This window comes from Mucilaginibacter sp. GW822-FHT03E02 (assembly GCF_058801545.1).
In genome coordinates this window covers 5,823,353-5,937,407 of the sequence record NZ_JBXANJ010000001.1, presented here as the reverse complement: position 1 = coordinate 5,937,407, position 114,055 = coordinate 5,823,353, and the positions used below count along the sequence as shown (strand labels likewise).

The following is a 114,055-nucleotide window of genomic DNA, read 5'->3' as shown; positions in this document are numbered from 1 at the left end:
TTGGTCCAGTAATTCGGCTTTGGTAAAGGCATCCCATACTAAAGATTGACCGGCATTAAATTCCCTGGTTATAAATACCGTTTTCGCTGCTTTGTCAACGTTAAAATCAAATAGCAAATCGTTGTTCATTTTTCTGTTTTTTTAATTGTTGATAATAATTGGTCGAGTTGATTGAATTGTGTTTCCCAGCTTTGCCTGAACTGGGCTAACCAGTTGTCGAATTCCTGCATTTTTTTTGCGTTAAAGTGATAATAAATCTCCCGGCCGCTTTGCTCGGGTTTAATCAAATCGCATTCGTGTAATACTTTAATATGTTTTGATACGGCCTGCCGGGTCATATCAAATTTTTGGGCCATGGCATTTGGTGTTAATGCCTGTATGGCAATTAAAGTTAAAATAGCCCTTCGTGTTGGATCAGCTATCGCCTGGAATATATCTTGTTTCATGTTGTAAAGTTCAAATAAGCAACCTGCTGGTTGCAAATATATATGCAACTTTTGAGTTGCGCAAATTTATTTGATTTTATTTTTTTCGGGGATAAATGCAGGGGTTTAGTGATTGCCATAGGCTGCGGTTCCGATTCATACAATTTAATGCGTTTAACTTCATTGAAGTTTGTTGTAAACAATTATTCAATGAACACCGTTACTTTACATTTATAAGGAGAAAAAACCATGGCTGAAAACAAATTAATAAGAATGGACAATATGGGCATCGTTGTAGAATCCCTCGATAACGCCATATCCTTTTTTACAGAAATAGGCCTGAAGCTTGAAGGGCGGGCTACCGTAGAAGGTGAATGGGCGGGCCGCATTACCGGGCTCGGTTCGCAGCGCGTAGAAATTGCCATGATGGTTACCCCGGATGGCCATAACCGCCTCGAGCTTTCGCGATTTGTTAATCCGCCTGTAATTTCAGACCACCGTACTGCCCCGGTGAACGCGCTGGGCTACCTGCGTGCGATGTTCACTGTTGAAAACCTCGACGAAATGGTGTCCAGGCTCGGCAAGCATGGCGCCCAAGTTGTAGGCGAGGTAGTTCAGTATGAGAACTCATACCGGCTCTGCTACATTCGCGGAACCGAGGGGCTTCTTATCGGCCTGGCGCAGGAACTGGGGAGTCACTGAGTTTCTCCGCTCTTGTTGGAGGTGGCAACATAGGTGTTCGGAAAAAATAAAAAAAGCGCAGGGATGTGCAATTCCTTCCCTGGGGAACTACTGTGTGTACACATCTTTCGGAAACTTATCAATAAATAGAAAAATGTCATTTCGAACGAACCGGGGAGGGCTTTGAGTGTTGGCGTGAGGAGAAACTATCTCTTGAGCGTAGCGAAAAATCCTATACGTCATGCTTGCAAACTTGCGTGGTTGAATGCATGGCGTATAGGATTTCTCCTCGTACCTCGTTCGAAATGACATTTTCTTTTGTTTTAAAGATGTGTACACACGGTAGCCCGTGGGGAGGGAACTAAAAAGTCTTCCGATCACCTATGGAGGTGACAAGACCAACAACGGCGAGTACCAGCAAACTAAACCACCTCCGATTTTCTTTCAAACGAAGTTATCCTAACTATTTCCGCGCCTGGCTGATTACAGCACTTATTGGAGCAATCATGGGAGCAGCTCCGAATTTTTCGGCAAGTTCTTTTTCCACCTTAATTTTCATCTCGTCTATCCAGGCGGGGTTACGCTTTTTGATCTCCTCATAAACAGGCCCCCGCGCTACAAGACCATCTGCTGCTTCTTTTGCCGTTGGACTAACGGCAAAAAGTTGTACTTTTTCTATTGATATTTTTGCAAACCCGGCATGCTGTAATAATGGTGTTATTACAGCTTCATCACTCATCGAGGTAGCAAGATTATAAGATTCGGGCAATGGCTCTTCCAGGTATTGTTGTGCGATAGTTCTGCAGGAATATGACGCAGCGTTATTCTCCAGCTTATCCCATGTTGTAAATAAAAATAAGCCACCCGGTTTTAGCACCCGGTATGCCTCTGCAAACGCCTTTGGCTTATCCGGAACAAACATATACCCGAAGCAACATATAACCATGTCGATGCTATTGTCATGAAAAGGAAGTTGTTGGGCATCTATATTTTGCCAGTCGATATCAAGATGGCTTAATTTTTTTTGGGCTACGGCCAACATATCCTCGCTAATATCCGAAGCAATTAGTTTTGCGTGGGGAGGAATCCGTTCCCGGATATGGCGGGTAACACGGCCTGTTCCGGCGGCAATTTCCAGTACAATAGAAGCCGGTGCGGCGTCAATTCGTTTTGCAACTTCTATAGCATATGGCTCAAAGTATAACGGACCAAAAAATTGATCATACTGAATTGCAGCTTCTCCAGGCAAATCAGTGGAAGGTGCTTTAGTCGATATATCATTCATGAAACATTAATTTTATATTTTAAAAAACAACACAGCGGTTACCTCCGGTTACCATTCCATTTGCATCATTTTCTGTCCCCGCCGGGCCTCTGCAATGTTATTAAGTTAAGAAAAACAGCCCGAGATAATTTCACGCAAAGACGCTAAGGCGCAAATCAAAAATAAGCAAACCAATTGCGTCTCGGCGTCTTTCCGCGAAAAACCTTTCGACTTTCTGATATCGGAGGCCCGGGGAACAGCATTTATCAATTCCCCCCCTCATCATGACACTCCCATTACCATCCAACATCACCTACGTTAAAATGTATCATTCTTCCCCACTTCCGTATAAATCGGGCGGCAAAAGGCGCTATACATTTGTGTCATAATTCAAAACAACAAAACAATGGCAAAAACAATTTTCATTACCGGTGCCTCACGTGGTTTCGGTAAATTATGGGCCGAGGCATTATTGCAACGCGGCGATAAAGTGGTAGCAACTGTACGTAACCTGAACTCGCTGGATGACCTGGTGAGCAAATACGGCGACAATATTTTACCCCTGCAACTGGATGTGACCGACCGCGCCGCCGGTGCAGCGGCCGTTAACAAGGCAAAAGAGCATTTTGGCAGCATTGACGTGCTGATTAACAACGCGGGCTACGGCCTGTTTGGTAGCATTGAGGAAACTACCGAGCAGGAAGCGCGCGAGCAAATGGAAACAAACTTTTTTGGTTTATTATGGTTAACACAGGCTGTATTACCGGTAATGCGTGAGCAGGGCCATGGCCATATTATACAGGTTTCGAGCGTGTTGGGCCTGGTTACCCTGCCTGTGCTGGGTTTATATAATGCATCTAAATTTGCGGTAGAAGGTTTGAGCGAAACGCTGGCAGCCGAAGTAAAGGGCTTTGGTATTGACGTTACGTTGATTGAGCCTAATGGTTTTGCTACTGATTGGTCGGGCGCTTCATCTGCACATACTGCCGAGATGCCGGAGTACGACGGCTTGCGGGCTGCTTTCCAGGCCGGTTTAACTGACGAAATTTTTGGTGTTCCGGAAGCAACTACTCCAGCCGTGCTGCAGTTAATTGACAGCGAAAACCCGCCGCTTCGTTTATTTTTGGGTAACCAGGCTTACCCTTGGGTAAAACAGGTTTTTGATGGCCGTTATGCCGAGTGGGATAGCTGGAGCGAGGTATCGGCAGCAGCACACGGTAAATAATAATATTAATGATATTTTATTGACACAAATTTACGCTGTATTTCGGCGTAGATTTGTGTACTTTGTATAATCATGCAGCATTTTAAAAATTTGGCCGATATGCACCGCTTCAACGGCTTCCCGCCGCCCGAGCATCCGTTGATCAGCATCCACAGGTGCGAGCAAAGTTGCAGTTTTGGCAACCGCCAGTTTACCTCCGATTTTTATATGATTGGGTTCAAAAAGCTGAAGGCCGGGGTTATTATGTATGGGCGCACCCGGTATGATCATGATAACGGCAGCATGATGTTTATAAAACCCCGCCAGATTATGGAGTTTAAGGGGGTTGAGTATGAAGAGGATGCCTTTATCATTATTATTCACGAGGATTTTTTGAACGGCCACGTTTTACATACCGAGATTAATAAATACGCCTTTTTTGATTACGAAGCCAACGAAGCGCTCCACCTTTCGCCACAGGAGGAGCAAACCATTTGGGATCTGTTTTACAAAATAGATGCCGAATACCGCAACAATACCGACGAGTACAGCCGCGATATTATGCTTACCCACATCGATTCGATGCTTAAATATTCGCAGCGGTTTTATAAGCGCCAGTTTATCAACCGGCGCGAGCTATCGGGCAAAACTGTTTCAAAATTCAATGATGCACTGGCCACGTACTTCAAAAAAGGCTTATTGGTTACCCAGGGGCTGCCTTCGGTAAGCACGCTGGCATCGCGCCTCAACCTATCGCCCCGTTACCTGAGCGATCTATTGAAGCAGGAAACCGGTAAAACGGCCATCGAGCTGATCCATATTTACCTGGTGAACGAAGCCAAAAACCGCCTCATGGGCGATGATCAAAGCGTTTCCGAAATAGCCTACCAGCTCGGTTTTGAAAACCTCCCCTATTTTTCAAGGCTTTTTAAAAAGGAAACGGGTATTAGCCCCAACCAGTTTAAAAAGCAGCTGGTTAACTGATAGTCATATTTTCCACCCGGGCGGTAGCAAGAACTGTACGTGTTTCAGCTTTGATCGCTATTTCACAACAACAGCCAATGAGGCCGTAAGCCATCCATATTAAACAATTATTTAATCTTCCTTCTCCTTTTTTGTTGGCGGTGGAAACCTGATGTCCCGAACATCCGGTCCCGGAAAGGGTTTTAATTTCGATTCGAATATAAAGGTGTCCTTGGTTGGTGCTGGTTTGACGACTTTATAACTTTTGATTATGTAGTAGAACGCCTCCCCTACGCCGTTGGGTAAACTCCCGGACTGTGCCCTTATACGTTTTACTTCATGTCCATAATGTATAAATACCTCGAGGCTTTCGTCATCAACCGTATGATTGTACATAGTATCCAAACGCTTATAGTTAATGTTTTCGAGTTTCATGTTCAAGGTGTCCCAATATGCCTGGCTTATCTTCGCGGAATAGTACCCTATTAGCTTTTTATTTTTGCCGCTGTCTGAAGAAGAAATGAAAGGGATCTTTTCTCCCCAAAATCTATAGGTAAGCGAGCTATCGATACTCACGACGGTAGGCTGGCAAAAACCAAAACATCCCGTGGTAGCAATCTCAATTTTGGTGATCTCATTGTTCCGTCGCGATTGTTTATCACAAGCAGCAAGAAAGATTAGCGTAGTAAAAAACATCAGGCAGTACTTCATATGATTTTAGGTTAGAACTAAGGTATAGATTTTTCTACGCTTTGTCCCCTGCAGATTGTTTAAAGAAGGGCCATACCCCAGGGAGAAGCTAACATCAAAATATATTTAACAATAAGCCTTATAATAAATGTGTTAAAACAACGTACCTGTTGGGTTGGCATTCGCCTACAACAATCCGCCTCATCATGACCATAAAACCATTACTATTGCTTTTCCTGGTATGCATAACTGCCTCACATGTTCTCGCCCAGGATAACACAGCCGAAAATATTATACTTAAGGGCATTGTGATTGATAAGGAAAACAGCAAGGCATTGGCTTATGTAAGCGTGGGAATTTTAAACAAGCCTATTCAGCTTCTGGTCGGTGTTTTCACCGCACCAGCCGATGCTTATGTATTGCAATTGATCTGCTTACTACAAAACGAGATCTTTCGACAAAATAGTGTTACTTATTGATAACTTGGCGGTATGCACAAGCACTTGCTAAATATAATATCTCAAAAGGGACCGCTAACAGAAGCTGATAATGATTTATGCAAAGCATGTTTTGAGCTGGTGTTGTTGCCTAAAAACAGAATTGTTGAACAAGCCGGATACGTACCCCAATACTTGTATTTTGTTGTAAAAGGCTTTATGCGTATTTTTCATTACAATGAAAATGGCGACGAAGTAACAACCCATATTAATTGTCCGCCAGGTTTTTTAACTTCTTACTTTCATTTCATCAATCAAACTAAAGCTGATGAAAGTGTAGAATGCATTACCGAATGTGAATTGCTTAGGATCACAAAACCCAATTTAGACAGGCTAACCGGTAAAAGCGCAGCATTTAAAGATTTCAGTATTGAAGTATTTCAGCAGTCCATAGCTTACAACGAGAACCGTTCAAAAGAACTTGCTACATTAACAGCAGAGCAGCGATATAAAAAACTTATCGAAAACTATCCGGCTATCATCCACCATGTACCGGTGCAATATATAGCTTCGTTTTTGGGCATGAAACCCGAAAGTTTGAGCCGTATCCGCAAACGGATGCTTTCCTAACATTTGTCAAGTGGATTAGCTTTTATAGTCGGCAGATTTGAACCATTAATTATTAAAAAATAAGCAAATGGAAAATCAGCAGCTATCATTGGTTAACGGTGCAAATGGGCATCTGGGCAACAATTTAGTACGACTCCTTATCAGCAAAGGCATTGCGGTACGTGCATCGGTAAGGAATATTAATGATAAAAAACCTTTTGAAGGATTGGATTGTGAGGTGGTTCAATCAGACATTACTGATAAGCAATCGTTGGTAAGGGCACTGCAAGGTGTAGATACCTTTTATGCAGTAGGCGCTGCGTTTAAGCTTTGGGCCAGAGATCCCCAAAAAGAAATTTATGATGTAAATATCCGGGGCACCAGGAACATGATAGAAGCAGCCGCAGAGGCTGGGGTTAAAAGAATTGTATACGTGAGTTCAATAGCCGCGCTAAATTATACCACCACCCCGGCAAAGGAAAGTTATGGTTATAACCCAGATCGCAGGGATGTGTACTATAACTCAAAAAACGATGGCGAACAACTGGCTTTTAAACTTGCAAAGGAACTTAATATAGCGTTGGTAGCTGTATTACCATCGGCTATGATAGGAGGTGAAGCTTTTGCGCCATTAAATGTATCGTACAATATTCTCAGGTTAATTCTGCAAAAAGAAATCCCGGTAGAAACTAACATTACACTTAACTGGGTAGATGTAAAAGATGTTGCCGAAGGTTGTTATTTAGCGGCAACAAAAGGGATCAACGGAGAAAGGTATATCCTGGCAAATGAAAAATGTACATCTATTAAAGATACTACCAAAATGGCACAACAGCTTTTCCCCGAATTGAAAATCAAATTACCGGTATCAGTGCCAAAACTTATTTTATTTGTTATTGCCTGGTTAATGGAATTAGGAAGTAAAATGAATGGGAAAGCACCATTATTGAGCACTAAAGACATTGCTATGTTTTCGGGATTGCAACAGGACTTCTGTTTAACAAAATCGAGAAAAGAATTAGGCTTTAATCCCACAAACACCGACGTGGTAGTAAAAGAATCAATGCAATATTTGATCAGACATCAATTGGTGCAATTAAAGATCTCTTAAACCCGCGGCATTCTCTGCCCTTGTTGGAGTTGTTTCCGATAGTGCGTGGAAGATTTTTAATTCCCTCCCAACAGGCTACCGTGTGTGCACATCTTTTAATAAAAGAAAATGTCGAACGAACCGGGCAGTGCCTTTGAGCCGTGGGGTGAGGAGAAATCTTGTACGCCCTGCATTCTAAGCGGTTAATCGTGATGCAGGGTGCACAAGATTTTTCGCTACGCTCAAGAGATAGTTTCTCTTTCGCGCCCCCGCTCTTTGCCTCCTGTTGCTCCATCGATTGACAATTTTCTTTTATTAAAAGATGTGGGTACACGGTAGCTTACGGAGCGGGGCCGGCTTATTTTATAGCCGCTTGCCAACCTGTTAACGCCGGTTCTTAAGTGCTGATAAATCGCATTGCAAGGTTTTGTCCCAGTTGCCGGTTGTTGCAGCGGCATCATAGGTAGATTGCATAAATTCAAGCAAAGTAGCTTCGGGATTTGGAGCTCGTTGCACCGATTCATAGGTGAGCAGGAATTCGCCCATTTCGGTGCTGTAAAATGCCTCGGGTGGCGCTACCTGCTGTATGCCAAAATCACCCGGGGTAGGATAACAATATGAATAAAATGTGGGGTGCGGAAACGCATCCGAGCCAGCCCAAAAGCCACATGAACTTACCTCGTGCGAATAAGCCTCCTGCATTACGGCTTTGGGCATATTGGGCATTGCGCCCTGGTGCAGGGGCGCCTCCCTGCCCGAAAAACGGGTAACAGCCAAATCAAAGCCGCCCCAAAAAAAGTGTACCGGGCTGTTCTTGCCCTGGAAACCGGCCCTAAAATCGGTAAATACGTTGTGGATGCGTACCAGTGCCTGCCAAAAGTTGTGCATTACAGCGGGATCATAGCCACAGGGAGCATGGTTTTGGGCAAAAGGTATGGCAGGGTCAACCTCGTTGGGTACTGCGTATATGGTTACATCCACGCCGGCTTGTTGCAGGGTACTTATCAATCCGGTATAAAATTCGGCTACCGTTTTACCGCCTATGGCAAAATCAAGCTTTGCCCCTTGGCTGGTAGTTACCTGTACCTGGTGACTGATGAAATCAAGGTCGATCTGGAAAATACCATCGGCATATGGCATGCTGCCGGTAGTTAACCCTGTTGGGCTAACATACAACGTAACCTGCCACGAATGGTTGATCCATGGCATTTGCTGCAGCCTTATTTTGCCAACTACCTGGGTGTACATGTGTACAGTAGCTATAGTTTCTTTCAGATCGTGATAATCTAAAACTGGCCAGGCGGGAGTAGGGTGATTGTTCATTTGCTACAGGGTTTTTTAAGGAACAATGAGGGAGGATTTATGTTTTTGACGCTGGTTAATCTGTAGCTGCCGGTATTTATAATACCACCCTCTCAAAGATGTTTTTAATGATCAAAATAAATCATAAAAAACACCAGGCTCATATACAGCCACAAAATAGAAAAAACAATGTGTACAGCGCTTTCCAGGCGTTTCCCCCTCCACAAATCTGCCGAGTAGCCAAAAAATTGAATTGCTAACCTTGCTATCCAGAATATTCCCAAACCGAAAGCAATACGGTTACCCAGTTTGGTTGCAACCAGGTCATGGGCCGAGGTAAGGCAAAGGCAGCTCATTAAGCCAAGGGTAAGGGCGATAAAAAAAGTATGCACATACATCATTTGCCGGTTAACAGGGCTTACATCCCTAAGTTCGGTTACCCAGTTAAAATACCTTGGGAACACGCTATGCAGCAAAGCCAGGAGCATTAAAATTATGCCAACTATTTTAATTTGTGTTTCCATTTTTACTGAGCACAAAGTTGGTAATAAATGGAGTGAATTTTGTTTCGCGGGTGATGTTAAATCCGGTGTTGGCAAATGTGCTCAACCAGGATTGCCTGGCCATAAAGTGGAAGAACCCCACGTTGTAAGCCATAAAGTTAGGCACGTCCCGCAGATGCTCCAGCAATACCACTTTGCCGCCGGGTTTTAAAACCCGGTTAAGTTCCCTGAAAAATTGGTCGCGACCGGCCTTATCCCTTATTTCATGGGCGGCAAATATTAAAAATACAACATCAGCGTGGCTGTCCGGCAAGGGTATTGCCGCCGTGCTTATCTGTACCGTACCATCAAAGGCGGGGTAGGCCTTTCTCGCCCGTTTTATAGAAACCTCGGTATGTTTTTGGGGATCATAAAAATCATAAACTGTTAGCGATGCATCGGGGTATTTAAGCTGTAAGAGCGCACTGGTTTCATCAAAACCCGCATTGATATTTACAAGTATAGGAGGTGCGGTACCCGGCAGTATGTTTAGCCAGTTTAGGTTGTACAGGCCCGAAAGGTCATAGATGTACAAAGAGATAGCAAGCGATACCAACGTTGATATGGCAAGCAGGTAACTAAATGTAATTATTACAATGCTGAACCGGGAGTGGAAATAAGGAGCTGCTAAAAGCAAACCTGTTGCTAATACGGCAGCAACAATATAAAAGTGCCGGTTAAAGCGGATAATGTTCCATACGCCCTGCAATGGTTTTCTTAATGGCTCCATTGCTCAGTCCTTCCTTTTTTCCAGTAATACGGAATGTTATTAATGATAAACGCATTGGCCAAAACCCCGCCGGTTAATGCCATATCATCAAAAAACGAAATATGCTGACTTATAACTTCAATAGGTTTCGGAATCCAATCTTCTCTTACACCTTCAATAATCAATACCTTTTTGGTTTGCTTATCATAAGTAAAAGTAAACGGCAGCGGGCCGGCAAATTTGCGCGCCTCCTTCCAATCTGCAAAGGGAGAGCCGGCAGGCAGAGCGATATCCTCGCCTTTTACATTTATATGCAGGTCGAGACCTGATTTGGCAGATTGGATATAAAGCTGACCGTCATGCTGTCGTTGTACAATATCTGTAGTGGTGTAAGCATAGTGTGTAAACAGGTTGCCCAGGTACTCCATCATCTTTTTATCCGTTTCGGATTTTAATATATACAGGCCCCGTAAGCGCTTACCGGCATTGTTGGTGTAGCGCACAAATACGCGATAGCCTATCAGCGTAAAATCATTCCCCATAAACTTAGGGAAACCCTTTGGCCGCAATCCTGTGGTGTTAACCAGCGCAATGGCTATAAACGCCCACTTATCCTGGTAAGTATCCAACGTTAAACATTCGGGAATCAAATGAGCTAATTGTTCCTTCGGAAATGCGAAGGTTAAAACAACAGAATGCTCAAAAAAAGCCTCGACAGCAAAAGGATGGTCTTTTAAAAATGCAGGCATATGGTTAAATCACCAGGTTTTTACGGAGTTTGAATTCGTTGTAGTAAATCAACGCGATGAACATAAACGCGAACGCCGAATTTGCCTTGCCCCATAATAACAAATCGGGGGCTAAAACAAACTCAATGCAGTTCATAATTGCTATAATAAGCATTTGTGTTACCGCATTCAAACGGGATTTGATGCCGCTGATGATCCACAGGGTCATCAGTATTTCTGAAACGCCTATCAGTTTGGTTAACAGCCCTGCATGTGTTTCGCCCAAAATTCTGCCTACAATTTGCTGGTGCCGCGGAACCAGGTTAAGCACCTTACAAAGCAAGCCATTGGCAAGCCACACCAGGGCGACCGTGATGGTTAATATTTTATGAATGGTGGCTTTGGTCATTTATGTTTTTTGATGGCTTAAATATAAATGATAAAAACGGTGGTTGGGTAAATGTTGTTATCAAACCACGCCCTAAAAAAGCTCTTTTCCGAAACGTATTTCCTATCCTTCCGTTACCGTTGGCAGCAACCTGATATCTTCTACCCCATGATCTATCTTCCAACGCTCCACAATAGGCTGCTCCAGTTTTATCTGCCTGTATTCATCGGGCGACATAATAGGCACGCCATAAACAATTGGATATTTGCGCAGGCAGGCTGTGCAGCTTAATATGCCTTCTATAATATTTTGTTCGGTATCTTTTACAAAAACCTGTAAAGTAAGGTCCTGCTTATCAAAGGGGCAGCATAGTTTGTTGATGGTTTTTAGTTTCATGTTAATCAGCTTTATAATTTAATGCTTCGTGGTATTGTTTAACTTTTTGTTCGGGGTTTGCGGCGCTCAGCAATCCGGAGATTACGGCCACACCATCAAAGGGCGTTTGTTTTTTTAGGGCGATGATGTTTTCGGGGGTCATGCCGCCGGAGACAAAAACCGCCATCCTGGTCATTTTTTTTGCCTCCCTCACGGAAGCCGGCATTACAATGGTACAGCTGCCGGCAGAAGGAGAGGGGAACATGGCGCAGAACGACACATAATCTAACCCATGCTCGTCGGCCCAAGCTATATCATCAAGATTGCCGGAACAGGTGATGCCGGCCATGAATGGTTTGCCAATGCTTGTCTTTATGGTATCAAAATCATGTGGTATGCCATCAAAATGAACACCATCCAAAAAGGGCGAAGCTTGTAGTAATTGCCATTCCTGGTTTATCAATAAAGGCACCCGGTAAAAGCGGCAAAGACCGGCTATATGTTCAATCAGGCTTAATTTATCGGCGCCCGCGGGCCAGTTATTCCAGATTTGTACTACCTGGATACCACCTTTCAACGCATCGGCCAGTTTTTGCAATAATGAATTAAGCTCCATGGCGGGGTTAAGTACCAGGTAAATGCCACCGGTTATGTTAAGGCTTGTTTTCATTTCCATCCGTTTTTATAAGCATTAAAAAATGCGCCCCAGTAAGGATCGGCAGCATAGTAGGGCATGGGGTTTTCAAGGCCGTTTTCTGTTAAAGTATAGCCCCTTGCTTTGTCGGTGAACGTGCCAATCGCGGTAGCCTTGATGTTGTTTTGCTGCAGGCACTGAATAACATACTGAACCTGTTCCGGGTTTACCGACATCACCATCGACCCTGCACCAATGCAAAACCGGGAATCAATCCCAAATAAGCCACAAATAGCCTGCTGGGCAGTGCCTAAGGGCAACAAATCGTTGTTGATGCTTACTCCATTGCCGGATGCAATGGCCATTTCGTAAACTGCGCCCAATACGCCGCCTTCGGTTACATCGTGCATGGCGGTAATACCGCCTGTTGTGGCTGCGGTTAAGGCATCTTTTAATGACGATGTTTGATAAAACAGGCCGCAGCCCTGGTCATAAACTTCCTTACCTGATTTGTTTTTTACCGTTTCGGGGAAACTCATAGCCAGTATAGCGGCTGATGACATGGCGCAATCTTTGGTTACCAGCACTACGTCGCCTACCTGTGCTTTATGGCTTAATAAAATATCGGCCAGTGGTGCGGTGAGCAGCATGGTGCCGCCGCCTGCAATGGTTGAGTTTTGTTGTGGTATACGCCCGGTATGGCCGCCGGTGATGGCAACGCCGATATCGTTGCAATATTGGTGGATAAAATCCCAATACGTAATCAAATCTGGTTCAGGCAAATCTTCGGGCAGGTTCAGCACCATTTGGGCGTATTGCGGGGCAAAGCCGGTTGTAGCCATATCATTGGCCATTAAGTGTACCGATAGCCATGCTGATTCCTGCAAACCCAGCGAAGGGATAAGGGAAAGCGGATCGCTGGTCATGGCCAGGCCCAGGCCATTGGGCAACTCAACCAGCGAGACATCTACACCAAAGGCGGGCCCGGTTAATACTTCGCTGCGCGGATGGCCGCAGCGCGGCAGAATGATTTCATCAAAACCCCCACTGCTGATTTTTCCGGTTAAAGGCATGAGGCTATCAGTCTAAAAATTTTACATATAAACCAAAAAAATCGCCTACGGGTACACTCCATTGCTGTACCGGGAACCATTCGGGCAGGCCGGTGCAGGTCCACTCAAGGCTGTAGGATCTGCCTTTTAATGCTTCGTCAATTTTGGCTGTAAGCATGGCCGGGGTGTAAAAGGTAGCCGTAACATAAAACGGGTTTTTACCAAAAGCCTGCTGCACCCTGCGGCGCAGTACTTTGGGCGAGTTGCGGTTCATCATGCCGAATGCAATGCCGCAGCGCGCCACCCTTGCCGCTTCGCGGATAACCTGTACCGGGTCGCGGTAGTACTCAAAGGTGGTAATAAAGGCCAGTGCATCAAAAGTATGGTCCTTAAACGGCATAAAGTGCGAGTCGGCGTTTACCAGGTCGCCTTTAAACAGGTGTACTGCCTGGCCAAGCATAAAAGGCGAAAGGTCGCCGCCGGTGGCATCAATACCTATCTCATGCCACCAGCGGGTAAAACGGGTAGTGCCGCAGCCAAATTCCAGCAGTTCCTTTACCCGTTGGTCTTTACCCAGTAGCTGTCCCATTACCTTTTTTTGCCATACTTCGGCGCGTTTGTAACGGCCTTCGTACCATTGCTCGTAAGTATCGGTGTGTTCGCGGTTAAAAAACCACTCTTTACGGCCCTGCCAGTTGGTAAGGCTTTGGGTCATCAGGCCAAAATTGTTTTTTTGAAGCTCCATTTATTCCATTATTAAATTAAAAAAGCCTTGTTTCGCTAACCGTAAATACGGGTACAGAAACAAGGCTTATATGGATAAACGGCTACGCCGTGAACAATAATGGCCCATGCATCCCTACGCCGGTATTATCCGTGTCAGGTTCTCCGGGTATTATCTCAGCCTTTAACCTTAATGGTTAAAAGCACCCCGTGCAAGTATGACAGCTAAAGTAAGTAATTTTAGGAATAGGGTGGTGTTTTATTTTTTGTAATGTTTAGGCTGTTATAATGTGAAAAAGGAGACTGTATCATAAATGGTAAACTTTTCTTTATTTGTTTGGGTAGAAAGAAATTGCATTTAAAGTTGATAGGTTTTATTTCGCGCTAAGACGCAGCGCCGCAAATGATTTGCTTATTTTTCTTTGCGCCCTGGCGTCTTAGCGCGAAAAATATGTTAACTTGATACCGGTATTGCGCAATATAGCTGATCATGAAATCTTAAATGCAATTTTGCTGGTTTGGGTAGCCTGTGCGTTACCGCAATTTTTAATTTTATCCGAATAAAATGTGTAAAAAAAATGATGCTATGAAACAGCCTGCCAGCGTTTTGCGTAGTAAGGTACGGCGTTGATAATTAACGCAACCACACCCCTATAAAAAATAGTTAGTATTGATTGGTTTTAACAGGTATAAAATGAGTGTCGATCCGATATTTTCTTTTAATGAAGACCAATTCAATCAATTATTCCCGTTTTATATACTGATCAACGATGATTTCTCCATTCAATCGTGCGGCAATAGTTTAAAAAAACTACTGGAGCGGGACCCTCAGGGGAATTTTGATCTCTGCTTCCGCCTAAAGCGTCCCGCCGGCATCGAACCTAATTTCTTGTCCATTTCGGCAACGTGCAAACAACTGGTAATAATTGAGGTTAACAACCCATTCAATGATATATTGAGAGGACAATTTGAACTTTTACAGAGTTCAAACCAGTTACTTTTTATAGGCTCGCCATGGTTTGATAACATGACAGATGTGAAACAGCGCCACCTTACTCTGCATGATTTTGCTTTTCATGATCCGTTAATTGATCTATTACATGTTCTTAAAACTAAAGAACTTGTAAACGATGATTTGAAACGGTTACTTGTAACCCTGCATCGAAAAAAAAGCGAGTTAAAAAAGGCGACCGATGAAATTAGGGAGATTGCGCTTTTTGCCGTGCAAAATCCCGATCCCCTGTTCAGGGTATCAACCAGTGGTGATATTTTAATGAGTAACCCGGCAGCCGACAATATCGCCTGTTTTAATTTTGAGGGCACGACTTACTGTCGCGAAGAGTTTTGGAAGCATGTTTTAAAGCTCCAAACTTTTTTTGATAAGCCGTTTGAGGCTGGCTATGATAATAAGATATATTCCTTTATTGGCCGTTATGTTGCCGACCATGACTATATTAATGTTTATGGTAGGGATGTGACCGAAAAAGAAGAAGTTAAGCACGACAACCGACATAAAAGCATGGTTTTGGCAAAAGTTGCCTTTGACCAAACCCACCTGATAAGGGCACCCCTGGCCAATATTTTGGGCCTGGTTAACCTGTTGGAGATGAACAAGGCCGAAGGTGAAATTGATCCTTTAATTTTGCCGCACTTGTTGCAAAGCGCCAAAAAACTCGATGTTGTAATTAATGAAATTGTAAATTTGATATAAATATCCCTAAGCCTGGTTACTGTATTCATATATAGTAACTTATCACACATGTTTTACGTTGAAAATATCATTCGGCAACCTTAATTAAAAAAGAAATAATATAAATGAAGATCCTTTAGCCATGCCGGATAATATCCCGCATGGTAGCTTTTGGCCCCAACTTAAACCTTTAAAAAAATGTACGGAATAGTTAACAAAGCAATAGAAGACTTAGTAGTAGCAAACTTTGGTGAAGAGAAATGGGAAGCGGTAAAACTGCGTACTAAGCTTGACATAGATTTTTTTATCAGCAGCGAACCTTATGACGATGACCTTACCTATAGCCTGGCCAATGCCGTGAGCGAGGAGATGGATATGCCTGTTGCCGGCGTATTGGAAGCATTTGGCGAGTGGTGGATACTAAAAACCGGGAAAGAAAAATACGGAGATTTGATGGAAGCCGGCGGCGAGCATTTAAAAGCCTTTTTAATTAACTTACCTATGTTTCATAACCGCATTATGCTGATATACCCTAAGCTTACACCGCCGGAATTCCAGGTTACAGATATTGAAGAAAACAGTATTTCGGTACATTATTTTTCTAAGCGGATTGGTTTAAAAGCATTTGTAAGGGGCTTATTGCTTGGCTTGGGGAAAATGTACGGTACGCCGGCACAAGTTTCGCTTTTAGCCGACAGGGATAACGGCGACGATCATGAAATTTTCAGGGTTAGCTGGTAGGGGGAGGAAGCTGAAGGCTGAAAGCATAAAGCACAAAGCTGATGCACGGATACCAGATTGAGGCAAAAGTACACGAAATTACCGCATGTTGCATAACGAAGAAATATTACACCCAAACAAAAAAACAGGTTCTCTGTGAAAAAGAAAACCTGCTTTTTTGTTACCATAAGATCTTTCTGCTTTCTGCTTTTCGCTTTAAGCTTTACAAAGTGGCCATATCAATTACAAACCTGTAATGTACGTCTCCGGAAAGGGTACGTTCATAGGCTTCGTTAATCTTATCAATGCTGATTACTTCCACATCCGATGTAATGTTGTGCTCGGCACAGTAATCCAGCATTTCCTGGGTTTCTTTTATACCGCCTACCAATGATCCAACTAAACTCCTGCGTCCCATAATGAAAGGGAAAGCGCCTATGGGTGTAGGCTGTGGCGGGGCGCCCAATAAAACCATTACACCATCGGTGGTTAACAGGTTTAGGTACTCGTTATAATCATGAGCCGCCGAAACCGTATCGATAATAAAATTGAAACTGTTGGCCAGTTGGGCCATGGTGTCTTTATCAGTTGTTAGTTTAAAATGGTGCGCGCCTAATTCGGCAGCGTCTTTTTCTTTACTTTTCGACCGGCTTAGCATAGTCACCTCGGCGCCCATTGATGCTGCCAGTTTAACAGCCATGTGGCCCAGGCCTCCTAAACCAACTACGGCAACCTTATCGCCGGCTTTTACTCCCCAATGGCGTAAGGGCGAATAGGTGGTAATCCCGGCACATAACAACGGCGCTACTTTTTCGAGCGGTAATTTGTCAGATACCGATAACACAAAGTGTTGCGTAACCACAATATGGCTTGAGTAGCCACCCATGGTGATGGTTTTTTTATCCTGACTTTGCGAATTGTAGGTTTGGGTATGGCCGTTCTGGCAGTATTGCTCCAAATCGTTTTTGCAATTGGCGCAATGCATGCACGAATCTACAAAGCAGCCTACGCCCACGGTATCACCAACTTTAAACCTGGTTACGTTATTGCCCACACGGGTAACCTTGCCCACAATTTCGTGGCCGGGTACGGCGGGGTAAATGGTACCGCCCCATTCGTTACGGGCGGTATGGATATCTGAGTGGCAAAGGCCACAATATAAAATTTTAATTTCAACGTCGTCGGCTGCGGGTTCGCGCCTGTCAATTGAAAACGGAGCCAGGGGCGTTGCTGCTCCCTGCGCTGCATAGGCTTTTACTGATGTCATGGATTGATGTTTTGTGTGTTACAAAAATGCAACGTACTTACCAATAAATATGTTTTTAGACTGCAATTTTTTTGCTACTTACACAGATTGTCAATACCGAAGATTGCAGCTGCGATTAAAAGTATACCAGGCTAACAGTTAATACATCCCATGTTGAGGGCACCTGCCTAAACGGGTTTTGCGGCAGACTGCGCCAAAGGCCCGGGAGAATTACAGATGATTGTTGCCTGCGGGCTATGATTAAGGCTGATAAAAAAGGTACTGCCCAGCCCTGGTTCGCTCTTAAACCAAATGTTGCCGCCCTGCAGTTCTACAAAGTTTTTGCAAAGCACCAGGCCAAGGCCGGCCCCTTTTTCTTTACCGGTACCATAGGTAACCTGCTCGCTTATCGAAAATAATTTAGCCTGTTTTTCGGCCGGGATTCCCATGCCATTGTCGGCTATTGCGATGGTGCATTTGCCATTGCCCGTGGTAGCGTTTATAGTAACCTTGCCGCCCGGGAAGGTAAATTTAATGGCATTCATCACCACGTTCCTGACTACCAGTTGCAGCATGTCGGGGTCGGCAGCAACCCCAATGGCCTCGTCAATGTCATCCTGTAGTTCAATCTGCTTCTCTACAGAAATACTTTTTAGTAACTGTAATGTGCCGGTGAGTGTATGCCGCAGTTGTAGTGGCATCAGCTGTACTTGTACGCCCCCCATCTGACTTTTTGTCCAGGAGAGTACATTGCCCAGCATTTGCGTAGTATCGCGGGTACGGTTTAACAGTTCAGTTTCAATGTTCCGTCTTTCTGTTTCGTCCAGTTTATAATAAGTGAGCAGTTCCAGGAAGCCCTGCACCGAAGCTAAAGGCTCTTTGAGGTCATGCGCCAGGATGGATAGCAATTTGTTTTTGGTTTCGTTACTGGCAGCCAGTTCTGTGGCTTCATGCTCGGCCCGGCGGCGTTCCTGGTGATAAGCACTCCGGATAAAAGCAATGATAAAAAAAATAAGCCCGGCGATGATAACATAACTGTACCCAAAATCAGCAAAGCGGTTGTTTGAGTTAGGGTAGGTATCTTTGATCCAGCCGGGGTGCGCCGCTTCCCAGTATATGAGCAAAAGCATTACCGATATGTTTAAAGGCAGCCATACAGCATATTGCCTTTGCGGAATTATTGATACTGCTATAATAAATGATAACAGGAAGATGGCAAAAGTAGGGCCGTTGAGGCCTGAGTTATCATAATAATTGGCTATCAGCATCAGGTTATTGATAACCTGGAATGCGATAATTGCCAGGTTGAGCATTTTATAAAAACGGGATACATAATAGGCCACAGCTACAACCAGCAATACCAAAAACATAAGCCCTGCCAGCCTGGGCAGGCCAATAATGTAATCGAAAGGGACATTGAGTGCCAGCCCGAACATTACAATAATACAAACAGAATGGAAGATGCGCCCTTCTAAAGCGAAGTGGGTTTTATCGCCAATTAATTTATTCCACAGTACATTCACCTTATAGTTCATCAAACTTTACAATTAAACGGAATTAACATGCCAAAGGTTGAGCGCAGGGAACGCTGTTACCATATAGACATCCCAATTTACTTGTTTTAGTTGGATGCTGGTTTGAAATAATGAGGAAAATTGATTTAATGCTTTGAAAGATATGCTGGTACTAAGTTTTTTGGATTAGCAGGGAATGTTATCAGTTTGTTCCGGCATCGTGCAATACCTCTTTATTCATCCGGATGTACTCGGCATTGTTTTCGGCAGAAGCCAGCTTGAGCCCCTCATTGGCCGATGTAATGGCCGATTTTTTATCACCCGTTTTTAGTTGTAGCCTGGCCAGCCAGTATTTGATATTGTAGGCTGTTGGGTTGGTTTTGTCGGCTTCCTGCATCCAGGTAAGCGCCTGCGCCAGGTTTCGGTTGTGGTTATAACACCATACTGCCGACATGTAGTAGGGCTTCTTTTCGCCTTTCATGGCCTCCTGTATATTGGCCATAATGCGGTTATCAACATCGGTTTTTAAATGGATGTTGATGCCAGTGTTTTCCCATAATATTTGTAGCAGGCAGTCGTCTTGCTTAACATCAGCAAATTGGATGGTGAGGGTTTCTACTTTATTGGCCAGTTTGGTTGGTTTTACCTTAAAACGGAGCACATCCTGTTTTTGGTCATAGGCATAAGCGCCCCATTGGTTAATGGTTTTATTAAATATAATTGTCCATTCGTCGGCCCCGGGTATACTAAAAAGCGAGTAGGAGCCGGGTGCAAGGGTATTTCCTTCTACCTGGATGCTATCGGTAAGGGTTACAACAGTGGCATTATTTGCCCCCGTTCGCCAAACAATGCCATAGGGCTCCATCCCATTAAAAATTTTGCGGCCTTTGGTATTAGGCCGGTAATATTTTACCGATATGGTGCCAAGTCCAAAATCCTGTTCAATACGTTGTCCCAAACTTGCTGCCGGTATTTTGAATGGTAATTCCTGTGCGTGGGCATCATAAAAATGGAAGGTTATAAAAGTGAGCAGGCAAAATAAGGTTGTTTTCATGGTTTTAATATTGGTGGTTTTGGTAAAGTGGTGGTCGGCGTTCTTTACTATAAAATTATTGTTTATTTTAATAAGGTCAAATAACTGCAATACGGTTGCCTACGTATTTTTTAACATAGCCACCAATCTGCTGCGTGACGATTTGATTTGTACACGGTCAATTTGATACTGCCTTTTGTTTGTGATACGGTGTCCCGCTACCGGTAGTTAAAAAAGCATACAGGCTGCCCATAAAATAATCCCAGCCGGCCTCGCATACGTTATAACATTCAAAACTTTGGTTTAGGCCCTCGTGCAAAAAATTCAGGGCTGTACCTTGGTCGTTGGCGCTTATGGTCCATATCAGTTTAGTGCCCACCCATTCTGCCTTGTTTTTTAGGGAATCCATGTCGATATACGCTTTATCACATTGCCACACTACACGTTTATTGGGAACCGCCTCAATTATACTGAAGGTTTTTTTTGTTTTTCCGAAGGCAATATCATATTGGTCGCCGGTGTGGGCGGAGGTTCCGGTAAGGTCGTCACTCCACCAATCGGCAATATGCCCGGTAATGGCTGCGTAAACTTCATCCGCCGGTTTGCTTACGGTGATGCTTTTTTGATAATTATTCATGGTGTTTTTGAAATGAGATGGTTTACCATCTTATTGTTTTTCGGCCAGGAGTTTTTCTTCATCTGCAGTTCTTGCAGTACCGGCGGCGTTGGGCAGGCCTTTACCCGTACTGATCAGGTTGGCGAGGCTGTTTTGAATGTAATTGGTCCACGCGCCCCGGCAAATCTCGAAACACTCATATTCGGGTACCAGGCCATGGTGGGTAAAAACGATCTGCGTTTTGCCATCTTGGTTCGAAATATCGAAGCTGATTTTTGTGGCCTTCCATTCGGTTTTATCCTGGGTAAACTTAAAATAGTTATCCAGCACAAGCCACACTACTTTTTGATTGGGGATAACTTCTACCAGTTTTATTTTGCAGGTATGGATGTCTTCAAAATGGTAATTAAACTCGTCATTTACCTTGCAGGTATCGCCTTCAATTTCTTCCGACCACCATCCGCGTACGTTGTTGATGGCGTCAAATGCTTCCTGCGGGCTTTGGTTAACCAACAGGGTGGTTGTAAAATCTGGTGTTTTCATTTTTATCAGTTTTTGGTTTGATTGGGAATTGTTTAACAAATTTACCGTCTTAATACTATAAACACAGGGTGTAATATAGACATGTTGACGGGTTGATTTGGACAGGATGGTTTATTATCTTTATAAAAAAATCGTCATGAAGCAAGTGGTTATCATTGTGCCCAAAGGGTACGCCAACCTGGCCAGTGTGGTAGGTACTTTTCAAATCCTGAACCGTGCCAATGGCTATTGGCAGCAAATGGGGCACCGGCCTATGATGGAGGTGCGCATAGCCGGATTTGAAACGGAACTAAAACTGGATGGTGGTTTCTTTTCTATTTTTCCGGTAGATATTAATGAAATACAAAAAGCCGATCTGCTCATCATCCCCTCCGTTTCGCACGAGTACGACCGGGTACTTAAAGAAAATGCCGCGCTTGTACGTTGGATTGGCGAACAATATCAACTCGGCGCCGAAATAGCGAGCATTTGTACCGGCGCGTTTTTGTTAGCGGCTACCGGCCTGCTCGATGGCAAAACATGCTCCACCCATTGGAACGCGGCAACTGCTTTTAAACGCCTTTTCCCGAACATCGAGGTGCATACCGATAAACTGCTTACGGTTGAACAGGGTATTTATACCAATGGCGGTGCCTACTCCTTTTTGAACCTGGTACTTTTCCTGGTCGAGAAATATTTTGACAGGCAAACAGCTATTTACTGCTCCAAAGTTTTCCAGATTGATATGGACCGGACATCGCAATCGCCTTTCAGTATTTTTCAGGCACAAAAAAATCATGGCGATGAACTGATTGGCAAGGCCCAAAGCTTTATTGAAGAAAACTTACACGAAAAAATATCCTTTGAAGGATTGGCTTCAAAACTGGCCATCAGCCGCCGCAATTTCGACAGGCGTTTTATTAAAGCTACCGGTAACACCCCGGTTGAGTATTTGCAGCGTGTAAAAGTAGAAGTAGCCAAAAGCACCCTTGAAAAAGGCCGTAAAAGCATTTTTGAGGTAATGGACCAGGTTGGCTATGCCGATGATAAGGCCTTCAGGGAAGTTTTTAAAAAGATAACAGGCCTATCGCCGTTGGATTACAGGGCCAAGTATAACAGGGAAAGCTATAGGTAAAATCGGTGGATGATATACTTGAATTTTTGACAGCCGTAAACTGAAAATTTTTCACCGGACATGATTTTTTTTCAGTTTTTTAACCCAGGGTAACCTTTGGCATTTTAGTTGTTGGGTTATTATCAGAACGCGAAGTTCTGAAGTTTAATTAATTACAAGTTCAATCATTAAATTTATTTAGGAGGACAACCCATGACATTGGTTAAATTTAATCCCGAAAAAAGGAGCAACTCATTACTGCCAGGTTTTAATGACGTTTTTGACTCTGTTTTTAACGACACATTTTTTAACGATCGCATGATAGCCCGCGTACCGGCTGCCAACATCAGCGAAACCGCCGAAAACTTTCACATTGAACTGGCTGCGCCCGGCTTAAAAAAAGAAGATTTTAAACTAAGCCTTGACCGCAACGTGCTAAGCATCTCTGTTGAACAAGTAGCAGAGAACAACAGCGAAAAAAAGAATTACAGCAAACGCGAGTACAGTTATAATTCGTTTGTGAGATCGTTTACCCTTCCGGATATTGCAGACGACAGCCGCATTGAAGCTACTTACACCGATGGCGTACTGAAGGTAAACATTGCCAAAAAAGAAGAAGCCAAAACTGTGAGCAGGCAAATTGAAATTAAATAATCAGCGAGATAAATAATAGTTTAAGAGCCTCCTGGATAAGGGGGCTTTATTTTTAAATAAAAAAAGCCTTTAGGTTTGGGCCTAAAGGCTTTTCTCTGCTTTATATTTTCGAACTTTATACACGATAATAACTACGGGCACATGGATACTCCAAGTTTAACAATAATTGATATTGCGCAAACGGCCGCAACCAACAGCGCATACACCAATATTCCGGTTGCGCTGGTGAATGACCATGTAGTGAGGATGAGCGTTATGACGGAGCCTTATTTCTGGCACTTTCACCCGGATTCGGATGAAAGTTTCCTGGTGATAGAAGGCTCCGTATTTATTGACCTGGAAGATAGCACCATCGAGTTGCTGCCTAATCAGTTATTTACCATATCAAAAAATGTAAAACACCGCACCCGGCCTAACGGGAGCAGGTCTGTTAACCTTACCTTTGAAAGTGCCGGTATGACAACCGTGCGATTAGCCGACCGGTAACATTACCGGTTACCGGCCGTGGCAGCATCAAACACACGGCAAAAGTTGCCGCCGCCTATTTTGCCTATTTCATCGGCGTTAAAACCGGTATTTAACATCGCCTCTACTACGGTGCAATAAAACCCTGAATTTTGATCTGGCCAGGTTTGGTTTGTACCGTCGTCCATTTTGCCGCGGTTTGGGCCGCCACCTGGGCCATCATGGTTTTTATCGCCCGGAGGAGGGCTGTCGGGGCGGTTGCCGGGCATGCTGCCGGGTGGCGGGCCTTGTTCGCCCGGTTTGGGGCCGAAACCGCCGCCTGCCGGTCTGTAAGCAGGGGTTAGTTTGGTATCGGTGCCTATGCAAACATGATCTATCCCTATAACATCAACCAGGGCCCGGATATTTTGGGCATACTCTGATGCCGAGCCGGCCAGGTGCGTCCATACGCCGATAATGCCTCCTGTATCGGCCACAATTTTTGCCTGCTCTTTGCTGATGAGGCGGGGGCGCATCATGCGGGCCATGTTCTGGTTTTGCCCCAATTGGGTATCAAGGCCGGTGTGCGAAATGATTACCGGGTGTTTGGCCACTTTAAGTGCGGCGGCTACCGTATCGGCGCTGGCGTGCCCCAGGTCGACAAGGATGCCAAGGCGGTTGCACTCGCGGATAACTTCGGCGCCAAAAGGCGTAAGGCCTCCCCAGCGGGCCGGGTTGGTAAAAACGTCGCCCAGGGGTACTGATGCATCGCTGTCATGCAGCAGTGTCAGGTGTCGCAGGCTGCGGGTATAGGCTTCTTCAAGTCGTTCGATGTGTCCTTCCAGAAAATGACCGCCCTCAACCGATTGGATAACCGTGGGCTGGCGTTTTTTATGGGCGGTGTTAAGATCGGCCATGTTCAGGGAGCGCTTCATGCCGTTACGGGCCAGCTGCTGATCCATGGAAGCCAGGCCATTTTTAAACCGCTCGTAGGCGTCCCCTGGGTTTTGCAATTTTTGATAATCTACGGCGAATGTCATGCAGATGGCCGTTAAACCTGATTTTTTTAGTTGGCCCGCTAAATCGATATCCGGACCGGGCACTTCAGCCGTGGTTAGGGGCACGTCGATATGATTGTGCGTATCAATGCCAAGGGTATCGGCTACTATTTTGGCTACGCGCGGGTCTACCTCATCAATTGCCCACGCTGCCAGCGGGTTTAGTATTATGGCTGCACCGGCCCCGGCAAGGGTAACCGCGGCCAGGAATTCCCGCCGCGACCATGTTGGTTGAATCTTCTTCATGATTTTAAATTACAGGATAGCTGTTTTATATCGTTTAAAGGTAACAACTACCCGGAGTATCGTCTCCTGTAATCGTCGTTTGGCCGGGATGAATAGACGAATTGGCGGATAGAGCCGATAAAGATAATCATCGCGCATAAACGCGGCTTTCGGGATATGACTTGCGCGGTGACAGAAAAGCGGAGGGTGTGTGCGATTCCTTCCTTGGGGAGGGGGGAGGTAGGGGTTAAATCAGGCGTTCAAGCCGCTTTGCAACTCGCCGCTCGTATAAACCCCTCCCTGCCTTTGCGCTCATTTCCGACTGCACCCCCTCCCGTTGGGCTACTGTGTGTACATATCTTTTGGAAACTTATGAATAAATAGAAAAATGTCATTTCCTTTTATTTATTGATACGTTTTCAAAAGATGCGGGTACACAATAGCTCATTAAAGAGCGGGGCCGGTTGAAGCATGTTGTCGAACTGTTTTAAGCTACCAGGTCAGCTTCGGCACCAAAGGCCTGGTCGATGATTATTTTCCAGGTACCATCGGTTTGCTGCTGCATCACTTCGATGCCTTTGGCGGCCACTTTTACTTCTTCACCATCGGTAATGCTCCACTCCGAGCGGCCAAGGGCGATACTTCCTGTTTGAAGGCAATACACGGTTTTAATCTCCATTTTTCCTTTGATGGATAAAATGGCTTTTATCGAATCTTCAAACTGCTGCCTGCCCGATACAGGCTTGTTTGGTTCGGGTACAATAATGCCGGTTACATCGTACATACTCATTACTGTGGCTACATCGCCTGTGTTAAAAGCAGCGGCCAGTGTTGCGTGGGCATCTTCAGCCCTTTTTGGTAAGTTCATGGTTTATTAAATTTATGGGTGAATTGAAATTGTTAAAGAATTGACAGGAAGTTTTTATCGCTGATGACCGCGGCTGCAAGCCGGCTAACATTATCATAGGCCTTATTAAAAAGAAACGGCCCCATGCTAACGCGTTTTACACCCAGCGAAGCCAGTGCTTCAAAATCGGGCAGCGCAGGCATGCACATGACGTTAACGGGCAAACCGGTAGCATTTACAACCGCTTTAATATCGTTGCTATCGGTAATGCAGGGCACAAAAACTCCGCTGGCACCCGCGTTTTCATAGTTTTTAACGCGGATAAGTGTTTCGGACAATGCTGATGGCTGCCCCAGCAGAAAAGCATCTGTGCGGATGTTTAAAAACAGTTTTAAGTTGTTCCTGCTGATGTGGTTTGCCACTGCTGATAGCGTTTTTTCAAATTCATCAACGGGTTGCAGGTACCGGCTGGCACCGGCAATAGTATCCTCCAGGTTTATGCCAACCACGCCTGCGTCGTGCAGTTTATCTATGTTGGCAATAATACCCTCGATGGTGCGGCTGTAACCGCCTTCCATATCTACCGAAAAAGGGATGTCAACTACTTCAACAACCCGTTTGGCCAGTTGCAGGAGCACACCAAAGGGCAGGTTTTCACCATCCTGGTAACCCATTGCATTTGATAGCGCCTGGCTGGAAACACCAATGGCCTGGTAACCATTAGCCTCAAAAATTTGTGCACTCTTTACATCCCAAATATTTCCTAAAATAAGCGGAGTTGGGTTTTGGTGCAGTTGCGAAAATGTTTCGAAATTATTCATGTTGTACCTTTGTTTTAATTGTTGAAACAAAGGTATAGCGGCTGCAAATGCCAAAATTGTACAAACCGGAACGGTTTAAATTATTGTTGCAAAAGCTGGTTAACCGGGGTTATATTTTGCAGGTAGGCCGAGGGTGTAAAGCCTGTAAAAGATTTAAAATCGCGAATAAAATGCGACTGATCAAAATAGCCGCTATCATAAGCGATAGCGGTAAAAGGCTGCTCATTTTTGGTGATAAGCTTAAGACTGTACTGAAAACGGATAATTTTATTGAATGACGATGGCGACAAGCCGGTATGCCTGTAAATTAGTTTGTGCAGGTACCGCGGAGTGATACCATATTTTGAAGCGATATTGCCCAGGTTATTTTCGGCGGGTTCTTTTTTTATGCTTGATAAAATGTGGGCCACCTTGTCAATTCCTGGTGCTCTTTTTTCGCTGTCCATCAGTCGTTTTACCAGGAAGTTTTCTATCAGCGTTATTCTTTTTAGTTGGTCTGCAGTTTCCAGCAGCCGGGCGTGCAGTGTTTTTGCGGGATTGCCAATAACATCTGTAAAATCGGTTATCCGGTCGTTAAACGCGCTCATTTCATCATTGAAAAAATAGGCTGCCGAATGCGTAAAAAACTTAATGCCCAGCATAGTATGCCGCCCCTTCGACCGGATGGCCAGGGGTTTTGTAATTTGTCCCCATAGCTCAATGGGTGGGGTTTTCAAAAATTCATGATCAACCGACGATTCCCAGGTACCACTACCCAGGTTAAAGATAACTTCCATATCGCCGCTCGGGAATACGGTATCCTCAAATTCCGAGTCCGAATCTGATTCAAAAATATAATAATGCCTTACATAAGGCTTTAAAATATCCGATGGAAAAAAGTGTTTAAATTCCATAATAAGCCCCCTCTAAATCTCCCCCGGCAGGGGAGACTTTAATTTCGAGATAGATAAATTCAGAATCGACCATTAGCTCAATTCTATTAAAGTGTAAAAGTTATTTTGAAAGTTTTACTGATGTGAATTTACGGTTCTTTCTGTAACATCATTCCTAATTTATTACATTATTTATGGCGGTTGCTGCTAAACGAATCGCGAAACATTTTCCAGCCTGCGGGTGTCTTCTTCCACAACACCAGGAATTTACCTTCGTCAAACAGCTTATTGTTGGCATCGTACGACTTCCAAAGTCCTACTTCGGTTACATAATGCGCACCATCGCCAAATACATCAAGGGTAATAAATTTGCCGTTCCGCAGTCCTATTTTGTCATATGCTATCCTGAAAAATTTGAGCGGCGCACCGGGCCCCTTCATAGCCGGTGCATTTGGCGGCATTATCCAGCAATCCTTTGCATACCTGTCGATAAATATGGCCGGATCATTCTTAACAAAAGCCTGGAAATAAACACGGTTACTTTCGACTATCGCTTTTTTTGCTTCGGCCAGCTCTGGATTTTTACTTTTTTGTTGGGCATTGCCGGTATAAAACACCGATGACAAGGCCACGGTAATAATAAGGGTGATTTTAAGCATAACCATATGATTTGATGGTACAAAGCTATTGTTGCTGATGGTGATAAAATTGTACAAACCGGAACTGTTTGTTTGGATTTATCATCGTATTGGATAGCCTGCTTTATAGTTTTGGTTTTTATAAAAATATTTGGTTAAATTTGGTTTATGAGCGTATTGGTAAACACGAAAAACGAGCAGGAAGAGAAGGTACTATTGGCTTTTTTGGATAGCCTGCGTTATAACTACCAGGCCAATGTTCACAAAAGTGCGGATGAGCTCAACAGCGCATTTATTGATGAATACAATACAGAGATTGAACAGGCCGACGCGGCAATTGAAGCTGGGAGTTTTGTTAGTCATGACGATGTGGAGCAGCTTTTTAAAAACAGGAGAAAAGCGCTTTAATGGATATTAAATGGAATAAATTGGCTGTAAAACAGTTGATAGATGCTATTGAATACCTGGAAAACAACGACCAATTTACCTACGCCGAAAAAATTGAACAGCGGATATTATTAAAAATTAAATCGTTACCGCAAAAATCAGATATCTATCAGCCCGATAGACTCAAGAAAAACAACGACGGTAGTTTTCACGCGTTTGAAGTTGACAGTTACAGGATTTCGTACCGGGTACTACCAAAAGAAATACGAATATTAAGGATCAGGCATTCGAGCCGAAGGCCGTTTACACGGTAATAGCTGCCGGCCTACAATTATCCGCAAGTTCGCGTTAGTGATAGCCGCGGATACCGGCCTGTGCTTAAGGCCGGTTGTGGGCATAGCGCCGGGCGTGCAGTATGAGCAGATAGCACGGCCACCACTTCTACCAGTGGTGGAAACGCCCACAAACGTACTTTATCTTAAAATAGTAACATTCCCGGATAACCTGGACCTGCTGCTATCTTTGGTATCGATGATGTAATAATATACCCCGGCAGGCAGTGTTTTGCCGCCATAGGTGCCATCCCAGGCTTTGGTATAACCGGTGGATTGCATCACCTTAAGCCCGTACCGGTTAAACACACTCACCACGCAATCAGGAAAAAAGGAAAGGTTGGGGATATTCCATGTATCGTTAATGCCATCGCCATTGGGGCTAAATGCGTTGACAACAGTTATAACAACAGGCGGCAAAATATTAACAAACAGCAAATTACTGGTAACAGGTGCTGTGCAGGCATTATTTGTTGTAATGGTACAGGTAATCACATCGCCATTATTAAAAGTGTTGCCGGTAAATGTACTTTGATTTAAGCCTACATTGGCGCCGTTTACCTGCCATTGGTAGGCTGTAACGGCGGCGGAAGGCTGCGCGGTTGCGGTAAAAGTGATTGTGGTGCCGGCGTATACGCCATCGGCAGATGCGGCAATAGTAACCGATGGTGACGGAGTAAGTGGTACTATCACGTCCACGTTGATGGCATTTGACAGGGCAGATAAAGGCCCTGCACAGGTACTGTTATTGGTGAGTGTACAGGTAACAACATCGCCATTGGTCAGTATATTGCTTGCAAATGTAGGGCTATTGGTACCGGCAGCACTGCCATTTACCTGCCAGGCATAGGTTGGATTAGTACCTGCATTGGTGGGGCTTGCCGTAAATAAGATAGCCGTACCGCTGCAATTGGGATTATGCAGATCTGAGCTAATAGATATGGCTGGCGCCGATACGTTATTAACAGTTAAAACCTGGGTAAGCACCTCACCGTTACTGGTGGCTGTGATGGTTGATGTCCCCGCGGCAACCAAATGAACCTGGCCATTTACAATGGTTGCCACGGCCGGGTTACTGCTGGTGTAACTAATCGGCTTTAGGCTGGTGGCACCGGGATCGAAATCATTGTCGCAGGATATTTTTGAAGATATGGTTCCAAATGCCAGCATCGGGCTAACGGTTAACTCCTGCGTAACCGGCGTTGCGGCAAGGTTCAGGACATCGCCTGCCTGCGATGCTGTAATAGTGGTAGTACCAATACCGGTAACATGAATGAACCCATTAATAATGGTTGCTACCTGCGGATTGCTGCTGGTATACGTTATGGGGAAGGCTGTAACATTGCTTGTAGCGCCGGGAGCAAAATCGGCGTCGTTAAGGTGCTTAACCGGCAGGGCCGCAAAGGCAATATAACCCTGCTGGTATACGGTAAGCTGTCGCGATACCGGGGCGGCCGTACTGTAATTGGCATTACCGGCCTGGGTGGCCGTTATTGTTGTATAACCCACGCCGGTTAGCAGAATATTGCCGTCAGCCGTGATGATTGCCACCGCAGGATCGCTGCTTGTTAAAACGATAGGCGTTTCGGGATTGGTGCTGCTGACATTAGGTTTTATAATGTTTTTAACCGCAGACGGCAACGAATTAAAGGTGATAACAGATGGCTTAAGCGGCACATCACTAACCTGGATATTTATAGTTACAGCGCTGCTGCCGCCCGCGTTATATGCCGTAATGGTATAATTGGTGGCCGGGGTTGCGGCCGTTGGCGTACCACTTATAATGCCGGTTTTGGGGTCAAATACCAATCCGGGCGGTAGCGGCTTATCAATAGCATAGCCGGTTAAGTTTATTTCCCTTACCAGGTAATTGCCAAAATCGGTTATAAATAAATTACCGTTGCTGTCAAAAGCAGGGCTAATGGGATAATTAAAAGTTGCGGCACTGCCAATACCATTTACGCTACCGGGCGAGCCGTTGCCGGCAATGGTTGTTACCTGGCCCGCCGGGGTAATTTTCCGGATGGAGTGATTTTTATAATCGGCCACATACAAATTACCCGGTGCATCAATTGCCAGCCCGGTGGGGTAGTTAAATGAGGCTGCTGTTTTTAACCCATCGGCATTGCCAACTGCCCCGCTGCCCGCAAAGGTTGCTACCGAACCATCGGTTGCAATCTTCCTTATCATGTTATTTTTGGTATCGGCCACGTAAATATTGCCCTGCTTATCAATTGCAAGACCGTCGGGGTTTCTAAAGGTTGCTGCCAAACCTGTAGTCGCATTATTAGCGCCCGCGGCACCACTACCGGCAATTGTTTTAACCGCTCCCGCGGGGCTGATCATGCGAATGCTGTTATTTTGCTGATCGGCCACGTAAATATTATCCGAAGCGTCAACAGCTATACCACCGGGCGCATTAAATGAAGCTGCTTTGCCTATGCCATCAATTTTGCCGGCGTTGCCGCTGCCAGCAAAAACCGACGATGCTCCGGCCGGAGTAATTTTAAGGATTTTGTTGGTATAAAAATCGGTAACATAAATATTGCCCTGGCTATCAAGCGCCAATCCCGATGGCGAATTGGTGTTGGCAATGGTATGTACATCGGCTGCAGGCGATATTTTACGGATAGCGCCGCTGCCAAAATCCGAAACGTAAATATTACCTGATGCATCCCCACCGATACCCGAGGGCAGGTTAAAGCCAGCATCTGTTCCCTGCGAATCGTAAGTGACCGGGGCCCGTCCACCGGCAAATGTGCTTACCTGGCCGTATATTGCCGCCGGTACCGCGCCGCCTGTATTGGCAGGCCTTAATGATGGTATAACCGTATTGGTAATATAAACCTGCGGACTTTGATATTTAATATTTGGCGGCGATACTGTTGGTGTCGCATTCACTTTAAGCTGCCGGTTGCCAATTGCCTGCACCTTGCCCGGCGCAAATGGAGGTGCAGCCCGCGTGCTATCTTTATAAATTTGAAATACTGTATTAACTTTTGAAGGCGATTGCGCAAAAGCGCCAACGGAAAAAATAGTAAGAATTAAAAGCCATAAAAAACAGGTATCTCTTTTATTCATACTTTATTGAAGGCCTGCTTATTGTCATAAAATTTGGATGGTACCAAAATATGTTTTTTTGCCCAATAATGGTAACAAGATTACCGAAAGCATACATAGTAACTGAATTTTCTTTGTTCCCTGTCCTTTTTACCAACATGGCTTGAAAAAACAGCGATGTACAAAAAATTTGACCGTTTAAACAACTTATTTACAAAAGCTTTGCTTAACATTACTGCTTAAGCGCGAATTTCCCTGCCCGCTTTTAATCATTAATAAAAATTAAAAGAAATGGAACAAAACAAAACGTGGCACGAGAAGCACACAGCATCATTAGGATTTGGCCAAAGGCTGGCCGACAGCGTAGCAAAGGGCATGGGTTCATGGCGATTTATTATCATTCAATCGTTGATCGTAGTTTTATGGATGGGTCTTAACGTGGTTGCATTTGTAACTCATTGGGATGTTTACCCTTTCATCCTGCTAAACCTGCTGTTCTCTACCCAGGCCGCTTATGCTGCGCCGATAATTATGATGGCCCAAAACCGGCAGGGTGAACGCGACCGTGCCCAGGCCGATGCCGATTTTAAAACAAACGTAGAAGCAAAACAGGAAATAGAACAATTGCTGGCAAAACTAAATTCAATCGAAATTGAGAAGCTGGATAAGATAGTTGAAATGCTGAAACAGATTTGTCCCCCTCAATAAATTCAGATGCAAAGATTGTTTCACCATGTATAAAAAGACCCGGTAAAATCAACAATTGGCAGCTGTTACATAACACTTGTAAATAATTGAAGAAAACTTGCACAAAACTGTCGAAAACGTCCATTCTTTTAACAGTTTTGTGCAGATTTTTGACATACTTAAACCACCTCCGCCATCGGTTCCAAAATAGCGGCGATTGGCTCTCCAATTAATCCGTTGATAGAAAAATGCATTTTCAAACACTCCAAAAAGTTTTGAATAGCCGGTGTTTGCTTGATAGTGGCGGCGTACCAGGTGCGTTGGGCAATGGTATGATGTAGTGGTTTTGTCACAATGTTGCGACCATTGAGGTATGGTTTAACAATCCAGTCGGCCATAACGCTGATGCCAAGGCCTGCGTTTACCATCTCGATAGTGGCATCAGTATAGTGAATGCGGTGCAGTGTTTTGGGCTTTACCTGCTGCGCCTGGATGAGGGCTTCAATTACGGGCGTGTCCTGGTATGATGGATCATACAACGGTAAAATGAGCTCCTCGTCCTGGAAATCCGATACGCTGATGACGTCCTTTTTTGCCAGCGGATGATCGGTACAAATTACGGCCACAAGCTGATCTTCAAAGATAGGCTCGTATACAATTTTGGTATTTATCATCTGCGTACGCACTATGCCAATATCCAGTTCGCCGCGCATTAAATACTCCAGCGGGCGGCGTGTTGCATCCGATAAAATGTGGATATTGATATCAGGCCAGCGGTTTTTGTAATATTTGATGATGCCCGGCAACCAATGATAAGCCGTGTAACATTGCATGCTGATGGTAAGTTTCCCGGTCTTGCCGTTCTTGTAATTCTGGATGTCTTCTTCCAGCGAATTCAGCTCGGCCAGGATCTTTTCGGCGCTCCGCAGGAAGCGATACCCCTGCTCGCTAAGATGGAGTTTTTTACCCTGCCGGTGAAAAACTTCAATGTCCATTTCGCGCTCCAATTCTTTCAATTGATGGCTCAGCGCCGACTGTGTTAAATGCAAAGTTGCGGCTGCTTTTGTAAGCGATCCTTCCTTCGAAATTGTATCAACCAAACGAAAATGATGAAGTGCAATATTCATATATTAGTTTTTCTAATGATTATGACAAAATTAATTCATTTTTCTAATATATATGATAAATCTACATTTGCCGTGTACAAATTACACTACAATGTTACAGATACCTTCAAAACAATTACTTCTGTTTTTAGGTGTTTTTTATGTCATCCAGGCTCAGGCTCAGCAAAAGGTTCTCAATATTAAAAATGCTGAACAAATGGCGCTCGCTAATTACGGTACCATCAAGTCGAAAGCTAACCAGTTAAACGCTGCCAGGGCATATTTAAAAGAAACACGCACAGAATATCTACCAGATGTAAGCATCTCGGCACAACAAGACTACGGAACCGCCAACGGGCAAAACGGCCCGCTATATGGTTATCATGGTCTTTCGGCGGCATCATCGGGCCCTGCACTACCTAAGCAGAACTGGAATTCGGCATTTGGCTCACTTTACCTAAGCAACGTAAGCTGGGATTTTTTCAGCTTTGGCAAAGCGAAGGAAAAAGTTAAAGTGCAAAGCCAGGTGGTTAACCGCGAACAGGCCGACCTTAGCCAGGAAACTTTTCAGCACCAGATACGCGTGGCAAGTACCTATCTTAATTTATTGGCTGCCCAGCAGTTGCAAAAAGCACAGCAGGATAACCTTAACCGCGCCATCGACCTGCAAACCGTGGTGGTTGCCCGCGTAAAAAACGGCCTTAATGCTGGTGTTGATTCATCGTTGGCTAACGCCGAAGTATCAAACGCCCGCATAGCTTTAACCAACACCCGGCAGACAGTACAGGACCAAAGCAACCAGCTATCCGTTTATTTGGGCATCCCGGCGCAGGAGTTTGAACTGGATAGCGCCTTTATTACCAAAGCGCCAACAACCCTGGCCGCGCAAAGCGCGGTTTCGGCTACAGATCATCCTACGTTACGTTATTTCCAAAACCGGATAGGCGTAAGCGACGAGCAGGCTAAATACCTCAAAACGTTTGCCTTGCCCACCTTTAGCCTGTTTGGTGTTTACCAGGGCCGCGGCTCGGGCTTTAACTCCGATTATGGCACCAACCAAAGCAGTTACAGCAGTAGCTATGGTGCCGGTGCCGACCCTACCCGCTATAATTATTTATTTGGTGTGGCTATGGTTTGGAATTTTACAACTATTTTCAGGACACATTACCAGGTAGAATCGCAAAAATTCACATCGGCACAATATAAAAATGATTATGACCTGGTAGCCCAGCAGCTGCAGGCTCAGCAGTCATTGGCCGAAACCCGCATCAGCAACGCCCTTAAAAACTACAACGAAGTACCCGTTGAAGTAAAAGCAGCCAGCGATGCCTACACCCAAAAATACGCACTGTACAAAAACGGGCTATCGAACATCGTCGATTTTACGCAAGCCCTTTACACATTAAACCGTGCCGAAGTTGACAAGTACATAGCATCCAACAACGTTTGGCAGGCGCTGCTTTACAAAGCCGCCGCTACCGGCGATTTTGGCTTATTCATTAATAATTTTTAAAACTGATACACATTATATAATGGGAATGATAAAAGGGGCGCTTCAAAAACCAATTACCATATTGGTTATAGTAGCCGGGTTGTTTTTTTTCGGGATAAATGCGGTACGTACTATCAAGATCGACATTTTTCCGGATTTGAACCTGCCGGTTATCTATGTATCTCACCCATACGGTGGTTTTACCCCAAACCAAATGGAGGCTTACTTTGGTAAGCAATATGTTAACCTGCTGCTCTTCGTTTCGGGCGTGAAAAGTATCGAAACAAAAAACATACAGGGCCTAACACTGATAAAAGTTACCTTTTACGAGGGTACCAACATGGCCCAGGCCGCGGCGGAGGTCACGGCGTACACCAATAGGGCGCAGTCGGCGTTTCCGCAGGGGTCGCAACCGCCGTTTATTCTCAGGTTTGATGCCTCTACCCTGCCGGTTGGCCAGCTGGTATTAAGCAGCGCCACCCGTACCAATAACGAGTTGCTTGATTATGCTTCGGTTTATATCCGCTCGTCGTTTACCTCAATACCAGGTTTAGTTGCACCTGCTCCCTTTGGAGGTAACCAGCGTACCGTATTGATTAAAATAGACCCGACTGCATTAAGGACCCACAATTTAACGCCCGATCAGATTGTTGCTGCCCTGCGCGAAAACAACCAGAATACCCCTGCAGGTAACGTACGCATAGGCGATTATAATTACCTGGCGCCATCAAATACCACCATAAAAAATGTAAAAGATTTTGGGGATATCCCGCTGTATAAAAACGGCATCCAAACTGTATTTATGCGCGATGTAGCAACCATTGAGGATGGGGCTGATATTACCAACGGTTACGCTCTTATCAACGGCAAGCGATCGGTTTACCTGCCTATTACCAAATCGGCCACGGCATCAACCTGGGAGGTAGTGCAGAATTTGAAGAAGGCACTACCAAGGTTCCAGGCTTTGGTACCGCCGGATGTAAAACTATCTTTTGTATTCGATCAATCGATTTACGTGATAAACGCTGTTAAGAGTTTGGCCGAGGAAGGCGCAATTGGCGCGGTGCTTACCGGCTTAATGGTATTGCTGTTCCTGGGCGACAGGCGCGGTGCGTTAATTGTAATATTAACTATCCCAACCTGTATCATCTCGGCAATATTCTTCCTGTCGCTGTTCCACCAAACCATCAATATCATGACGCTGAGCGGGCTTTCGCTGGCTATCGGGATCCTGGTGGATGAATCAACGGTGACTATAGAGAATATTCACCAGCATTTTGATATGGGCAAGCCTAAAGCATTGGCTATCTGGGATGCCTGCAAGGAAATAGCCTTCCCCAAATTATTGATCTTGTTTTGTATCCTGGCGGTTTTCGCCCCTGCCTTTACCATGACGGGGATTCCGGGCGCATTGTTCCTGCCGCTGGCTTTAGCTATCGGTTTCTCCATGATCATCTCTTACTTTTTGGCCCAAACGTTTGTACCCATCATGGCCAACTGGATTATGGTGAACAAGCACGAAGACCATAGCCATCCCGACGGTTTTGCGTTGGAGGATGAAGGCGAGCCATGGGAGCAAAAGGAAAAAGCGATGAAGCTGGCGTTGGAGCATCCAGGCGAAAAGGCGACCAGGTTTGACAAGTTCAGGGAAAGTTTTATGCGCCTGATGGACCGTATGCTGCCGGCCCGCAAACTTATTGTAACTGTATACGTGATAGGCGCATTTGCTTTGGCTTTTTTACTATTTAACATCATTGGGCGCGATGTATTGCCCAAAGTAAACTCCGGAACATTCCAGGTGCGTTTGCGTGCCCCGGATGGTACCAGGCTCGAACGCACCGAGCTTATCGCGGTTAAAGCACAGCATATATTGGGCGAAATTGTGGGCAAAAACCATATTGCCATCACCTCCACATTTGTTGGTTCGCACCCCTCGTCGTTCTCTACCAACCCGATATACCTGTTCATGGCCGGCCCGCAGGAGGCAGTTATGCAGATAAGCTTAACCGAGGATTACAAAGTAAACCTTGATGATTTGAAAGAAAAAATACGCTACCAGGTAGCTAAACAAATACCGGGGGTGAAACTCTCTTTCGAGCCGATAGAACTTACCGATAAAATTTTGAGCCAGGGCTCGCCTACGCCTATCGAAATTGCATTATCCGGTAAAAACAAAAAGCAAAATCAGGAATATGCCTTTAAAATTTTAGATAAGCTAAAGGATATTAAATACCTGCGCGACGCACAAATAGGGCAATCATTTAATTATCCAACTATCGATATCAATATCGACAGGCAACGTGCAGCACAATTGGGTGTTGGATTGAACGACATTTCCCGATCGTTGGTGGCCTCCACATCATCATCAAGGTTTACCGAAAAAAACAACTGGATTGATGAAAAGGCAGGCCTAAGCTACCTGGTACAGGTACAGGTACCAGAGTACCAGATGAGCAGCCTGAATGATGTGCGCGAGATACCAGTACTGGCCAACCAGTCCCGCCCGGTACTGGGCGACGTTGCCGATATTAAAACAGGGGTTACCAATGGCGAAAACGATAATATCGGCGCTATCCCTACTCTATCGGTAACGGCCAACTTATACAATAAAGACCTGGGCACCGCAACAAACGATGTTCAAAAAGCAATTGACGCTTTGGGAAAACCGCCCCGCGGTTTAACTATTGAGATGCGCGGTATGAGCCAAACACTAACAGCTACGCTGGATAGCCTGCAATCGGGCTTGATAGTGGCCATCCTGGTAATATTCCTGATGCTGGCTGCTAACTTTCAGTCGTTTAAAATGTCGCTGGTTGTATTATCTACCGTACCGGCTGTATTGTTTGGATCGTTGTTTTTGGTAAAAATAATGGGATCAACGCTTAACCTGCAATCGTACATGGGTATGATCATGTCGGTAGGTGTGTCCATCTCCAACGCGGTATTACTGATAACCAACGCCGAAGAATTACGCAAGCATAATGGCGATGCATTAAAATCGGCCCGCGAGGCGGTTGCACTTCGTTTACGCCCTATTTTGATGACCAGTTTGGCCATGATTGTAGGAATGGTGCCCATGGCATCGGGTCTGGGCGAAGGGGGCGATCAAACATCGCCATTAGGCCGGGCAGTTATTGGCGGGCTTATAGCTTCAACCTTTGCCGCTTTGCTGGTATTACCACTGGTTTTTGCCTGGGTACAAGCCGATGCCACAACCCAATCCGTTTCGTTAGACCCAGAAGATAAAGAAAGTAAATTTTATGTCCCTTTACATCATCATGAATAAATTTAAAAATAAACCGATACTTATCCTTGCCGCTTTTGCTATTGCTTTAAGCTCATTAAGTGCTTGCCACTCTGATGATAAGGAAAAACAGGACCAGCAGGCTGAAGAGCAAACGCAGGCAGCCGCCGAAACACCAACCGTTGAACTGGTGACTGTAGCCAAAGGTAAATTAAGCAGCAGCATTTCCATCCCCGGTGAGTTGATTCCTTACCAGCAGGTTGACCTTTATGCAAAAGTTAACAGTTATGTTAAAAAACTTTTAGTTGATATAGGGTCTGAAGTACATGCAGGCCAGTTGCTGGTGGTGTTAGAGGCGCCCGAAATAAACTCACAACTTGCAGGTGCGCAATCGCGCATTAAGCAATATGAGGCTGTTTACTATGCCAGCAAAGCAACTTATGACAGGTTGGTAAGCACCAGCAAAACCCCCGGAACTATCTCGCTTAACGACCTGGAACAGGCCGAAGCTAAAAAGAATGCGGATATGGCTAACGTAGAAGCTGCAAAATCTGCCTTAAAAGAAGTATCAGCTAACCTGGCTTACCTGGAGATAAGGGCCCCTTTTGATGGTGTTATCACCAGCCGTAACGTAAACCTGGGCGCCTATGTAGGCCCAGGTGGTAAAGGATCTGATCCGTTGTTTACTTTACAGGACCAAAACAGGCTTCGTTTAGTGGTATCGGTGCCAGAAAGCTACACCGGATCATTAAGCAATAAAAGCGAAGTAAACTTTACCATAAAAGCTTTGCCCAATGAAAAATTTACAGCCCAGGTAAAACGTATGGCAGGTGCACTTGATGAAAAACTGAGAGCCGAACGTTTGGAAATGGATGTTTACAATAAAAGCAAAAAGCTACTGCCGCATATGTTTGCCGAGGTTAACGTTCCGTTGCCCGATGGCGACAGTACTTTTGTGGTAGCCAAAACAGCGGTAGCAACATCAACCGAAAAAGTGTTTGTAATTAAAGTGGTAAACAATAAAGCGCAGTGGGTTGATGTAAAAAAAGGCCTTACATCGGGCGATATGATGGAGATATTCGGAGATCTTAAACCCGGAGATAAACTGGTAAAAGTTGCCAGCGATGAAATAAGGAACGGAAGCAACGTGAAGGAAAAGCAGTGAGTTTGGTGAGGAGCGGCGAAAGGCAAAAGGTGAAAGGTAAAAGGTAAAAGGTGAAAGGCGAAAAGTGAAGGGCGTGCAGGAAAAACATGCAACGTTTTTATTTCCTGCTGCGTCTTATAAACAAAAAAGGATGATCATGAAAAAACTTATCTTCTCTGGAATGGCATTGCTGCTTACCGCTTTCATAGCTGTTAATACATCAGCGCAAGTGGTTACACGAAATGTATCGGGCTATACAGGTATTGCCTGCGGCGGCCCGTTCAATGTGTTTATAAAAATTGACGGCACAGAAAGCATTAAGCTTGACGTAGATGCCGATGTGGTGAACGATATTAAAACCGAAGTTGAGGACGGCGTACTGATGGTTGAATTTAAAGATCATTGGAACAAGCACAACAATATCAAACGCGCCAATATTTATATAACGGCTAAAACGTTAAAATATTTGGCCAACAGCGGGTCGGGCAATTTAACCGTAGATGGCGTATTAACCGGCAATAACGCCAAAGTAGCATTGAGCGGTTCGGGTAATGTTAAAACAGCAGTTAAGTCATCAACACTTGATTTACGTTTAAGCGGATCTGGCTCTATAGATATTAAAGGAAGCACCGGCCTGGCCGATGTAAACATAGCCGGATCTGGCGAGGTAAATGGCAAAGAACTAAAAACCGAAACTGTAGAAGCCAGGATTGCCGGCTCGGGTAGTGTCAATATCATCGCCAATAAAACGGTTTCGGCCCGTATAGCAGGTTCGGGCAGTGTACTTTACTCGGGCAATGCAACAACAGGCGAAACACGCTATGCAGGTTCGGGCAGGGTAAGTAAAGTCGACTAAAAATATATTCATTTGTTTTTAAACAGAAAGGGCTATCGCAAATGTGACAGCCCTTTCTGTTTGAAATTATTTTATAGAAGCAGTTGTGCTCCTGCTTATTCAAACTTAAATACATCGCCTAAATTGGCATTGTCACTGGTACTCACTTTCATATCTTTAATTTTGCCGGTACTTATGCTGTATACCCAGCCGTGTACGGCCAGCGGCTGCCCATTTTTCCAGGCATTTTGCACTATGGAGGTTTTGCAAAGGTTATAAACGTTTTCAACCACATTTAATTCAACCAGGCGATTGGTACGCTCCTGCTCATTTTCAATAGCGTCAAGTTCCTCTGCATGCAGGCGGTAAACATCTTTAATGTGGCGCAGCCAGTTATCTATCAAACCAAATTCGTGATTACTCATAGCGGCAATAACACCTCCGCAACCGTAATGGCCTGTTACAATAACGTGTTTTACTTTCAACACATTTACCGCATAATCCAATACCGATAACATATTCATATCCGAGTGTATCACCATATTGGCAATGTTACGGTGTACAAATATTTCGCCCGGCGATGTATTGGTAATCTGGTTTGCAGGTACCCGGCTATCAGCGCAACCTATCCAAAGTACCGGCGGTGTTTGGCCGTTGGCCAATTTTTTAAAATAGTCAGGATCTTCGGCCAAAGCATCGGCAATAAATTGCTCATTACCTTCTAAAAGGCTTTCGTAAGTAATATGGCTTGTGTCGTGTATTAATTTTTTGGCACACATAGTTTTTCGTAGATTATTGTTAGATAGTTTTTATATCGATCTGCCTTTATCGGCCCAAAACAAACGCGTTATTTTGTGCAGCGCTACGGGCGATAAATCATAATATAATATCGTAAGCAAAATTAATGGAATGAAGTAAAAAATTGCAAAATCGTACAGATTAAATAAAAATCCGCCGGCAATGGCCCCGATAAAATAAAAAGAAAGCACCGTTAGCCGAACGATAATCTTATTTCGGATAACCGTTGTTTTCTCTACATTAGGATGTACCCATTCTGAAACATCGCCCCCCAGGTCGGTAAACAAGCCGGTTAAATGGGTTGATTTTATCAACCCGCCAGATATGGTGGATACCAGGCTATTTTGCAAGCCCATACAAAAGATAATAACACCTATAACTATTTCGCGTTCCAGGTCAGTCTCTTTATAAAAATTATGTCCGTAAATAGCCACGAATAAGAGCAGAACGATCTCGATAATTATTGGTGTAGAATGCGCCTTGTACCTGCTCTTATACTCCAGCGAACGCACAATAAAGTTAGATAAAAAGGCGCCGGCAAAAAACAGCAGCAGCCAAATTACAAATACGATGATCTCCCTGAAGTTTTGCTCCACAATATGCTTGGCCAGGTTGGCCACATGGCCGGTAATGTTGGATGTAAAGGCCAAAAACGCAACCATACCAGCCACGTTGGTAACACCCGAGACAAAAGCCGTTGACGACGCCAGCAATAAATTTTGTTTAAGTGTGCGTTCTTCTTTCGATTGCCTTAGCATAGATAGCCGTTGTTTATAACCAACGGTTAAAAATAGTATAAAAAAATCAAAAGCCTCTCCTAAACAAAGAAGCTTTCATGAGTACAAAAAATATTAAACTGCGATCATCCTCTTCAAAGAACAAGACTTTAAAATAAGGTTAGTGGTTTGAAAAGGTTATCCTCAAATAATCGTATCAACTGGAGATTTAATACCCCCCTTTCTATCTAATATGAAAATCAAAGTCCTCTCCTTTGGAGAGGATTTAGGTGAGGCTAAAAAACCCCGGCCATTTTCATGCGCCGGGGCTAATCAAACATAATAAACCCCAGATGCCAATCAAACAAAGGGAGGCTATTTCAATCAAACAAAAAATTAGTGCGAGGCCACAGCTTCGATGCTATCCAGCTCATACACATAACCTAAATTATGCGGACTGCTGCTGCTCACTTTAATGTCCTTCACCAAACCGGTACCTAAATCTATTACCCAACCGTGTACTTCCAGGTCGTGGCGCTCCATCCAGGCATTTTGGATAATTGATGTTTTGCACAGGTTGTACACCTGCTCACTTACATTCAGTTCCACCAACCGGTTTTGCTTTTGGGTTTCGTCGGTAATACGGTCAAGCTCATGACTGTGCAGGCGGTACACATCTTTAATATGGCGCAGCCAGTTATCAATTAAGCCAAATTGTTTGTTACTCATTGCCGCAGCCACGCCGCCGCAGCCGTAATGACCGGCAACTATCACATGCTTTACTTTGAGTACGTTAACGGCATAATCCAGCACACTCAACATGTTCATATCCGAGTGTACACATACATTCGCGATATTCCGATGTACAAATACCTCGCCCGCTTTGGTGCCCGTAACCTCGTTGGCAGGTACACGGCTGTCTGAGCAGCCTATCCACAATACCTGTGGCGACTGGCCTTTAGCCAGGTTAGTAAAAAAGTTGCTGTCTTCTTTTAACTTTTTATCAACCCACTCGGCATTGCCCCGAATAAGCGCTTTATAACTATCGGCCTGGGCCAGTTTTATATTGGTGGTATCAATTACCGGTTTATCGTTCTTTTTATTTTCTATAAGTGCCATGATGTTTTTCTTTTTTTTTGTTAATTACTGGTATTGCTAAATCTGCTTAACGGCGATGTGCCACAACTCAAAACTGATAACTCAATACCCAAAACTAATTAGGGTTATACATTAATTCTTTTAAAGGAGGTACATCGTACTTGTCCTTTATTTCAAGCAGTTGCACTACTATCCCCTTGGTATAGGCATTGTGCTTATAATTATGGATGATCTCCAGTACATCCGGATCTATGTAACGCGAGTTGGAGCCGTCGATGATCACATCGGTTCCGCTTGGCAGGCTGGTAAGCGTAATTTGTATGGCCGCTTTATTTAAAAAGGATACCTCTTCGGCCAGTTTAATCCTGATCACCTTTTTATCGCCGTTTTTAGTAATCTGGTAAAAATACGGGTTGCGTAAATTGGTGCGGAGTATGTAAAAGATACCTACAAGCATACCAATGCCAACACCTATCAACAGGTCGGTTAAAACAACGGCCACAATGGTTACCACAAACGGAATAAACTGGCTAAGTCCCTGGTGCCACATGTGTTTAAACAGGGCAATACGCGCCAGCTTATACCCTGTCATGAGCAGGATAGCCGCCAAACAGGATAAGGGGATTAAATTGATTAATACCGGGATAAACAACAGCGATATTAATAAAAGTAAGCCGTGAACCACGGCGCTGGTTTTGGTACGCGCGCCCGAATTAACGTTGGCAGACGACCGAACAATAACAGCTGTCATAGGTAAACCGCCTAAAAGGCCGCTGGTAATGTTACCTATCCCCTGGGCTACAAGCTCGCGGTTAGTTGGCGAGATGCGTTTAATTGGATCTATCTTATCAACGGCTTCCAAACTGAGCAAAGTTTCAAGGCTGGCAACCACGGCAATTGTAAAGGCGGTTATCCAAACCTGTTTATTGCCAATGCTGCTAAAATCTGCGGTTTTAAAAAGGGCAAAAAACTCCGTACTGCTGTTTACAATAGGTATGCGTACAAATTGCTTATCAAGTAGTGCCAAACCCGTATTTTTAAAAGCCAGGCTTAAGCCAATGCCCGCCAGTACAACCAATAAAGGCGCAGGCACCATAGCCATTTTTTTAAATTTTGGCCAATATATCATCAAAGCCAATGAAACTATGCTGATAATTACTGCCCCGTAGTTAATTTTACTCAACGCGCCCAGCACACCCGAAAAACTATTGTGTTCATCGGCCTGGTTAAAGCCTTCATCGCCCTCAAAATCGGCATCATAGCCCACCGCGTGCGGAAACTGCTTCATGATCAGGATAATGCCGATAGCGGCCAGCATGCCTTCAATTACCGCCGACGGAAAGTAATTGGCTATCGTTCCGGCCTTTAAAAGACCCAGCAAAATCTGAAAAATGCCGGCAAGTACAAGCGCCAATAAAAATGTCTCATATGCACCCAGGCTGGTTATTGCGTTTAATACAATAACGGTTAAACCAGCGGCCGGGCCGGCCACGCTAAGCTGCGAACCACTCAACGAGCCTACAACTACACCGCCAATGATACCGGTAAGCACACCGGCAAATAATGGTGCGCCCGATGCTAAAGCTATACCAAGACATAAGGGTAACGCTACCAGGAATACAACCAGACTGGCCGGAAGATCGCGTTTTAAGTTTTTGGGCAAAAAGTATTTTTTTAGGTTAAGATTGCCCATGGCAAATCCACCTTGCTTAATTGACATAAGAAATGTGTTTGAATAAAAATTTAAATGAATTGTAAAGCGTTACAGCCCGGATAAGAAATATCCGGTTAAATCATTTAAACGTTGGGCGGGGGAGTTGGCACTACCGGGTGGTAGGTTTGTATATACAGGGCATGCTCCAGGTTGTGGAGCACTTTAGTTTCTGCAACAAAAGTAATGAAATCAATACTGTGTAAATCGTACTCGTCAAAAACCTTTTTCTCTTTAAACACATCCTTATCGGGTGTATCCTTTTCGCCTTTTGATTCCTGCTCCAGCTGCATAATCACGGCACTCATGGCCTTGCTGTCAAGATATAAAAATACAGGGGCAAGTGATAAGGCCATCTTTAACATAAAGACCCCCATAAACATTGCAACTACCAGTATTTTGAATTTCCTGACCTTCATTGTCACAAATATAATCAAAATTCCCCCGTGGGAAAGCATGTCACAGCAGTTTTATGTACATCTTACAATTTAATTACTATTTTTAGCATGTTACAAACAACCTGAATTGTGAATAAAAAGCTCGGAGTATTAAGACAAAAACGCCAGAAGGCATTTGAAGGCGGTGGTGCGGTACGTATTGAAAGTCAGCATAAAAAAGGGAAATTAACAGCACGTGAGCGGCTCCATTTTTTAATGGACGAAGGCTCGTTCCAGGAGATTGGCATGCTGGTTTCTCATCGTTCCACAGATTTTGGGATGGAGAAAGAAAAATACCCCGGCGATGGTGTTGTAACCGGTTATGGCACTATTAACGGGCGATTGGTTTATGTTTTTTCGCAGGATTTTACCGTTTTCGGCGGCTCATTGTCAGAAACACATGCCGAAAAGATTGTGAAGATCATGGACCTGGCGATAAAAAACGGCGCACCGGTTGTAGGCCTTAATGATTCTGGCGGCGCCCGCATCCAGGAAGGGGTTGTATCCTTAGGCGGCTATGCCGATATATTTTATAAAAACACCATGGCATCGGGTGTGGTGCCTCAAATTTCGGCAATTATGGGCCCTTGTGCGGGAGGTGCGGTGTACTCCCCGGCCATTACCGATTTTATTTTAATGGTTGAGCATACCTCATATATGTTTGTAACCGGGCCGAATGTGGTAAAAACGGTTACCCATGAAATTGTAACATCCGAAGAACTGGGCGGTGCAACAACCCATGCCACCAAATCGGGCGTTACCCATTTTGCCTGTGCTAACGAGATTGAGGCTATCCAAAACATCAAAAAACTGCTAAGCTATATGCCCCAGAATTGCGAGGACAGGGCCCCTGCCCTGCCTTATGATATTGGAAACGAGCTTCGCCCCGAATTAAATACACTTTTGCCCGAAATAGCATCAACCCCTTATGATATCCGCGAAATTATTGATCATGTTATTGATACAGGCTCGTTTTTGGAGATCCATAAAGATTTTGCCGAAAATATTGTTGTTGGCTTTGCCCGTCTTGCCGGCCGCAGCATAGGCATTGTTGCCAATCAGCCTGCATTTTTGGCCGGGGTATTGGATATCAACAGCTCAACCAAGGCTGCCCGATTTGTGCGCTTTTGCGATAGCTTCAATATACCTTTGCTGGTATTTGAAGATGTACCCGGCTTTTTACCAGGTACCGACCAGGAATGGAATGCCATTATCACCAACGGCGCCAAACTGCTTTATGCCTTTTGCGAGGCTACCGTTCCGCGTGTTACCGTAATTACCCGCAAAGCCTATGGCGGTGCCTACGATGTGATGAACTCTAAACACATTGGCGCCGATATGAACTATGCCTGGCCATCGGCCGAGATTGCTGTGATGGGCGCCAAAGGCGCTGCCGAAATTATTTTTAAACGGGAAATAAGCACAGCCGAAGACAAGGAGGCTAAATGGAAAGAAAAAGAGCAATTATATTCAGACACCTTTGCCAACCCCTACCGAGCTGCCGAACGCGGATTTATTGATGAAGTAATTGAGCCCGCCGAAACCCGCCTTAAACTCATCCACGCCTTTAAAATGCTGGAGAATAAAGTGGTCTATAACCCCAGGAAAAAACATGGAAATATCCCTTTGTGATTTGGGATTGAGGATGTTCAATTTCGGATTTATTTTTGATCTTGAATTGCAAGTTATACAGGCATAATCACGGAGCAAAAACATATAAACTGGGTTAACATAACTTAACATATTTTAGATAAATTATTTATAAATATCTAATAATCAATATATTATATTTTTTCATGGTTAACACTAAAATGATGCTTTGTGCAATTTAGCACATTCAAATGTCTGTCCACCATGTTAGATAAATTTATATTGCCAATCAAAAATGAATAATTCCGAAATCGAACATCCGAAATCCGAAATATCAATCGAACAAATCCGTCCTGAACTTACCTGGCGGTTGCGGCAGCGGGTTTTATACCCTAACCAAAAACTTTATGAAATGGAAATGGACGAGGACAATAGCGGCCTTCACTTTGCCGCTTTTAAGGATAATGCAGTTGTTGGCGTGGTATCGCTATTCCAAAAAGGTGATGATTTCCAGTTCCGCAAGTTTGCCATTGACGAATCAATGCAAGGTATGGGTGTTGGCGGGCGGTTGTTTAATTACATTACCGATTTTTCGATAAAAAACGGTGGCAAACGCCTGTGGTGCAATGCACGGGTATCCGCAATCGGCTTTTACCTCAAATTTGATTTTAAACACACCGGGCAGCTGTTTTCTAAAAATGGCTTTGACTACGAGATACTGGAGAAGGAGTTGTAGGCTGTAGATGTGCAGATTTCAGATGTGCAGATGTTTCTGAACCGGGATTAAACAGATTTGTCAGATTTTTTGGATTTTGCGCCCTGGGATTGATAAAGACATTTACTAATCCAAGATGACCGCATGCAAATCAAATCCAAAAAATCTGCTTAATCCGAGTTCAGACAAAAACAAATTGCAAATCATCTGCTCATTCACAAATCCGAAATCTCAAATCCGAATTCCGAAATCCCCTACTCCTTCATCAAATCCACAATTATTGCTTTGGCGTAATCATTCGGGTGTTTTTGGTTGGATAGTTTGGCGGTTTTAAGTGCCTCGTCAATATCGCCCTGGGCTTCGTAAACTACAGCAAGGTTATAGGCTGCTTTGCTGGCCAGTTTGGCATCGGCGCCATCTATCAGCGGGTTCAAAATTTTAAAAGCTACATCAAATTTACCGGCTTTAATTTGCATCACCGACGATTCGAGCTGCCCGCCATCGGCATACAATGGTCGTTCATTTGATATCGAGAAAGGCAAATAATCTTTTAAGGCATCAAGGGTAGCATCGCGGGTGGCCGTTGTTATAGCCGGCACACTGCTCCTGTACGATGGACGGTAAAATAAAGAGGCAAAACCACCCGAATAAACTTCATCCTGCGGCACTTCGGCCATACCCGAAAGCTTCTTCGAATAAACTCCATTACTCTCAAATAACGACAGGCTGGTTTTTATTTTAGTAGCGTAATAATTAGATGGAACACCATTGTAATATACCGTTTCGGGGTAAATGCCCGCAGTAATATCGTTAAGTACTAAAACGTAATTTGCTTTATTCGCGGCAGCCAAAAACTTAACCGAGTCGGTATTTACAGCGTAATTCACCGAATCGACAAGATTGATGATGTGTACCCCTTTTAAATATTTCAGCTGGTCGGCGGCCGTTTGGAGCGATACAACTGCCATTTTTTTCAAAACATTTATTCGCCTGTAATCCCTGATCTTAAGAGAATCGGGCTGATAACGGTTTACCACAACTATTGTAGTGCTATCGCGGCTAAAACTCATTTTAGGGCCATAATTAACAGGTACGGTAACGTATTGAGGTATGCTGCAGGACGTAAAAAAAACAACAATCAGGATAAAAAAAGGCGCAAATCGTTTCACGATGGGGTTTATTAAGGTATCAAAATTCAAAAATATTGTAAATATCCCATACTTACAGATTACTGTAAGGCATACAGTTAATGACAAAAAAATAATGAAAAGGTTTAATTGCCCTATGAATTAAAAAAAACATGAATTCCCGATGTAGAGATATTAAATTAACAATAAAAACATCAATTTATTTCCATTATGGCAAGTTATTTTGAGGCAATATCAATGGCTTTATTATATTTGCTTTATTGCTTATTATAGGTTACTCAAACAACATGGCTAAAAAGAAATCAGATCCCACTCCGCATATTTCAGTTGTAAACGAAACTTCACTGTCTTTTTTCGAAAAATATATTAACAACCCCTCGCCTACCGGTTTTGAATGGAAAGGCCAGGAATTATGGTTGGAATACCTAAAACCATACATCGATACGCATTATGTAGATAACTATGGCACCGCGGTTGGTATCATTAACCCAAAGGCCGATTATAAGGTTGTTATTGAAGCACATGCCGATGAAATTTCATGGTTTGTAAACTACATTACCAACGATGGTTTGATATATGTAATCCGTAATGGCGGGTCAGATCACCAGATAGCGCCTTCAAAACGGGTAAACATCCACACCGATAATGGTATTGTAAAAGCGGTATTTGGCTGGCCGGCAATTCACACCCGCACAGGCGGCGATAAAGAAGAGGCCCCGACGCTTAAAAACATCTTTTTAGATTGTGGGTGCACATCAAAGGAAGAGGTTGAAAAATTGGGCATTCACGTAGGTTGCGTTATCACTTATGAGGATGAGTTTATGATCCTTAACGATCGCTATTATGTTGGCCGCGCTTTGGATAACCGCGCCGGTGGTTTCATGATTGCGGAAGTTGCCCGCTTGTTAAAGGAAAACAACATTAAACTACCTTTTGGCCTATACATTGTAAATGCGGTACAGGAAGAGATTGGTTTGCGTGGCGCCGAAATGATAGCTCATAAAATAAAACCGAACGTGGCAATTGTTACCGATGTAACCCACGATACCCAAACACCGATGATTAACAAGATTACACAGGGCGACCTGGCTTGCGGCCGCGGTCCGGTAGTATCATACGCCCCGGCTGTACAAAATAATCTGAATAAATTACTGATAGAAACCGCTCAAAAAGCCGAAATTCCTTTCCAGCGCCAGGCCTCCTCGCGGTCAACAGGTACCGATACAGATGCTTTTGCTTACTCAAATGACGGTGTACCCTCAGCATTAATCTCTTTGCCACTACGTTATATGCATACCACGGTAGAGATGATTCACAAACAGGATGTAGATAATGTTATCCGTTTAATTTACGAAACACTGTTAAACATTACAGCCGGCCAGGATTTCAGGTACATCAAATAACTAAACAGGTTAAAACAAATTCGATTTTAAACCATTTCCTTATTCTATTAATAAAATATAATATTAGCAACTAAGTACCCCACATATACATCCTTATGAAACCCACGCTACTTATTTTGGCCGCTGGTATGGCCAGCCGTTACGGCAGTATGAAACAGGTTGACGGCTTTGGCCCCAACGGAGAAACCATAATCGATTATTCAATTTATGATGCTATAAAAGCAGGTTTTGGTAAGGTAAGCTTTATCATCCGCGAAGAATTTGCCGATAATTTTAAAGCTATTTTTGAACCCAAACTACAGGGCCGCATTGAAACCGATTACGTGTTTCAAAGTTTCGACCTGAAACCATTTGGCATTGATAAAGAAATTGAACGCGCAAAACCCTGGGGTACCGCTCATGCGGTGCTTGCAGCACGTAACCAAATCAATGAGCCTTTTTGCGTTATTAACGCCGACGATTTTTATGGTTACGACTCATTTGAAAAAATGGCCAAATTTTTAACTACCGAGGTTACTGATGATACTTACTCATTAATAGGTTACCAAATTGACAGAACATTGTCTGACTACGGATCGGTATCGCGCGGTGTTTGTAAAGTTGATGACGCCGGCAACATGGTTGAAATTAATGAGCGTACCGAAGTTTACTTTAAAGAAGATGGCAGCGTGGCATACAAAGATGCTACGGGTGAGCACGCATTAAGCAATGATACCCGTGTATCTATGAATTTCTGGGGCTTTACGCCGGCAGTTTTCGGCCAAAGCGAAGATATGTTCAGAGAATTTGTTGCCGCCAATGAAAACAATCCAAAATCAGAATTTTTTATCCCTTTGGTAGCTGATAAACTGATAAAAGGGAATGTAGCATCATTTAAAGTTATCCCAACCGGTGCAAAATGGTTTGGCGTTACTTATAAAGAAGATAAACCTATTGTACAAAAATGCATTTCGGACCTGGTTGCCAATGGCACCTACCCGGCTACGCTTTGGGATTAAGTCGAATTTTCTGAAATCAACATGCAAACGGTAACTTTTACTTACAAATCAAGCCTGAAGTCATCTTTAAACATGTTATTGAGAAGATTTTATACTTCTTATTGGACCATAGCTTTGTTAGGCTATGTACTTTTAAGCCAGGTTGCACTATTCTTAAAGGGAAAACTGGCTTTCCAGGATGTTGTTAAGGGATGGGGGGCGCTAATTTTAATATTTGCTGTTATCGTGTTAGTATTTTATATCCGCCTTAAACGGGCATATAAAACTACAGCTTCGGTTGAAGAAGAGTCACATTGGAAAATTGACGATAGTGGCATAGAGATAAAAAAACGTTCTTCTTCACTTACTCTTGGTTGGGAAAATATTTTCAAGATAGAAGACAATAAAAAATGGGTAGTTGTTTACCTTAACAAGCTTCATTATTTATATTTCCCAAAAGAGAAAATTCATGAAAACGATCTTCTGGAAATAAAGCGATTAGTATTTACCCAAAAACATATGTCAGATATTAAAGCTTAACACACGTTTTTAAACAAAAAAATCCCGCTCATCGCGGGATTTTTTTGTTTAAAATTTTATTCGGATTAGTCAATAAAGAAGAATCTTTTTTTGTTGTTTTCATCGTAAACATGCACGGTTTTTATAACCACCTGGTCGTTTGATTTAATCTCGAATTTATAATCGCCGTTATCAAGGCTGGTTAGCACATAGCCTTTTTCTACCTCAACTTTGCTGGGCAAAAAGTCTTCCATCAAGATGTTATTTGCCTGGTCGAAAATGGTTACATATGATTTGCTGGCTTCAGATTTTGAAATGATTACCGCAACACCACGATCATGTTTTAATGATGATACAGTGATTACATCTTTACTTTTTTCGGTATGGCCTTTGGCATTGGCAGCAGCTGAAGTAAAAATGCCTGCGCTTAATAACAAGAATAATGCTGATAATTTGATTGAATTTTTCATGATCTTTTTATTTTTTAAATGTTGTTTTTAAATGTGTTTGTTATTTTCAATATCCAAAACAACAACATCTTTTGCAGTTGTTAAAACCAAATAGACCATCTATAAGTAGTTATAGACCAACGGCTTATAATGATCTGCAAACTGCTAAAAATCCACATTCCGGTTGCTCAGCGTGGCTTTATAGTTCAATATCAGCTGTTCATCGATGCGTTTTTGGTGTTCATCGGTTATGAGGGCATAATTGGCTACTTTACTTTTATAAAAACTATTGAAACTTAATGGCGTTGCTTTTTTGTGCCTTGTTATAAATTGCACCGGCATGTTAACATATGGAAGTAGAAATATTAGGGAACGTACAAAGCTTTAAACAGCAGGGCAGCTTGCTAACCATTAAAACGATAGAAGCAGAAGCAAGGGTGTATGTTTACAGCCCGACAATCATCCGGGTTAATATCAGTAAAAAGCATAGTGAGCCAGATAGTTCTTATGCTGTGATTCGCAACGCTGATGAACACCTGGAGTTTACTGAATCGGCCGATGCTATCGAAATAAATACTACCGCTATAAAACTCTGTATCCAAAAATCGCCGTTAAGATTTAACTTTTTTACGGCCGACGGTAAGCCGTTAAGCCAGGACGATAATCGATTTGGCACCAACTGGCAGGGCGAGCGTGTAATTACCTATCGTAAATTATATGCCGATGAAAAATTCATCGGGCTGGGCGAGAAAGCCGGTAGCCTTGACAGGCGCGGAACATCGTACGTTAACTGGAATACCGATGCCGTTGACTACAACAACAAAAGCGACCCTTTATATAAAACCTTCCCATTTTTTATCGGTCTGCATAGCGGGCTAACCTATGGTTTGTTTCTGGATAATACCCACAAAAGTTATTTCGATTTTGGCGCAACTACCGATGATGAAATGAGCTGGTTTGGTGCCGATGGCGGCGACATGAACTATTATTTTTTGGGCGCGCAGGGCGTAGCGAAAATTATTGAGGATTATACCTGGCTCACCGGCCGTATGGAAATGCCCCCGTTATGGAGCCTGGGTTACCAGCAGTGCCGCTGGAGTTATATGAGCGCCAAAGAGGTATTAAAAATTGCCAAAACCTTTCGCAAAAAAAAGATCCCGGCCGATGTGATGTATTGCGACATTGACTATATGGAAGGCTTCAAAATTTTTACCTGGAACAAGAAAACCTTCGCCAATCCGCAAGCCATGATGGAAGAGCTAAAGGCGATGGGCTTTCATTTGGTTACCATAGTTGATCCGGGAATAAAGATTGAAGAAGGCTACAAGCAATATGATGAAGGGGTAGCTAACGATTATTTTGCCAAATATCCCGATGGCGAAAATTACACTGGCTACGTTTGGCCCGGCCGTTGCCACTTCCCCGATTTTTTCAGGGATGATGTACGTGAGTGGTGGGGAGCAGCTTTTACCGCGTTGACCGATGTTGGTGTAGACGGCTTCTGGAACGATATGAACGAACCGGCAGCCTGGGGACAAAACATCCCATGGATGGTAAAATTTGGCGATAAGTATATGCCCGAAGTGCGCAATGCCTATGGTATGCAAATGGCCCGGGCTACTTATGAGGGCACAAGAAAACTCCTGAATAACAAACGACCATTTGTACTCACCCGGGCCGCATACGCCGGCACACAGCGCTATTCGGCCGTGTGGACTGGAGATAACACCGGCACTGATGAACACATGCTTTTAGGACAGCGTTTAGTAAACAGCCTTGGTATTACCGGCATGTCTTTTACCGGCGTAGATATTGGTGGCTTTAGCGCCAACCCAACGCCTGAGCTGATGGTACGCTGGAATTCGTTAGGCGTTTATACCCCCATGTTCCGTAATCATGCCATCAAAGGCAGCCAGATGCGCGAGCCCTGGGAATGGGGACAGGCCAATGAGCAGATCATCAAAGAAGATATTGAACAACGTTATAAGCTGCTCCCCTATATTTATTCGGCCTTTTATCAAGCCACACAAACAGGCCTGCCCATTAGCCGCACACTGGCTATTGAATATCCTTTTGACGAAAAAGTATATTTCGAACATTTCCAAAACCAGTTTATGTTTGGCGATGCGCTTTTGGTTGCGCCGGTTGAAAGCGATAAACTAACAGCCGATGTTTACCTGCCCAAAGGCGACTGGTACCGTTTAAGTACCAACGAAAAACTGAAGGGTGGTAAGATTGTAAAAGTAGCATCGCCTTTAACAGATTTGCCTGTATTTGTAAAAGCGGGCTCTATTATCCCGATGCAAAGCGTTACGCAAAGTACAGCCGCTAAAGGCGATGGCATACTGCAACTCCACATTTGGAATGGCAAAAAACCCACCGAGTTTTTGTATTATGAAGATGACGGATCGTCTTACGATTATGAACAGGGGGCTTATTATAAACGAACTATTAGGTTTGATCCGAAGAAAAAGCAGGTTAATCTTTCTGAAGTTGAAGGAACATTTCAGTCAAAGTACCAGCAAATCAGTTTGGAGTTGCATGGGTTTGAGGGTAGTTCGAATAAAAGATTTTTGGCTTTTGAAACTGGGATAATGGAGATAAAAATTTAGTCATACAAACGCTTTTTTCGAATCCCATACTTGCGGAATTTTAAAAACTTCGCAAGTCTTTTAACTGTTTGTATTTCAAACATTACGGCATAATTTCTTCCCGTATCACATAATCATATTTTATAAAGCTGTATCTGTGTCATAGTTCTGGATACAAATGAGCGATCGTAATTGACTATATTTTTCAGTTCTGCGTTTAGTGAAATCACGTTAACGATTTCCATCTAATTCATCACGCATCAGCTTATATATTTCTTCAATTTCCTCCCAATTTGTTTTTTCCTCCGGCTCATGCCACAACTTTGAGAATTCACTATAAAAATCAAATTTCTTTTCCTCTTGCTCCTCAACCAGTCTTTTCTTGTCAAGAATGATATCTCCCCAATCTCTTGCTATGGCTAATTTTATTTGATTATCCATTGCCAGAAAGTAGTTCCGGGCAAATTCAATTATTCTTTTTCGAAAGTCATCGTATTCCATTTCACAACTCCCATTTTTAGCTGTCCATAGTTTTGCACCATTTTCTAAAACGAAATCAGTTTCCCAAACTATTTTAACTTTATCGTCATGTCTAAAAAAATATAATGTCGGCCCGCCTAGTAAATGAATTCCCAAAAGTGCTCTTTCCCTGACCCATGAATATAATATATCGACATTGTCCATAAAGGCATCGTAATGAGCTTCGTCCCCATCCTCGTTAAGACTTTTCCAATGTTTAAGGTCTTTGTAAAATTGGGTTACGTTCTCAGCTAACTCATAAAAATTTTCAGGAACGGTTTCTCTTATATTTTTAAATATGTCCGAAAAATCTTCTACAAATCTGCTTACCTGATAATCAGAGTAAGGTCTTGATTTGTCTTCGAAGTATTCCATCGCCTCGCTGGTGTACTCGTAAATAGTTTGATCTCCAAAGGTGAGCCACAAGTCGCCATCTGTGAGAAAAAACCAGCTTGTAAAACGATCATTTTCGCCTATGGCACCCGATGTTTCCTCCGGTGGTTTTATTTTAAAGTTTATCATTTTTCTTAATCCATCCCAATCGGCGATCCATCCGGCATATTCAACACCGGTGCGGGTTGAAACTTATCGGGATTTTTTTCAAACTCATTGATTTGTGATAAACCGAACAACAAATTAGCTTTACTGCTGCCCGTTGCCGTAACCATCGCTGTTTTCATCCATTTTTTAAGGTCATCTATCTGTAGCAAAGCAATACCACGAACGCTTTCGGGGGCACTGGTTGTGGCAGCCAGGGTTAGTATCTGCCTAAGGGCAAGGTTATTTACCAGGCGTTGCAGCTCGCCTTTATAGCCTGCTGGTTGCGCGGCTTTCCAGGTTTGGGCTACCAGCCTGTTCAAAACAGGCAACAAGCCCGGCTGAGTATTATCGCGCGATTGGTATTCAACCAGCCTGGCAGCCCGCTCGGGTTGCAACATGAACGATAAGGTTGCGGCGGCGGCCGATTCTGCAGCGGCCATCGGATCGAAAGTGAGGCCGGTATGCGATTTGAAGGTTTCCCTTGTACGGGGATAACCAATAGGGCGTGGTGGTATTTTCTCTATTAACTTTTCGGGCAGCGCCAAGGCATCGGGGTTGATGGTACCCATCAGCGCATCAAAAGCTTTCCATTGTTCGGCAGGGGACACAAATTTGGTAATAGTTTGCCCATCGTTTTTCAAAGCAAAGGTATAATACAGTCCGCCAAGCATCTTCGAAGCAGCCTCAGCCTGGAAACGGTGAATCAGGTACATCGGCACCAATACCTCCTCAAGCGTGGCCATCGGCGCATCCTGGCGAATGGCTTTTTCCGAAAAATTATCCAGCACATGTTTGCGTAAAACCATCAGGCGGTTCAGTTCATCGGCAGCATTGGTACCGCTATCCCATAAATGGGCCTGCGGATGGGCGCTGCCGGCCGGGCGGGCATCATCATCAGATATAAATAAAAAGCCTTGTTTAATGGTTTCGGTAATGATGCCTTTTAATGCCTCATCTTCATTGGTACCTTTAGCAAAATCCTGGTAACCATACAGGATGGCGCGTTTATCGTATTCACCTATTCCGGTGCGATAGGCTTTGCTTAAGTCAATTGTACCATCTGCATTCAGGCTGATAACCGGTGGCGGGTAGTCCATTACCGATGCCCGGCCGTTTACACTTGCGGTAAAATTATGCTGCAAGCCCAGGGTATGGCCAACCTCATGGGCCGCCAATTGCCGTAAACGGGCAAGGGCCATTTTCATCATTCTATCGCTTGTTGGTTTGCCATCCTCATAAGGCTGAACCAATCCTTCGGCAATTAAAAAATCCTGCCTGTCGCGCAGGGAGCCGAGGGAAACCTGCCCTTTAATAATCTCTCCAGTGCGTGGGTCATCAATCGATGCGCCGTATGACCATCCCCTGGTTGAGCGGTGGATCCATTGAATAATATTGTACCGGATGTCCATCGGGTCGGCATCCTCGGGCAGTAATTTAACCTGGAAAGCATTTTTATAACCGGCAGCCTCAAAAGCCTGGTTCCACCAGCCGGCTCCTTCTATCAGGGCGTTGCGCACAAGTTCGGGTGCGCCACGGTCAACGTAATATATAATGGGTTTTACGGGTTCACTAATTGCCGCTGTCGGGTCTTTTTTCTCCAACCGGTGGCGGTTAAGCAGCCGTTTCATAATAGGCTCATCAATAGGCGTAGCATAATCCATATAGTCCACATCGTAATAGCCAGATCGTGGGTCGAAGTTTCGTTTTTTATACCCATCATCGGGTAGTTTTATAAAGGATTGGTGCATCCTCACTGTAACGGCATTAGGATCAGGCGTTACCGAGCTAATCTCGTGGCCTTTACCTTTTCCGGCCAGAGTAATGGTAGCCTCAAATTCGGAATTATCAGGAAAGCTTTTTGTATTTGGTAAGTACACCGCCGACCGGCTATCGTCAAAACTAAAACTACCCTGGTTATTATCATTTAATCTGTCGGTAATTCTATGACTATCGCGCAACAAAAATGGTGTAAAATCAACCAATACCCTATCACCATCCCGGGCCACAACCGTAGTACCCCATATAGCCGATTGCGCAAAGGCTTCCTCTACAGATTTTCGCTCTTCTGCATTATTGCTGATAGCCCGGTAGCTGTAATTGGGCTGCATCAATAATACCTTAGGACCGCTTTTTATGAATTTCACAATGCGGCTGCCGCCAATTTGCCCCCTATCCAAACCCAGGTCGTTTGAACCAACACCCGCAGGCATCGAGTTTACGTAAAGAAATTCCTGATCAAATTTATCTATCTCTAAAAAGATCTTTCCGGTTTTCTCGTCCCAATAAAAATTGAAGTACCCGGCATATTTGGTAAAGCCTTTTGTTTTGACGGCAATCTCATCAGTTTGTTGGGCTTTAACGTTTAAAACAAAAACCAATAAGGCAAAAAAGAGCAGGTAAACTTTTTTCATAGGGAGGCTGATCTGTTGTTCAGCCCTAAAATAGGCATAAAAACAGAAAAGGAGGTAAAATTACCTCCCTTCCATTGTCATAAAATCAGCTTTAATTATTTCATGCCTTTTTTAATAGCCTCTATTTCGGCAAGGTGGCCTTTTATTGTTGGCAAAGTTTTTTCTGCAAAGGCTTTCAAATCTGCATCCTTGCAGTTTTTAGCAGCATCTTCAAATAAAGATTCCACCTTTTTATGCCCGGCAACCATAGCGTCAACATAATCTTTGTCAAAATCCGCGCCTGTTTTTGCAGCCAGATCGGTTTTCTTTTTCTGGTGTTCGGCATCAGGTTCTGCCGGTAAGGTGATGTTTTTCTTTTTGGCAATTTCTGCCAGCTCGTTATTCGCTTTAGTATGGTCGGTAACCATCATGGCGCCAAAGGCCTTTACTTTGGCATCGGTTGCTTTTTCGCTCGCCAGCTGGCCCAACGCTACTTCGGCAAGGCCGGCGTTAGCGGCAGATGTGGCAAACTTGGCATCATCTTTATCAACCGCTATGCCTGTGGCGCCAGATGTAGTAGTATCTTTAACTTTGTTGGCGCTATCGGCCGTATCTTTTACCGTGCCGGTGCTATCAGCAGCACTGCCTGTTTTGGCTCCGTTATTACAGGCCTGGAACGATAAGGCGGCAATTGCCATCATCGCTATTAAACTTAACTTTTTCATGGTAGTGATTTATTTATGTTTTTATAGGCAACAACTTTTACTCAGATAAGTTTTATTTTCTTATTTGTAAATATATTGCGTTTTAATTTATTCACACTACATTCTAAAAGTAATCGATTTGAATACAATAGAGGCAACCAGCGGCAATTAGATGCAACCAAAGCGCCCTGATAGGCTTCTCCCGCGTAAACTTTTGACTTTTTAATTTTGAATTTTGACTTATCAGGCGCTTTATCATATAAATGGCTCAAAATTTCTATATTGGTAGCCTATATATTTATACTAAATGCTAAACAAGCTTTTCTTTACGCTGATATGCCTTTTAGGCTGTACCACATTATTTGCCCAGCAACATGGCCAGGAGTTTGGCATCCAAACCGATAACGACTCGTACCTGGGCCAGGGGTCTGACAAGTATTACACCAATGGTATTTTCTTTTACTACCGCAAGGCTTTAAAAGTGGCAGATACGGGGAAACTTCAAAACAAAATTTTAGGCATCGAATTAGGTCAAAAAATGTTTAACCCACAATCGGGTTACGTGAGGGACGCGGGTGATGTTGACCGGCCTTTTGCGGCATACACCTATATTGGAGGTACCTTAAACCTGCTATATAAAAACGAAAGCACCCTTAAACTTGGCGCCCAAATAGGCCTGGTTGGCCCAGCAGCCGGCGGCGAGCCCGTTCAAAAACTTATCCACAACACCTTTGGCTTTTACACGCTGAACGGCTGGCAATACCAAATCAGGAATGATGTTGAGCTTAATCTATCTGCCGAGTATAACAAACTGCTTGCCCGTGCGTCATGGGCCGATGTAAGCCTGGCCAGCTATGCCAACTTGGGTACCGGCTTTACCGGCGCCGGATTAGGGCCCCTGTTCCGCCTGGGGAATTTTAACCAGCTATTCAGTTCAATAAGTACACAAAGCACAGCGTCGTTAACCCCTCAAAGCAATTTACTGCACAAGCAAGAGTTGTTTTTTTACTACAAGCCGCAATTAAACGCTGTAGTTTACGATGCCACCATACAAGGCGGCCTTTTTAGCAGCCACGACCCTAACAGCCTTGAAATTACCGGCACCAAAAAGCCATTTGTTTTTAGCCAGCAGTTTGGAGTAGGCTTTAGCTTTAACCGTTTCACATTTGATGTTGCCGCTATTTTCCACACCCGCGAAGTAGAGACAATGGTACATTCGCACCAATGGGCGGCAATAACAGGGGTTTATCGATTCAAATAAAATTAACTTTTATTTGAAAATTTGAGGATTTGAAAATTTGAAAATGATAACAATTGAAGTTTATCCTGCATTGAGTTTAACAATTTTCAAATCTTCAAATTGACTAATCGTCATGATTAGTTCGCCTATTTTCCTTTTTTGCCGATTGTTTCTTTTTGTTATCTAACCGGGCGGCTTTGGCGGCCTTGCTTACTTTGGTTGGTTTACGTACTTTTTGTACCTGCAATGCGCGGCCTAACAGGGCAATCAGCCTTTCAACCGCTTTTTCTTTGTTAAGGTATTGGCTGCGCTCTTCATCGCAAATTACTTGTACCAGGCCATCTTTATTTAGTCGGTTTTGCAATTTATCTGCAAGCAATATTTTCTCATCGTCAGTAAATAGTGCCGAAGCGGCAACGTCAAACAAAAGCTCAACCTTGCTTGATACTTTGTTTACGTTTTGGCCACCCTTGCCCCCACTGCGTGATGTTTTATAGGTTATTTCTTTTTGTAAATCGGCTTTATTCAGGTTCATTTTTCAAATGTAGCTTTTTTAGGTTGATTAGGTAAATTGATGTGCAGGTGTGCAGATTATAGATGTGCAGATACTTTTAACTTAACCCACTAACCAACCTAATCAACCACTCACTCAATCAACTTAATCAACTACTCACTTAATCAACCATCCAATAATCAACAAAAATCATTATTTTAGCCACTCTTATGAACAACAATATCGTAGTAGCAATTGATGGTTATTCATCATGTGGTAAAAGCACTTTAGCAAAGGCTTTAGCAAAAAAACTTCATTTTATTTACGTAGATAGTGGCGCAATGTACCGGGCCGTGGCTTTGTATTTTCTGCGTAATAACATCGATCTGGCTAATCATGAACAGATTACCGATGCGCTGAACAACATCCACCTTAACTTTCACTCCAGGGATTACAAAACACACATCACCCTTAATGATGAAGAGGTGTCTGACGAGATACGCCAGATGCACGTGGCCGACAAGGTAAGTACCATTGCGGCAATACATGAAGTGCGTGTGGCCATGGTAAAACAGCAGCAACGCATGGGCAAATCAAAAAACATTATTATGGATGGTCGTGATATTGGCACCGTGGTGTTCCCGAATGCGCAGGTAAAGCTGTTTATGACTGCCGACCCAAAGATTCGTGCCGAGCGCCGGTATAAAGAGCTGTTGCCTACCAACCCCGAAATAACGTTAGAAGAAATTTTTGATAACCTGGCCCACCGCGATTACCAGGACACCACCCGCAAGGAAAGCCCATTGACGCGCGCTGAAGATGCTATTATTTTGGATAATACAGACCTGAGCCCAGAGGAACAATTACTATTCGCGCTTAGCCATATTGAACCTTTCCTGGCCGATTAAAGCCCGGGTTGCCGTTTACGGCAAATATTGTCATTAACCCCGGCCCAGAAACAGGCCGGGTGTTCTAATCTTCCGTAAATCGTACGGTAGGCACGCCAAAGCGGTTTAAAAAATCAACGCCCTCGTCGCTGCCGATTCCTTTGTATTCGGCATATGATTTATCAAAGTAAACCTTTTTGATACCTGCGGAAAAAATAAGCCTTGCACAGGCAATACACGGCGAAAGCGTGGTGTATAAGGTTGCTCCTTCGAGCTTTGCACCACTTTTTACCGCATATAAAATCGCGTTTTCTTCGGCGTGCAACGCCAGCGAGCAACTCCCTTTTGAATCGCGTGCGCAGCCCTGGCCCGGCCATTCCTCGTCACAGTTATGCGTGCCCGCAGGTGGGCCGTTATAGCCTATGGATATAATACGTGTATCGCGGGTTAAAACAGCGCCAACATGGGCTTTAACGCAGTGTGAACGTTTAGCCAGGTCGGTTGCCAGGTTCATGAATATCGAATCGAAACTTGGTTTCATAAATTAAATCATTTGGTCATTAATGCCATTGGGTCATTAAATCAGTGAAAATGACTTAATGACCCAATGACTTATGGTGTTATTAAATTTTAGTGTCCGCCACTCTTTTCAACGGTCATATGATCGATATTAATACCTTGTTTTATTAACTCCGATCTAACTTTCCATGCAAAAAATACGATATAGGCGAAACCTAAAACAGGTACTAAGTATGATTGGTGTATGCCAATGGTATCGGCCATTAAACCTTGTACAGGTGGAATAATTGATCCACCCAGAATCATCATAATTAAAAATGCTGAACCTTGGCCAGTATATTTTCCTAAGCCAGTGATGGCAAGTGAAAATATGGATGGCCACATGATCGAACAGCATAGTCCACCGCTAATGAAAGCGAATACGGCGAGCATTCCTGTCGAAAACAAACCGATCAGCATAAATATCACACCTAAAACCCCCAACGTAACCAACGTACGCACTGGTTTTTGTTGCCCGATAAAAAATGCTGCTACCAACACAGCGATGCTAATTCCGTATACAAATAATGTAGTTACATCCGCAACAGTTGAACGGTTTACAAGCAACACAATACCAAAAGCTATAAAAGGAACTATAACCGTTAAAATATTCTTGGTCATTTTTGATAAATTAAAAGCACCAATAGCACCGGTGAACCTGCCTATCATTAAGCTTCCCCAATAAAGCGAGATATAAGGGGCCATCTCAGAATCTTTAAAGCTTCCAAATAACGGCAATTTAAGTAGAGCCCCCATATTACTTTGTATAGTTACCTCGGTACCTACATATGTAAAAATGGCTATCATACCTAAGATCAGCTGCGGATACGCCATCGCACCCCAGCCTGCTTTGTTTTTTTGTGCCGCAAATAATGAAAATATTAACGTTAAAATAATTAGTGCTAAAGCTGCATAAACGAAAATAGGTTTTGAAACGCCCGTATACTTAACTAACGGATCAACCCCTAATATGATTAAAAAAGCAATGAACATTACAAATAAGGGTGTACCGGGCTTACTGGTCGATTCTACCTTTTCATCGCTGCTCACAACCGGTAGTTTTGATACGTAGAAAAACAAAGCAACTGCTAATAAAAGGCCTGCGAAAATGTAATACAGGTTATCAATTGATGATATTTTTACATCTTCCGGAGCAATGTGTTTGCTTGCTGAGCCGAATAATACAATACTGATAACAGCGGGGCCTAATAAACCACCGATATTATTAACACTGCCTGCAAAATTTAAACGGTTTGACCCTGTTTCTGACGGACCCAATGCAACCACAAATGGATTTGCTGCTGTTTGTTGTAATGAAAAGCCTATAGTAATAACAAATATTGCAGATAAAACGAGCGCGTATGAACCTGCTGCTACGGCAGGTATCATTAACAAAGCGCCTGCAGCTGATATAACCAAGCCAATGATTATGCCGTTTTTATAGCCCATTTTATTTAAAATGTCAGTTTTGGTTAACTGGGAAGCAAAGTATAGTATCAATGAACCGATGAAATAACCTCCATAAAAAGTAAAGTCGATAAGTTGTGACTCAAACTGTGATAAGTGAAAGTGTGATTTACAAAAAGGTATAAAGATACCGTTTGATGCGGCTAAAAAGCCCCAAAAGAAAAACACAGTAACCAGCGTATATAGCGCGGACCCATAATTTTTTTTGTCGTTTTGTTCCATTTTAAAATTAGGTTATACAGAATAGATTTTGAATCGTTAAACATAATTGATTTTTTGTAAAACTGGTCATACTATTTTAAATTAAAATAAATCACAATTTTAAGTTTCGTTGTTTATGAGATAAAATTGCATATTCGCATTGTTCAAAAATGAACAAAGCCTAACTTAATGATAAAAGCCATTATTTCGGGAATTGGGTTTGGATTAGTGCTGACGGTTATTACTGGCCCGGTCTTTTTTGCTCTCATTAAAACCAGCATCGAAAAAGGTTTCCATGCCGGTGTAGCCCTTGCCCTTGGTGTTGTAACCAGCGATGTAGTATTTGTTGGCGCCTTACTTTTCGGTTCGCAATATATAGATGTATCTGATCATGCCAAACTGGTTGCAGGCGTTGTCGGCGCTGTGATACTTTTTACCCTTGGCCTGTACTATATGTTTAAAAAGGCCGAAGTAAACTACGATAACAAAGCAACAAATATTAACAAGGCAGGCTACTTTTTAAAAGGCTTTTTGATGTGCATCTTTAACCCTACCCTGCTGTTCCACTGGACGGTTGTTATAGGCGCTGCCAGTACTACTTTCCTGGTGGGCACGCCCCATCGGTCGTTCCACATAGCTGTTATGTTTTTAACTATCCTTATTGTGCAGTTTGGTATGGATACCATTAAAGCTTTTTACGCCGATAAGCTGCGCGATAAAATCTCGGTTAAACTCATCCACCGCCTTAACGAAGTGGCAGGTATTGCGCTAATTATAGCGTCGCTGGTATTGATTGATAAACTGGTTACTCACTTTATCTTCGCGGCACCGGCAGGATCATGAAGCCCCCCTGAAGGGGGAGTTTTGATTGGTTAGGAGTTCTATCAGAACGCCATTACCGGGGCAATTCAAACACTGAAAATATCCTTAAACTCTTGTCGGTTACTAAATGGCTCGAAACCAATATTTTTAATGTTCGTGGAAACGATATGCCGTTTTAACTCCTTGTAGTTACTGTGATAAAACTCGGAAAGCTTCGCAATCTTTTTATCTCCTATCATTAAATACAAATACTCATAACTGCCACCCTGTGACGATAAAATAGAAGTTTTGAAACCTGTAATTTCTTCCGGATAAAATATTTTAGCAGTACCCATGCCTAAGTAACGTTTAATAGTAAAGGAACTATATTCTATATCAATTTGAATCACCTTAGTCCGCAATTCACCAAAAACTATCCAAATCCATACAAAAACAAAAAAAGAACAAAACAACATAAATGGAATTAAAGTCATTGTTGGATTGAATACATTTCCAGATAACGCCATAATCACCAAAACTGTAAACACTGGTGCCAGCAGCCCTAATAGATAGCCGGGAAATCTAAATCTTGATTTCATTTAAAAAAATTAAACAATTAAATAACGGTAATATAAACAATTAGGCTCTAACGCAATCAACAAAAAAGGCGATAAGTATAACCTTATCGCCTCTATATATTTTCACTCCCCCTTCAGGGGGCCGGGGGGCTTGGCTTACATATAAGCCCTTTGGTTTTTACCTTCCATCCAGTTAACAAAGGCGCGGTTAACAACTTTGTTACCGCCTGGGGTTGGGTAATCGCCGCTAAAGTACCAGTCGCCGGTATGGTCTGGGCAGGCCAAGTGCAGGTTATCTAAAGTTTGATAAATTACCTGTACCTCGCATTTTATTTCTTTCGGGGTGATGATCTGCGCTATACGGTCAGATACCTGCTGATCGGTAAATAACTCGTATATAGCTTTTACATGGTTTTGTACCTTCTCTTTAGGCAGCTTAATGCTGTCCTTACATTTCTGGTAAACATCCAAAATCACATCTTCCCTGTCCATTTCCTTTAACAGGCTGATGGCTGCTTCAAAAGCAACAAACTCGCCCATGCGCGACATGTCTATACCGTAACAATCCGGGTAACGGATTTGCGGTGCTGATGATACCACTACAACCTTGGTTGGGCCAAGCCTGTCCAGTATCTTCAGGATACTTTGTTTAAGTGTTGTCCCACGAACAATAGAGTCGTCTAAAACAACCAGGGTATCGGTTCCCCTTTTTATCAAACCATAAGTGGTATCATAAACGTGGGCAACCATCTCACTGCGGTCGGCATCCTGGGTGATGAAGGTACGCAGCTTAACGTCTTTAATAGCAATCTTCTCAACCCTTGGGGCTAATTGCAATACCTCGGTCAGCTCTTCTTCACTTATCTTATCTTCCCTGTTTAGCAACCTATCGCGCTGGTATTTTTTTACATATTTGTGTACGCCTTCAACCATACCATAAAAAGCAACCTCGGCTGTATTTGGAATGTAGGAGAACACCGTATTTTTAATATCGTGATTAACGGCATCCAATATTTGCGGGCAAAGCAGCCTGCCTAATTGTTTACGCTCCCGATAGATAGATGCATCGCTGCCACGTGAAAAGTAAATACGCTCGAACGAGCAGGATTTCTTTTCTTTAGGCTCGCTAAACATAGTCTCGGTTATCTTACCGTTCTTTTTAACAATAAGCGCGTGGCCAGGCCTTATCTCCCTGATCTCCTCCATAGGCACGTTAAATGCTGTTTGGATAGCAGGGCGTTCTGATGCTGCAACAACAATCTCGTCGTTATAGTAATAAAACGCCGGACGGATACCAACCGGATCGCGCATCACAAAGGCATCGCCATGGCCCAATATGCCGGCAATGGTATAACCACCATCCCAGTTTTTGGCCGATTTTGTTAAAATTTTGGCTACATCCATATCATTGGCTATCAGCTTACTAATTTCAACGTTATCGTCTAACCCTTCGCGTTTGTATTGGTCAAACAAGCCCTGGTTTTCGGTATCAATAAAGTGGCCCATTTTTTCGAGCACCGTTATCGTATCGGCTTGTTCCTTCGGATGCTGACCCAGGTCGTAAAGCTGCTGCAAAAGCTCATCAACATTGGTCATGTTAAAGTTACCTGCAATAACCAAATTCCTGGTTTGCCAGTTATTTTGCCTCAGAAACGGGTGGCAGCTTTCGATAGAGTTTTTACCATGGGTACCATAACGCAGGTGCCCTAATAAAACCTCGCCGGTAAAGCTTACATGTTCTTTGAGCCAATCGGCATCCAACATTTTTTCGGGGGTTTCTTTCTGAATATCCGCGAATTTCTTCTGGATGTATTCAAAAATATCAGCAACGGCATTTGAGGCCATTGACCGGTGACGGCTGATGTACCGCTTGCCCGGAGCAATATCTAATTTAATGGTAGCAACACCTGCGCCATCCTGGCCGCGGTTATGTTGTTTCTCCATTAAAAGGTAAAGCTTGTTCAGGCCGTACAGCGCAGTTCCGTACTTTTTCTGATAAAAAGATAGTGGCTTTAATAAGCGGATAAATGCCACACCGCATTCATGTTTAATCTGATCGCTCATGATTCGGAATGAGGCTGCAAAGGTATCATTTATAATGGACTCTTTATAAAATCATTTGTCATTAAATAGTAGTTTAAACATCCTTTTTGATGTGCAGATTTTAGATTACAGATGTGCAGGTGTTTTTGGCTGATTATTCGTCAGAATCACTCTTTTTCAGCAGGGTAAAATGATTGCGTAACCTCAATCAACCCTACAATGTGATCGTTAAATTCTTCCAGCTCTTCGGCAGGCACCCAAAGTTCGTTATGGATAGGGCCGCCAACATTTTCAACATTATATTTTGCCAGGAATGCGGCAGGCAAACTAAACTTAGTTACAAAGCCCGAACCTGACGCAGGCACATTCCAATCCCTTGCTATCTGAATAGCGTAAGCTTCATTCAGCACCGGGTAAAAGATGGGTTGTTGCGCCAATCGTTTAGGGAAGCGTTTAAAACCCGACTCTTCTATCAGCTTTAATTCCCTCGGCCCAACCGGCCGCCATAATGTTGTAAGTTCTTCTTTTTGCACAAGGTAAAAATAGGAAAAATGTCTGTTTTTTTGATGTGCAGATTATAGATGTGCAGATTTCAGATGTGCAGATGCTTTTTCCTATCAAATATTTTCAAACCGGAATTAACAGAGTGAGCTTCAAATTCTGGTCATTCCACAAATTCCGGTTCAGACAACATCTGAAATCTGCATATCTGAAATCTGCACATCTGAACCCCTACCTCGAAAAACCAGCCATCCTATGCAAAGCCACCGGATCATAAACCCTGCCTGCTTTAATTACGGTAGATACTTTACGGATATCGCTGATGTTTTTTAGGGGGTCGCCGTCTACCAGGATAATATCGGCCTGCTTACCCACTTCAATTGTGCCTGTTTGTTTATCAACACCCATGACCCGGGCCGGTGCAATGGTAGCTGTTTTTATGGCCTGGGCCGGTGTTAATCCCGCCGATACATAAAGTTCCAATTCCCTATCAAGGCTATAACCCGGGAACCCCATATCGGTACCGGCCACAATCATTACGCCGGCATCATATAGCTTCTTTACAGAAGTTGTCATGCTTTGCATCAGGGGCTTAAATTTCATGGCATCGGCCGGCTCCATTCCCATATTTTTAAACAGTGTTTGCAATGGGGGCGGCAACGTATTGTATGTCGGCTCCAGGTTTGTGATACTATCTTTTACATTGCGAAAGGCCAGTTCAAAAACACCCAAAGTGGGATCTATCACCACGTGATGGTCTTTAATAAATTTTATGGCCGCCACACTTACCGAATCATCAAAATCGACTGACCTGTCTTTATTTCTCTTCAAAATGGCATAAACATATTGCTCGTGGTTTACCATGTTCATGCCCGAGTCTACCCCTTGCTGCAGTGTCATCCCGTTAGGGATGTGGCCGGTTACCGTTAAGCCTAATTTATGGGCTTCGTCGCAAATAGCTTTTACTATCGTCGGTTTTACCGAACTGTAAATTTTTATCTGGGCAAATCCATTTTCTTTATAACGGTCAACCGCTTTTATGGCTTCGTCTTTAGTATCTGCCTGTATAACACCAAGCGACATTGGCCCTTTGCCGTCAATAATACCTGCTTTCAGAATATTGGGACCAACACCCCTACCGCCATCTATGGCGCTTTTTATAGCATTGATATATTCAAATTCGTTGCCGCAGTCCCTAACTGTTGTTACGCCGGCCGCAAGGTAGGCCGGCCCCCATTCTGCCTGTTCAAAATGCGCATGCATATCCCACAAACCGGGTAAAATAGTTTTACCATTTGCGTTGATCACTTTCGCGCCGGCAGGTATTTTAACACTGCCCACTTTGCCAGTCATTTTAATAAGGCCGTCCTGAATCAATACTACAGCATTGGGCGTGCTTGTCCCGGTATTTACATCAATTAGGTTGCCCCCGGTAATAGCAATCACTTTATTAACCACACCCGTAGGTGCGGCTGCCCTGGCAAAAACACGCATGCCATACACAGCCGCTTTGCTGATTAGTTCGGTCAAAAGACCTTCATATTCCTCGCGCATGGATTCCAGTTTGTCGCCTTCGGCATCATTGGTAATGAGGCAAATGAGCTTACCACCGGCATCCGTCCATATCAACTCATTGCCCCAAACCAGGCCGCTTACAGTATACCTGTCAAGCAGCAGTGGCTTGCCGTTAAAAGTTAATTGATCTGTACCGTCTTTTTTTATTTGTACCGAGCCAAAAGGCAGCGTTTTCATAGTGGCCGGCTGCTTGTTCATTTTCCAGTATTGCAGCATTGCCTGCTGTACCAATGTTGGCGAGTAACCGGCCACCGGGAAGCTGATAAGGCTATGCATTTTATAAGCAGTAACTTTATCATCTACCCGAAATACCACCCCATTGCGATCTACCATCCTTACCGAATCATCAATTGTAGAAAACCTGGATGTTTTTCCTTTTATAACAAGCTCCATCGGGTAGCCGTCCCGGTCAACCTTTAAACTGGCCTTTAACGGCACGGGCGAACCCCTGTCAACAAATTTAAAATCGACATTATATTTAATAGAGTCCTTGTATTTAGTTACCCAGTAGGTTTCTTTACCAATATGCTGCGCGAATTTGTGCAGGAAAAACGTGCCGCTATCAGTTGGTAAAGCGGTTTGTGCTTTTACATTAAAGGCCAGCGCTAAAAGCGGGGCAAACACAATAATTTTTTTCATATGGCAGGTGGATTCAGATAAACTAAGTTATCGTTTAATCGCGGATGTTGCAATATTTCAGATGTGCAGATTTTTTTGTCTGAATCAGAATTTACAGAATTTTAGAATTTTCAAAATAACGCAGCATTCTGTTAATTTAATAATTCTGTAAACGGCGTAGCCTTCTTGAAAACCGTTAAAAAACAAATTAAACGTGAAAAATTCTGATTCAGACATACTTTATGTCCCTGAAAGTAATATTAATCCTTGGCCCCGGCTGTTTAGCGGTTTTGGGCACCTGGTGCAGCCAGTGATGTTGTGTAGCGCCCTGCATGATAAGCAGGCTGCCATTACTCAAAGCGATAGAAACTTTGGCGTTCTTTTGTTGCTTGTGTTTAAATTGAAAAGTCCGCGTTGCACCAAAAGATGCCGAGGCTATAATAGGGTTTCCGGCCAGTTCCGTTTCATCATCGCTGTGCCAGCCCATACTGTCGCCGCCATGGCGGTAGTAATTAAGCAGGGCCGAGTTAAATTGCTTGCCGCATTGCTGCTCGGCAGCCTCCTTTATCTGCCTTAACAATGGCGTAAAGGGGATAGGGGTATTCACTACGCCCGAGTAGATGTATTCCTGGTCGCCATCGGCATACCAGGAAGTAAGCCGCGGGAAGTTGACCATTTTACCGTAGATCTTCATCTTGTCCTGCTTCCAAAGGATAGAATGCTTTAGTTGTTCAAAAATACCGAGCGTGCCCTCCTCTTCATAAAAATTGGGATACAGATAAACCTCACCATCAAATGGTAATATATTTTGATGAGTGGAGTTGAAGATATTTAGCTGATTATCTGCGGACATTTTTTACTTATTTGAAAGTTAGACAAAATAACATAAGAATGGTTTATGGAACGCAAAACGGAAGTAGTAATATTTTTATACAATAGCAATGAACAATATTGTATATTTATATTGAACAGTTTTATATATTACTAATGAACAATTTTGTATCTTTATATAAAATAACGCGCTATGCTACTCCAATCATCTATTATTCAAACCATTCAAACACAAAAAAATAACCTTATTCAAAAAGAACAAGGTTTGAAAAGGATAGCACTTGATGCTTTGCCTGATCTTTCTGCATTTGCATTAATTGTATCGGGAATAAGGAGATGTGGAAAAAGTACCTTGCTTTTTCAATTGCTGAAAGAAAGATATCCTGAGGCAATATATATGAATTTTGAAGATCCAAGGCTTTACGAATTTGGTCCTGCTGATTTTTCAAGGCTGGACCAGGTAATTAATACCATAGGCGGAAAAGTACTTTTTTTTGATGAGATCCAAATTATTCCGGAGTGGGAACGGTATGTCAGGCAAAAGCTGGATGAAGATTACAAAGTAGTTATCACGGGATCCAATGCCTCATTGTTAAGCAGGGAATTGGGAAGCCGGTTAACAGGCCGTCATATTACCAGGGAACTTTTCCCATTTTCATACCGCGAATTCTGCTCGTTTAAAAACCTCCTCTATGATAAGGCATCGGTGTTAAAGTACTTAGAACTTGGTGGTTTTCCTGAATATGTAAAACAGGGGGTACCGGAAATTTTAAACCAGCTATTTGAAGATATACTGATTAGGGATATTGCCGTGCGGTATGGTGTGAGGGATGTTAAAACTTTACAGCGGATGGCATTTTACCTGATATCAAATGTTGCTAAGCTAATTACCGGCAATAGGCTTAAGATACTTTTTGAAATGGGGTCTACCAACACGGTGATGGAGTACCTGTCGCACCTGGAATATGCTTACCTATTGCATTTTGTACCTAAATTTAGTTATTCATTAAGAAAACAAATTGCTAATCCCCGCAAGGTATATGCTATAGATACCGGTTTGATTAATGTTAATTCGGGTTCTTTTTCAGAAGATAATGGCCGAAAATTCGAGAACCTGGTTTATTTACACCTCAGACAAAGGTATCGGAATATCTATTATTTCGCAGAAAAAAGCGAATGCGATTTTATTGTTTTAGAAAATAGCATTGTGCTGGAAGCTACCCAGGTTTGTTTAGAATTAAACCAGGACAATGTTGATAGGGAAATAAATGGCTTAATGGAAGCACTGGCTTTCTTTAACATCAAAGAAGGCACAATAGTAACACTCGGCCAAACCGACAAGCTAATTAAAAACGACAAGATCATTCATATTGTGCCAGCGCATGATTATTTATCACAGTAATATCCGGCCTGGCACAACGTAGATCACATGGCGGCGGCGACTCACCCCGACGAGGCTACGCCCGTCACCCCTCTCTCCGCTTCGCGCCATAGAGGGGCAATAAAACAAAAAAGAGCGCCAACCCTCTTTGCGACCTCAGCCCGAGAGAGAGTCGGCCAGCGGAGCGTAGCCGGGGTGAGTACTGGCCGGCGTTCATGCGAACTTTTCTACCGCCCTTATTTCTAAATAAAAAATCCGGCTTTTCAGCCGGACTCGCAGGTTTATAGATTTGGTTTGAAAGTCGAAATTAAAGTTTTTCGCCGTGCTGGCTAATGTCCAGCCCCACAACTTCATCCTCGGCCGATACCCGGAGGGGAGAGATCATGTCTGTTATTTTAAGCAATAACAACGATCCGAAAAACGCGAAGACAGATACACCCACCAGCGCTAAAAGCTGCACTAAAAACAGGTGGGTTTCGCCAAAGAAAAGGCCGTTACCTGTTGTATTTGCCGCATTTACATGCTGATTGGCAAAAACACCGGTTAGCAGCATACCCACCATACCACCTACCCCATGGCAAGGGAATACATCAAGCGTATCATCAATGGTAGTGCGTGTACGCCACTCCACAACCAGGTTACTGACTACTGCCGATATAATACCGATAGCCAGCGAATGCGGAACAGTTACATAACCCGCAGCCGGCGTAATGGCTACAAGGCCTACTACCGCGCCGATACAGGTACCCATAGCCGATGGTTTGCGGCCACGCAGCATATCAAAAAATATCCAGGTAATACCACCCGCAGCCGAAGCTGTTGTACTGGTAGCCAAAGCGGTTACCGCCAAAGCATTGGCGCCAAAAGCCGAACCTGCATTAAAGCCAAACCAGCCAAACCATAAAAGCCCGGTGCCTATCATTACATAAGTAATACGGGCAGGCGAATGATTAGCCTCGTTACGGCGTTTTAAATATAATGCAGAAGCCAGGGCGGCCCATCCGGCCGACATGTGAACTACCGTACCGCCGGCAAAGTCAAGTACACCCAATTTGGCCAATATGCCATCGGGGTGCCAGGTGCAATGCGCCAGTGGTGAAAATATGAAGATGGAAAACAGTACTAAAAAAATAATGTAGGAGTTAAAACGGATCCGCTCGGCAAAGGCACCGGTAATCAGCGCCGGGGTAATAATGGCGAATTTTAACTGGTACATAGCAAACAATAACAAAGGGATGGTCGGCGCGGCTTTCCAGGTGGCGTTGCCCAGCATTCCTTTCATCATAAAATATGTTGCAGGGTTGCCTATAATACCATGAAAACTTTCGCCAAAGGCCAGGCTAAAACCAAATATACCCCAAAGTACCGTGATGATAACCATACAAACAATGCTTTGCAGCATGGTAGATATCACGTTTTTTTTGTTGACCATCCCCCCGTAAAAGAAAGCCAGGCCGGGCGTCATGATCAAAACAAGGGCCGTCGACATCAGCATCCAGGCAATATCCCCGGTATTAAAATTGGGATTGCCGGAGTTTTTGAACTCGACTGATGGAAACAAAAAAGTAAGCGTAAGAATTATAAGTATAATTAGAAAAGGAATATACCGCTTCATTTAATTTTTAGACTTGTTAAAAAACAGCCTAAATTAATACTTTTCTATCGATAAAAAGAAGATTGTGTTAACTTTATATTAAATATGCAATAAAAAATTGCTTTTACAGGTATTTTAAAACAAAATCCGGGAAAACTCCCAGCAAAACCAACACAAAACTTATAATTACAACTAAAATGAGCAGATTATAGGATTTTTTATATTCAATATCCTGATTTTCTGACCTTTTAAGGAATAAATTAAGTGGAATTTTAATGTAGTAAAACAAGCTTACTACTGTTGTTAAAGCTCCGGTAGCCATCATCAGCATCAGCCAGATACTATGATTTTGCTGATATAGCCCATATACCGCCGAAAACACAAACACCTTACCCGTAAAGCCGGCACTCACCGGCAAGCCTGTCAGCGATATCAGGATGATGGTAAAACACACCCCGGCAACCGGGTATTTTAAACCAAGGCCTTTGTAAGCGTCAAGGTCCTGAGCATCCGCTACATTGGTAAAATAAGTTGCCAGCACCAAGGCGCCAATATTGGCCAATGCATAAACTAACAGGTAATAAGTTAACGCTGATATGCCTTGCTGGTTAAGTACCACTACTGCCATCAGCGCGAAACCGGTATGGCCAATGCTGGAGTAAGCCAGCATCCGTTTAATATTGCTTTGCAATACCGCGGCAAAGTTCCCCGCTATCATGCTGATAATACCCGCCGCTGATAGCACAATAACCAGATCGAATCCGGTATTGGCACCCAGCAGTATAAAAGGCGGTAAAAAGTTAACCAATAAAGCAAAGGCAGCAATTTTAGGTAAGGTGGATAGGTATGCTGTAACCGGCGTTGGCGCGCCCTGGTACACATCGGGCACCCAAAAATGAACGGGCACAAACGACAGCTTAAACCCTATGCCCACCAACACCAGCACAATAGCAAAGGCCGAACTGAGGTGATTAACCTTTAAAAGCTCCATAACGGTATTGTGCTGCAAAATATCCAGCGAACCGCTGAACGCATATAACAACGAAATACCATAAAGCATAATAGCCGACGATGCTGCCCCAAACAATACATATTTTAAGCCCGCCTCGGTACTGAAAGCATTTTCGCTCCGGTAGGCTACCATGAGGTACGATGCGATGGAAACCATCTCGATAGCCAGGTAAATAGACAGCAGGTTTACAGCCATCACCATTAAATGCAAGCCGAATATAGAGGCTATAGTAATGGTATATAAATCTGATAAGCCTTTCTGATGGCTTTTCAGCTTCTCGTCCCAGGTAAAATATAACAGCAGGATAAAAGCCAACACATCAATGATTAATTTAAACCACAGGCCGCTGCGGCTTAGCAGCAGCATTTGGCTAAACAGCAGGTGCGGGCCATCCAATATCAGCCCGAATTGATTTAAATCGGTAAACGCCACCAATAACATGCCCGTAATGGCTACCATGCGGCAGTAACCGGCCGATGTTTTACCAAAAAGCAGGTCGGTTATCATCACAAACACAAACAGCAAACCCAGGTATGCTTCGGGCAAAAAATAGTGCAGGCTGGCAATTACCTGGGTTAGCTGTTCGGATATGTTGGTGAGCAGTTGGTGCATTTATATTATTGAACTATTACTGATTGAATTTTGGGGTACTTAACCTGGTACTTTAACTGCACCTTTTTATCATCCTGCGAATTTAGCACGAAATTCCATGAAAGTTTACCCGTATGCGCATCCAATTTTGCACCCGATGTTTCCTGCACATCTACCTGTATGTCGGAATTTTGCGAAACGGGCACCTGGTCTTCTACTAATAAACTAACCGGCTGGCTTTTGCGGTTTTTAGCTTCAATGAGCCAGTTGCGGGTTTCCTTTTTGTTGGAGCCGAAGATCTGCCGTTCGGCCAGTTCCTTTTGCAGGGTGCGGGTTACTACAATATTTTTATCGTTACCTAAGGATAAATTCAACGTATCGGTAGTGGCCTGTGTATTAATCAGCGACTTGCCGATAAACGTTCCCTCAAAAAACAAACTGGCTTCGCCGGACAGGAAATTGTATTTGTTCCAGTTGGTAAGCTGGGCGGTTAAAAACACATCGGTACTTATTTTAGGCGCAACGTAATACTGATAGCTGGCTTCTAAATCAAACTGGCCAATCTCTACCATATACTGCTTGCCATCTGTTGGCACAGTGTAGGGATTGGCAATGGCAAACTCTACGTTGGTTTGGTTTTCAATTTGCTTTACTTCGATTGGGGTGGTTGAATAGCCCAAGCTGGATATTCCTCTGATCTTTATTTTATCGACGGCTCCGGGTGTAATACTCACTCCGGAAACCCGGCCCCCAAGCGATTCTGATGTGCTTCCATATCCCACAACAACAACTTCGTTTAAGGCATTACTTGACGGTTTTAGCGCCACACTTATTACAGCCGTATTAGCCTGCCGCTCCATCGTTTCATAACCAATGTAGCTATAAGTTATGGTTGGGTTACCTCCGGGTACCTGGATATCGTAATTACCGTCCTTATCGCTTACAGTGCCTATGGAAGAACCTTTTATCCTGATAGATACGCCCGGCAAGGGCTGCCCGTCCTCCTGTGCAACAACTTTGCCCGTAACTTTGGTGATGCTGCCGGCGGCTCCTGAATAATACATCCCGAAATTTAAATAATCCGGGGTAAGCTCGGGCTTACTGCCGCTTACGGTTGGGTTACCTGTTGACAGGGTGATTTTTATGTTCTTCCATTCCTCGCCGCTTTGCTGCGATACATTGGCTTTATAGGTAATGCTGATGGGGCTGTTTACATTTTTGGCCCTGATATCGTAAACCGGGTACCAGCTGGCCGTATGCACCACGTAATTGATGTTGAATGTAGATTGCAAATCGGTTTTAGACGATACCGTAACCAACACATTACTGGTAGTGCTGCGGCGGCCTTTAACAATATCGACAATTTGCTTATCATATTTTTGAAGCTCGAGGTTTAGCAGTGCAACCTGGTCGGCCACGGCTTGTTGTTTTTGTTTGATCTCGGTTAGGCGGGCTGTTTGAAAATCAAGCGCCTGTTTGAGTTTTATAATGTCGAGCCCATTTTTTTCTCCGCTGCCAACCTGGTTTTTTGATAGCATATCGGCCTCTTCCTGGTAAATAGGGAGCAGGCTGTTTTGTAGGGATATTTTATCCCTGATGAGTTTTTGCTGGGCTTGCAGGTCGGTAATTTGTTTTTGCTTCAGTTCTTCGTTTAAAAAATCAAGTTCGTGCTTAACCGAAAGGATGGTAAAGTTGCCACCGGCGCTCACCTGCAGGCTTTGCACATCCATATCTGCCGATAGGTTGTTGAATACCAGGGTTGACGTGCCTGCGCTAATATTTACCTGCGCGGTACGGCTTACCTGCGCACCGCTTAAAAACACGGTAACTTTTTGAACTTTCGAGGCAATTTTTTGCCCTTCGTCGGCTTTGGAGGCAATAGCTATAAATAAAAAAATAGCGGTTGATAGTTTTTTGAACATAACGTCTTCGGTTAAATGGATACTTGCTGTTAGTTTTCCCCCATCAGCCTCAAAGGGCGTTGGGTAAACTAAAGATGCAGCGGTATGCATTTTTCCATAAAAGAATTTATGCTGGTACACTATCAATTATTTGGTGTGTAAAAATTGTATAAAAGCCAGTACCGAATCGTTGATCTTATCAAAAACCAATGATGGCATTATACCCAATGCCAGGGCGATGATGGCCAGTGGCGCAAGGGTAAGTTTCTCGCGCAGGTTTAAATCTGCCAGGGCAGTCTTCCAAACGGCCCCGCCTTTTAATGATTCTTTACCGAAGAACATGCGTTGCAGTGTCCATAAAAAATAGGCCGCGCCAAACAATATGCCCAGGGTGCCGCAAACAGCCATCCAGTAGGGCAGCAAACCGTTTTCTGAATGCGATTTAAATACACCGGCTAATGTAAACGCCTCGGCCACAAATGCCGAAAAGCCCGGCAAGCCCAACGAGGCAAAAAAGGCGATCATGACAAAGGCCGTATATTTTGGCATCAGGGTAGCCAGGCCACGGAAATGGTAAATATCCCTGTCGTGCACCCGGTTGTAGATAACCCCTACCAGGAAGAATAACATAGTTGATAAAAAGCCGTGGCTCACCATTTGCATTACGGCCCCGCTTACGCCCTCGGCAGTCTGCGATGCAATGCCCAGCAGTACAAAACCCATGTGCGATACCGATGAGTAAGCAATCATCCGTTTCAGATCGCGTTGCTCAAGAGCGTTAAACGCGCCGTATAATATGGAGATAACCCCAAGCAGGCCCAGCCAAAAGGCATGCGCTGTGGCTACTTCGGGGAAGATGCCTATGCAGATGCGGATTATACCGTAGCCCCCTATTTTTAACAGGATACCGGCAAGGATAATAGATACCGGCGTAGGTGCCTCTACGTGCGCGTCAGGCAGCCATGTATGCAAGGGCACTACAGGCACTTTAATAGCGAAGGCGATAAACAATACCACAAACCCCACGGTACGCGCAGGCATGCCCAAAATGCTTTGGTGGCCTGCCAGTGAAAATACCGAACCTACATTGAAGTTGGCCGGGTTCATCATCTGCACCATATTAAAAGTATGATTGCCGGTGGCCGGGTCGGTAACCGAGAGGTATAAACCCACCATCACCAACAACATAAACACCGAACCGAACAGCGTATACAAAAAGAATTTGATGGAAGCGTATTCGCGCCTCGCGCCGCCCCACATGCCTATCAGGAAGTACAATGGCAACAGCATCAGCTCATAAAACATGTAAAACAGGAAGAAATCCAGTGCGCAAAACACGCCGATAACTGCCATATCCAGCAACAAAAACAACAGGAAAAAACCTTTAAGGTTGCTCTTGATTTCCCAACAGGCCAAAGTGGCTATTACCAATACCAGCGATGTCATCACAAGCAAGGTGATGGAAATGCCATCTATCCCCACAAAATAATCAATTTGCATTTTGCCCAGGCTGCCCAGGTTAAGGCTTATCCAGGGCAGTTTTTGTACAAACTGAAATTGCTCTTCGTGGTTAATACCGCCAAAGCCGGCGCCTGTTTTAAAGTTCAGGTACATCCAGATGCTGATGCCCAGCTGGATAAGCGTAGCGCCAAGTGTGATATATTTAAAGCTGTTGCGCATGCTTGATGGCAGCAGCATAATGATAATGCCGAACAGTACAGGTATAAATATAAGTAGCGTTAATATATTCATCAGGTTTATATCAGTATTTTTAAAATAAACAGCAGCAGCACAATGGCCAGCATGCTAAACAAATAATATTGCACTTTACCCCCCTGGAATTTACGTGCAAAATTGCCAATACTTTGTACAACGGCAGCCGCCAGGTGCAAAAATCCATCGACAATGTACTTATCGGCCCAGGCAGCAAAACCGGCAACAAATCTGCTCACAGCAGCAAGTAAATGGATAAATCCATCAATAATATTTTTATCAAACCAGTAAAGGAATTTACCCAAACCCAACACAGGTTTTACAAATACACGCTTATATATTTTATCGAAGTACCATTGGTTGTAGGATAGGCGATAAAAGAACCCGGTTTGCGGGAATGCAAAACTGTTTTGTTTTACATAGATGGTATAGGCAGCGTAAATGACCGGTAAGCTGAAAATATTTACCAGTGCCGGGATGGTAAGGTGATAAATACTTTCGAACTTAGCCAGGCCATGCAGCCTTAAACCGCTGGATAACCAGGCCTGCTCGTACCCAAAGGGGTTAAATGAAAACAGCGGAAAGAAGCAGCAAAGAGCCAGTAGGGCCAAAGGCAGGTTGTATTGCCAGCCGCCATCGCCCATGTGCATTTTTAAACCGGGATATATTTGGGGCAGCCTGAATTCGCCAAAGAAAACTTTGAAGATGAGCCTTGCTATGTAAAAAGCGGTAAGCCAGCTGGTCAACAGCGCCATGACAGGGATAATTTTAAACCAGGCAGCTTTGCCGTCGCTCCATTCAAAAGCCTGGATCAGGATACCATCTTTAGATAGGTAGCCCGATGTAAGCGGCAAGCCGACTAATGCCAGCCCACCAATAAGGGCAACAATGAAGGTAAGCGGCAATTTTTTACGCAGGCCACCCATTAACGAAATATCCTGCGGATCGATATCGAGGTTGTTTTCTTCTTTAATGTGCTGCATTTCGTGGATCACGATACCGGCCACCAGGAAAAGTAAACATTTAAAAAAAGCATGCGTAGCCAAATGGAACAGCGACGACGCGTAAGCCCCTACCCCCATGCCCAAAACCATAAAACCTAACTGCGATATGGTAGAATATGCCAGCACCCGTTTTAAATCATTTTGCGTCAGCGCGATGGTAGCCGCCATAAAAGCTGTAAAGCAACCAATGCAGGCGAGTATGGTAAGCTCTGTTTGGGTAAACATTGGATATACCCTGCCCAACAAGAACACCCCGGCAGCAACCATGGTAGCAGCGTGTATTAAGGCTGAAACAGAAGTTGGCCCTTCCATAGCATCGGGCAACCAGGTATGCAGCGGGAACTGTGCCGATTTAGCAGCGACTGCTAAAACGATACCTGCGACGGCGATGTATTGCCAGATGGCGGGTAAAAAAGCACAGACAGTGCCATCGTATATCAGAAAAGGAGCCGACCACGAGCCATCTTTAATAACTGAATATTTAACAAGACTAAATCCACGACCAAATAGTTCCTCGATATCAAATGTCCGATACATTACAAACAAGATAATGATCGCGCTCAATAAACCAATATCCCCTATCCTGTTCATGACAAAAGCTTTTTTGTTGGCTTGTACAGCTTTATCTTTTGTAAACCAGAAACCAATTAACAGGTACGATGAAAAGCCTACCAATTCCCAGAAGGCATAAAACAGCACCAGGTTATCTACAACCACTAAGGCCAGCATGCTGAAACAAAAGAAACTTAGGTAAGTGAAGTAACGGCTGTACCTGTTATCATGCTTCATGTAAGCGGTTGAATAAATATGCACCGGCAAAGCAATAACCGAAACCAACAACAACATCAGCACCGATAAATTATTGAGCAATATGCCTGCATAAACTTCGGTATGGCCAATTATAAACCAAACCTGTTTTACGTGGATCTGCGGATTATTCCATACCCAGGCAAATACTTTGGCGGCCAAAACACAACTTAATAAAATAGCCACGGTAGATATCCAACCCGCAACCTTACTTTTTAACGGCAGGCAAAAGTTTATCAAAGCGGCAAGCAGCGGCGATGCTACAGCTGCGATGGTGCAGACGATGAGGGTAGTATCGGTATGGGATAATTGGTTATTCAATTTATTTTGTTGTGATAACTAAAACCGGGGTTCCATCCAAATATTCTGCCTTAGTTGATTTTTCAATAAAAGTGACCTTCTTTATTTTGTCTGCCGGAATAGCATATAATTTTTTCACAATGTCCAGCGCATTATTTTCAAGTAATACATTGCCGTCTACAACATATTTAAAACGGGATTCATCCCCGTTTTTTAACTTTAGATATTTTATATACTCCGCCGAAAAAGCGCCAAATTTTTTCTGATAATGATTTATAGCAAAATGCTTTGTAATTACAGCCACAATATCACCTTTAACCTGACTTAAAGACGGGTCGGACATTTTACCCTTTTTCAAAACATCAATACTGATGATATCTTCCGGTTTTAACCCCTTTATTTTATTTTTAGATGATAACTCCCCGTCTAAAACATAGATTGTGCTATCTATTTTCGTCATCGCATTTAGTAGGGTGTCTGCTTTCTGTGCATTCGCAAATCCGGCCATCTTGATCAACAATAAAAAAAATAAAAGAAACTTTCTCATCATCAATCCCTCAAATTATTAATCTTACCCGGATCAATGGTTTTATATTTCCTGTACACGTTCAGGATGATAGCCAGCGCTACCGCCGTGGTTGCCGCCGCCAATACAATGGCAAAAAGCGCGAATATTTGCCCGCTGTTGTTAATGCTGTCGTGTTTACCAAATGCAACCAGGTTTAATATGGCGGCATTCAGGATCAATTCAATGCCGATCAATATCTGGATGGCGTTGCGTTTGGATACGATCATGTACAGGCCGATGCAAAACAGTATTACACTCACAATCAAAAAGTCGGTTAAGGTGATCATGCCTCGGCCTCCTTACGTGACAGGTGTGCTGCGCCAACCAGTGCCATCAATAGTAAAATGGAAATAGCCTCAAAAGGCAACAGGTAACGCGTCATTAAGTTAACGCCTATATTATCAACCATCACCGCGTTTGGGGTAATGGTATTGTTGTTGGCGATAGAAGCTTTTACCCAGCTTAGGTTATTTACATCGGCCTTTAATACAACATTGATCATCACGATAAAAAACGAGGCCGCAAGTAATATTGCCGGCAATTTGCCGATGCTGAAGAATTTACCTTTTTGCTGCTGCAAAACATCAAGCGTTTCTTTGCCCGATAGCATAAAGGCAAACAGGATGAGCACCAATATTCCCCCAACGTAAATCACCACCTGCGTAACAGCCACAAAATCGGCCAGGGCCAAAACGTACAGGCCGGCCAGGGCAAACAGGGTGACAAAAAATACAAATATGCTGCGCACCAAATTAGCGGTTGATGCCGCGTACAGCGCCGAAGCCACCGCTATAAAACTCATAAAATAAAACAGCACGCGGACTAAGCTCATGCCCCGCCCTCCTTTTTTTGCATGGCGGCCAGTTTGGCGGCTTGCTTTTCGGCCTGTTGCTTGTCAAACAAGGCACGCTTTTCGGCAGCAACTTCGGGTGGCATGTCCGAGAATTCGTAAACAAGGTCGCTTAGTTCAAAAACGGTTTTATCGTATTGGTTGGTCATCACAATGCACTCGGTTGGGCACACAATGGTGCACAGGCCGCAGTACATGCATTTGGCCATATCTATATCAAACTTAGCTGCGTAAAGACGTTTGGTGGTACCATCGGATGTTTGGCCGATGGCCTCCGTAGCTTTTATGGCTTCAATATCAATACAATCTACCGGGCATACTTTGGCGCATAAATCGCACACTATGCAATCGTCCATCTCCACATCCAGCTGGTATCGACCAATTTCGGGCACCGGTAATTGCTGCTTGGGATACTGAATGGTGTTGGTACCTTTTTCCAGTTGTTTAAAGTAGTTACTATCACTTACGGTTGTAATCTTCCGCGCAGAATTATTGGCAAACAAGTGCTTCACGGTAAGACTTAAACCTTTCCATGCCGTTGTAAAACCGCTGATTAACTTCGTTAACAAATTCTAATATTGTTGAAATTCTAAACTCTAAATTCTCTAATTGTTAAAATTCTAAATTCAATTTCTTAAATCCGAAATCGAACATCCGAATTCCGAAATCACATAAGCCACAACCTCCACACACCCGAAATCAGCACACATAAAAATGCCAGCGGGGTGAGTACTTTCCAGCAAAGGTTCATCAGTTGGTCTACCCGGAAACGGGGAAGCGTCCACCTGATCCACATTTGTACAGCTACCAGCCCTAATGTTTTTAGGGTTACCCATAATATACCCCACCACATATTAGTTGTCCAGTCGGCTAAATGTACAGGGCCCATATTGGGTAATGGTGTATTCCAGGCGCCTAAAAAAAGGATCACCCCAATCATACTCACCAAAAACATCATCGAATACTCGGCCAAAAAAACCAGCGCGAAACGGATGCCCGTAAACTCGGTATGAAAACCTGCCACCAACTCCGATTCCGCTTCGGGAATATCAAAGGGGGCGCGGTTGCTTTCGGCCAATGAAGCTATAAAGTAAATTACAAACGCAATGATCAAATGCGGGGCGCGGAATATATTCCAGCTCAAAAATCCGCCGGTAGCGGTTACGTCCCAAAAGCCAGCAAACGTTATTTTTTCTGGCGCTAATACCCCTTGCTGCATGGCTATCGCCTGCAGGTCCAGTGTTTGGGCAATCATCACTACGGATATAATGGCAAAGCCCGTTGGAATTTCGTAGGAGATAATTTGCGCGGCAGAGCGCATAGCCCCTAATATTGAATATTTGTTATTTGATCCCCAGCCGGCCATCAGGATACCCAATGTCTCGATAGAGATAATGGCGAAGATATAATAGATGCCTAAATTTATTTTCGAGGGAATAAGCCCGGGCCCCCAGGGCAGGGCGGCAAAACCCATGTATACCGCTATAAATATTACAGCAGGTGCCAGCATAAACAGCCATTTATCGGCAGCTGCCGGGATAATGAGCTCCTTTTGGATCATCTTCATAATATCGGCCAGGGTTTGCAGCGAGCCGAATTTGCCCGTTTCGGTAGGGCCAAGCCTGTCCTGGATAAATGCAGAGATCTTCCGCTCAGCATAAACACCAAACAACGCAAAAAAGGCCGAAAAACTGAACAACCCTATAGCAACAATAAAATATGTGATATAATAATTCAAGTGCTTTTTTGATGAAGCTGCAAACTTACTAAATGTTGAGTTATTTTAGACGACAAGTTTAGTATATTAAATTGGTGGGTGGTTGATTGGGTGAGTGGTTTGCATAAACATGGCCTTGAATGCCGGCGAAGCTTTTCTAAACTTCTTAAAAAACACAAAAAATCCAAATAGGATACCCCTACCGGATTTTTTTATTGACTTACAACTTAAGAGCTTACTGTGGCTTATACAGTGTTTTTGACAATTCTTTTAGCCCTTCCTCATAAGTTGTAGGTTTAAAATTAAAAGCCTTTTCAAACTTACTGCTGTCAAAAATATAGTCGTGATCGTACTGGTAGTACATCTCCACAGTGCCCATAACCACTTTTTGGAACAGGCCTATCAGCCATAGCATGTATTTGCGTAAAACAAAGAATTTAGGTTTTACGCTGTATACCCCGGCGGCAATAGTCATAAACTGTTTGCCGGTTATGGCCGGCGGCGTGGGCAGGTGCCATACCTGGTTATCACTATCTGGGTTTTGACCAAGCAGGAACATCGCTTTACCGGCATCGGGGATGTAAATAAAGTTGTGTTTTTTGTTTGGGTCGCCAATCCACTGGGCGGTTTGTTTAGCGGCGTATTTGGTTATCACCATCATATCTACAAAGCTGTTTAACGAGTCGGTGCCGTAAAAATCGGGTGCACGTGCAATGGAAGCACGAATAGTTCCAGCCTTAACTTCGTCCATCAGCATATTGGCAATGCCTGCGCGTACCTGTCCTTTTTTGCTGCCGGGGTTGTAGGGAGTATCCTCTGTCATGGGGCCATCAACCAGGCCATACATATATACGTTATCAAAAAATATCAATCGTGCCCCGGTGGCTTTGGTAACATTGATCACATTTTGCATAATAACAGGCCATTGTGCCTGCCAGATGGCTGCATCATAAACAATACCGGCCGCCATGTAAATAACTGTTGCCCCCTGGGCAGCCGCCAAAACTTCATCATAATTTAACAAATCGGCCTTTTGCCAGGTTACATTTTTACCAGTAATGTTTACCGGTTTGCGGCTCACCAAACGAACGGTTTGGTTGGCGTTAATCAATTCGCGGCTAAGGGCATTTGCCACTGTACCGCCTGCTCCTAATATGGTGTGCATCATCTTTTCGTTTTTGTTTATCCAAAGGTATTGTGGCTATGGTTATCAAAACGTTAACAAAAGATAAGAAAAACACGATTTCAGGATTATACAGGATTGACAGGATTTAATGTGCAAATTTCAAATTAACTGCGTTGAGGACTGGGCCGTTTCAGATGTGCAGATAATGTCAACATCAATAGGAAATTATCACATTGATCCCGAATTACTTTTGATTATTGGATTTGTGCTTTTGGCTTTAAGCTTTCCGCTTCTCTACGCGCTTATCTTCATAATCCTTCTCCTGATCCGCGAAAGCGAAACGGGCGTTATGCCCAGGTAATTGGCTATATAATGTTGCGGGATGCGCTGCATTACTTCGCCGCCAGTTTCAAGTAGTTTATGGTAGCGTTCTTCGGGTGTTTGGGTGATGAAGGAGGCTACACGGTCTTCATAGCAAATAAGATAGTGTTCTGCCATTAGCCGGCCAAAGCGTTCCATTTTGAAGCTCATTATTTGATTTGCGCAAACTTCCTGCAGGGCATTATGGCTCAAGGTAACAATTTGCGAATCTTCCAAAGCCTGGATATAGAACAAACCTGGCTGGCGGGTAAGGAAGCTTTTGTAGGAGCTGAGCATCTCATCCTCGAAACTAAAATAACCGGTTATTTCTTCGCCATCTTTAACATGAAAGTACCTTACTGCACCCTTTGCAACCAAACCGATGTGATTGCATACTTTTCCCGGCTCGGCAAAGTTTTTTTTCTTTTTTAGGGTGATTACTTCCAGGTACGCCGAAAGTATATTCCATTCGTCATCAGTAAGCACCACATATAAATGGACATGCTCCCTGAATTTGTTGAGAGCTGTTAGCGTGTCCATATTCTATCTAACAGGAATAAAACCGCAAATACAACACTGGCAATGCCGTTGGTGGTCATAAAAGCAAAGTTTACCCGGCTCAAATCGGTTGGTTTTACCAGCAGGTGCTGGTAAATGAGCATAGCGCAGAAAAACGCTATGCCAACATAGTATAAAATACCTACATGTGTAAAAAACACCGGCATCATAATAAATAAAGCCGATAACACGTGCAAAAACGTTGACAGCCGTAATGCGTTTACCTTACCCAAATAGGCAGGGATAGAATGCAGGTTTTGGCTGCGGTCGAAGTCTTCATCCTGCAGGGCGTAAATAATATCAAACCCGCTCACCCAGCATAGCACCGATAGCGAGAAGAATATGGGGGTTAACGCAAATTCGCCGGTAACTACAAGGTAAGCACCGATAGGGGCAAGGGATAAGCCCAAACCTAAAACTAAATGACAAAGTGCAGTAAAGCGCTTGGTAGCGCTATAGCCCATCACCACAAATAAAGCAATTGGGGATAGATAAAAGCATAAAGGATTAATAAAAAATGTAGCCGCGATAAACAGTACGCAATTGATTAACGTAAAGGTTAATGCCGCAGGCGCACTAATACGCCCTGCCGGAATATCCCGTTGTTTGGTTCGCGGGTTTTGGGCATCAATGTCCCTATCCAAATAGCGGTTAAAAGCCATAGCCGAGTTACGGGCGAAAATCATGCACAGCACCATAAGCACCAGCTTACGCCAATCGAAGGTGTGTTGCGTGGTGGTTACAGCCAAAAAGAAGCCGATAAACGCAAATGGCATGGCGAAGATGGTGTGGGTAAAAGTTACTAATGAAAGGTATTTTTTCATATTGTGTTTATCCCTTTTTATAGGGTTGTTTTCAATGTTTATTTTAGATGTACACGGCGTTTACAAATGAAAGCAGATCAAAAAAGCGCTGGCCCCGTGCGATTCCCCTCTTGAGAGGGGGGAGGGGTGTGTTCTGCAACATAGCTCTCAATTGTTCTTAAAACATTAGCGATATCTTTTCTTACTTCCTGTTCGGTAAAACGAATTATTGTTAAATCATATTTTACAAGTTCCTGGTCCCGTAAATTATCTGCCTCAGCTTTTTCTTCGTGATTATGATAATGTCCGTCAACCTCAATTACCAAATTTAACTCACTGCAATAAAAGTCTACAATATAATTTAACAACGGTTTTTGCCTATGAAAATCAAAACCAAAGCCTTTTCCCTTTATTTCATTCCAAAGCAATACTTCGCCCAGGGTACTATCGTTTCTTAGCTTGCGGGCTAAGTCTTTTAGGTTTGGGTTGTATGGTATTATTTTGCGTGGCATAAATACGTATCGCTTTGCTTTAATGGCGTACAACACATCCCTGCAGCCGCACTTTCTTTCGCGCCCCCTCTCGAGAGGGGATTTAAAAAAGCGACATTTTAATCCCTCGGCTCAAAATGTGGTACCACAAAACTCTTATTAATATTATCTATAAAACCCAAAATCTCATCCCTGCCCGTTTGTAGCTCGGCCGAGGTGATGAAGTATTGCGGGGATTCTTCAAAAGTTTCCAGCATGGCTTTTTTGAATTTGGCTATGTTCTGGTCGGTTTTAACGCTCGATTGTTTGTCGGCCTTGGTGAAAACCAGTACAAACGACAAGCCTTTTTCGCCCAGCCAGTTACAAAATTCGATATCTATTTTTTGCGGCTCCAGGCGGCTATCAATCAATACCATCACGCATTGCAGGCTTTCGCGCTTATCAAGATAGTTATGGATAAATTTATTCCAGTTGGCTTTGTTTGTTTTGGATGCCCGGGCATATCCGTAGCCGGGTAAATCAACAATATACCAGCTGTCGTTAATAAAAAAGTGATTTATCAGCTGGGTTTTACCCGGTGTTTGCGATGTTTTGGCTAATCCTTTTTTTTGCGTGAGCATGTTGATCAGCGAAGATTTGCCTACGTTTGAGCGCCCTATAAAAGCGTACTCGGCCTTAATGGGCGGCGGCAACTTCGAAATTTGGGTATTGCTGCAAATAAATTCGGCCGTTTTAACAATCATGCTGCAAAGGTAATTATTTTTAACTGCCAGCATATGCCCGCTAACCTGTGCCGGTACATGCTTGCTTTGTGTTGTTTTACAATGAGTAAACAAATGTAAGCGCAATAATACTTAAATTTGATGTTTAAACATGCAATATAATGAACGATTATAAAATTCCTGCCCAAACCCGCATTGGTCACGTACATTTAAAGGTAAGCGACCTGCAAAAATCCCTTGATTTTTATTGTGGCCTGCTGGGCTTTGATAAAATGGCGATGTACGGCGATCAGGCAGCTTTTATATCTGCGGGTGGCTATCATCACCATATTGGCTTAAATACCTGGCACAGTAAAGGCGCTTCGCCGGCGCCGGAATATGCGCCGGGCTTGTACCATACTGCTATACTTTACCCCGAGCGTAAAGACCTTGCTGCAATACTACAGCGGCTGATTGATGCCAAATACCCCATCACCGGCGCATCAGATCATGGCGTATCCGAAGCCATCTACCTGAATGACCCCGACCAGAATGGCGTTGAGCTTTACTGGGACCGCCCTAAAGAACAATGGCCGCTGGATGAAAATGGAGCATTGACTATGTTTACCAGGAGGCTGGATATAGAGGGTTTGCTGGCTTTGGCTAAGTAAGCTGAAGAAAAATCAGTAGTTCTGTAGGTGGTTGAGAAATGCCGGTTGTGGAGGCACAACCCGCTGTAATTAAATTTTTGCGCCTTTTATGGGACATCACAAACTGCCAAACAGGTTTTTAATGGCTATATCATCGGGAGTTTCGGTTAAAACTATAAAAACGCTGGTGCCAATTTGTACAGGTTTAAATTTGATATAGACCTCTGATAAAGAATAACGCTCATTTGATTTAAGATACTTAAACACCCTGTTGGCCAGTGCTTTGTTTTTATAAATAAATTCGCTTACACCAAGGTGTTGATTTTTGGAGTTGATGGTAAAATTACAGCATCTAAATGCATCATACTTATAAAGTAGTTTACTTTTTAAAGTTTGTTTGAAAAAGCCGACCTCGTAGCTTGTCGAGAAGCTTCCATTTTTGATATCCTTTGGGTTATACGGTAGCCTAACGCTGCAAGTCTCCAATATCCGGATCATCTGGCTTTTAGAATGGTTGACTACCCGCACACTGTCTTTTATAACCTGTGCGCGGGCATTACCAAAGTACAAACTAAGGCAACATATCAAGATAAGTTTCCTCAACATATTAAATTCCAAAGCAAAAAATCCTGTTAATCCTGCAAAATCCCTAAATCGTGTTATAGCTCCTTTATTCTGATGTTCCGAAAGTATGCTTTGTGCCCGTGGTCCTGCAGAGCAATTAAACCGGTTTTAGCGGCGCCGTAGTCGGGATAGTCTTTCCATTTTCCTTCGGCTTTTTTCTTGTTCCATTCGTCGGTCCAGGCCTCAAAGGCTATTATTTTCGATCCGTTTAGCCAGTGCTCTACATGGCCATTGTTGAACACTATTTTGCTGATGTTCCACTTACCAACCGGCTCCAGTTTTTTAAGGGTGTTGGGCAGGTACATGGCATAATCGCAGCCCGTTTTTTGCCATTCTTCCAGTTTGTCGGGCCAACCTTCATCGTCGATGATCTGGTATTCGGGACCGGTATTATAGGTGGCATGGTATTTCGGGTCTTCAATTACGTGGTATAGTACGCCGCTGTTGCTGCCTTTGTCAATTTTCCATTCCCACTCCAGTTCAAAGTTGGTATAAGCTTTATCGGTTACAATATCGCCGCCCGTATCGCCTTCGGCTGCGCCAAGGCAAACCAGCGCGCCATTAACAATGGTCCAGTTTTTAACTTCGCCTTTTTTGTTGAAGCTGTGCCAGCCATTTAAAGTTTTGCCATCAAAAAGGTTTACCCACGGGCCTTTTTTAACTGGTGCTTTTTTTACGTGCGGCGGCACTTTTACGCTAACCGCCGATGTTTGCACACAAACCAAAGCCGCCGCGGCCATTACCAACCCCAGTTTTTTCAATTGTTGTTTCATAACTTATTGAATAGATGTTTTTGTCTTGACTCTTGATTCTTAACTCTTCTTCGAAACCTGCATTTTCTCCGGGTCCCAAAACATGGGGCTATTATTGTAGTAGCTGTCATTACACAATAAGGCAGGGGCCGCAGCACGATAGCCAAATACGGCATCTTCGGTTACCTTGCCATTATTGCGGATGGCGTTGAAAAAATTGTTCATATGATCGTACGGCCCTCCCATGTAGCCTTTGTCGGCATCGTAGGTGATCTCTTCGGGTGGCAGCATCTTTTTGCGTTCGGCATAGCCAACTCCGGCTTTCTTTAGCTTATCTAAATAAAAGGGATCGTCGCTGGCAAAAGTTTTGTTGCGTTTAAGGGTTACCTTGTCCCAGGTAATATCCATCGAGCCTTCGCTGCCTACCAGTTTTAAATAGGTGGTGCCGCTGGTGCCATCCACAAAATTGCAACGCAGCGAAAGGTTGAATGCCGGGTGCGCCTGGGTTTTGCCGTAATCAAAAGTACCCAACAATACATCGGGTACTTCTCGGCCATCGTTCCAGAAACGCAGGCCGCCCGATGCATAAATTTTGTTCGGCCCCATCGAGTCGGTTATAAAGTGCAGGCTCGAAAACAGGTGCACAAATAAATCGCCGGCCATGCCGGTGCCATAGTCGGTATAGTTTCTCCAGCGGAAAAACCTTTTTTCATCAAAGGGGCGTTTTTTTGTATTGCTAATGTAGGTTTCCCAATCCAGCGTTTGGGGCGATGCATCTGCCGGGATGGGGTATTGCCAAACCTCCAGCGGTTCGCGGCGCGCCCAAAATCCTTCGGCATAATTCAGCTGACCGATAGCGCCGCTTTTTAACAGTTCATGCGCTTTCTCGTTACCTAATGATGATACGCCCTGGCTGCCCACCTGGAAAATTTTACCCGTTTCCTGCTGGGCCTTTATTACGGCCGGGCCTTCGGTAATGGCGTGTACCATGGGTTTTTCGCAGTATACATGTTTGCCGGCGTGCATGGCATCAACAGATATTTGCTGGTGCCAATGATCGGGTGTGGCAATAATAACAGCATCAATATCCTTACGGTTCAGTATCTCTTTATAAACCCGGGTGGTGAAAATATCGGCACCATACTTGGTTTTAGCATCTTTAAGGCGGCCATCGTACAAATCGCAAACGGCTACCAGCTTTACACCAGGAATTTTTAGCGCTGTATCGGTATCGCTGTTGCCCATGCCACCGGCGCCTATCAGGGCGATGTTGATTTGGTCGTTAAATTCATAACCCAATTGCCTTTTTAATATGGCGAAGGGTTTAACGGCACTTTGCGATGCAAACAGGCTGTTGCCAACCGCAACGGCTGCAGTGGTTGTGGTTAATTTTTTAATAAAACTTCGGCGCGAGGATTCTTGTTTTTCTTTCATAGATAAGGGACATTCAATTGATGTATATTTTAATTTAAAGAAAGCTTGAAAAATTGTTATCCTTTTAAAGGATAGCCTTGCTGCATTTGCTTAGCCTTAAATTGGTTTTTAAAATTAGTGAATTGACTTAACATTTACACAAGCCTGTCAACTTAATCCAACCAGATAAAATCAATCAACATACAATCGCTATCTTTGCGCACATTATAAAAATGAGCAAAACCATAACTCCGTACAATAATGAGCAGACCACCAAGAAAGAACAGGTGGCCGATATGTTCAACAATATATCAAAAACCTACGATTTTTTGAATCATTTCATGTCTTTAGGCATCGATATCATCTGGCGTAAAAAGGCTATCAACGAATTAAAGAAAGATCAGCCCAAACTGATCCTTGACGTAGCTACCGGCACCGGCGATTTTGCCTTTGAGGCTTTGAAGATACTGAAGCCCGAAAAAATTATTGGTGTGGATATTTCACGCGGAATGCTTGACATCGCGGAGCAAAAAATTGCTAAACGCGGCCTGGGTGATAAATTTGGCGTAAAGCTGGGCGATTCGGAGAAACTGCCATTCACCGATAATGAATTTGACGCGGTTACCGTAGCTTACGGCGTACGTAATTTCGAGAACCTGGAAGTTGGCCTGGCCGATATTCAACGGGTTTTAAAACCGGGTGGTAAAGCAGTAGTACTGGAGTTTTCAAAACCAAAGGCATTCCCTGTAAAACAGTTGTACAATTTTTACTTTAATTATATAACACCGGGTATTGGCAAGTTGTTCAGCAAAGATTCCCGCGCATATAGTTACCTGCCCGAGTCGGTTGCCGCTTTCCCCGATGGCAAAAATTTTGTGGCTTTAATGGATAAAGTAGGTTTTAAAAATACCAAACACAGGCCGTTGGCGTTTGGAATTTGTTCGATATACACAGGCGTTAAATGATCAAAAACCGGTACCTCTTACTTTTATGCCTTTTATTTTGCAGCAAAATTTCGCTGGCACAATATGTACCGGCATGGGGCGGAGGTGCCGATCAGCAAGACCTGAGCTTTGGTTTCAGTTTTAGCTATGTAAGCAGCGACCTGCGGATAGTTAAAAAGCCCGACTGGCGCAAACCCTTTTTTGATGCCGCCACCAACAAAAACATCACCGACTCGGTAAACAGCATCGGCTCAAAAAGCCAACCTGGCTTTGCCATTGGCTTTTTAGCCCGCTACACCTTAACCGAACATTTTGAAGTTCGCGTAACCCCATCCTTGGTTTTTGCCGACCGGAACCTGAGTTATACTTACGCCAATCCCGACCAAAACCAGGTAAAGCAAATTCAGACCACCTCGGTAGAAATACCCCTTTCTTTCAAGCTAAAATCAGACAGACTGGGCGATTTTCGCGCTTATATTTTGGGTGGAGTAAAATATACCAAGGCCATCGGCACCAAAAAGGATGAAACCAATCTTGATCCCTTAGATAAGATGGTAAAAAACGTTGGCGGTTTTAGCTCATACGAAGCCGGCCTGGGCTGCGATATTTATTTCGAGTTTTTTAAGCTGTCGCCTCAAATCAAAGTATCCAACTCCTTTGGCAATATCCTGGTGCCCGAGAATCACCCATTTTCGGCACCTATCAGTAAGTTGTCGTTACATACGGTGATGTTTAGTTTGTTTTTTGAGTAGCGCCGGCGGGTGAGTCTTCGCCGATGTTCAACGCGCTCCCAAAACTATCCTTACCCACACACGACAATAATCCAAACTAAAAAACATAATTTCGCAGCCATAGTTATACTTCTATTATGAGTAAAATTGCATTAATCACAGGCGCAACATCGGGCATAGGCGAGGCATGCGCACACGTATTTGCCCGCGAAGGATATAACCTGGTACTTACCGGCCGCAGGCTGGAGAGATTGGAGAAACTGGCCGGCCATTTAAATAAAAAATATGATACGGAGATAGCCATATCGTCATTTGATGTGAGCGACCGTGCCCAGGTGCGGGAAAACCTTGACGGTATACCCGCCCAATGGAAAAATGTTGATGTACTGATTAATAATGCCGGGCTGAGCCAGGGGCTCGACCCGATACAAAACGGTAATATTGATGACTGGGAAACCATGATTGATACCAATGTTAAAGGTTTATTATATGTAAGCCGCATCGTATCAAACTGGATGATTGAAAACGGTAAAGGCCATATTATTAACTTAGGCTCGATAGCAGGCAAAGAAGTTTACCTGAATGGTAATGTATATTGCGCTACCAAACATGCCGTTGATGCCCTAAACAAAGGTATGCGTATTGATTTGCTGCCGCACGGAATCAGGGTTACGGCAGTGCATCCCGGCGCCGTAGAAACCGAGTTTTCGGAAGTGCGCTTTAAAGGAGATAAGGAAAGGGCAAAAAAAGTATATGATGGCTTTGAACCGCTAACAGCACAGGATATCGCCGAAACCATTTGGTTTGTAGCATCGCGCCCGCCCCATGTAAACATCAACGACCTGGTAATTATGCCAACAGCACAAGCCACGGCCGGGAATATATTTAGGAAGTGAGACGGGAAGTTTAGGAAGTGAGACGGGAAGTCGGGAAGTCCGAAGGTAAATCAAAAGATAACTTTATAATACGTAAATAAATCTTCCGGACTTTCGGTCTTTCCAACTTCCGGACTAAAACACGCAAATAAATCTTCCGGACTTTCGGTCTTTTCCGACTTCCGGACTAAAATCAAAATAAATGTCACTAATCACACAAATAGACCAGGATATAAAACTGGCCATGCTGGCCAAACAGCCAGATCGTTTAAGGGGGCTGCGGGCTATAAAATCGGCCTTATTATTAGCCAAAACCGAAAAAGGAGCCGCCGAGGAACTTACCGAAGAGGCTGAAATTAAAGTGCTGCAAAAACTGATTAAGCAGCGTAAAGAATCGGCAGATATTTACCGCACACAAAACCGCGAAGATTTGTACGAAATTGAGATGGAAGAAATGCGCGTAATTGAGCCTTATTTGCCGCAACAAATGACCCGTTTTGAAATTGAAGGATATTTAGAAGAATTAATAGGCCGTATAGGCGCCACATCAACAAAAGATTTAGGCCGCGTTATGGGCATGGCCAATAAGGAGCTTGCAGGCCGGGCCGATGGTAAAACTATATCAGAAGTTGTAAGGCAATTATTAGGATAGTAACGGTTAATCAATATAACGTTAACATCTACATTAATAAATTATTGCTATAATTGTTGAAACTCGTTCGCAGTAAACTAATTTTACGGCGGATTAACACATTTTATATACTAAAACGGGTTTTGGTATAGTTAATTGAAAATTAATACTAATTATTTATATGGATTTCGTGCTTAAAGAGGAACACGGTTTTAGTTACATCGATGAGGGCGAAGGCGAGGTGCTGTTACTACTGCACGGTTTAATGGGTTCATTGAGCAATTGGGATGGCGTGGTTAATCAATTTAAATCAAAATACCGCGTACTAATACCTATATTGCCTATTTATGATATGCCGCTTATTACTACAGGTGTTAAAAGCCTGTCGAAATTTGTGCATAAATTTATCAAGTTTAAAAAGCTGGAGAATATCACGGTGCTTGGTAATTCGCTTGGCGGGCACGTGGCTTTGGTGTATGTTTTGGCTCATCCCGAAAATATAAAGGCGATGGTGTTAACCGGCAGCTCGGGTTTATATGAAAATGCTTTTGGGGGTTCGTTCCCGCGGCGCGAGAGTATTGATTTTGTAAGAGAAAAAGTACAATATACATTTTATGACCCTGCAATTGCAACAGATGAGCTGGTTAATGACGTATACAGGTTAGTAAACGACAGGCATAGCGTTATTAGGCTGCTGGCCATGGCAAAATCGGCCATCAGGCACAATATGAAAAAAGACCTGCATAAAATGGAAATGCCGGTTTGTTTAATATGGGGCAAGGATGATAAAATAACCCCGCCCGAGGTAGCAGTGGAGTTTAACGAATTATTGCCCAATGCCGAGTTGCACTGGCTTGATAAATGTGGCCACGCCCCTATGATGGAGCGGCCCGATGAGTTTAACGTGTTGTTGGGCGCATTTTTAGAAAAAACAAAAGGATAAACATGGTTGCAATTGAGTTGATAGCTAACGCGATACCGCCGGTACACACCTCTGACCCGATACAGAAGGTTTATGACCGCATGGTGGAGTTTCGCGTGCGCCATTTGCCAATTGTAAACGAGGAGCAGTTTCTGGGCCTTATAGCCGAGGATGATATGGTAAACGAAAGCGATAACCAGGTGCCTGTTGGCGCATTGGCCTTATCGCTGGTAAACCCTTACATGTTGGAGGATCAGCATATTTACGATGTTATCCGCCTGTTTTATGAACGCCAGCTTACCATAGTGCCGGTGCTTGATGCCAAGCATAATTACCTCGGGATGATATCTATAAATGCCATTACCGAATATTTTGCCAAAATTACCTCGGTATCGCAGCCAGGCGGTATTATCGTGCTCGAGATCAACAATAAAAACAATTCCCTGGCACACATGTCGCAAATTGTCGAATCGGATAATGCCCAGGTGCTAAGTTCATACGTACAAACCTTCCCCGATTCAACCCGGATGGAGGTAACGTTAAAAATAAACAAGCAGGATATTTCAACTATTGTAGCCACATTCCTGCGTTATGAGTATGATATCAAAGCAACCTTTAACCATACCGACAACAACGATAACGCCCGCGACCGGTACGATTCGCTCATGAATTACCTCAATTTGTAGTTGGTTCATAGATCATGGTTCATAGTTCATAGCAGAAAGTTATTGGTATAACATGATATCATTTGAAAACCGACCATGAACCATGATCTATGAACCATGAACAAATTCACCACCCAAAATGTAAAGCATGAAGATAGCAGTTTACGGCAGGCCATTTAATGAACCTTCGGTTATACCTTATATACAACAGGTGTTTGATAACCTGGCGCTGCACAATGTGGATATTTATGTGCACTTTCAGCTTCATGAGTACCTGCAGGATAAAATAAACGGGGTAAAATACCATGTGTTGCAAGCTACCGACTCGTTAAAGGGTTTTATAGATATTTTTATAACCCTTGGCGGCGATGGCACCTTACTGGATATGGTAACCGTTATCCGCGACTCTGGCATCCCCGTTATCGGTATCAATTTTGGCAGGCTTGGCTTTTTGGCCAGCGTAAATAAAAGCGACATTAACGCGGCTATACACGCCGTGGTAAACAGGGAGTTTACGCTGGATTGCCGCGAACTGCTCAGCATCGAATCAAAAACAAACGTGTTTGGTAATGATAACTTCGCGCTTAATGATGTAACCATTCATAAACGCGATGACGCGGCCATGATTATCACCCACGTGTTTTTAAACGATGAGTTTTTAAACTCCTACTGGGGCGATGGATTGATTATATCAACATCTACCGGCTCAACCGCTTATTCGCTAAGCTGCGGGGGGCCAATCATATTCCCGCAATCAAACAGTATTGTGGTTACCCCGGTATCGCCGCATAACCTTAACGTGCGGCCAATTATATTGCCGGATAACAGTAAGCTATGTTTCGAGGTGGAAACCCGCAGCTCCAAATACCTGGTATCATGCGATTCGCGGATGGCTGTTATGGACGAAACCATGAAATTCCTGGTACAAAAAGCAAACTTCCAGCTAAATTTAATCAGGTTAAATAATGAAAGTTACTTAACCACGTTAAGAAACAAACTATTATGGGGATTGGATGCCCGTAATTATTAATTTTGCTTGATGCCCAAATTTGTACTTTTTGCACTCCTCTTCATATTTTCGTATCATGTACAGGCCCAAACCTGGGAGGTAGGCGGCTCTATTGGCGGTGCAGGCTACATTGGCGATTTAAACCCCGATAACCCGGTTAAAATAAGCGGAGGATCTGCCGGCTTATATGTTAAACGTAATTTTGACGGTTACTTTTCGGCAAAGCTAAACTTTAGCTACGCAAAATTTGGCGCGGCCGACAGTACATCCTCCAGCCAGCAATTTCGCGACCGTAACCTGAGCTTTACCGATGGTGTAATCGAGCTTGCCGTTATTGGCGAATTTAATTTCCTGAAATATATACCCGATGCCGGCCCCAATAAATTTACGCCTTTTATATACGCAGGTATAGGCATTTCTACATATGACCCGCGTACTACTTATAACGGCAGTACAGGATCGCTCAGGCAATTGAAAACCGAGGGCCAGAAAACCCAGTATGGCGATAACGCCATGGTAATTCCGTACGGGATAGGTGTAAAGTACAATATCGGCGGCAAGTTTAGCCTGGCGGCAGATATGGGCTACCGCTACACCTTTACAGATTATCTTGATGATGTAAGCGGTACTTATGCCGATAAAAGCAAATTAACCGGTGTTTCCCGCGCGTTATCGGATCGGTCGGGCGAAAAAACCGGCATCTATATCGGTTCGGCCGGCACCCAGCGCGGCGACCTTAAGCCACGCGACAGTTATTTTATAGTTGGGCTTACCATCTCCTACACCTTTGTTACCCAGCGCTGCTATTTTCAAAATTAAATTTTAATTTAACAATATTTAACAAATTAAATTTTGCTAAAGGTGCAATAAATGATTTTATAGTTCGTTTTGATAATAAAATCGGTATTTAATACTGGTTTTGAATTTTAACCTTAATCTATAATGTCATGGCCGAATTAACTGCTTCTCCCCAAAAATCAGGCGCAGCCCACGGGCGCAAAAAACAAAACCTCAGGGTTGATCTCACCGCAATGGTCGACCTGGCTTTCCTGCTCATTACCTTTTTTATTATGACCACAACCTTGGCCAAGCCGAAAGCGATGGATTTAGTTATGCCTGTGGATGGACCACGCGAAGGAACTCCAGCCAGCCGAAGCCTTACCATTTGCCTCGGTAAAAACAATCAGGTTATGTGGTACCTGGGCGAGTTGAAAAACCCGATAATTCCGCCTACCGTTACCAATTTTAATAACGACGGGCTTAGGCACGCGATAATGGAAACCAGTAAGAAAGTACACGATAAATCTGGTAAAAGTATGATTGTGCTTGTTAAGCCAAGCGACCATTCGGTTTACAGCAATATGGTAAACACGCTGGATGAGCTTAATATTACCCAAATTCCGTCATACGCAATTGTTGATATTGCCACACCCGATATAGATGCCTTAAAGCAAAAAGGTATTTATTAAAATGATATTCAAGTAATTCCACCTAACCTTACACATATCCTTTTGACGGGCATCGCAACCATTTAACCGGTTGTTGATGCCCTTTTTTGCATTTTGGCGATTTATAGATCAAAATAAACAGCTTTATAAAATGCCATTTATGTGTTTTTTATGACATTTGCAGGCATTATTTACAATAACATTATCTTTTATTGCCGCATACTAAAAAAGTACAAAGTAAGTTTTACCTTTGTACCCTGAAAAAACCGGCAACGTGGCATTTAACTATGGCTGTTGACGGCTGATTTATAAAGCGGATTAGTCTAAAAAAACAAATATTTATTAGACATAGCATTGACGACATTTAAAACAAGCATGTCTTTTTTATAGCCATAACACCGGCTTTTGATAATGAGCAATATGGAATATTTGGATCAGATTGATTTGTTGAAACTACCTAAGCACGTAGCTATCATTATGGATGGCAACGGGCGCTGGGCCAAAGAAAAAGGCAAATTACGCGTATTTGGTCACCATAACGGGGTGATATCTGTGAGGGATGTGGTTGAAGGATGCGATAAACTGGGTGTAAAATATATCACACTATATACCTTCTCGTCAGAAAACTGGAACCGCCCTAAGTTTGAGGTAATGGCTATTATGGAGTTAATGGTAAGCACCATCCATAAGGAGATTGCCGGCTTTATGAAAAACAACATTAAGCTTAATGCCATTGGCGATCTGGATTTACTGCCCGCCAAATGTTTAAAAGAACTTAACAACGCCATGGAAACCACTAAGGATAACACCGGAGTGATTCTTACCCTGGCTTTAAGCTACGGCTCGAGGCGCGAGATTTTACATGCTGCCAAAAATATAGCGGCGCAGGTAAAAAGCGGCGAGCTGGAGATTGAAGATATTAACGAAGCTGTTTTTGAACGCAACTTATTTACCAACGATATGCCCGACCCCGAACTATTGATACGTACCGGTGGCGAGTATAGAATAAGCAACTATTTATTATGGCAAATTGCCTATGCCGAATTGTATTTTACAACCAAGCTATGGCCCGATTTCAGGAAGGAAGATTTGTACGAAGCTATACTCGATTATCAAAAACGCGAACGCCGTTTTGGTAAGACCAGTGAGCAGGTTAACTAAATTTTTTCTTTTAACAAATTTTAACAACTGTATAAATTAATTTTAGCCCACTAAAATATTCGAATGTATAAATTTCTTTTTGCTATTCTTTTCACTGTTTTTGGTACTGCGGTACTGGCCCAGGTTTCAAATGCGCCAAGGCCTCAGCTCACCAAACAGATACCGGCCGATAGTTTAAGTTACCTCAATCCGCGCGATTATATTATTGGTGGTATTAGTGTAAGTGGCGTAAAATATCTTGATAAAGACAACCTGATATTACTGTCTAAACTAACCAAAGGCGACCGTATTAACCTGCCAGGCGAGCGTAATGCCGAAGTAATTAAGAAACTATACGAGCAGGGTTTATTTGACGATGTACAGTTAAATATTACCAAAATCAATATGGATACCGTGTACCTGGAGATTGTTGTTGTAGAGCGCCCACGTTTGTCGCGCCTGCATATTACAGGTATCCGCAAAGGCGAAATAGAAGATATCCAGAAAAAGCTAACCGATAAAACGGGTAAAATAGTAAATGAAAATTTACTGAGCACCACATCGGCCATTATCAAAAAGCATTTTAACGAAAAAGGGTTCTTAAACTGTACCGTTACCATGACCCAGCGTAAAGATCCGGGAGATGCTAACAGCGTGATATTAGATGTTAAAATTGATAAGAAAACAAAAGTTAAAATAAACGACGTCATTTTTGAAGGGAATAAAGCTTTTTCACAAGGCGATTTGCGCGGCTATTTAAGCAAAACCCGCAGAAAGCACTGGTATAACGTTTTCGGATCGAAGAAATTTAAACAGGATAAGTACGAAGAAGATAAGTTAAACCTTATCGAAAAAATGCAGGCTAAAGGCTATCGCGATGCCGAGCTGGTAAGCGATTCTGTTTGGAAACACGACGATCAAACGGTTAACGTAAAAATAAAAGTTTACGAAGGCCCTAAATACTACTTTGGCAAAGTAACCTGGAGCGGTAACGCCAAATACTCTGCCGATATATTGGAGCGCATACTGCACGTTAAAAAAGGCGATGTATTTAGCGAAGATGAATTAAACAAACGCTTAAGCGGCCCAACACCAAGCAATGATGACGTTTCATCGCTCTATTTAAATGATGGTTATTTAACCTTCAACGCCGATCCGGTACAAACCAGGGTTTATAATGATACCGTCGACCTGGATATCCGTATCTATGAAGGTCCGCAGTACACCATTAACCGTGTAAGCCTTAAAGGTAATGATGTAACCAACGATAAAGTGGTATTACGCGAAATCCAGACCAAACCAGGCCAAAAATTCAACAAAGAGTTATTGATCCGCAGTGCACGTGAAATTGGCCAGCTGGGTAACTTTGACGAGCAGAAGACCGAGCCTAAGCCAACCAACATCAATCCGCAGGATGGCACGGTAGATATTGTTTATAACGTAGTTGAAAAACCTTCAGACCAGATCGAGCTTTCGGGTGGTTTTGGCGGCGGACAGCTGGTGGGTACACTGGGGCTTACATTCAACAACTTCTCGTTACGTAATATTTTCAACCTTAAAGCCTACAAACCACTGCCAAAAGGCGATGGGCAAAAACTAAGCTTACGTGGTCAGTCAAGCGGCCGTACATACCAAAACTTCTCGTTCACATTCAGTGAGCCATGGTTGGGTGGTAAAAAACCAATTTACTTTGCTTTATCGGCCTATACACAAGGTAGTTCAACAGGGCAGTACTATGCAAAAACAAGCCCTTACTACAATAACCTGCGTATTAATGGTGTTGGTATTACTTTGGGTAAACGTTTAAAATGGCCTGATAACTATTTTCAGCTTAACTACTCATTAAACTTTGACCACTATAACCTGGATAACTATACCGGTTACCTGTTTAGCAATGGTACATCGTTCAACATCAAGTTAACACAGGAATTAACACGTAACTCTATTGATGCGCCTATATTCCCAACACAGGGTTCAAACATTAAGTTTACGGTACAGGCTACTCCTCCATATTCCATGTTTAATAACGTGAACTATAAAGTAGCTACCCCGCAGGAGCGTTACCACTTTGTAGAGTACTATAAATTCAAATACGACGCGCAATGGTTCAACAAAATTGTGGGTAAATTTGTGCTGATGAGCCAGGTAAGGTTTGGCTTCCTGGGTATGTATAATAAAGAAGTAGGCCCGTCGCCGTTTGAGCGCTTTAAATTGGGTGGCGATGGTATGCAGAGCTACCAGTTTTTACAGGGTAGCGAGATCATCGGCTTAAGGGGTTACCAAAACTTTTCGATTGTGCCAGAAGGTTCAAACGAAAATCAAAATAGCAATACAGGTAGCACCATCTATAATAAATACACCATGGAGCTGCGCCATCCGGTTATCGCCAGCCAGTCGGCAACCATATTTTTGTTGGCATTTGCCGAGGGTGGAAACGTTTGGAACAATTTTAGCCAGTTCAATCCGTTTAACGTACGTCGCTCTGTAGGTGTGGGCGCAAGAATATTTTTACCTATATTTGGCTTGCTTGGATTAGATTATGGCTATGGATTTGATAAAATACCGGGCGCGCCTGATGCAAACAGGGGGCAGTTCCATTTTACAATTTCTCAGAGTTTATCCGGCGGATTTAATTAATTTGCACCGCGATATATGAAAAAGATAATTTTAGTAGCCTTTTTAACGTTAACTGCATTTGCCGGGGCTTATGCACAACGTGTTGCATATGTAGATTCGGATTATATATTGAAACATATGCCCGAATACGCGTCATCGCAAAAACAATTGGCCGCTTTGTCTGATCAATGGCAAAAAGAGGTTGATGGCCGTTTCCAGGAAATTGACCGTTTATATAAAGCCTACCAGGCCGACCAGGTGCTGATGACGGCCGATATGAAAAAACGCCGCGAGACCGAAATTGTAGATAAGGAAAAAGCAGCCAAAGATTTTCAGCGTCAAAAATTTGGACCTGATGGCGAGCTTTCACAAAAAAGTACCTCATTGGTTAAACCAATTCAGGATAGAGTATCTAAAGCTGTACAGGCAGTAGCCGAAAGCAATGATTTAGATATCATTTTTGATAAAAATAGCGAGGTAATTATGCTGTACTCAAACCCAAGGTTTGATAAAAGTGCAGAGGTGATAACCAAATTAGGGCTTAAGCCCGGCGTATTAGCCAAATAAATTTAAAAGTAAAATAAACAGAACAAAACTATTATTAAAACAGGACAAGAAAAAAATGAAAAAACTATTTAAAGTTGCTTTAGTTGCAGTAGGAATGATATTTGCCGGCAACTTTGCCAATGCGCAGACCAAAATTGGCCATATTAATTTTAATGCGGTTATTGATGCTATGCCCGAAACCAAAACCGTTTCGGCCCAGATTCAGGCTTACCAAAAAACCTTTATTGATGTACTTACCAACATGAACAATGAGTACACTACAAAAGGTACCGATTTTCAAAAAAATCAGGCTACTATGACCGATGCCGTACGCAGCCAAAAAGGTGCCGAGTTACAGGATATGCAAAAACGCATGTCTGATTATCAAACAGACGCTCAGCAAAAAGTTGAAGCTAAAAAGAACGAATTAGGCAAACCACTTTTTGATAAAGCTACTGCCGCAGTACAAGCTGTTGCCAAAGAAAAAGGTTACGCTTATGTATTGGATTCATCACAGGTTAGCCTGTTGGTATCGCCAGATGCCGACGATTTAATGGCAGCTGTAAAATTGAAATTAGGTTTAAAATAATATCAACCTTTAGTCATTTATAAAAAAGCGCTCCGTACTACGGGGCGCTTTTTTTATGTTTGTATATGCACAATCAACCTATAGGTATTTTTGATTCGGGCTTTGGAGGCCTTACGGTTTTTAAATCAATCATCAGCCAGCTGCCTGGTTACGATTATCTTTACCTGGGCGACAATGCCCGTGCACCTTATGGTAACCGCTCATTTAAAACCATTCATGAATATACCTGGGAGTGTGTGCAATGGATGTTTGCACAGGGTTGCCCACTGGTAGTGCTGGCCTGCAATACCGCATCGGCAAAGGCATTGCGCACCATTCAGCAGCAGGATTTAAAAAAAGCCGACCCCACAAAGCGCGTATTAGGCGTTATAAGGCCTACTGCCGAAATCATTGGCAATTACACCAAAAGCAAACAAATAGGCGTGCTGGGCACCAAAGGAACGGTACAGTCGGGCTCATACCTTATCGAAATACAAAACTTTTTTCCGGATGTGAAAGTTTACCAGCAGGCCTGCCCGCTTTGGGTGCCGCTGATAGAGAATGGCGAGTATGATCAGCCGGGCGCCGATTATTTTGTGAAGTTATACCTTGACGAAGTAATGGCGCAATCGCCGGCTATTGACACTATCTTGTTAGCCTGTACCCACTATCCTATTATCCAGGGTAAAATTGAAGCGTTGTTGCCCGCCCATGTTAAAGTGATTGCCCAGGGCGATATTGTAGCCAAAAGCCTGGTTGACTACCTCCATCGCCATCCCGAAATAGAGACCAGGCTCAGCAAAAACGGCACCAACCAGTTTTATACCACCACAGATGATACCGCCGATTTTGATCATCACGCATCGTTGTTTTTCTCGCAACCTGTGAAATCGACTTTCATTTCGGCTAATGATTTGGTTACGTGTAAGTGAGCAGGTATGGGCTGAAGGTAAGTGACATCTTCAAACTTTCAACTTCCCAACTTCCTAAATAATCTGCACATTTGCATAACTGCAAATTTGCACATCTAAAAATTATGATCCACAAAAAAACAAGAAAATATATCCCGGCTACGCTTGACATTAAATGGGAAACGCTTGAACCGTTTTACAAAGAATTATTGGACCGCCCCATAAACTCGGCCCAGGAACTGGAAAAATGGCTGCATGACAGGAGCGAACTGGAAGCCGCTTTAGAAGAAGATTCGGCCTGGCGCTATATTCGCATGACCTGCGACACCACCAGCGAAGAGCTGTTGCAAAGCTTCCAGTACTTCGCTACCGAAATTTCGCCCAAAATAGCGCCTTACGATAACGGATTGAATAAAAAACTGGTTGCAAGTCCTTATATCGACCAATTAGACGGCGAAAAGTATTTTGTATTTTTGCGGGCAATAAAAAAAAGCTTAGAGCTTTTCCGCGAAGAGAATATCCCGGTACAAACCGAGATCCAGGTGGAGCAGCAAAAATACCAGTCGATAACCGGTGCTATGTCGGTTCATATTGATGATAAGGAATATACCCTGGAGCAGGCATCGGTATTTTTAAAAGGCACAGATCGCGCTAAGCGCCAGGAAGTTTGGGAAAAGATAACCGGCCGCCGTTTACAGGAAAAAGACACACTGGATACCCTTTTTGACCACCTGCGTAAACTTCGTCATAAAGTGGCGCTGAATGCAGGCTTCGAAAATTTCAGGGATTATATGTTCCAGGCATTGGGCCGTTTTGATTACACGCCGCAGGATTGCTATGCATTCCATGAAGCAATCGAAAAGGAGATTGTTCCTATCCTGCACGAACAGGCCGAAAAACGCCAGAAAGCGCTTAATTTACCTGCTTTAAAACCATGGGATATGGATGTAGATGTATCGGGTAAGCCGGCACTGAAACCGTTTCAAAATGGAGCCGACCTCATCGAAAAATCAATCCAGTGTTTTAGTAACATTAACCGATACCTGGGCGAGCGTTTAGAGATCATGAAGGATAATAACCTGTTTGATGTAGAAAGCCGCAAAGGCAAAGCACCGGGCGGTTACAACTACCCGCTATCTGAAACCGGCGCACCTTTTATTTTCATGAATTCGGCCAACACCTTCCGCGATTTAACCACCATGGTACACGAGGGCGGGCACGCGGTACATACCTTCCTTACTGCCGACCTGGAGCTGAATGATTTTAAACATTGCCCATCCGAAGTTGCCGAACTGGCTTCTATGTCGATGGAGCTGATCTCGATGGATAACTGGAATGTTTTTTTTGATAACGAAGAAGACCTGAAACGCGCCAAACGCGATCAACTGTTCGACGTGTTAAAAACCCTGCCGTGGGTGGCCGTGGTAGATCAGTTTCAGCACTGGATTTATACCAACCCCGACCATACCGATACCGACCGACGCACCGCCTGGATGGAAATTTATGAGCCATTTGGCGCCGGTTTTGTAGATTGGAGCGAACATCCCGATGCCGAAGCAAACCTATGGCAAAAGCAATTGCACATTTTTGAAGTGCCGTTTTACTATATTGAGTATGGCATGGCCCAGTTAGGTGCTATCGCGGTATGGAAAAACTATAAAGAAAACCCCGAAAAAGGCTTACAGCAATACCTGGATGCCCTGAAACTTGGCTATACCAAAACCATCAAAGAAATTTACGAAACCGCGGGAATTAAGTTTGATTTCAGCGCTGAATATGTGAAAGAACTGGCCGAGTTTGTAAAGGGCGAGATGGATAAGATTGGGTAAAAGAGTTCTTATTAAAACCGTCATTGCGAGTATCCATTAGGCAAAACCTAAAAAGAATCGTTATGACGTGTAACGGATATAGTTAAACGAATGTTCTAAACATCCGTCATTGCGAGGCACGAAGCAATCTCCTACATGCTAAGTCCTCATAGCTCGGGATTGCTTCGTACCTCGCAATGACGGTAGTTTTATACTGACAGTCAATAACTTACAAACGCATCATTGTAAGACATTGATTATCAAATTTATCTCTCCCAAGGTAGAAATCGCATAATTGCGTCTCCTTCATACAAATCATACAACGTTTGTCCTATATTATTGCAGCAATACAACAGGGCAAGGTTAACGCGCATGACGCGCAACAACATCTAAATACCTGTTTATATACCTGTAGCTTGCTTAATGCATTAAACATATCTTATTTTTATGCCAACCAATTGCTAAACACTTGAAATCAGCTAAATCACTTTTAGTCCGCTTAACCGCCATATGCCTGTTTATCGGTGCTTGCCAAAATATAGCCCCGCTGTATGCCCAATCGCTGCCCGTTTGGAATGGCGCTGCCGAGGCGGATGAATCCGGAGATTGGCTGGTTAAACCCTCACTTGAAAAAGCTGCCATATACCAAACTGCCGACGGCAAAAACATTATTTTATACAATGGCTTACTAAAGCGAAGCTTCCGCATTACGCCCAATGTTGCCTGTTACGATTTTACTAACCTGCAAAACCATCAGCAGTTATTACGTTCGGTAAAACCCGAAGCACGCATCCAGGTAAATGGCAAAAGCTATAACGTTGGCGGCCTGTATGGTCAAAAGGAAAATGCCTACCTGGTTCCCGGTCAGCTGGACGAGCTTAAAGCCGATGATAAGGATTTCACATTCAGCCATTACCAGATAAGCCACATCAAAACTATCATCAACTGGAAAAGTGATGACTGGTGGGCCACCAATAAAAAACAGGCTACCGGCAAAACAATCACGTTTGTTTACCAATCGGCACTTCATGATTTAAAAGACATTGTTGTAAACGTACATTACAGCATTTATGATGGCCTGCCGCTTATCAGTAAATGGGTTAGCATTCAAAACCAGTCGACAGGCAGCATTACAGTTGGCCAGGTAGCTAACGAAATACTGGGCATGGTAGAAGAAGAAACCGCCGTAGTTGGCAGCACAACCCAAATGCAGCCGCCGCGCGGCATTTACTTTGAAAGCAATTACGCGTTTAACAATGCCATGCGCTACATTCTTAGCGACCAAACCACGCACTGGAAGGCCGACCCAGCCTACACATCGCAGGTTAACTATGATTATCAAACACCTTGCCTGCTTGAAGTGTATCCCGAAAGGGTATTTGGTGTACAGCTAAAGCCTGGCGAAGATTTTACATCAATACAAACCTATGAATTGCTGATGGATAGTTATGACCGCGAGCGCCGCGGCCTGGCCATACGCAAAATGTACCGCACCATCGCACCCTGGGTTACCGCCAACCCTATTTTCATGCACCTGGTAAGCAAAAACGACGATGAGGTACGCACCGCCGTTGATCAATGCGCAGCAACTGGTTATGAGGCCTTGATTATGAGCTTTGGCAGCCAGATAAACCAGGAAGATACCACTATACAAAATTTAAACCGGTGGAAAACACTGGCCGATTACGCGCATAGTAAAAATATTAAAATTGGCGGCTATTCGTTGTTCAGTTCCCGGCGCATAAGTGATTCGGATGATGTTATCGATCCAAAAACCGGCAAACCGGGCGGCGCACTTTTTGGTAACGCACCTTGTTATGGCAGTAAATGGGGACTGGGCTATCGCGATAAAATTAAAAAGTTTTATGCTGCAACCGGTTTTGATATCTGGGAAAACGATGGCCCCTACCCTGGCGATGTCTGCGCATCAACCACTCATCCGGGCCATAAAGGTTTAGAAGATAGCCAGTGGCAACAAATGGCTATTCAAAAAGAACTGTACCACTGGCTAAACAACCGGGGTGTTTATATTAATGCCCCTGACTGGTATTTTTTAGATGGCACCAACAAAATTGCCATTGGATACCGCGAAGTGAATTTTTCGCTTTCACGCGAGCAGCAGGTGATACTGAACAGGCAAAACATTTTCGATGGGCTTTGGAACGAAATTCCATCAATGGTGTGGGGGTTTGTGCCACTTACCAAATACCAGGGAGGCGGCCCCGAGGCCGTGCTTGAACCACTAAAAGATCATCTAAAGGATTATAAAGCCTTAATGGTGCAATATTATGGCGCAGGGGTGCAGGCCTGCTATCGCGGCCCGCGTTTGTACGATAGCCCTGCAACAAAGCAAACCGTAACCGGAGTAATTAATTGGTATAAAAAGTATCGCGACATTCTTAACTCAGATATCATTCATTTAAGACGTGCCGATGGGCGCGATTGGGATGGCATTATGCATGTAAACCCTCAGCTACCGGTTAAAGGGCTTGTGATGTTGTATAATCCGCTGAAACAAAAAATAACGAGGACCATCAAAGTACCGCTTTATTACACGGGGCTTACGCAATCGGCAACATTTTTGGAGCAGGGAAAATCGAAAATCAACGTAAAACTTAACCGCGATTATACCGCCAAATTAACTTTTACAATAGATGCCGAAAGCTATACCTGGTATTTGATAGACTGATAATACCATCGGCACAACTAATTAGAAAAATCAGTTCATAAGTTAAACGGGGTTAAGCACGTATTGGATTAACAGGCAATTATTGTTATAGCGCTTTTGAATTACTCATTAATCACCATTATCCAACCAATTAAAAAACAAGCAATTACCATTTCGTCATTATCGTCAAAAAACGTCATTACTGATTATTTTTAAAACTGTTTGCTCTTTTTATAGTTAAACAATCTATGAAAAAGACAATTTTAAGTTTAAGCTTCGTCCTGTTTGCGACTTTAGGTTTTAGTCAGGTACTTAAACCCGTAAAGATTGATAGTTTGGTTACGGTCTCTTTACCAGCAAGCTTTACCAAGAAAGATACATTAGGTCAACAAATTTTTCAGGGTACCGCCGCCCTCGGATTTATAAGTGTAATACGCGCTCAAAACGCAACCAACAACAAGCCGCTGAATAAAGAACGGGACCTGAAAAAGGTATTTAATACTTTTGCCGATGGCGTCAGGAAACAATCGCGTAATGGTAGTATCATGAACCCGCGCGACACTACCATTGGCAACCTGGAAGCACGGGTGTTTACCCTAAGAATTGATAACAGCGGATCGACCGGCGAAGCGGCCCAGTTAAGAAAGTTTATTTTGTTATACACCCAGGATGTAACATATACTTTTGAATACTATTATCCCGAAGCCAGGACCGAGCTTGCCAAAGCCGAGCTAAACGAATTTTCGAACTCGATTAAAGTAGCGCCCGATTTGAAACGTAACGACCAGTATATTTCAAACGCAAAAGGTTTATCAACCCCAGTGAAAGTTGGGCTATATGGCGGGCTGCCACTCATTATTATTATTGTACTGGTAACCATCCGACGCAAAAAAAGGCTTGCTGCCGAAGGGTAATTATTTAAAAACTGTTTTAATTAACCCGGTACGCCATTTTTCGGAATGAATAAACTGCTTGTTTTCCAGCCAGGTAAGCCACAAAACAGTAACTATCACCCCGATAGCCGAACCACCTATAACATCTTCAAAAAAGTGCTCGGTAAGGTACATTCTTGAATAGCCAATTAATATGGCCATGAGTAAGGCTGGGATACCCCAGCCTTTTTTTGTTGCCAGGTAGGCCAGCACCACCGCTGCCGAAAATGCACTGGTAGTGTGCCCCGAAGGAAAACTATTATACGTTAATATTTCTACTCCTTTAACTGTATGTACAGGTGCCCATTGGTCTTTAAAATATAAACTGGGCCTTGGTGCATCGGCAAAATATTTAATTACCTGGGCCACAAACCCGGTTAAAAGATAGCTTGATGCCAGCAGCAGGAATTTACGATAGCTAAATAGTAGAAAAATCAATGAAAGTGTAACCGCAGTAAGGCCGTCGCCAAGGTCGGTCATGTAGGGTTCAATATAGTCGGCCCAGGGGCTGTTCCAGCCGTTTACCGCAAAAAAAATCTGCTCGCGGGTATATAGCAGTTTGATAACCAAACAGGCACACAAAACAATCAGGTAAAGTAAAAAAAATGGCCTTATCCTGTATAAAACATCTCGTACCCCTATCTTCATGATGCAAAGTAAGCATATACTTATCTAATGCAAAAAAATGATTATGTTTGGGAATAGGTTGCACTTATTATTTAAATTAAATGTCGAAAAGCATATTTCGTAAAAAATCGGTCTCGAAAATATTACATGATGTTGAATGCGGTTTCAGCGATAGCGAACATCCCGGCACAGTAAACTCCCAGCTAAAAAAAGAATTAAACGTAAAAGATTTAACCCTGATGGGGATAGCCGCCGTAGTTGGGGCAGGCATTTTCAGCACCATTGGCGAAGCCTCTTTTCACGGAGGGCCGGCTGTTTCACTTTTATTTATTGTTACTGCCGTTACCTGCGGATTTTCGGCACTATGCTATGCGGAATTTGCATCGCGCATACCGGTAGCGGGCAGCGCCTATACTTACGCCTATGCTTCTTTTGGCGAGCTGATAGCCTGGATAATTGGTTGGGATTTATTGATGGAATATGCCATTGGCAACATTGCTGTAGCTATATCATGGAGTGAATATTTTGTAAACCTGCTTGAAGGTTTTAATATTCATTTACCTAAATACCTTACTATGGATTATGTTTCGGCCTTAAGAGGGCACGAAGCTGTAACCAAACATGGGGCAGTACTTGCAGATATTGCCGACAGGCTGAAAGCGGGGGCTATTGCCTGGGATAATGCACCCGGTTTAGGTAATTTTAAGCTGATAGCCAATTTGCCGGCCCTGGGAATTGTCTTTATTATTACCTACCTGGTTTATATTGGTATCCGCGAAACAAAAAAGGCAACCAATGCCATGGTAATCCTAAAGATACTGATTGTTATTGCCGTTATTGTAGTGGGCTTTTTTTACGTTACCCCGGCCAACTGGCACCCATTTATGCCTAATGGCTTTGGCGGTGTTATGAAAGGCGTTTCGGGTGTATTTTTTGCTTATATCGGGTTTGATGCTATTTCGACCACGGCCGAGGAATGCGAAAAACCGCAGCGCGACTTACCACGCGGTATGATATATTCCCTTATTATTTGTACCGTTTTGTATATCCTGATAGCGCTGGTACTTACCGGCATGGTAAGTTATAAAGACTTGCAAGTGGGCGATCCGCTGGCTTTTGTATTTGCTAAAGTTGGCTTGCATAAAGTAAGCTACGTGATATCCATAAGCGCGGTAATAGCAACGGCAAGCGTACTATTAATATTCCAGTTAGGGCAACCCCGTATCTGGATGAGCATGAGCCGCGATGGTTTACTACCAAAAGCGTTTTCCCGCATTCACCCTAAATATCATACACCCGCCTTTGCCACTGTAATTACAGGTTTTGTGGTGGCAATACCTGCCTTATTCATGAACCTTACCGAGGTTACCGATTTAACAAGTATAGGCACCTTATTTGCCTTTGTACTGGTTTGTGGCGGTGTTTTATTACTTCCGCGCGAAGAGGCGGTTAAAGGCAAATTTCATTTACCATACGCCAATGGCAAATACATAGTGCCATTGATAACTATCATTATCCTGGGCTCGATAGTTTACTTTAAACCCGCCCCCCAGGTTGAAATGATGCAGTTTAAGAAACTGAGAGAAAAACCCGCCATTATTGACGCCCTTAATGCAGCCGAAATAAAGGCCGTATACGCTTCTGTTGTTAAACTAAACACCGGCACCCCTACCCTTGCCGACACTGCTTCACAAAAAAAATATTTTAAAGACCTGGAAGAAGATAGATTTAACAGCGCGTTACGGGCAACACCTATCAGCGAGCTAAAAAAATACCATGTTGGCTTTGATGGCTTCCTGTACAATTTCCCTAATTATCTGTTCTTTATTCTCATTATTATAATTGCTGTATATAGCTTCCTCAAAAACTTCTCGCTGATACCCGTTTTAGGGCTCATGAGCTGCTTTTACCTCATGACCGAGCTTGGCTACACCAACTGGCTACGGTTCCTGATATGGCTGGTAATAGGTTTGGTTATTTACTTTACCTACAGCTACAAAAACAGTGTATTAGGTAGGGAGGCTAAAACCGCCTAACCAATAACCTTATGTGGATATGTCCCATTTGTAGCCGCGAATTTGGAAATACCAACCAGGTACACTCCTGTCGCGAACGTAACCTGGACGATTTTTTGAATGGCAAATCTGCCCATACGGTTGAGTTGTTTGATCTCCTGGTGGAAGAGTTTTTAGCCATGGCCCCTATAAAAGTTTATCCTACTAAAAGTATGATAGCACTTGGCCTGCGCACAAATTTTGCCTACGTGACCCAATTAGGTAAAAACTTTATTGATGTGGTTTTTCCGTTTAATGAAATATATGCCGATAACCTCTGCTTCAGCAAAATAAAAACGGTACCGGGCACTAACCAGCACAATCATTATTTCCGGATGTATTTTAAAGAGGATATTAATGAGGAAGTGAGGGAGTATATGAAACTAAGCCTCACCCAAACCCTCTCCAAAGGAGAGGGCTTTTGATTTGCAGGGTTGGTTTCGGCGCATCCCGTTCAAATAATAGATTCTGATTTCATGACTAACATATAATCGGTTCAATTAGTTCCATGAGTAAAAACGATGTAAATATTACCGGTAATAAACGCAAATGGCAAGGGTTCGAAACTGCCGACCTCCTTTTATGGGAGATCCTTAAAGAGAATTCAAAGGCAAACAGGCTACGCCCTACCCAAGCAGAAAACATGATGTAGCAGCTTTTAAGGAATAATAAAACCGGCTATAAAATAAGAAGGCAGCATGCCATTAATGGTTATATTGCTGATTTTGTTTGCTTAGGGAAAGGATTGGTCATTGAAGTAGACGGCGGATATCATCTGTTTACCAAGGAACAAGACGATTTAAGAACGGCAGTTTTAAATGAATTAGGTTTTGACGTCATAAGATTTGCTAATGACCAAGTATTAAGGTATCCTCAAAATGTGTTTCTGAATATCAAAGAAGTATTAGATAAACAACCCAACAGAAAAATTTAGTCAGACCTCTTCCCTTGGTATTGGTTTGGGTTTAAAAGCTTGAATTTTAGAAAAATACGTGGTGTTCTTAGAGGTATATTACGCGTTTAGTAAGAACCCTCTCCTTTGGAGAGGGCAGGGTGAGGCTTCTTCCCCACAATCCATTTCTGCAACTTCCAGGTAAGATATGCTGAGCCAGCGCCAACTATTGCCCCGCCCAAAACATCACTTGGGTAGTGCACGCCCAGGTACATTCTTGAATAGCCTACCGCGCTGGCAAATGCAAACGATGGCGCTATAACGTACCATTTAGGAATGGCCAAACTTAAGGATGTAGCTGTCGAAAATGCAAAAGCAGTATGCCCCGACGGGAATGACGGGTCTGTTGGATATTCTTTGGCATATATCACATCCGGGTGGGTAACAAAAGGCCGCTCGCGGTTAAATATTTTTTTTGCTGCAAAAGTTGCGCTACCGGCAACAATAAACGAAGCGGCTGTTTGCAAACCGCTTATTTTAAGGTTATCATCGTGGTTAATATAGCCGGCAACAACTAAACTTATCGGGGCGGCTACGTTTACTATAACAGCTTTATCGCTTATAAATTTCCATTTACTATCGGCACCACTTGGCGGCCCGTTAATAGCTTTAAGCAGGTTAAGATCGGCGCCCTGGGCAAATAAACCAGTTGCAAAAAACAGGGCTAATAAGGTTAATTGTATCTTTTTGTTCACAGGATATTACTTCAGCTTTGTAAATATGTGAAAACAATCTGTAGTAATACTGAATTTATTTACCTCACCCTACCCTAACCAAAAAGAGAAAGTTCAAAAAACCAGGCGTTAACCTTCGTCACGACAATGATACTTAGAAAAAATCAGCACAAAATAGCTATAAACAATAAAGCCTCCCCAAC

The 114,055-nt window shown here is 43.5% G+C and carries 114 protein-coding genes, 1 pseudogene and 1 riboswitch (1 of these 116 only partly in view); of the genes and pseudogenes, 51 read left to right on the top strand and 64 right to left on the bottom strand.

Translation table 11 applies throughout. The features are described from left to right. Positions 1 to 129 carry the 5' portion of an SRPBCC family protein gene (locus AC1RM2_RS24760; RefSeq protein ID WP_492987795.1) on the bottom strand. 363 nt of this gene lie to the left of the window's left edge, so the window shows 129 of its 492 coding nt (coding positions 1-129); the start codon lies at positions 127 to 129; its stop codon lies off the left edge, out of view. Further along, on the bottom strand, positions 126 to 446 hold the full coding sequence (locus AC1RM2_RS24755; RefSeq protein WP_090644261.1) for an ArsR/SmtB family transcription factor: 321 nt from the start codon (positions 444 to 446) through the stop codon (positions 126 to 128). The genes AC1RM2_RS24760 and AC1RM2_RS24755 overlap by 4 nt, the downstream gene beginning before the upstream one ends. 228 nt (positions 447 to 674) lie before the next feature. Here AC1RM2_RS24755 and AC1RM2_RS24750 point away from each other — a divergent pair, with 228 nt between their 5' ends. Beyond that, entirely contained in the window at positions 675 to 1,127 is a 453-nt protein-coding gene (locus AC1RM2_RS24750) for a VOC family protein (protein WP_492987794.1), read from the top strand. Between the two features lie 442 nt (positions 1,128 to 1,569). On the opposite strand, the gene AC1RM2_RS24745 is transcribed toward AC1RM2_RS24750, so the two are convergent. After that, a complete protein-coding gene (locus AC1RM2_RS24745) occupies positions 1,570 to 2,391 on the bottom strand; it encodes a class I SAM-dependent methyltransferase (RefSeq protein ID WP_492987793.1) in 822 nt (273 codons plus the stop codon). Between the two features lie 385 nt (positions 2,392 to 2,776). Between AC1RM2_RS24745 and AC1RM2_RS24740 the strand changes: the two genes are divergently transcribed. Both AC1RM2_RS24740 and AC1RM2_RS24735 read left to right on the top strand, forming a co-directional pair. Then, complete coding sequence (locus AC1RM2_RS24740; protein WP_492987792.1) at positions 2,777 to 3,595, top strand: SDR family NAD(P)-dependent oxidoreductase; 819 nt, start codon at positions 2,777 to 2,779, stop codon at positions 3,593 to 3,595. 72 nt (positions 3,596 to 3,667) lie between these two features. Next, positions 3,668 to 4,558, top strand: a complete 891-nt coding sequence (locus AC1RM2_RS24735; RefSeq protein WP_492987791.1) for a helix-turn-helix domain-containing protein — start codon at positions 3,668 to 3,670, stop codon at positions 4,556 to 4,558. A 111-nt stretch (positions 4,559 to 4,669) separates the two neighbouring features. On the opposite strand, the gene AC1RM2_RS24730 is transcribed toward AC1RM2_RS24735, so the two are convergent. Next, positions 4,670 to 5,248 (bottom strand): DUF6438 domain-containing protein, encoded by a 579-nt coding sequence (locus AC1RM2_RS24730; protein WP_492987790.1) that lies wholly within the window; start codon positions 5,246 to 5,248, stop codon positions 4,670 to 4,672. 185 nt (positions 5,249 to 5,433) lie between these two features. On the opposite strand from AC1RM2_RS24730, the gene AC1RM2_RS24725 reads away from it, so the two are divergent. The 3 genes from AC1RM2_RS24725 to AC1RM2_RS24715 all read left to right on the top strand — a co-directional run bounded on the left by AC1RM2_RS24725 (position 5,434) and on the right by AC1RM2_RS24715 (position 7,384). After that, on the top strand, positions 5,434 to 5,706 hold the full coding sequence (locus tag AC1RM2_RS24725) for a hypothetical protein (protein WP_492987789.1): 273 nt from the start codon (positions 5,434 to 5,436) through the stop codon (positions 5,704 to 5,706). A gap of 12 nt (positions 5,707 to 5,718) precedes the next feature. Continuing rightward, positions 5,719 to 6,294 (top strand): Crp/Fnr family transcriptional regulator, encoded by a 576-nt coding sequence (locus tag AC1RM2_RS24720; protein WP_492987788.1) that lies wholly within the window; start codon positions 5,719 to 5,721, stop codon positions 6,292 to 6,294. Positions 6,295 to 6,361: 67 nt separating this feature from the next. Beyond that, entirely contained in the window at positions 6,362 to 7,384 is a 1,023-nt protein-coding gene (locus AC1RM2_RS24715) for an NAD-dependent epimerase/dehydratase family protein (RefSeq protein ID WP_492987787.1), read from the top strand. Between the two features lie 363 nt (positions 7,385 to 7,747). Here AC1RM2_RS24715 and AC1RM2_RS24710 read toward each other — a convergent pair whose 3' ends face one another. The 9 genes from AC1RM2_RS24710 to AC1RM2_RS24670 form a co-directional block, all read right to left on the bottom strand. Continuing rightward, positions 7,748 to 8,686, bottom strand: a complete 939-nt coding sequence (locus tag AC1RM2_RS24710; protein ID WP_492987786.1) for a DUF5996 family protein — start codon at positions 8,684 to 8,686, stop codon at positions 7,748 to 7,750. Positions 8,687 to 8,790: 104 nt separating this feature from the next. Next, the gene (locus AC1RM2_RS24705) at positions 8,791 to 9,189 is read right to left on the bottom strand and encodes a hypothetical protein (RefSeq protein WP_492987785.1); all 399 of its coding nucleotides are present in this window, start codon (positions 9,187 to 9,189) and stop codon (positions 8,791 to 8,793) included. After that, positions 9,173 to 9,937, bottom strand: a complete 765-nt coding sequence (locus tag AC1RM2_RS24700; protein WP_492987784.1) for a class I SAM-dependent methyltransferase — start codon at positions 9,935 to 9,937, stop codon at positions 9,173 to 9,175. The genes AC1RM2_RS24705 and AC1RM2_RS24700 overlap by 17 nt, the downstream gene beginning before the upstream one ends. Continuing rightward, positions 9,925 to 10,665: a DUF2071 domain-containing protein gene (locus AC1RM2_RS24695; RefSeq protein WP_492987783.1), complete on the bottom strand. Its 741-nt coding sequence runs from the start codon at positions 10,663 to 10,665 to the stop codon at positions 9,925 to 9,927. The genes AC1RM2_RS24700 and AC1RM2_RS24695 overlap by 13 nt, the downstream gene beginning before the upstream one ends. 4 nt (positions 10,666 to 10,669) lie before the next feature. Continuing rightward, a complete protein-coding gene (locus AC1RM2_RS24690; protein ID WP_492987782.1) occupies positions 10,670 to 11,053 on the bottom strand; it encodes a DoxX-like family protein in 384 nt (127 codons plus the stop codon). A 102-nt stretch (positions 11,054 to 11,155) separates the two neighbouring features. After that, complete coding sequence (locus tag AC1RM2_RS24685) at positions 11,156 to 11,428, bottom strand: Trm112 family protein (RefSeq protein ID WP_492987781.1); 273 nt, start codon at positions 11,426 to 11,428, stop codon at positions 11,156 to 11,158. A 1-nt stretch (position 11,429) separates the two neighbouring features. Beyond that, positions 11,430 to 12,077 carry a thiamine phosphate synthase gene (locus tag AC1RM2_RS24680; protein WP_492987780.1) on the bottom strand — a complete coding sequence of 216 codons (648 nt, stop codon included), beginning with the start codon at positions 12,075 to 12,077 and terminating at the stop codon, positions 11,430 to 11,432. Then, a complete protein-coding gene (locus tag AC1RM2_RS24675; RefSeq protein WP_492987779.1) occupies positions 12,074 to 13,114 on the bottom strand; it encodes an AIR synthase family protein in 1,041 nt (346 codons plus the stop codon). Before AC1RM2_RS24675 ends, AC1RM2_RS24680 begins: the two co-directional genes overlap by 4 nt. 7 nt (positions 13,115 to 13,121) lie before the next feature. Continuing rightward, positions 13,122 to 13,838 (bottom strand): class I SAM-dependent methyltransferase, encoded by a 717-nt coding sequence (locus AC1RM2_RS24670; protein WP_492987778.1) that lies wholly within the window; start codon positions 13,836 to 13,838, stop codon positions 13,122 to 13,124. A gap of 94 nt (positions 13,839 to 13,932) precedes the next feature. Then, positions 13,933 to 14,037, bottom strand: a riboswitch (TPP riboswitch). Between the two features lie 473 nt (positions 14,038 to 14,510). Here AC1RM2_RS24670 and AC1RM2_RS24665 point away from each other — a divergent pair. Both AC1RM2_RS24665 and AC1RM2_RS24660 read left to right on the top strand, forming a co-directional pair. Next, positions 14,511 to 15,527, top strand: a complete 1,017-nt coding sequence (locus tag AC1RM2_RS24665; RefSeq protein WP_492987777.1) for a hypothetical protein — start codon at positions 14,511 to 14,513, stop codon at positions 15,525 to 15,527. 177 nt (positions 15,528 to 15,704) lie between these two features. Further along, positions 15,705 to 16,247: a heme NO-binding domain-containing protein gene (locus AC1RM2_RS24660; RefSeq protein WP_492987776.1), complete on the top strand. Its 543-nt coding sequence runs from the start codon at positions 15,705 to 15,707 to the stop codon at positions 16,245 to 16,247. A 202-nt stretch (positions 16,248 to 16,449) separates the two neighbouring features. On the opposite strand, the gene AC1RM2_RS24655 is transcribed toward AC1RM2_RS24660, so the two are convergent. The 5 genes from AC1RM2_RS24655 to AC1RM2_RS24635 form a co-directional block, all read right to left on the bottom strand. After that, complete coding sequence (locus AC1RM2_RS24655; protein WP_492987775.1) at positions 16,450 to 17,493, bottom strand: NAD(P)-dependent alcohol dehydrogenase; 1,044 nt, start codon at positions 17,491 to 17,493, stop codon at positions 16,450 to 16,452. A 167-nt stretch (positions 17,494 to 17,660) separates the two neighbouring features. Continuing rightward, a complete protein-coding gene (locus AC1RM2_RS24650) occupies positions 17,661 to 19,007 on the bottom strand; it encodes a sensor histidine kinase (protein WP_492987774.1) in 1,347 nt (448 codons plus the stop codon). 181 nt (positions 19,008 to 19,188) lie between these two features. Then, entirely contained in the window at positions 19,189 to 20,040 is an 852-nt protein-coding gene (locus AC1RM2_RS24645; RefSeq protein WP_492987773.1) for a DUF2911 domain-containing protein, read from the bottom strand. A gap of 157 nt (positions 20,041 to 20,197) precedes the next feature. Then, positions 20,198 to 20,656: an SRPBCC family protein gene (locus tag AC1RM2_RS24640; RefSeq protein ID WP_492987772.1), complete on the bottom strand. Its 459-nt coding sequence runs from the start codon at positions 20,654 to 20,656 to the stop codon at positions 20,198 to 20,200. A 30-nt stretch (positions 20,657 to 20,686) separates the two neighbouring features. Then, positions 20,687 to 21,178, bottom strand: a complete 492-nt coding sequence (locus AC1RM2_RS24635; protein WP_492987771.1) for an SRPBCC family protein — start codon at positions 21,176 to 21,178, stop codon at positions 20,687 to 20,689. Between the two features lie 136 nt (positions 21,179 to 21,314). Between AC1RM2_RS24635 and AC1RM2_RS24630 the strand changes: the two genes are divergently transcribed. The 3 genes from AC1RM2_RS24630 (at position 21,315) to AC1RM2_RS24620 (ending at position 23,411) form a co-directional block, all read left to right on the top strand. Next, a complete protein-coding gene (locus AC1RM2_RS24630) occupies positions 21,315 to 22,292 on the top strand; it encodes a GlxA family transcriptional regulator (protein WP_492987770.1) in 978 nt (325 codons plus the stop codon). 192 nt (positions 22,293 to 22,484) lie between these two features. After that, complete coding sequence (locus AC1RM2_RS24625; protein WP_492987769.1) at positions 22,485 to 22,925, top strand: Hsp20/alpha crystallin family protein; 441 nt, start codon at positions 22,485 to 22,487, stop codon at positions 22,923 to 22,925. Positions 22,926 to 23,066: 141 nt separating this feature from the next. Continuing rightward, the gene (locus tag AC1RM2_RS24620) at positions 23,067 to 23,411 is read left to right on the top strand and encodes a cupin domain-containing protein (protein ID WP_492987768.1); all 345 of its coding nucleotides are present in this window, start codon (positions 23,067 to 23,069) and stop codon (positions 23,409 to 23,411) included. A 2-nt stretch (positions 23,412 to 23,413) separates the two neighbouring features. Here the strand turns inward: AC1RM2_RS24620 and AC1RM2_RS24615 are convergent, their stop codons facing one another. From AC1RM2_RS24615 to AC1RM2_RS24595, 5 genes are all read right to left on the bottom strand, one after another. Continuing rightward, positions 23,414 to 24,673, bottom strand: a complete 1,260-nt coding sequence (locus AC1RM2_RS24615) for a dipeptidase (RefSeq protein ID WP_492987767.1) — start codon at positions 24,671 to 24,673, stop codon at positions 23,414 to 23,416. Positions 24,674 to 25,139: 466 nt separating this feature from the next. Beyond that, complete coding sequence (locus tag AC1RM2_RS24610) at positions 25,140 to 25,520, bottom strand: YybH family protein (RefSeq protein ID WP_492987766.1); 381 nt, start codon at positions 25,518 to 25,520, stop codon at positions 25,140 to 25,142. Positions 25,521 to 25,552: 32 nt separating this feature from the next. Further along, positions 25,553 to 26,320, bottom strand: coding sequence for an isocitrate lyase/PEP mutase family protein (locus tag AC1RM2_RS24605; RefSeq protein WP_492987765.1), 768 nt, complete (start codon positions 26,318 to 26,320; stop codon positions 25,553 to 25,555). Between the two features lie 80 nt (positions 26,321 to 26,400). Next, positions 26,401 to 27,213 (bottom strand): DUF6597 domain-containing transcriptional factor, encoded by an 813-nt coding sequence (locus tag AC1RM2_RS24600; RefSeq protein WP_492987764.1) that lies wholly within the window; start codon positions 27,211 to 27,213, stop codon positions 26,401 to 26,403. 167 nt (positions 27,214 to 27,380) lie between these two features. Further along, positions 27,381 to 27,851 carry a YybH family protein gene (locus AC1RM2_RS24595; RefSeq protein ID WP_492987763.1) on the bottom strand — a complete coding sequence of 157 codons (471 nt, stop codon included), beginning with the start codon at positions 27,849 to 27,851 and terminating at the stop codon, positions 27,381 to 27,383. A 147-nt stretch (positions 27,852 to 27,998) separates the two neighbouring features. Between AC1RM2_RS24595 and AC1RM2_RS24590 the strand changes: the two genes are divergently transcribed. Further along, the gene (locus AC1RM2_RS24590) at positions 27,999 to 28,238 is read left to right on the top strand and encodes a hypothetical protein (protein ID WP_492987762.1); all 240 of its coding nucleotides are present in this window, start codon (positions 27,999 to 28,001) and stop codon (positions 28,236 to 28,238) included. Further along, the gene (locus tag AC1RM2_RS24585) at positions 28,238 to 28,531 is read left to right on the top strand and encodes a type II toxin-antitoxin system RelE/ParE family toxin (protein ID WP_492987761.1); all 294 of its coding nucleotides are present in this window, start codon (positions 28,238 to 28,240) and stop codon (positions 28,529 to 28,531) included. The genes AC1RM2_RS24590 and AC1RM2_RS24585 overlap by 1 nt, the downstream gene beginning before the upstream one ends. Positions 28,532 to 28,690: 159 nt before the next feature. On the opposite strand, the gene AC1RM2_RS24580 is transcribed toward AC1RM2_RS24585, so the two are convergent. After that, positions 28,691 to 31,630, bottom strand: a complete 2,940-nt coding sequence (locus AC1RM2_RS24580) for a T9SS type B sorting domain-containing protein (protein WP_492987760.1) — start codon at positions 31,628 to 31,630, stop codon at positions 28,691 to 28,693. A 270-nt stretch (positions 31,631 to 31,900) separates the two neighbouring features. Between AC1RM2_RS24580 and AC1RM2_RS24575 the strand changes: the two genes are divergently transcribed. Beyond that, a complete protein-coding gene (locus tag AC1RM2_RS24575; protein ID WP_492987759.1) occupies positions 31,901 to 32,317 on the top strand; it encodes a DUF1003 domain-containing protein in 417 nt (138 codons plus the stop codon). A 158-nt stretch (positions 32,318 to 32,475) separates the two neighbouring features. Here AC1RM2_RS24575 and AC1RM2_RS24570 read toward each other — a convergent pair whose 3' ends face one another. Then, positions 32,476 to 33,423, bottom strand: a complete 948-nt coding sequence (locus AC1RM2_RS24570; protein WP_492987758.1) for a LysR family transcriptional regulator — start codon at positions 33,421 to 33,423, stop codon at positions 32,476 to 32,478. Positions 33,424 to 33,514: 91 nt separating this feature from the next. Here AC1RM2_RS24570 and AC1RM2_RS24565 point away from each other — a divergent pair, with 91 nt between their 5' ends. The 4 genes from AC1RM2_RS24565 (at position 33,515) to AC1RM2_RS24550 (ending at position 40,138) form a co-directional block, all read left to right on the top strand. Continuing rightward, the gene (locus AC1RM2_RS24565) at positions 33,515 to 34,915 is read left to right on the top strand and encodes a TolC family protein (RefSeq protein WP_492987757.1); all 1,401 of its coding nucleotides are present in this window, start codon (positions 33,515 to 33,517) and stop codon (positions 34,913 to 34,915) included. A gap of 19 nt (positions 34,916 to 34,934) precedes the next feature. Beyond that, entirely contained in the window at positions 34,935 to 38,180 is a 3,246-nt protein-coding gene (locus tag AC1RM2_RS24560) for an efflux RND transporter permease subunit (protein WP_492987756.1), read from the top strand. Then, positions 38,173 to 39,303, top strand: coding sequence for an efflux RND transporter periplasmic adaptor subunit (locus AC1RM2_RS24555; protein ID WP_492987755.1), 1,131 nt, complete (start codon positions 38,173 to 38,175; stop codon positions 39,301 to 39,303). The genes AC1RM2_RS24560 and AC1RM2_RS24555 overlap by 8 nt, the downstream gene beginning before the upstream one ends. 136 nt (positions 39,304 to 39,439) lie before the next feature. Next, on the top strand, positions 39,440 to 40,138 hold the full coding sequence (locus AC1RM2_RS24550; RefSeq protein WP_492987754.1) for a head GIN domain-containing protein: 699 nt from the start codon (positions 39,440 to 39,442) through the stop codon (positions 40,136 to 40,138). A 95-nt stretch (positions 40,139 to 40,233) separates the two neighbouring features. Here AC1RM2_RS24550 and can read toward each other — a convergent pair whose 3' ends face one another. From can to AC1RM2_RS24525, 5 genes are all read right to left on the bottom strand, one after another. Beyond that, on the bottom strand, positions 40,234 to 40,896 hold the full coding sequence (gene can, locus AC1RM2_RS24545) for a carbonate dehydratase (RefSeq protein ID WP_492987753.1): 663 nt from the start codon (positions 40,894 to 40,896) through the stop codon (positions 40,234 to 40,236). A gap of 30 nt (positions 40,897 to 40,926) precedes the next feature. Beyond that, positions 40,927 to 41,673, bottom strand: coding sequence for a YoaK family protein (locus AC1RM2_RS24540; protein WP_090653151.1), 747 nt, complete (start codon positions 41,671 to 41,673; stop codon positions 40,927 to 40,929). A gap of 354 nt (positions 41,674 to 42,027) precedes the next feature. Further along, entirely contained in the window at positions 42,028 to 42,750 is a 723-nt protein-coding gene (locus AC1RM2_RS24535) for a carbonic anhydrase (protein WP_492987752.1), read from the bottom strand. Between the two features lie 94 nt (positions 42,751 to 42,844). Next, positions 42,845 to 44,449, bottom strand: coding sequence for a SulP family inorganic anion transporter (locus tag AC1RM2_RS24530; protein WP_492987751.1), 1,605 nt, complete (start codon positions 44,447 to 44,449; stop codon positions 42,845 to 42,847). A 77-nt stretch (positions 44,450 to 44,526) separates the two neighbouring features. Beyond that, entirely contained in the window at positions 44,527 to 44,796 is a 270-nt protein-coding gene (locus AC1RM2_RS24525; protein WP_492987750.1) for a hypothetical protein, read from the bottom strand. Between the two features lie 171 nt (positions 44,797 to 44,967). On the opposite strand from AC1RM2_RS24525, the gene AC1RM2_RS24520 reads away from it, so the two are divergent. Further along, positions 44,968 to 46,509: an acyl-CoA carboxylase subunit beta gene (locus AC1RM2_RS24520; RefSeq protein WP_492987749.1), complete on the top strand. Its 1,542-nt coding sequence runs from the start codon at positions 44,968 to 44,970 to the stop codon at positions 46,507 to 46,509. Between the two features lie 253 nt (positions 46,510 to 46,762). Next, on the top strand, positions 46,763 to 47,203 hold the full coding sequence (locus tag AC1RM2_RS24515; protein ID WP_492987748.1) for a GNAT family N-acetyltransferase: 441 nt from the start codon (positions 46,763 to 46,765) through the stop codon (positions 47,201 to 47,203). A 233-nt stretch (positions 47,204 to 47,436) separates the two neighbouring features. Here the strand turns inward: AC1RM2_RS24515 and AC1RM2_RS24510 are convergent, their stop codons facing one another. Beyond that, on the bottom strand, positions 47,437 to 48,351 hold the full coding sequence (locus tag AC1RM2_RS24510; RefSeq protein WP_492987747.1) for a DUF6340 family protein: 915 nt from the start codon (positions 48,349 to 48,351) through the stop codon (positions 47,437 to 47,439). A gap of 266 nt (positions 48,352 to 48,617) precedes the next feature. On the opposite strand from AC1RM2_RS24510, the gene AC1RM2_RS24505 reads away from it, so the two are divergent. From AC1RM2_RS24505 to AC1RM2_RS24495, 3 genes are all read left to right on the top strand, one after another. After that, positions 48,618 to 49,733 carry a M42 family metallopeptidase gene (locus AC1RM2_RS24505; RefSeq protein ID WP_147056590.1) on the top strand — a complete coding sequence of 372 codons (1,116 nt, stop codon included), beginning with the start codon at positions 48,618 to 48,620 and terminating at the stop codon, positions 49,731 to 49,733. 95 nt (positions 49,734 to 49,828) lie between these two features. Continuing rightward, complete coding sequence (locus AC1RM2_RS24500; RefSeq protein WP_492987746.1) at positions 49,829 to 50,731, top strand: nucleotidyltransferase family protein; 903 nt, start codon at positions 49,829 to 49,831, stop codon at positions 50,729 to 50,731. Positions 50,732 to 50,752: 21 nt separating this feature from the next. Continuing rightward, the gene (locus AC1RM2_RS24495) at positions 50,753 to 51,250 is read left to right on the top strand and encodes a YcxB family protein (protein WP_492987745.1); all 498 of its coding nucleotides are present in this window, start codon (positions 50,753 to 50,755) and stop codon (positions 51,248 to 51,250) included. 65 nt (positions 51,251 to 51,315) lie between these two features. Here the strand turns inward: AC1RM2_RS24495 and AC1RM2_RS24490 are convergent, their stop codons facing one another. Beyond that, positions 51,316 to 51,699, bottom strand: a complete 384-nt coding sequence (locus AC1RM2_RS24490) for a hypothetical protein (protein WP_492987744.1) — start codon at positions 51,697 to 51,699, stop codon at positions 51,316 to 51,318. A 144-nt stretch (positions 51,700 to 51,843) separates the two neighbouring features. Next, complete coding sequence (locus tag AC1RM2_RS24485; protein ID WP_492987743.1) at positions 51,844 to 52,020, bottom strand: hypothetical protein; 177 nt, start codon at positions 52,018 to 52,020, stop codon at positions 51,844 to 51,846. 8 nt (positions 52,021 to 52,028) lie between these two features. On the opposite strand from AC1RM2_RS24485, the gene AC1RM2_RS24480 reads away from it, so the two are divergent. Continuing rightward, positions 52,029 to 54,290, top strand: coding sequence for a glycoside hydrolase family 31 protein (locus tag AC1RM2_RS24480; protein WP_492987742.1), 2,262 nt, complete (start codon positions 52,029 to 52,031; stop codon positions 54,288 to 54,290). A 210-nt stretch (positions 54,291 to 54,500) separates the two neighbouring features. On the opposite strand, the gene AC1RM2_RS24475 is transcribed toward AC1RM2_RS24480, so the two are convergent. The 3 genes from AC1RM2_RS24475 to AC1RM2_RS24465 all read right to left on the bottom strand — a co-directional run bounded on the left by AC1RM2_RS24475 (position 54,501) and on the right by AC1RM2_RS24465 (position 58,443). After that, positions 54,501 to 55,310 (bottom strand): DUF5984 family protein, encoded by an 810-nt coding sequence (locus AC1RM2_RS24475; RefSeq protein WP_492987741.1) that lies wholly within the window; start codon positions 55,308 to 55,310, stop codon positions 54,501 to 54,503. A 5-nt stretch (positions 55,311 to 55,315) separates the two neighbouring features. After that, positions 55,316 to 57,739: a zinc-dependent metalloprotease gene (locus AC1RM2_RS24470; protein ID WP_492987740.1), complete on the bottom strand. Its 2,424-nt coding sequence runs from the start codon at positions 57,737 to 57,739 to the stop codon at positions 55,316 to 55,318. Positions 57,740 to 57,834: 95 nt separating this feature from the next. Beyond that, a complete protein-coding gene (locus tag AC1RM2_RS24465) occupies positions 57,835 to 58,443 on the bottom strand; it encodes a DUF4142 domain-containing protein (RefSeq protein WP_492987739.1) in 609 nt (202 codons plus the stop codon). A gap of 286 nt (positions 58,444 to 58,729) precedes the next feature. Here AC1RM2_RS24465 and AC1RM2_RS24460 point away from each other — a divergent pair, with 286 nt between their 5' ends. After that, a complete protein-coding gene (locus AC1RM2_RS24460) occupies positions 58,730 to 59,683 on the top strand; it encodes a lipid A deacylase LpxR family protein (RefSeq protein WP_492987738.1) in 954 nt (317 codons plus the stop codon). Positions 59,684 to 59,786: 103 nt separating this feature from the next. On the opposite strand, the gene arfB is transcribed toward AC1RM2_RS24460, so the two are convergent. Further along, a complete protein-coding gene (gene arfB, locus AC1RM2_RS24455) occupies positions 59,787 to 60,197 on the bottom strand; it encodes an alternative ribosome rescue aminoacyl-tRNA hydrolase ArfB (protein ID WP_492987737.1) in 411 nt (136 codons plus the stop codon). 188 nt (positions 60,198 to 60,385) lie between these two features. Between arfB and cmk the strand changes: the two genes are divergently transcribed. After that, positions 60,386 to 61,063: a (d)CMP kinase gene (cmk, locus tag AC1RM2_RS24450; protein ID WP_492987736.1), complete on the top strand. Its 678-nt coding sequence runs from the start codon at positions 60,386 to 60,388 to the stop codon at positions 61,061 to 61,063. A gap of 64 nt (positions 61,064 to 61,127) precedes the next feature. Here the strand turns inward: cmk and AC1RM2_RS24445 are convergent, their stop codons facing one another. Beyond that, complete coding sequence (locus tag AC1RM2_RS24445) at positions 61,128 to 61,583, bottom strand: deoxycytidylate deaminase (protein ID WP_492987735.1); 456 nt, start codon at positions 61,581 to 61,583, stop codon at positions 61,128 to 61,130. An 89-nt stretch (positions 61,584 to 61,672) separates the two neighbouring features. Beyond that, on the bottom strand, positions 61,673 to 63,289 hold the full coding sequence (locus AC1RM2_RS24440; protein ID WP_492987734.1) for an MFS transporter: 1,617 nt from the start codon (positions 63,287 to 63,289) through the stop codon (positions 61,673 to 61,675). A gap of 168 nt (positions 63,290 to 63,457) precedes the next feature. Between AC1RM2_RS24440 and AC1RM2_RS24435 the strand changes: the two genes are divergently transcribed. Continuing rightward, positions 63,458 to 64,111 (top strand): LysE family translocator, encoded by a 654-nt coding sequence (locus AC1RM2_RS24435; protein ID WP_492987733.1) that lies wholly within the window; start codon positions 63,458 to 63,460, stop codon positions 64,109 to 64,111. Between the two features lie 65 nt (positions 64,112 to 64,176). Here the strand turns inward: AC1RM2_RS24435 and AC1RM2_RS24430 are convergent, their stop codons facing one another. The 5 genes from AC1RM2_RS24430 to AC1RM2_RS24410 all read right to left on the bottom strand — a co-directional run bounded on the left by AC1RM2_RS24430 (position 64,177) and on the right by AC1RM2_RS24410 (position 70,237). After that, the gene (locus AC1RM2_RS24430; protein ID WP_492987732.1) at positions 64,177 to 64,668 is read right to left on the bottom strand and encodes a hypothetical protein; all 492 of its coding nucleotides are present in this window, start codon (positions 64,666 to 64,668) and stop codon (positions 64,177 to 64,179) included. Positions 64,669 to 64,803: 135 nt separating this feature from the next. Then, the gene (locus AC1RM2_RS24425) at positions 64,804 to 66,711 is read right to left on the bottom strand and encodes an amidophosphoribosyltransferase (protein ID WP_492987731.1); all 1,908 of its coding nucleotides are present in this window, start codon (positions 66,709 to 66,711) and stop codon (positions 64,804 to 64,806) included. Positions 66,712 to 66,857: 146 nt separating this feature from the next. Further along, the gene (locus AC1RM2_RS24420; RefSeq protein ID WP_090651256.1) at positions 66,858 to 67,223 is read right to left on the bottom strand and encodes a hypothetical protein; all 366 of its coding nucleotides are present in this window, start codon (positions 67,221 to 67,223) and stop codon (positions 66,858 to 66,860) included. Between the two features lie 199 nt (positions 67,224 to 67,422). Beyond that, positions 67,423 to 69,405 (bottom strand): amidohydrolase family protein, encoded by a 1,983-nt coding sequence (locus tag AC1RM2_RS24415; protein ID WP_492987730.1) that lies wholly within the window; start codon positions 69,403 to 69,405, stop codon positions 67,423 to 67,425. 208 nt (positions 69,406 to 69,613) lie between these two features. Next, positions 69,614 to 70,237: an alpha-ketoglutarate-dependent dioxygenase AlkB family protein gene (locus tag AC1RM2_RS24410; protein ID WP_492987729.1), complete on the bottom strand. Its 624-nt coding sequence runs from the start codon at positions 70,235 to 70,237 to the stop codon at positions 69,614 to 69,616. A gap of 171 nt (positions 70,238 to 70,408) precedes the next feature. Here AC1RM2_RS24410 and AC1RM2_RS24405 point away from each other — a divergent pair, with 171 nt between their 5' ends. Continuing rightward, positions 70,409 to 71,617 (top strand): ATP-binding protein, encoded by a 1,209-nt coding sequence (locus tag AC1RM2_RS24405; protein WP_492987728.1) that lies wholly within the window; start codon positions 70,409 to 70,411, stop codon positions 71,615 to 71,617. Between the two features lie 286 nt (positions 71,618 to 71,903). Here the strand turns inward: AC1RM2_RS24405 and AC1RM2_RS24400 are convergent, their stop codons facing one another. The 15 genes from AC1RM2_RS24400 to yihA all read right to left on the bottom strand — a co-directional run bounded on the left by AC1RM2_RS24400 (position 71,904) and on the right by yihA (position 87,734). Then, positions 71,904 to 73,211 carry an ammonium transporter gene (locus AC1RM2_RS24400; RefSeq protein ID WP_492987727.1) on the bottom strand — a complete coding sequence of 436 codons (1,308 nt, stop codon included), beginning with the start codon at positions 73,209 to 73,211 and terminating at the stop codon, positions 71,904 to 71,906. 103 nt (positions 73,212 to 73,314) lie between these two features. Continuing rightward, positions 73,315 to 74,814: an NADH-quinone oxidoreductase subunit N gene (locus AC1RM2_RS24395; protein WP_492987726.1), complete on the bottom strand. Its 1,500-nt coding sequence runs from the start codon at positions 74,812 to 74,814 to the stop codon at positions 73,315 to 73,317. 5 nt (positions 74,815 to 74,819) lie between these two features. Next, positions 74,820 to 76,835: a mucoidy inhibitor MuiA family protein gene (locus AC1RM2_RS24390; RefSeq protein ID WP_492987725.1), complete on the bottom strand. Its 2,016-nt coding sequence runs from the start codon at positions 76,833 to 76,835 to the stop codon at positions 74,820 to 74,822. 6 nt (positions 76,836 to 76,841) lie between these two features. Beyond that, positions 76,842 to 78,446, bottom strand: coding sequence for a complex I subunit 4 family protein (locus AC1RM2_RS24385; RefSeq protein WP_492987724.1), 1,605 nt, complete (start codon positions 78,444 to 78,446; stop codon positions 76,842 to 76,844). A 5-nt stretch (positions 78,447 to 78,451) separates the two neighbouring features. Beyond that, positions 78,452 to 80,539 (bottom strand): NADH-quinone oxidoreductase subunit 5 family protein, encoded by a 2,088-nt coding sequence (locus AC1RM2_RS24380; RefSeq protein WP_492987723.1) that lies wholly within the window; start codon positions 80,537 to 80,539, stop codon positions 78,452 to 78,454. 1 nt (position 80,540) lies between these two features. After that, entirely contained in the window at positions 80,541 to 81,026 is a 486-nt protein-coding gene (locus AC1RM2_RS24375; protein WP_492987722.1) for a hypothetical protein, read from the bottom strand. A 41-nt stretch (positions 81,027 to 81,067) separates the two neighbouring features. After that, positions 81,068 to 81,373, bottom strand: coding sequence for an NADH-quinone oxidoreductase subunit NuoK (nuoK, locus tag AC1RM2_RS24370; protein ID WP_492987721.1), 306 nt, complete (start codon positions 81,371 to 81,373; stop codon positions 81,068 to 81,070). Then, a complete protein-coding gene (locus AC1RM2_RS24365) occupies positions 81,370 to 81,918 on the bottom strand; it encodes an NADH-quinone oxidoreductase subunit J family protein (RefSeq protein WP_492987720.1) in 549 nt (182 codons plus the stop codon). The genes nuoK and AC1RM2_RS24365 overlap by 4 nt, the downstream gene beginning before the upstream one ends. Continuing rightward, entirely contained in the window at positions 81,915 to 82,505 is a 591-nt protein-coding gene (locus AC1RM2_RS24360; protein ID WP_492987718.1) for a 4Fe-4S binding protein, read from the bottom strand. The genes AC1RM2_RS24365 and AC1RM2_RS24360 overlap by 4 nt, the downstream gene beginning before the upstream one ends. A 98-nt stretch (positions 82,506 to 82,603) precedes the next feature. After that, positions 82,604 to 83,674: an NADH-quinone oxidoreductase subunit NuoH gene (gene nuoH, locus AC1RM2_RS24355; protein WP_492987717.1), complete on the bottom strand. Its 1,071-nt coding sequence runs from the start codon at positions 83,672 to 83,674 to the stop codon at positions 82,604 to 82,606. A gap of 214 nt (positions 83,675 to 83,888) precedes the next feature. Further along, entirely contained in the window at positions 83,889 to 84,821 is a 933-nt protein-coding gene (locus tag AC1RM2_RS24350; protein ID WP_492987716.1) for an NAD-dependent epimerase/dehydratase family protein, read from the bottom strand. Positions 84,822 to 85,073: 252 nt separating this feature from the next. Next, positions 85,074 to 85,679 (bottom strand): Crp/Fnr family transcriptional regulator, encoded by a 606-nt coding sequence (locus AC1RM2_RS24345; protein ID WP_492987715.1) that lies wholly within the window; start codon positions 85,677 to 85,679, stop codon positions 85,074 to 85,076. After that, on the bottom strand, positions 85,667 to 86,521 hold the full coding sequence (locus AC1RM2_RS24340; protein ID WP_492987714.1) for a UbiA-like polyprenyltransferase: 855 nt from the start codon (positions 86,519 to 86,521) through the stop codon (positions 85,667 to 85,669). Before AC1RM2_RS24340 ends, AC1RM2_RS24345 begins: the two co-directional genes overlap by 13 nt. A 77-nt stretch (positions 86,522 to 86,598) precedes the next feature. Continuing rightward, the gene (locus AC1RM2_RS24335; RefSeq protein WP_492987713.1) at positions 86,599 to 87,012 is read right to left on the bottom strand and encodes an endonuclease domain-containing protein; all 414 of its coding nucleotides are present in this window, start codon (positions 87,010 to 87,012) and stop codon (positions 86,599 to 86,601) included. Positions 87,013 to 87,110: 98 nt separating this feature from the next. Continuing rightward, entirely contained in the window at positions 87,111 to 87,734 is a 624-nt protein-coding gene (gene yihA, locus AC1RM2_RS24330) for a ribosome biogenesis GTP-binding protein YihA/YsxC (protein WP_492987712.1), read from the bottom strand. Between the two features lie 140 nt (positions 87,735 to 87,874). Between yihA and AC1RM2_RS24325 the strand changes: the two genes are divergently transcribed. Next, positions 87,875 to 88,363 (top strand): VOC family protein, encoded by a 489-nt coding sequence (locus AC1RM2_RS24325; protein WP_492987711.1) that lies wholly within the window; start codon positions 87,875 to 87,877, stop codon positions 88,361 to 88,363. Between the two features lie 96 nt (positions 88,364 to 88,459). Here the strand turns inward: AC1RM2_RS24325 and AC1RM2_RS24320 are convergent, their stop codons facing one another. From AC1RM2_RS24320 to AC1RM2_RS24310, 3 genes are read right to left on the bottom strand one after another with little or no spacing between them, the layout of a single operon-like run. Then, complete coding sequence (locus AC1RM2_RS24320; RefSeq protein WP_492987710.1) at positions 88,460 to 88,948, bottom strand: hypothetical protein; 489 nt, start codon at positions 88,946 to 88,948, stop codon at positions 88,460 to 88,462. Positions 88,949 to 89,001: 53 nt separating this feature from the next. Then, entirely contained in the window at positions 89,002 to 89,739 is a 738-nt protein-coding gene (locus AC1RM2_RS24315; RefSeq protein WP_492987709.1) for a 3-keto-disaccharide hydrolase, read from the bottom strand. Between the two features lie 39 nt (positions 89,740 to 89,778). After that, complete coding sequence (locus AC1RM2_RS24310; protein WP_492987708.1) at positions 89,779 to 91,152, bottom strand: Gfo/Idh/MocA family protein; 1,374 nt, start codon at positions 91,150 to 91,152, stop codon at positions 89,779 to 89,781. A gap of 212 nt (positions 91,153 to 91,364) precedes the next feature. Between AC1RM2_RS24310 and ubiE the strand changes: the two genes are divergently transcribed. The 18 genes from ubiE to AC1RM2_RS24220 all read left to right on the top strand — a co-directional run bounded on the left by ubiE (position 91,365) and on the right by AC1RM2_RS24220 (position 109,527). Beyond that, positions 91,365 to 92,096 carry a bifunctional demethylmenaquinone methyltransferase/2-methoxy-6-polyprenyl-1,4-benzoquinol methylase UbiE gene (gene ubiE, locus AC1RM2_RS24305; RefSeq protein WP_492987707.1) on the top strand — a complete coding sequence of 244 codons (732 nt, stop codon included), beginning with the start codon at positions 91,365 to 91,367 and terminating at the stop codon, positions 92,094 to 92,096. Next, entirely contained in the window at positions 92,093 to 92,827 is a 735-nt protein-coding gene (gene porT, locus AC1RM2_RS24300; RefSeq protein WP_492987706.1) for a type IX secretion/gliding motility protein PorT/SprT, read from the top strand. Before ubiE ends, porT begins: the two co-directional genes overlap by 4 nt. 116 nt (positions 92,828 to 92,943) lie before the next feature. Then, complete coding sequence (locus AC1RM2_RS24295) at positions 92,944 to 93,702, top strand: SDR family oxidoreductase (protein WP_492987705.1); 759 nt, start codon at positions 92,944 to 92,946, stop codon at positions 93,700 to 93,702. A 181-nt stretch (positions 93,703 to 93,883) separates the two neighbouring features. Beyond that, the gene (locus tag AC1RM2_RS24290; RefSeq protein ID WP_492987704.1) at positions 93,884 to 94,333 is read left to right on the top strand and encodes a GatB/YqeY domain-containing protein; all 450 of its coding nucleotides are present in this window, start codon (positions 93,884 to 93,886) and stop codon (positions 94,331 to 94,333) included. A 160-nt stretch (positions 94,334 to 94,493) separates the two neighbouring features. Further along, positions 94,494 to 95,255 carry an alpha/beta fold hydrolase gene (locus AC1RM2_RS24285; RefSeq protein ID WP_492987703.1) on the top strand — a complete coding sequence of 254 codons (762 nt, stop codon included), beginning with the start codon at positions 94,494 to 94,496 and terminating at the stop codon, positions 95,253 to 95,255. A gap of 2 nt (positions 95,256 to 95,257) precedes the next feature. Then, positions 95,258 to 95,920 (top strand): CBS domain-containing protein, encoded by a 663-nt coding sequence (locus AC1RM2_RS24280; protein WP_492987702.1) that lies wholly within the window; start codon positions 95,258 to 95,260, stop codon positions 95,918 to 95,920. A 127-nt stretch (positions 95,921 to 96,047) separates the two neighbouring features. Continuing rightward, complete coding sequence (locus AC1RM2_RS24275; protein ID WP_492987701.1) at positions 96,048 to 96,929, top strand: NAD kinase; 882 nt, start codon at positions 96,048 to 96,050, stop codon at positions 96,927 to 96,929. Positions 96,930 to 96,938: 9 nt separating this feature from the next. Then, on the top strand, positions 96,939 to 97,727 hold the full coding sequence (gene porG / locus AC1RM2_RS24270; RefSeq protein WP_492987699.1) for a type IX secretion system protein PorG: 789 nt from the start codon (positions 96,939 to 96,941) through the stop codon (positions 97,725 to 97,727). A 128-nt stretch (positions 97,728 to 97,855) separates the two neighbouring features. Next, positions 97,856 to 98,377, top strand: a complete 522-nt coding sequence (locus AC1RM2_RS24265) for an ExbD/TolR family protein (protein ID WP_492987698.1) — start codon at positions 97,856 to 97,858, stop codon at positions 98,375 to 98,377. A 399-nt stretch (positions 98,378 to 98,776) separates the two neighbouring features. Further along, positions 98,777 to 99,517, top strand: a complete 741-nt coding sequence (uppS, locus tag AC1RM2_RS24260; RefSeq protein ID WP_477355683.1) for an undecaprenyl pyrophosphate synthase — start codon at positions 98,777 to 98,779, stop codon at positions 99,515 to 99,517. A 63-nt stretch (positions 99,518 to 99,580) separates the two neighbouring features. Beyond that, positions 99,581 to 102,133 carry an outer membrane protein assembly factor BamA gene (bamA, locus tag AC1RM2_RS24255; protein WP_492987697.1) on the top strand — a complete coding sequence of 851 codons (2,553 nt, stop codon included), beginning with the start codon at positions 99,581 to 99,583 and terminating at the stop codon, positions 102,131 to 102,133. A gap of 15 nt (positions 102,134 to 102,148) precedes the next feature. Continuing rightward, positions 102,149 to 102,679: an OmpH/Skp family outer membrane protein gene (locus AC1RM2_RS24250; RefSeq protein ID WP_492987696.1), complete on the top strand. Its 531-nt coding sequence runs from the start codon at positions 102,149 to 102,151 to the stop codon at positions 102,677 to 102,679. Between the two features lie 55 nt (positions 102,680 to 102,734). Beyond that, positions 102,735 to 103,247: an OmpH/Skp family outer membrane protein gene (locus tag AC1RM2_RS24245; protein ID WP_492987695.1), complete on the top strand. Its 513-nt coding sequence runs from the start codon at positions 102,735 to 102,737 to the stop codon at positions 103,245 to 103,247. Between the two features lie 65 nt (positions 103,248 to 103,312). Next, positions 103,313 to 104,158 (top strand): glutamate racemase, encoded by an 846-nt coding sequence (gene murI / locus AC1RM2_RS24240; RefSeq protein ID WP_492987694.1) that lies wholly within the window; start codon positions 103,313 to 103,315, stop codon positions 104,156 to 104,158. 104 nt (positions 104,159 to 104,262) lie between these two features. Further along, a complete protein-coding gene (locus AC1RM2_RS24235) occupies positions 104,263 to 105,966 on the top strand; it encodes a M3 family oligoendopeptidase (RefSeq protein ID WP_492987693.1) in 1,704 nt (567 codons plus the stop codon). A gap of 231 nt (positions 105,967 to 106,197) precedes the next feature. Beyond that, positions 106,198 to 106,338, top strand: a complete 141-nt coding sequence (locus AC1RM2_RS24230) for a glycosyl-4,4'-diaponeurosporenoate acyltransferase CrtO family protein (RefSeq protein ID WP_492988272.1) — start codon at positions 106,198 to 106,200, stop codon at positions 106,336 to 106,338. Positions 106,339 to 106,414: 76 nt separating this feature from the next. Beyond that, the gene (locus AC1RM2_RS24225; RefSeq protein WP_492987691.1) at positions 106,415 to 108,634 is read left to right on the top strand and encodes an alpha-galactosidase; all 2,220 of its coding nucleotides are present in this window, start codon (positions 106,415 to 106,417) and stop codon (positions 108,632 to 108,634) included. 227 nt (positions 108,635 to 108,861) lie between these two features. Then, a complete protein-coding gene (locus AC1RM2_RS24220) occupies positions 108,862 to 109,527 on the top strand; it encodes a hypothetical protein (protein WP_492987690.1) in 666 nt (221 codons plus the stop codon). Here the strand turns inward: AC1RM2_RS24220 and AC1RM2_RS24215 are convergent, their stop codons facing one another. Next, entirely contained in the window at positions 109,528 to 110,193 is a 666-nt protein-coding gene (locus tag AC1RM2_RS24215) for a phosphatase PAP2 family protein (RefSeq protein WP_492987689.1), read from the bottom strand. It lies immediately after the preceding gene. A gap of 80 nt (positions 110,194 to 110,273) precedes the next feature. Here AC1RM2_RS24215 and AC1RM2_RS24210 point away from each other — a divergent pair, with 80 nt between their 5' ends. The 4 genes and pseudogenes from AC1RM2_RS24210 to AC1RM2_RS24195 all read left to right on the top strand — a co-directional run. Further along, positions 110,274 to 112,208 carry an amino acid permease gene (locus AC1RM2_RS24210; protein WP_492987688.1) on the top strand — a complete coding sequence of 645 codons (1,935 nt, stop codon included), beginning with the start codon at positions 110,274 to 110,276 and terminating at the stop codon, positions 112,206 to 112,208. An 11-nt stretch (positions 112,209 to 112,219) separates the two neighbouring features. After that, a complete protein-coding gene (locus tag AC1RM2_RS24205) occupies positions 112,220 to 112,651 on the top strand; it encodes a DUF5655 domain-containing protein (RefSeq protein WP_492987687.1) in 432 nt (143 codons plus the stop codon). An 83-nt stretch (positions 112,652 to 112,734) separates the two neighbouring features. Beyond that, positions 112,735 to 112,878 carry a hypothetical protein gene (locus AC1RM2_RS24200; RefSeq protein WP_492987686.1) on the top strand — a complete coding sequence of 48 codons (144 nt, stop codon included), beginning with the start codon at positions 112,735 to 112,737 and terminating at the stop codon, positions 112,876 to 112,878. Positions 112,879 to 112,896: 18 nt separating this feature from the next. Beyond that, positions 112,897 to 113,160, top strand: a pseudogene (locus tag AC1RM2_RS24195) (endonuclease domain-containing protein); the annotation flags it as partial. Between the two features lie 86 nt (positions 113,161 to 113,246). Here AC1RM2_RS24195 and AC1RM2_RS24190 read toward each other — a convergent pair. After that, positions 113,247 to 113,873: a phosphatase PAP2 family protein gene (locus AC1RM2_RS24190; protein WP_492987685.1), complete on the bottom strand. Its 627-nt coding sequence runs from the start codon at positions 113,871 to 113,873 to the stop codon at positions 113,247 to 113,249. Positions 113,874 to 114,055 lie beyond the last annotated feature (182 nt).

What these genes read in the sequence shown, in the direction of transcription:
- AC1RM2_RS24485 (WP_492987743.1), bottom strand. Translation starts at nt 52,020, where the DNA reads ATGCCGGTGCAATTTATAACAAGGCACAAAAAAGCAACGCCATTAAGT.
- AC1RM2_RS24470 (WP_492987740.1), bottom strand. Translation starts at nt 57,739, where the DNA reads ATGAAAAAAGTTTACCTGCTCTTTTTTGCCTTATTGGTTTTTGTTTTA.
- AC1RM2_RS24465 (WP_492987739.1), bottom strand. Translation starts at nt 58,443, where the DNA reads ATGAAAAAGTTAAGTTTAATAGCGATGATGGCAATTGCCGCCTTATCG.
- AC1RM2_RS24590 (WP_492987762.1), top strand. Translation starts at nt 27,999, where the DNA reads ATGAGCGTATTGGTAAACACGAAAAACGAGCAGGAAGAGAAGGTACTA.
- AC1RM2_RS24610 (WP_492987766.1), bottom strand. Translation starts at nt 25,520, where the DNA reads ATGAACTTACCAAAAAGGGCTGAAGATGCCCACGCAACACTGGCCGCT.
- uppS (WP_477355683.1), top strand. Translation starts at nt 98,777, where the DNA reads ATGGAATATTTGGATCAGATTGATTTGTTGAAACTACCTAAGCACGTA.
- can (WP_492987753.1), bottom strand. Translation starts at nt 40,896, where the DNA reads ATGTGTGCCAAAAAATTAATACACGACACAAGCCATATTACTTACGAA.
- AC1RM2_RS24525 (WP_492987750.1), bottom strand. Translation starts at nt 44,796, where the DNA reads ATGGCCTTATCACTTGCCCCTGTATTTTTATATCTTGACAGCAAGGCC.
- AC1RM2_RS24335 (WP_492987713.1), bottom strand. Translation starts at nt 87,012, where the DNA reads ATGCCACGCAAAATAATACCATACAACCCAAACCTAAAAGACTTAGCC.
- AC1RM2_RS24385 (WP_492987724.1), bottom strand. Translation starts at nt 78,446, where the DNA reads ATGAATATATTAACGCTACTTATATTTATACCTGTACTGTTCGGCATT.
- AC1RM2_RS24585 (WP_492987761.1), top strand. Translation starts at nt 28,238, where the DNA reads ATGGATATTAAATGGAATAAATTGGCTGTAAAACAGTTGATAGATGCT.
- AC1RM2_RS24750 (WP_492987794.1), top strand. Translation starts at nt 675, where the DNA reads ATGGCTGAAAACAAATTAATAAGAATGGACAATATGGGCATCGTTGTA.
- AC1RM2_RS24440 (WP_492987734.1), bottom strand. Translation starts at nt 63,289, where the DNA reads ATGGAACAAAACGACAAAAAAAATTATGGGTCCGCGCTATATACGCTG.
- ubiE (WP_492987707.1), top strand. Translation starts at nt 91,365, where the DNA reads ATGAGCAAAACCATAACTCCGTACAATAATGAGCAGACCACCAAGAAA.
- porT (WP_492987706.1), top strand. Translation starts at nt 92,093, where the DNA reads ATGATCAAAAACCGGTACCTCTTACTTTTATGCCTTTTATTTTGCAGC.
- AC1RM2_RS24475 (WP_492987741.1), bottom strand. Translation starts at nt 55,310, where the DNA reads ATGATAAACTTTAAAATAAAACCACCGGAGGAAACATCGGGTGCCATA.
- AC1RM2_RS24625 (WP_492987769.1), top strand. Translation starts at nt 22,485, where the DNA reads ATGACATTGGTTAAATTTAATCCCGAAAAAAGGAGCAACTCATTACTG.
- AC1RM2_RS24615 (WP_492987767.1), bottom strand. Translation starts at nt 24,673, where the DNA reads ATGAAGAAGATTCAACCAACATGGTCGCGGCGGGAATTCCTGGCCGCG.
- AC1RM2_RS24325 (WP_492987711.1), top strand. Translation starts at nt 87,875, where the DNA reads ATGAACGATTATAAAATTCCTGCCCAAACCCGCATTGGTCACGTACAT.
- AC1RM2_RS24365 (WP_492987720.1), bottom strand. Translation starts at nt 81,918, where the DNA reads ATGAGCTTAGTCCGCGTGCTGTTTTATTTTATGAGTTTTATAGCGGTG.
- AC1RM2_RS24680 (WP_492987780.1), bottom strand. Translation starts at nt 12,077, where the DNA reads ATGAAAACAAGCCTTAACATAACCGGTGGCATTTACCTGGTACTTAAC.
- AC1RM2_RS24320 (WP_492987710.1), bottom strand. Translation starts at nt 88,948, where the DNA reads ATGTTGAGGAAACTTATCTTGATATGTTGCCTTAGTTTGTACTTTGGT.
- AC1RM2_RS24205 (WP_492987687.1), top strand. Translation starts at nt 112,220, where the DNA reads ATGTGGATATGTCCCATTTGTAGCCGCGAATTTGGAAATACCAACCAG.
- AC1RM2_RS24515 (WP_492987748.1), top strand. Translation starts at nt 46,763, where the DNA reads ATGAATAATTCCGAAATCGAACATCCGAAATCCGAAATATCAATCGAA.
- AC1RM2_RS24245 (WP_492987695.1), top strand. Translation starts at nt 102,735, where the DNA reads ATGAAAAAACTATTTAAAGTTGCTTTAGTTGCAGTAGGAATGATATTT.
- AC1RM2_RS24740 (WP_492987792.1), top strand. Translation starts at nt 2,777, where the DNA reads ATGGCAAAAACAATTTTCATTACCGGTGCCTCACGTGGTTTCGGTAAA.
- AC1RM2_RS24540 (WP_090653151.1), bottom strand. Translation starts at nt 41,673, where the DNA reads ATGCTAAGGCAATCGAAAGAAGAACGCACACTTAAACAAAATTTATTG.
- AC1RM2_RS24200 (WP_492987686.1), top strand. Translation starts at nt 112,735, where the DNA reads ATGAGTAAAAACGATGTAAATATTACCGGTAATAAACGCAAATGGCAA.
- AC1RM2_RS24425 (WP_492987731.1), bottom strand. Translation starts at nt 66,711, where the DNA reads ATGAGCGATCAGATTAAACATGAATGCGGTGTGGCATTTATCCGCTTA.
- AC1RM2_RS24460 (WP_492987738.1), top strand. Translation starts at nt 58,730, where the DNA reads ATGCTAAACAAGCTTTTCTTTACGCTGATATGCCTTTTAGGCTGTACC.
- arfB (WP_492987737.1), bottom strand. Translation starts at nt 60,197, where the DNA reads ATGAACCTGAATAAAGCCGATTTACAAAAAGAAATAACCTATAAAACA.
- AC1RM2_RS24315 (WP_492987709.1), bottom strand. Translation starts at nt 89,739, where the DNA reads ATGAAACAACAATTGAAAAAACTGGGGTTGGTAATGGCCGCGGCGGCT.
- AC1RM2_RS24280 (WP_492987702.1), top strand. Translation starts at nt 95,258, where the DNA reads ATGGTTGCAATTGAGTTGATAGCTAACGCGATACCGCCGGTACACACC.
- AC1RM2_RS24350 (WP_492987716.1), bottom strand. Translation starts at nt 84,821, where the DNA reads ATGATGCACACCATATTAGGAGCAGGCGGTACAGTGGCAAATGCCCTT.
- AC1RM2_RS24755 (WP_090644261.1), bottom strand. Translation starts at nt 446, where the DNA reads ATGAAACAAGATATATTCCAGGCGATAGCTGATCCAACACGAAGGGCT.
- AC1RM2_RS24655 (WP_492987775.1), bottom strand. Translation starts at nt 17,493, where the DNA reads ATGACATCAGTAAAAGCCTATGCAGCGCAGGGAGCAGCAACGCCCCTG.
- AC1RM2_RS24555 (WP_492987755.1), top strand. Translation starts at nt 38,173, where the DNA reads ATGAATAAATTTAAAAATAAACCGATACTTATCCTTGCCGCTTTTGCT.
- AC1RM2_RS24670 (WP_492987778.1), bottom strand. Translation starts at nt 13,838, where the DNA reads ATGGAGCTTCAAAAAAACAATTTTGGCCTGATGACCCAAAGCCTTACC.
- nuoK (WP_492987721.1), bottom strand. Translation starts at nt 81,373, where the DNA reads ATGATCACCTTAACCGACTTTTTGATTGTGAGTGTAATACTGTTTTGC.
- AC1RM2_RS24720 (WP_492987788.1), top strand. Translation starts at nt 5,719, where the DNA reads ATGCACAAGCACTTGCTAAATATAATATCTCAAAAGGGACCGCTAACA.
- AC1RM2_RS24705 (WP_492987785.1), bottom strand. Translation starts at nt 9,189, where the DNA reads ATGGAAACACAAATTAAAATAGTTGGCATAATTTTAATGCTCCTGGCT.
- AC1RM2_RS24725 (WP_492987789.1), top strand. Translation starts at nt 5,434, where the DNA reads ATGACCATAAAACCATTACTATTGCTTTTCCTGGTATGCATAACTGCC.
- AC1RM2_RS24580 (WP_492987760.1), bottom strand. Translation starts at nt 31,630, where the DNA reads ATGAATAAAAGAGATACCTGTTTTTTATGGCTTTTAATTCTTACTATT.
- AC1RM2_RS24285 (WP_492987703.1), top strand. Translation starts at nt 94,494, where the DNA reads ATGGATTTCGTGCTTAAAGAGGAACACGGTTTTAGTTACATCGATGAG.
- AC1RM2_RS24210 (WP_492987688.1), top strand. Translation starts at nt 110,274, where the DNA reads ATGTCGAAAAGCATATTTCGTAAAAAATCGGTCTCGAAAATATTACAT.
- AC1RM2_RS24695 (WP_492987783.1), bottom strand. Translation starts at nt 10,665, where the DNA reads ATGCCTGCATTTTTAAAAGACCATCCTTTTGCTGTCGAGGCTTTTTTT.
- porG (WP_492987699.1), top strand. Translation starts at nt 96,939, where the DNA reads ATGCCCAAATTTGTACTTTTTGCACTCCTCTTCATATTTTCGTATCAT.
- AC1RM2_RS24600 (WP_492987764.1), bottom strand. Translation starts at nt 27,213, where the DNA reads ATGGAATTTAAACACTTTTTTCCATCGGATATTTTAAAGCCTTATGTA.
- AC1RM2_RS24665 (WP_492987777.1), top strand. Translation starts at nt 14,511, where the DNA reads ATGAGTGTCGATCCGATATTTTCTTTTAATGAAGACCAATTCAATCAA.
- AC1RM2_RS24220 (WP_492987690.1), top strand. Translation starts at nt 108,862, where the DNA reads ATGAAAAAGACAATTTTAAGTTTAAGCTTCGTCCTGTTTGCGACTTTA.
- AC1RM2_RS24650 (WP_492987774.1), bottom strand. Translation starts at nt 19,007, where the DNA reads ATGAACTATAAGGTGAATGTACTGTGGAATAAATTAATTGGCGATAAA.
- AC1RM2_RS24495 (WP_492987745.1), top strand. Translation starts at nt 50,753, where the DNA reads ATGCAAACGGTAACTTTTACTTACAAATCAAGCCTGAAGTCATCTTTA.
- AC1RM2_RS24645 (WP_492987773.1), bottom strand. Translation starts at nt 20,040, where the DNA reads ATGAAAACAACCTTATTTTGCCTGCTCACTTTTATAACCTTCCATTTT.
- AC1RM2_RS24490 (WP_492987744.1), bottom strand. Translation starts at nt 51,699, where the DNA reads ATGAAAAATTCAATCAAATTATCAGCATTATTCTTGTTATTAAGCGCA.
- AC1RM2_RS24340 (WP_492987714.1), bottom strand. Translation starts at nt 86,521, where the DNA reads ATGAAAAAATACCTTTCATTAGTAACTTTTACCCACACCATCTTCGCC.
- AC1RM2_RS24620 (WP_492987768.1), top strand. Translation starts at nt 23,067, where the DNA reads ATGGATACTCCAAGTTTAACAATAATTGATATTGCGCAAACGGCCGCA.
- AC1RM2_RS24415 (WP_492987730.1), bottom strand. Translation starts at nt 69,405, where the DNA reads ATGAAAAAAATTATTGTGTTTGCCCCGCTTTTAGCGCTGGCCTTTAAT.
- AC1RM2_RS24660 (WP_492987776.1), top strand. Translation starts at nt 15,705, where the DNA reads ATGTACGGAATAGTTAACAAAGCAATAGAAGACTTAGTAGTAGCAAAC.
- AC1RM2_RS24290 (WP_492987704.1), top strand. Translation starts at nt 93,884, where the DNA reads ATGTCACTAATCACACAAATAGACCAGGATATAAAACTGGCCATGCTG.
- AC1RM2_RS24595 (WP_492987763.1), bottom strand. Translation starts at nt 27,851, where the DNA reads ATGCTTAAAATCACCCTTATTATTACCGTGGCCTTGTCATCGGTGTTT.
- AC1RM2_RS24375 (WP_492987722.1), bottom strand. Translation starts at nt 81,026, where the DNA reads ATGGCCGGATTTGCGAATGCACAGAAAGCAGACACCCTACTAAATGCG.
- yihA (WP_492987712.1), bottom strand. Translation starts at nt 87,734, where the DNA reads ATGATTGTTAAAACGGCCGAATTTATTTGCAGCAATACCCAAATTTCG.
- cmk (WP_492987736.1), top strand. Translation starts at nt 60,386, where the DNA reads ATGAACAACAATATCGTAGTAGCAATTGATGGTTATTCATCATGTGGT.
- AC1RM2_RS24410 (WP_492987729.1), bottom strand. Translation starts at nt 70,237, where the DNA reads ATGTCCGCAGATAATCAGCTAAATATCTTCAACTCCACTCATCAAAAT.
- AC1RM2_RS24530 (WP_492987751.1), bottom strand. Translation starts at nt 44,449, where the DNA reads ATGTCAATTAAGCAAGGTGGATTTGCCATGGGCAATCTTAACCTAAAA.
- AC1RM2_RS24565 (WP_492987757.1), top strand. Translation starts at nt 33,515, where the DNA reads ATGTTACAGATACCTTCAAAACAATTACTTCTGTTTTTAGGTGTTTTT.
- AC1RM2_RS24345 (WP_492987715.1), bottom strand. Translation starts at nt 85,679, where the DNA reads ATGGACACGCTAACAGCTCTCAACAAATTCAGGGAGCATGTCCATTTA.
- AC1RM2_RS24445 (WP_492987735.1), bottom strand. Translation starts at nt 61,583, where the DNA reads ATGAAACCAAGTTTCGATTCGATATTCATGAACCTGGCAACCGACCTG.
- AC1RM2_RS24505 (WP_147056590.1), top strand. Translation starts at nt 48,618, where the DNA reads ATGGCTAAAAAGAAATCAGATCCCACTCCGCATATTTCAGTTGTAAAC.
- AC1RM2_RS24640 (WP_492987772.1), bottom strand. Translation starts at nt 20,656, where the DNA reads ATGAATAATTATCAAAAAAGCATCACCGTAAGCAAACCGGCGGATGAA.
- AC1RM2_RS24435 (WP_492987733.1), top strand. Translation starts at nt 63,458, where the DNA reads ATGATAAAAGCCATTATTTCGGGAATTGGGTTTGGATTAGTGCTGACG.
- AC1RM2_RS24295 (WP_492987705.1), top strand. Translation starts at nt 92,944, where the DNA reads ATGAGTAAAATTGCATTAATCACAGGCGCAACATCGGGCATAGGCGAG.
- AC1RM2_RS24735 (WP_492987791.1), top strand. Translation starts at nt 3,668, where the DNA reads ATGCAGCATTTTAAAAATTTGGCCGATATGCACCGCTTCAACGGCTTC.
- AC1RM2_RS24405 (WP_492987728.1), top strand. Translation starts at nt 70,409, where the DNA reads ATGCTACTCCAATCATCTATTATTCAAACCATTCAAACACAAAAAAAT.
- AC1RM2_RS24310 (WP_492987708.1), bottom strand. Translation starts at nt 91,152, where the DNA reads ATGAAAGAAAAACAAGAATCCTCGCGCCGAAGTTTTATTAAAAAATTA.
- AC1RM2_RS24480 (WP_492987742.1), top strand. Translation starts at nt 52,029, where the DNA reads ATGGAAGTAGAAATATTAGGGAACGTACAAAGCTTTAAACAGCAGGGC.
- AC1RM2_RS24430 (WP_492987732.1), bottom strand. Translation starts at nt 64,668, where the DNA reads ATGAAATCAAGATTTAGATTTCCCGGCTATCTATTAGGGCTGCTGGCA.
- AC1RM2_RS24710 (WP_492987786.1), bottom strand. Translation starts at nt 8,686, where the DNA reads ATGAACAATCACCCTACTCCCGCCTGGCCAGTTTTAGATTATCACGAT.
- AC1RM2_RS24635 (WP_492987771.1), bottom strand. Translation starts at nt 21,178, where the DNA reads ATGAAAACACCAGATTTTACAACCACCCTGTTGGTTAACCAAAGCCCG.
- AC1RM2_RS24730 (WP_492987790.1), bottom strand. Translation starts at nt 5,248, where the DNA reads ATGAAGTACTGCCTGATGTTTTTTACTACGCTAATCTTTCTTGCTGCT.
- AC1RM2_RS24550 (WP_492987754.1), top strand. Translation starts at nt 39,440, where the DNA reads ATGAAAAAACTTATCTTCTCTGGAATGGCATTGCTGCTTACCGCTTTC.
- bamA (WP_492987697.1), top strand. Translation starts at nt 99,581, where the DNA reads ATGTATAAATTTCTTTTTGCTATTCTTTTCACTGTTTTTGGTACTGCG.
- AC1RM2_RS24745 (WP_492987793.1), bottom strand. Translation starts at nt 2,391, where the DNA reads ATGAATGATATATCGACTAAAGCACCTTCCACTGATTTGCCTGGAGAA.
- AC1RM2_RS24605 (WP_492987765.1), bottom strand. Translation starts at nt 26,320, where the DNA reads ATGAATAATTTCGAAACATTTTCGCAACTGCACCAAAACCCAACTCCG.
- AC1RM2_RS24570 (WP_492987758.1), bottom strand. Translation starts at nt 33,423, where the DNA reads ATGAATATTGCACTTCATCATTTTCGTTTGGTTGATACAATTTCGAAG.
- AC1RM2_RS24400 (WP_492987727.1), bottom strand. Translation starts at nt 73,211, where the DNA reads ATGAAGCGGTATATTCCTTTTCTAATTATACTTATAATTCTTACGCTT.
- AC1RM2_RS24500 (WP_492987746.1), top strand. Translation starts at nt 49,829, where the DNA reads ATGAAACCCACGCTACTTATTTTGGCCGCTGGTATGGCCAGCCGTTAC.
- AC1RM2_RS24675 (WP_492987779.1), bottom strand. Translation starts at nt 13,114, where the DNA reads ATGCCTTTAACCGGAAAAATCAGCAGTGGGGGTTTTGATGAAATCATT.
- AC1RM2_RS24685 (WP_492987781.1), bottom strand. Translation starts at nt 11,428, where the DNA reads ATGAAACTAAAAACCATCAACAAACTATGCTGCCCCTTTGATAAGCAG.
- AC1RM2_RS24535 (WP_492987752.1), bottom strand. Translation starts at nt 42,750, where the DNA reads ATGGCACTTATAGAAAATAAAAAGAACGATAAACCGGTAATTGATACC.
- AC1RM2_RS24560 (WP_492987756.1), top strand. Translation starts at nt 34,935, where the DNA reads ATGGGAATGATAAAAGGGGCGCTTCAAAAACCAATTACCATATTGGTT.
- AC1RM2_RS24215 (WP_492987689.1), bottom strand. Translation starts at nt 110,193, where the DNA reads ATGAAGATAGGGGTACGAGATGTTTTATACAGGATAAGGCCATTTTTT.
- AC1RM2_RS24265 (WP_492987698.1), top strand. Translation starts at nt 97,856, where the DNA reads ATGGCCGAATTAACTGCTTCTCCCCAAAAATCAGGCGCAGCCCACGGG.
- AC1RM2_RS24250 (WP_492987696.1), top strand. Translation starts at nt 102,149, where the DNA reads ATGAAAAAGATAATTTTAGTAGCCTTTTTAACGTTAACTGCATTTGCC.
- AC1RM2_RS24630 (WP_492987770.1), top strand. Translation starts at nt 21,315, where the DNA reads ATGAAGCAAGTGGTTATCATTGTGCCCAAAGGGTACGCCAACCTGGCC.
- AC1RM2_RS24715 (WP_492987787.1), top strand. Translation starts at nt 6,362, where the DNA reads ATGGAAAATCAGCAGCTATCATTGGTTAACGGTGCAAATGGGCATCTG.
- AC1RM2_RS24395 (WP_492987726.1), bottom strand. Translation starts at nt 74,814, where the DNA reads ATGCACCAACTGCTCACCAACATATCCGAACAGCTAACCCAGGTAATT.
- AC1RM2_RS24235 (WP_492987693.1), top strand. Translation starts at nt 104,263, where the DNA reads ATGATCCACAAAAAAACAAGAAAATATATCCCGGCTACGCTTGACATT.
- AC1RM2_RS24575 (WP_492987759.1), top strand. Translation starts at nt 31,901, where the DNA reads ATGGAACAAAACAAAACGTGGCACGAGAAGCACACAGCATCATTAGGA.
- AC1RM2_RS24690 (WP_492987782.1), bottom strand. Translation starts at nt 11,053, where the DNA reads ATGACCAAAGCCACCATTCATAAAATATTAACCATCACGGTCGCCCTG.
- AC1RM2_RS24700 (WP_492987784.1), bottom strand. Translation starts at nt 9,937, where the DNA reads ATGGAGCCATTAAGAAAACCATTGCAGGGCGTATGGAACATTATCCGC.
- AC1RM2_RS24275 (WP_492987701.1), top strand. Translation starts at nt 96,048, where the DNA reads ATGAAGATAGCAGTTTACGGCAGGCCATTTAATGAACCTTCGGTTATA.
- murI (WP_492987694.1), top strand. Translation starts at nt 103,313, where the DNA reads ATGCACAATCAACCTATAGGTATTTTTGATTCGGGCTTTGGAGGCCTT.